Source organism: Cytophagales bacterium, from assembly GCA_033344775.1.
In the GTDB taxonomy this organism is placed as follows: Bacteria; Bacteroidota; Bacteroidia; order Cytophagales; family Cyclobacteriaceae; genus JAWPMT01.
Genome location: JAWPMT010000005.1, coordinates 230,685 through 346,027 on the forward strand (window position 1 = coordinate 230,685; position 115,343 = coordinate 346,027).

A 115,343-nucleotide genomic window follows, 5' to 3' on the forward strand; every position below is an offset into this window, starting at 1 on the left:
CTATACTATGATAGTCTATGCTACTATGCTAAAGTAGAAAAAGAATAACGTTTGCACCAAATCATTTTTATGATTTTTTCAATCGACGGGTGAAATATTGGAAAATATCAAAGAGAATTTCTTGTGACCAACCTTGTAGGGATGGTTACGGCTTTTGGGTTACCCATGTCTGCTATACGCTTAGCGGTTTCCTTTGCCATGTCTGTAAAGCTTGTGGAAATGGTTGTGATCCCATCAAAGATCAGGTCCTTCATGATATGGTCATTGAAGGATAACAGGCCAATGTCTCTACCAATATCCAGCGACTCATTACGGCAATCCAGTAAGATGTTCCACATGTCTGCATCACTGATAAAAACATAAAGTGAACCTTTTTGCACAGCACCCGCCTCATATTGATTTTGAACCTCTGCATTAAGGTTGTGCTCCCCTACCAGCTGATTGAAAGCTTCTAGCACTCCTTCGGGATAATCCCGATCTGATCGATAAAACAGGACCACTTTTTCAAAAGCCTGAATTCTTGGTAACAATTCGATCATGAGCGCTTTGGTAGCATGCTGGAATTCCTGAGTAACGTAGTTGTACTCCTTACCAATGGGAAGATTCCTATCCACAATCACCAGTTTTTCAGGTGGTATCCTTTTCAGTTGTTCAGCAACCGTTGGGTCTTCTATCGGAGCAATCACGTAGATACCGTATTTACCATAGATATTATTCAGGATACTTTCAAAAACCTGCAGGTTACTATGATGAAAGAACACATCAATCTGCACACTCTCACCTAATTCCGCTCTTAGCGTGTTGTAAAATGCTTCCTGGAATCGCTCGAAAGCATACATCAACAAAGCAACTTTCTTGCGCTGATGAGTTTCCTTACTAATGATAAAGTAACCTTTATTCTTTTTCGACTCGACCAAGCCCCGGTCTTTCAATTCCTCGTAGGCATTGACGATGGTCTTACGCGCATACCCTACTTCTTCTACCATCACATTGATGGATGGCAATTGATCCCCTACTTTCAAAAATTCCTGATCAATCGCTTCAATGACCCCATTGATGATCTGTTCATGCTTGGAAAGAGTGTGTATGCTTCGTAATCGATGGATGTAAGACGCTAAAGTCATGTATTGGCAGTCAAAATTGCGATCGGTTCATTCGCACTACAAAATTGACGCAGTTTACGTAAAAATCCATGGTTATGAAAATATGGTTGTTTTAGAACAGCATTTTGAAACATGAACCAATGAATAACGGGGCATTCAGAGTTTGGCCAACTCTTCTGCCAGCATTTGTTGGTAGTCCTTCTTCTCTATTCTTGTTGGTGGTGCCACTCGACTATCACAATCAAAAACCGAACATCGTTCACATGTAGTATTTACTGTTTTAGTCTTGATAGCTGGGTCTTTGATAAAGTTAAAAGTCCCTTTGAGCTTTTCCGACATCAGTAAACCCAGGGTAATACTGCTCGGAGCAGCTTGATTGAAGCCTTCCGGCTGAGCAACGGAAATACAGAAGTAAGAGCGGTCTGTTTGCCAGTAATTCGAAATCTGAGCATCGGTTAGGTATTCTGATTTTCTGCTTCGGATGTTTTTTACAGTACTGATAGAAACCCACCGATGACACAAGTGCTCATGCACTTCATTGTGATAAGGTGACTGCAACTGTGATAGATGTAACTCCTTGGTGATGTCAAAATTCACCATGTCCTTTGTACCTGCTAGTTTAATGAAAAACAGATCTTTGATCTCAAAATGATGAGGTAACAAATTCGTCAGGCGTTGAAATAGTGTTTCAGGAGTAACCTGGTATTTATCCAGCAAATCTGAGATCAACTCCGAGGACCAATCAGAGGCACGGGCCAATTGGTGAATGTCCTTGACCATCTCCTCTTCTTCCATAAGCAAAGCCGCCGCAAAATAGGATGATCGAAAATTATTGAAGAGCTTTTCAAATGAAACCTCGCGATCCAATTCTGTTTCTAAAGGCCGATCTTCAATACCCAGGAATTGAAACCCTAACTCCTTTGCCAACAAGAACCGTCTTTGACTTTCACTTAAACCATCATTTAAATAGAGGACTTTCTTCTCTGGTTGATAATAAGAACGAAAACGATTGAGCTTTTCATGCTGACCAAGCGCCCTCATATCGATGGTGATACCATACGACTTAAGCAAACCTTCCAGCCTTCCAGGTGAACAAGCAATTGGAATGGGTGATGATTGCTGCTCTCGAAAGGCTTTGACAGCCACTTCTACTGTAGAGAAATAATTGTCGTGTATATCCTGGAATGAGCGGAGCGCAATGCGATAAAACTGTTCCTTTTCTATCTGATAGCTTCGGGTCATTTTTAGGACCGTACTGATGATCGCACTGAATCGATCCGGTGAATTCGTAAATACATCGATGAGCTTTTCAAGGCTTACCCCAAACTGCTCCAGTGGAAAATGCTTGAAGAAATCAGAATTGAGCAACTCGATGACTGGCTGGAGCTTTTTATCGCTCTTAAGACTCACCAATTCATCATATTCCAGATTAAACACCTGAGCCAGTTTAGCAATCTTAGCAGGCTTAGGATATTTCTTACCTTTCTCTATGTCATTGAGATAAGAAACTGAAAGCCCGGTTTCATCCGATATCTTCTGGTAAGAGGTTTTATTCGATAACCGCAGCATTCGGACTTTGAATCCAAGGATCAGTTTGGCAATGTCATTATCGGTGATCATAAACAAAGAGAGTTTACCAGAGAAAACTTTTCAATTAATTCCGTCTTCGCAAGATGAATTGTCAGTTATTAAGAAACCTTAAATCCTGAACCGAAGCGACCTCTGATGGAAGTCTCCACTCCCTTACGGAAAGATTGCTTCACTATGCCGGGTGGCCGACGGTCCGCCGCTGCGGTGCCATCGCAATGACGCAATATCATCATTTCAAAATCAGTACGAAAATAGTTCAAAAAAAGAATAAAATAATATTAGCGGAATTTCCGCTTTTAGAATAAATTACTATATTTGGAAAAATTTCATTCATGTCAGCGATATTCATCTCCCCTAAAAGCCAGGAGCAATTCCCGGATATTTATACCAAAGAGGCCATAAAAGCTCTAAATGCTCTGGCCCCTTTGAATGTGGAACAAGCAGCCTTGATGCAACTCCGAAATCAACGAAGACAGGCGCGTATCAAGGACAATTCACCATTAGGTTTTTTACCTGGAGATGTAAGAATTCCGGGAATCGGAAAAACAGTAGATGAAATCAGAAACGGAGATTTTGAATGCAGCATCATTCCTCATGACCTCAAATGTCAATGGATACAGGGAACTGGTCCAGCTGCGCGACCCAATGCACCTACCCAGAAAAGTATCAGAAACGTGGCTTATGCCCTACTTTCAGGAGCTGACGGATGGATGTTTGACGGAGAAGATGCTTTAGGACAGATCGATACCATGTCGCTGGACAATCAGCGAAATCTAAAACTGGCCATAAATCGGGATCCCCTATTCATGGAATCGGCTAGTGAAGTGGCCATTGAAATGAATGCATGGTCCGAAAATTTCCTGGGTAAGAAGATCATCAATGATTGGAAGTCTCAACTGGATTATACCACAGTCATATTTCGAGCACGAGGCTTACACCTATCAGATCGCCATATCTGCGACGTTGATGGAAATCCATTTTCAGCCTCCATTGTTGACCTAACACTATATATTGTCAACAATTACCAGACGCACTTCAAAAACGGATCGTCCCTGGTGGTATACCTGCCGAAGATCCAAACTGCAGAAGAAGCAGCTTTTTGGAACAAGCTACTAACAAAACTTGAAGAGCACCTACAACTCGCTGTAGGAACCATAAAAGCTTACGTCCTTATTGAGCAATTGGAAGCTACTTTTCAACTACTGGAGATTCGTGCTGCATTAGGTAACCACTTCGTTGGTTTCAACACCGGAAGATGGGACTACATCAATAGCGTTTCAGATGCCCTGGCCGGAGACTCAAATTTCATCAATCCGAATATTGAAGCCATCGGGATGACTTATGCTTACATGGCTGCCTATGAGGATCGGGTTCGTCGGGCGGTGAATACGCCAGATCGAAATGGCAACTTCAGTTTATGGCAAGGAGGCATGGAACCAAACATTCCGGTAGGATCAGAAACGGGTGTACAAGCGAGCATGAAAAAAGCCATGAATGGTGCGATTCGAGAACGACAATCCGGCGCCTCCGGAAAGTGGGTTGCTCATTGGAAAATGGTGCACATCATTCGACCAGTTTGGGAAGCTTCAGGTGAGATCAATCAACTTGGAAGGCAATTCGGAGAACTAACCCATACCCTCGAAGATGCGAAAGCACTGTCGGAGTTAGCCCCAGCGCCCAGGACCATTCAGGGCGCAAGAAACCTGTTAAGTGTTGCCCTTCAGTACGGAAATGCCTTTTTACGAGGATTCCAGGCCGCGGCCTTAAAACCAGCCGACTTTTTTACGGATGATGATGTACTGTATCTCATGGAAGACATGGCAACAGGCGAAATCCGGGTCAGCGTACTGTGGGAATGGCTCCATAAAGGAGGAAAGCTAACTGTGGGCGATCCAACACTTGGATTCGATGAAGGAGATACATTCACTTTTCAGGTTTATGAACAACTTCTAGCAGAAGAGTACGAGAAATTGTTACAGGCTAAAAACAAAGACGTTCACGAGGACTCAAAAACCACTACCCTACCAATCGCTCGATTGATCGTGGACACTTGCCTAAGAGAAAAGACCAAGGCTCCCTGGTACATTGATTTATTGAACCTGAACCTGAATAACGATGACTTGAAAGAAGCGCAAAAGAGAATCAGCACCTACTTCGATGAACTAAAATCTACTGGGAATCGAATCACGAAGAATCCCGACCTCAATCCTTTAGAAAATCAATTATCCAATTAAATGCAATACTGAAATGAAAACTGAAAAAGAGCTGATCAACGACGCGATTGACCAGGCCCAAGCCTATTTTAATCTACCCCGATTCAAAGGTGTGAAACGACTTTTTTCGGCACGCCAGGTCGTGGAACAACAAGGCACCATTTACAATGACTACAGTATTGCGAAAGAAGCAGCCGCTGAATTCTATAAGGTCTTAAGAACCAAATTTGATCAGAAAAAACAGATCACAACCTTCGGTCCCTACACTCCTAGTCAGGCAGTTCAAATGAAACGATCCGGCATTGAAGGCATTTATTTAGGCGGCTGGGCTACTTCTGCAAAAGGATCAGTAACAGAGGACCCGGGCGCAGACTTAGCCTCCTATCCTTTGAGTCAGGTACCTGATGAAGCAGCAGGCATTGTTCGTGCTTTATTGACTGCCGACAAAAACCAGCGATTTCAAAGGCTCCGGTTATCCGAAAAAGAAAGAGCGCTGATGCCTTTGGTAGATTTCCGTCCATTCATCATTGCAGATGCAGATACGGGTCACGGCGGAGATGCACATGTTCGTAATTTGATTCGCAGGTTTGTAGAAGCAGGTGTGCCGGGATATCACATTGAAGATCAGAAGCCCGGGACCAAAAAATGTGGTCATCAGGGAGGCAAGGTATTAGTCTCTTGCGATGAACAAATCAAACGGGTCAACACCGCGAGACTTCAATTAGACACAATGCGCGTACAGGGACTTATTGTTGCCAGAACAGATGCAGAAGCAGCCTCTTTGATTGAAAACATTGCAGATGAACGAGATCAACCTTTCGTTTTAGGTGCCACCAACCTGGAAGTTCCTTCTTACAAACATGCATTCCTGGTATTACAGCAATACCTAAACGAGATCGGTGTCATCGACATCAAAGGGCATGAATTATATCAAATCAGTGAAACCGATGCAGGTGCAGCCCGAATCTGGCTGAAAAACGCTGGCGTCCTGAAAGCAGCGGATGAGCTTATTCCCGAGTTGACGAGTCTAGAAAATGATGTATTTGAGAAAGCTTATAATGACATCTCTACTACCCTCGTTTCAACTTGGGAAGATGATGCAGGTGTCATGACCTATCGGAGTGCCGTTGCCATCATTATTGAAGAACTTAGAGGCGATGGCGAAGACGTAGGCATGTGTCATCAGGAATGGTTGAAGTTCGCTAAAACGGCTTCACTTAAGGCAGCACAGGCAAAAGCGGCTGAATTAGGTATTGATGTGAAATGGGATTGCGAGTTGGCACGAACCCCTGAAGGTTACTATCAAGTAAAGGGTGGCATTCCATTCGCGATTGCAAAATCATTGGCAGTGGCTCCTTATGCGGACCTTTTATGGATGGAAACTAAAACGGCGGATTTAGAAGATGCCAGAAAGTTCGCAGAAGCCATTCATGCCATATATCCAGATCAAATGTTGGCTTATAACCTCTCACCTTCTTTCAACTGGGATACTACGGGCATGACGGAAGAAGAAATGAGTCAATTCCCGGAAGAGTTGGGCAAAATGGGTTTTGTATTCAACTTCATCACTTATGGTGGACACCAAATTGATGGGTTAGCCACAGATGAGTTCTCTAACTCTCTGCAAACCGAAGGCATGCTGGCCCTGGCCAAAGTACAGCGGAAACTAAGATTGCTTGATTCCCCATATCGTACCCCGCAATCACATGTGGGCGGACCAAGATTAGACAGTGCGCTCGCTGCTTCATCAGGTAGAACGGCTACCACCAAAGCGATGGGTAAAGGTTCCACTCAATTCCAGCACCTGAAGCAAACAGAGTTACCCAAAACCTTGCTTGCCGAGTGGATTGATACCTGGAAAGAGATGAATGACATCCGGGAGAACATTCAGGTATCGTTGAAGCCACACTTACCTGGCTCTGCTGTGATGGAATTGTCACTACTCTCTGAGCATGGCAAATTGGCAAACATCGTCTTTACCATCATGACGGATCGCAATAAGTTGAACTTGCTATCTGTTCGTGATCAGAATACGTTCCACACCAGCTTGCGCAGAAAGCGATTGATGACCATTCTACATCTGTTCCTGATCAAGCGTTATTCGACTTTTAGCATTCACTACCTCACGCCAACAGTGGATAATAGCCGTCAATGTGAAGGCATGAAACGCATGAAAATCTATAAGGATTTCTCTGAGGAAGTAGGACACATCATTGTTGCTGATGTGAACAAGGAAGCCATTGAAAATGACCATTTCATCGACACAATTCTTGAAAAAGAAACTGTCCTAGCTTAACTATATATTCGATTTGGTTGGTCGCCATGGCTCCTTGGGCTGTGGCGGCTTCATTTTAGACCTCAGCTTGATCTTAGTAAGTTCCATATGAATGATTACGACTTAAATAACCGTTAAGTTTCAAGCCTATTTCCTCATATCAACAATCCGACTCAACTTCCCGCCCTGACTCATCGGTATTTCGCCTTTGTTCAGCAGCTCAATATTCATGGAAATGCCGATATTGTCTTTGATCTTCTTTCCAAATGATCTGGCCAAATCCTGATTAGCGATCTCCACTCCTTCAGCCACTTCCACTTTTACCAGTACCTGATCCATGGTTCCATCACGAGAAACTACTAACTGATAGTTAGGAATCAGGAAATCCATATCCTTGATCACTTCTTCCACCTGGGTGTAAAACAAATTCACGCCTCGGATAATCAACATATCATCCGCCCGACCTTTGATGGTGGACATTTTAATATGGGTCCGTTTGCCATTGGAATCGTAATGCAAGGAGCAAATGTCATTGGTCCAATACCTGAGCAATGGCATGGCTTGCTTGGTCAATGTTGTAAAAACAAGCACTCCTTCCTGCCCATAAGGAAGCGGTTCACCTGTATCCCTATCTACTATTTCGGGAAAAAAGTGATCCTCCCAGACATAGCTACCCGTGCCCTTCTCCTCTACATCTTCCTGTGAAACTCCCGGACCAATGATCTCGCTCAAACCATAAATATTGGTTGCTTCAACATTCAGACCTGCTTCTACTTGTGAGCGTATGGTTTCTGTCCATGGTTCTGCACCTAGCACTGCATATTTTACAGCCAAACTACCGGTATCAATTCCTCGTTTTGTACACTCTTCGGCTAAGGTCTGCGCATAGGATGGTGTACAACAAATGACCTCCGGTTTAAAGTCCTGCAATATCATCAATTGGCGATCCGTCATTCCTCCCGAAACCGGAATAACCGCCATACCTAGTTTGGTCGCACCTCCGTGCATACCTAACCCTCCTGTAAATAGCCCATACCCATAGGCATTGTGTAATTTCATGCCCGGCCGAGCTCCTGCACAAACCAGTGACCGAGCTACTACCTCATCAAAAAGCGCCAGATCCTGATGATTATAGCCAACCACTGTTGGTTTCCCAGTGGTCCCGCTGGATGCATGAATTCTTCTGATCTGATCTTCAGGTTCGGCAAACAACCCATACGGATACTGATCTCTTAAGTCCGTCTTTCTAGTGAAAGGAAGCTTGGACAGGTCGTCAATCCCATTGATATCATTGGGGTGAATACCTCTTTCTGAAAGCAGCTTTCGATAAAAAGGTACATGATCGTATTGTCGCTGTAGCATGGTTTTCAATCGCTGAGACTGAAGTTTGCGTAGCTCATCTAAAGGAAGGGTTTCTCTTTCGGGGTTGTAGAGCATGGGGTTTGGGTTAGCTGTCCTTAAGGTAATTCCATAATCATCTCCTGCAATCGAGATTACGGACATTTTTGACCCTTTTGAAATTTTAAGGTCAAAAATTCCGAAATGACGGGGTTGAAAAACTTCTATTCCAGTTTCAACTTCTCAGGCACATCCTTCAAATGTGCGTAGGGAAACTGACCAATTTTCCTCAAGTCATAGTAGCCATCCAGGCCTGAAATTCCTGCCGAACCCAGAGTTTCCAAATTCAATTGACCGGTTTCACTCATGGCCTCATCAGGGAAGATCAAATGCTGTACTTTCCCGATCATTAAAATGGTCTTATTCACCCTGATCGGTATTTCATCAACCAATTCCAATCCGAACTTCAAGGGGCTTTCTTTTACAAAAGGAGCATGGAATCCCTCAATATATTCCTCCTGAAAACCACAATATTCAAACTCACTCTGCTCTTTGGGGAATTTAGCAGAAGTGAAGTGCGCATTTTCCACCATTCCAGTAGGGACATGGTTGATGGTATAGACACCCGTTGCTTTGATGTTCAAATAAGTATCCCTCGGTTTTTCATCTTGAGGACGCATGACAAAGCCAATCACTGCAGGATCACTTCCCAGGTGCACCACACTGCTAAATATTCCCACATTGGGGAAACCGTCTTCTGATTTCGTGGCAATCAAATTGGCAGGTTTGATACCTGTCATGGAATTAATCAGATTGGCTCGCTTGAAGCGTTCCATTTGCTCGATATCATGTTTTGAGTAATACACTATAGATCATTTGAGGTCTTATTAATTGAAAAACCAGCATTCTCAAGTATTGTTTTGAATGATTAGAATTGTTTTCTACTTGGATTGTAATGAGTCCTGAGGTAGTGAAATAGCGATTCGATTTTATATCTGTCCGAATGATCAGTCAATTTTTGTCTTGAATCAGGAAAAACAAGAATGATTTCCCGGTATCTCACACGATAACTATTGGTCCTTTCTTGCCAATAGATCAGATCTTTAAGATCATAATGCTTTTCTGAATAATGTCGTTTAATCATCAAAGAAGTACCAGAATGATTGACTTTAATGTAAATCCTTAGATTAGCCAAAACCATCCAAAAGAAGGATGCATTCAGTAAGAATGAAAATAACACCAATTCAATCTCTGTTTGATATATCCAGATAGCATGAGTCAAAAAATACTTACCAGCAGGAAAAAGATGGAACCCCCAAGGAAGAGACAGTAATTCACGAAATGCTTCGATTATCTCGTCAATCGATAAATCAGTACAGCAGCTCTTTTAGATTGCATCGGAAATGTATGCAAATGTCCCGTCTCGTGAATGGTATGATCATCTGCTCCAGCCATACCCAGGCCATCCAATCCCATCTCAATGTATTCGGAAGTAAAGGAAATATCCGCGGCACCCGCATCACTTGGATTCACAGGCTTCACCGGATCAAAACCCAGGTCTGTACTTACCTTACTGAACTGCTCCAGCAATGCATAATTCCCATCTGTAGGAGCAAAAGGCGGATAGCCTTCTGAAAATTCGATGATCGCGGAAGTGCCAGGCAAATTCCGAGTGACAATTTCCATCATGGTATTTTGTGCTTTCTCCAATTGCTCAGGAGATAAACACCGAATGTCCCCAGTCACCGTCACTTCTTTTGACACGACATTGTCTTTTCCATAGGCTGTACTGCTATTCTCAACTTCCGAATAATTCACAGTTGTACCGCCAGCAAACATACCAGGGTTAAAGGTCAAAAATTCTTCAGAAGCTAGCTCTTCATAAAATTGATACAAGATGCGCGAGGCTTCATAAATGGCCCCTGCACCTACTGAAGGTTTGAATATCTGCGAAGAGTGTGCAGCATTCCCGGTCACAGTCAACTTCCAACCAGAGGAACTTCTTCTTGCCACATTCGCGGTGAGCGGATTACCATCTCCATTCTCAAAACCCAGAGCTATATCGGCCCATTTCGCCGCCTCGATCAATTCTTTTTTGGATTCAGACAATGGTGAACCACTTAGCTCTTCATCACCGGTCATCACTACTGTGATGTTCATTTTTTTCAACAACCCCTGTGCATGTAACGCTCGTAGTGCTTGTAAAATGATCACATCTCCACCTTTCATGTCGGCAATTCCAGGGCCTTTAATGGTATTCTCGTCTATCTGTTCCCATTCCTGCGCCGGGCTATCTGGCTCAAACACGGTATCCAGATGACCAATTAGTAGCAATTTCTTTCCTTTTCCTCCTTCAATTTTAGCTACCAGGTGACCGGCTCTGTCAAAGGAAGAACCATCCGCCCATCGCACTTCCATTCCCAGTTCTTCAAAAAGCGGCATCAACTCTTTTCCAACTTGCTGAACTCCCTCAAAATTCATGGTCCCGCTGTTGATGTTGATCAGCTTTTTCAATAAATCCAGGGCATTTTCATTGTTGGCATCCATGTATTGCGCCAGTTTTTTCTCGGTTTTATTGAGTTGAGCAGTCGCAACGGTGATGAAGTTCACCAATACCATTATCAAGAGGAAGGAACGAATCATATGTATCAATTTAGGCTCTAATATAGCATGAAGGGCTATTTCCTATATCAGTATGCGTCTTTTTGGGTAAAAGGAATCATGGTTTTTCGGTAAAAATCCAATAAAAAATTACCCTTAATTGGGTATTGTACAGGCTGTTGTGGTAGTCTACTTTTGGAATAGCTTGAAAAAGCTGATCAACTAAAGCTTTCTAGCTTAACACCGCCCAAAGGGACCCTCATCAAATGGTGAGGGTCTTATTTTTTATATAATATCTAAAAAGTAGATTAACATCCGAAATCAACCATTCTTATCATTCACCACGCTTCCTTTCCGTTCTTTTTCCATTGAAGAAAAAGAACCAAAAATTCTAGGCTGGATTCATTTTTTAACGCTTTTTAAGCCAAAAGAGCAAGAATAAAATAAACTCGCCATGTGATTCACTTAATGAATCTAAACTACATAAGTCTCGAACAGAATTTTATTCTTTACTGCTCTTATTCGTCTCAAAAAACTAAAATGGATCAAGGCCAATCCCAAAACGTGAATTTGCGTCTATCAATGCGATATGGCTTTAATCTAAAAGTAAGACAGAAGTTTGACTTACTTTTTCAAGTAATCTCTGATAGTCTTAGCTAAGGCATCAGCTGCACTTGGTTGCATGCGAAACCACAACTCCGGCTCGATCAATTCCATTTCTCCCAGGTTCCATTGGTCTTTATCGTTCTTGATCAAGTCTACCCTTGCATAAAAGGGTAGTGAGGGGCAGGATTTCACTACATGTTCCGCAAAGGCTATTGCTGTTTTGTCTGGTTCTTCCATTCGAATACTCCCTCCAAAGTCACTTTGCACGCGATAATCACCCGCCTTAGCCACTTTCCGAATGCCATGAGTTACTTTACCATCAATGACGATTATCGATAACTCACCTTCTTCAAGGACCCGACTCAAAAAAGGCTGAATCATCATGGTTTTATCCTTACATAAGTTATCAAACATGCTTTGGGTTGATGCCTGGCTCAACACTTCATAAGTAAGTCGGTGTGTGTCCCTGGCCGTTGCAGAAATGGTAGGTTTAATAACGATTTCATCCCATCCGTACTTGTCGGCAACCCCTCGAAGCTGTTGCTGCGATCCTTTCACGACGAGCACCGAAGGCACAATACTGATGCCTTTCGACTGCAGGTCCATGAGGTAGGTCTTCTCCACATTCCAAAAGACAAGCTCCTGAGGGTTGATGAATTCGGTTAAAGACTTGATTTTTTCGAGCCATTGCTTAAACTCGGAGAATCGATCAAAATAATCCCAGGTACTGCGAAAGATCACGGTTTTTGTCAAAGACCAATCAAATTCAGGATCATCCCAGGATTTTCTATCAACATTCAGCCCTTGTTGAAGACAAGCATCCATTAGAATTTGATCGTCTTCCAACACGTCCAAATCGTAAGGTGTAGGATCAACCGGATCCAGATATCGGGGATCCGTCAGAATAACAAGGTCCCGCATTTACTGTGCAACAGTAAGGATATCTGTCCCTAAGACCCGGTTACCTGGCAATTCGTACCAGGTACGATTATTCGGAATCTTCATACTCCCCACCGTGAATAATCCTTCCGTGGGAATGTATTCGCCTTTTCCGGCCGCTTCATCCTTGTAGAACTTATAAGCGATCATCGCAAAGTTGTCCTTGCGCATATAGAAATACCAGATATCTTTTTCATAGGGCACACGCAACACATAGCACGCTACTCCATCGACCTCTTCCTCAGTATATGTTTCATCTAGATTTGTACCTGGATCTTTCAGCTTCATGGGTAACCCCCATAAATAGGTGTAGTAATTGCGGAGCATCAATCCACGTTCGGAGGTACCTTCTCCTTTTTCTACCACACAATCCTCTACCTCCACTTTATAGACTTCCTCGTCATTACGATTCAGCTTAAAAAAACTCTTGCTGTTGTCAATCATAGCAATTGTTTTTCTATCTGGTCCATTAGGGCGGGTTTCTTTGAAGGTCAGCTCCGTTTTGAGTGAAGGCCACTCACCTTTGGGATCATGAAAAGCAATTGAATTATTCAATATTTCCTCTGCGGAAAGTTGCTGGCTTTTGGCCAGATGAAACAACATGACTAAACAAAAAGAAACCGTCAGTAATCGTCGCATGGTATGGTTTTAAACCTCAAAAAAACAGATGTCATATGGACACCCTTAAGTTGAATAATTTTTGTTTAAAAATACATCCTTCTTCTGTTAACTAAAGCGATACGATAAGCGTTATGCTATCTATGGAAGAGTCGAAACAGAAAACGGCGAAAAAAGCCATCACAAAAGAAAAACTGCAACTTCGATTTATCGAGTATTTGTTGTTGAATGAGCGGACACCTACTTCGGTATTTGCTTTTTGTCATTCACTGAAAATCAAAGAGGCAGACTTCTACGATCACTATAATTCGTTCAGGGCTTTAGAGGGGGATATTTGGAAATCATGGTTCGACGCCACGTTGGATATCCTGCACAAAGACGAAGCTTATGTCCAATATTCCGTTCGAGAGAAGTTACTGGCCTTTTATTACACGTGGATAGAAGTCATCAAAGGAAACCGCAGTTTCGTATTGATGAAATTCGATCGGATGCCTCAGAAAGAGATCAATCCTGAATTCTTCAAGCCTTTGCATCATGCTTTCAAGGAATACGTCAATGATCTATTGTTAGAAGGAAAAGACACAGCAGAAATCGCAGATCGTCCATTTAGCAAACAATATGACAAAGGATTTTGGATCCAGTTCATGTTCCTGACCCGATTCTGGGCCAAGGATGACAGCCACGGATACGAACAAACCGATGCTGCGATTGAAAAGGCGGTGAATTTCTCCTTTGACCTGGTGAGCAAAGGTCCATTGGACTCCTTCCTCGATCTGGCGAAATTTTTATATCAGAGCAACAAAATTTAATTCATTTTATGAAGGAACAAACCACGATCCCAACCGGAAAAGTGTCCAGGGCGGTAAAATTTGTGAAGACGGGAGCAAAAGTGGGTGGCAACTACATCAAGCACTATGGTAGAAAGCTTGTGGATGCCAATGCTTCCAGAGAAACACTGGATAAGGACAATGCGACAGACATTTATCAGTCGCTAAGCGAATTGAAAGGTAGTGCCTTGAAAGTGGCTCAAATGCTGGCCATGGACAAAAACCTGTTGCCCAATGCCTATCAGGAAAAGTTTGCCATGGGGCAATACAGTGCACCCCCCTTGTCCTTTCCACTAGTCGTTCAGACCTTCAGGAAATACTTGAAGAAATCCCCGAACGAATTCTTTGATTCTTTCACTAAAAATGCGGTTAACGCGGCATCCATTGGACAAGTGCATAAAGCTACTATCGGTGACAAAGAATATGCCGTGAAAATTCAGTATCCAGGTGTCGCGGATAGTGTTCGATCGGATCTGAAATTGGTGAAGCCGATCGCCTTGCGAATCCTAAGTCTCAATGAAAGAGAGTTGGATCAATACATGGAAGAAGTAGAAGAGAAATTGCTGGAAGAAACGGATTATCATTTGGAAGTTCGACGTTCAAAAGAGATCTCCAAAGCTTGCTCTCACATTCCTGACCTCTTTTTCCCAGAGTATTACGAAGAAATGTCAGCCGAGCGGATCATCACCATGGATTGGCTCAACGGCAAGCACATTAAAGAATTCCTGGCCACCAATCCTTCACAGGAAGTACGCAATAAGCTTGGGCAAGCCATGTGGGAATTCTATCATCATCAGATTCACAATTTGAAGCAGGTTCATGCTGATCCTCATCCGGGGAACTTCCTGATGACCCCAGAAGGAAAACTTGGCGTTATTGATTTTGGTTGTGTAAAGGTGATCCCTGAAGATTTCTACGGACCTTACTTTGTCCTCATGCGCAAGCAGATCGTTGACAATGACGAGGAATTGATGCAAGTATTACTGGGCCTCAATTTCATTTATGAAGATGATACCGAGCATGAAAAAAAGGTTTTCCTACACATATTCAAGGAGATGACCACTTTGCTTGGGCGGCCCTTCCATTTCGACACCTTCGATTTTGCGGATGACGCGTATTTCCAACAGATCTACGACCTGAGTGATCGACTTTCACAGATGGAGGAGTTGCGTAAGTCGAAGCACCCAAGAGGCTCAAGGCATGGCTTGTACATTAACCGAACTTACTTTGGTTTATACACCCTATTAAATGAATTGAGGGCAAACGTTACCACGACGAAGCCGGAGTTTTTCGATTAAGAACATAAAGGAGGAGAGCATCGGCTTTCCTCCGCCTTTTCTTCATTCCTGCTATCCGTTCTTACCTTAGCCGCGCTACCTGCGCCATTGCCTAACCGGGTACCATTGCTATCGGGTCTAGGGTTATAGGGTCCTTCGATTTAGGCGTTTGATACACCCCTGCCTCCTCTCAAGAGGTGAAAAAGCCTTCTTTTCTTTATCTTTCAACGATGAAGCAAATCCTAACCTTAACCCTGATTGCCTTACTGCTCGCTTCTTGTGGATCGGAGGAACGCGACCTCCCCTGGAAGTCCATTGAAGCTGACCTTCAAAAACGTTTCATCACCACCCCTGATTCAGCAGTCATTGAATTGCCTGCAGGCTATTTCATGTTTACTAAGAGCATTCTTTTAGATGGCAAAAAACACATCACGATCAAGGGAGCAGGAGCAGAAGAAACGGTCCTTTCATTTGCCAACCAAACCGAAGGCGCCGAAGGACTCAAAATCAGTAATTGCGAAAACATCACGCTTCAGGATTTCACCATAGAAGATGCTCCTGGCGATAACATCAAGATCACGGATACGCGCAACCTGACTATTCAATATGTAAAATCACATTGGACAGGAGAACCCAAAGAAACCAATGGGGCCTATGCCTATTACCCAGTACTTTGTAAAAATGTATTGATCCAAAATTCCATTGCAGCAGGTGCCAGTGATGCAGGAATCTATGTTGGTCAATCTGATTCTGTAATCATAAGAAACAACAAGGTCTATCACAACGTGGCGGGCATTGAAAGTGAAAACTCCAAATGGGTAGAAATCTATGGAAATGAAGCTTTCCAAAATACGGGAGGTATTTTGGTATTTGATTTACCCGGATTGACTCAGTTTGGGCATACCACACGGGTTTACAAAAACGTAGTAGAGAAAAACAATTTCAAAAATTTCGCGCCAGAGGGTAATATCGTCGCTACCGTACCTCCGGGTACTGGCATCATGTTGCTAGCTACGCGAAACATAGAGATTTTTGAAAATGTAGTGACCGACAATAAAACCGCAGGATTGGCGATAGCCAGTTATGATCTGGTTTCGGCTTTAGGCAGCGGAGAAGGGACGCAATTGGACAACAACATAGAAACGGCGAAAAACGACGAGCGATACGACCCCTACCCTACACAGATGTATGTCCATCACAACCAATTTGACAACAGTCATTGGTTCCCGACTTTGAAGAACGATTTTGGACTGCTGTTCCTGACCAAATTCCCTTTCAATACACCTGATATCGTCTGGGATGGCATTTCTCCTGATCGCACGCAATTAGGATTTTGCCTGAGTGAAAATGGTGAAATCAACTTTGCTGACCTGGATGCAGCCAATGAGTTTGAAGCGCTGACCACAGAATGGACGGCTTTCGATTGTGAAGGAACACGAATTGATCAGAAAATTACTTTATGAAATACGGAATTTTAGGATGGTTGATCTTCGTTTTTGCGTGTAGCCCAAAAGAACAGGCCCCGAAGCAAATCGAAGTAGTGACGTTGGGCGGAGATACTGAAATTCAAGAAAAACAACGCCTTTCCGAGTGGAACTTATTTGTTGGCGAGTTAAAAACATTTACGGCCGCGGCTGGAATGCTCCCCTATGACCTGAACACTCCGCTGTTCAGTGATTATACCTTCAAGGCACGTTTTGTGAAACTACCAGAAGGAAAAGCAGCCAATTATCATGCTACGGAAGTGATGGAATTTCCGGAATCCACCATTCTGGTCAAGAACTTCTACTACCCTGTCGACTTCCAAAAACCTGAAGGTGATCGACGCATCCTTGAAACCCGATTGCTCATCAATGAGGGTGAAGAATGGAAAGCTTTGACCTACGTATGGAATGAGGAACAAACAGAAGCTTTCCTGGAAATAGCAGGCAAATCTATTCCTGTTTCGTGGACCGATGGTTCTGGAGAGCTTCAAAGAATCAATTATTCTGTTCCTAATCAAAATCAATGCAAGAGTTGTCATGAATTCAATGGAAAAATTGTCCCTATTGGGCCTACTGCCCGACAGCTTAACCACGATTTCGATTATGCCGATGGCGGACACAATCAACTAAAAAAGTGGGTAGAATTAGGCCTATTAGAAAACATCGATCCTCCTCAGCAGTGGCCTACTTTGGCCAAATGGGACGATCCTCAAACAGGCACCTTAGACCAGCGTGCCCGTGCCTGGCTGGAAATCAATTGTGCACATTGCCACAGAAAAGAAGGTCCTGCAAAAAACACTGGGCTACACCTCCTGGCTTCCACCAGTACCGATTACGAAATTGGCATCAACAAGCCACCGGTGGCTGCTGGACGAGGCTCTGCCGGATTGAAATTCGGCATTGTACCTGGGAAACCAGAAAACTCCATCCTCATGCATCGCATTAAGTCGCTAGATCCGGGAGAGATGATGCCTGAAGTCGGGAGGAAGCTACAACACATAGAAGGTATCGCCTTGGTCGAGGAGTGGATCAGGGAGATGGATAATTAAATAGAGACATCTTTGCTTTACTTTAAAATACAACAACTACTGAATCAATTGAACTACAAGATGTTTTTCAATTGGATCATACCGATTTCTGCGTTCTTGATTTCATTCATTTATTACTTCCCATCCTCCGACTTGATTTACGTCATATTATCATCGCTTGTAAGGACTGGTATGATCTACGTGATTGGATGGATGTGGCTTAATGTATATGCTAGCTTTAAATCACCCTCCTCTCAAGCTCAGAAAAAAATAACCCTCGGCACATTAATATCGAGTGAACATATTACCCCTGAGAATTATCATAAAACTGTATTTTTCTGTTGGCTGTTGTGGTTGGCACAAATGATAATCGAGATTATTTAAAGAGTACCCATCTGATCAACAGCAAAGTTATTCCCACACTCTCTTTTTAATTGACTTGGGTCATTCATAGACTCGCTTCAGATCCTTGAGCAGGTTCTCCGAAATGGCCGAAAGGGTACCAATTGCAGACTTATTTCCCTCAAAAGTGTATTTGATCTGATAAATCAAATGTTCAATTTCATTGAGCTCATTAGATAATTCCTGATTAAGCCATGGATATTTCTTGGGATCAATAGGAACATCGTTCCATAGGGCTTGCTGAATCGACCAATAGTCATTGAGTCCTGGTGAAATCATTCGCTCCCGTAGTTGGTCATTGTCCTTTTCAATGTAAGTACTCCATTTATTGATGTTCTTATAATAATTAATGATCCTCCATCGTAATCGACCGTTCTTCAAAGAATAAATGCGGCTGGTATTGAGCATCTCTTCGTAAGTGGTTGTATGTGCTTCCACTAAATACAAACTGACCAATTCAACCGCGATGATCCCAAGCCGATCATCCAGTGTCTTTTGCGTCTGGATCAATTGCAAGACCGAATCACATTTACCGATTCTTACATCAAAACGTCTGTTCAGAAACTCATAGCGCTCGATATCACTCTCCATGTCATCGATCATACGTTCCATGGTCTTTTTCTGAACGTTTCTGGCTTTTCGCCCGTCGTTCCAGTTATTCAGCAAAAGCGCTCCCAGAATACCCAAGGTAATCACCAGTATCTCCAGAAAATACTCCGGCCATTTTTCCTTTAGGGTTTTGAAAATGATTTTCATATTGACTAGTTTGAATGCTACAGCATTTTCAAGATAACAGGATTATTCGAAATTCTTTCTCCTCCAAATTCCGCGAGAGTTTTGGGATAAACGCCATGAATTTCGATTAGAGAATGGATCGCTCCTTTGTATAAATGTTCATTGGGGTCTGATTCCATAAGCTGTACAAAAGCTAATAACCTGTCCTTGTTTTTGAAATCTTCATTGTCCAAGATATACCTATACGCTCCCCACTTGTAGTGCTCTATGTTTCGATCGTTTGAAATGGACCACTCTTCCATTTGTTGCTGAATGACTCCTTGAGGTAAAAAGCCTAACAAAAACCATTCCTCGTTATATTGAATGATTTCGACAAATTCATCTGGTGTCATGGCTCAATTAATTGCCAGGCAAATTCTCCATCAAAAAACGGATCTGATTGCCACCCATGATCTGGGTGATTTCTTCGTCACTGAATCCTACGGTCATCAATGCTTCAGTCAGTAAAATGATTTGTGAAGCATCAAAAGGGACGGTCACGGCTCCATCAAAATCGGAACCTAGACTCACATGTTCCACACCGATCAGGTCAGCAGTGTAGCGAATGGCTCTTGCAATGTCATTCACCGACTCGCCTCCTGAAGCTTCTTCCCAAAACCCCAGGCCAACCATGCCCCCATTTTCGGCAATGGCACGGAGCTGACGATCACTAAGGTTTCTGGGGCTATCATGCACACCTTTAACGCCAGTATGCGAAACCACCACAGGTTTTGTGGTCATTGCCAATACTTCGTCAATCAATTGCTCTGATGCATGTGCCAGGTCTATGATGATGGACTCTTCATTCATGATGCGTACCACTTGTCTACCCAGGTCTGTTAAGCCGCCTTGCTCTACACCCGCAGAAGATCCACCAATTTCATTGTCGAAAAAATGCACCAGACCAAACATTCGATAACCTGCATCGATCAATACCTGAAGGTTCTCCAGCTTCCCTTCCATGGCATGAAGACCTTCAATGGATAACATCCCGCCGATTTGACCACCATTCGTATTCCATTGTTTCATGAAGTATTCCAGGTCGCCTCGCGTCTTGATGATCACCAGATCCGAAGATTCATTAGCTGCGTCGTGTAAAACCTGACTTTGATGGAGTGCTCTTTCAATTAGGCCAAACCAACTGGATACTGGCCAACGATTGGCCATGGACAGCAACTTGATCTGATCTGTTCTTTCCGTGTTGGATTCATAATTGAGTCCTTGAGGCACTTTAATCACCGCATCGAATACCTGAATGGCAAAATTCCCTTCAATCAAACGTGGTATATCCACATGTCCATGATCGTGTTTGGTCAACGGATCTCGGTCCCACAGCAAATTGTCTGAATGCCAATCGGCAACAGCTATCGTTGCGTGAAGCCTTTTGGCTCTTTCAGATACAATAATAGGTTCGTTAATATCCCTCAATCGAACGTTATTTTGTCGGTCGACCCACTTGCCCACAACAAAGAAAAACACCACTAATCCTAGTAGAATTAGGACACCCAGCAAATCTCTAAGGGCACGCATAAACCTTCCCAAAAGGGTTCTTGATTCCTTCACCATGGGATAAACTTAAGCAGGATCGACTACTGACCCAAACCCAGTGCCGCTACAATTTCCTTAAGAACAGGTTCTCCGGAATTTCCATCAGGAACATATTCTACAATACTTGCCCCGACCAAGGGGATTTCTCTTACCAATTCATTCAATTGTTTCAAAAGTGTATCAATCAAAACTCCGCCGGGAATAGGCAAAAGCAAATGAGGAAATGAAGATGGGTCCAATACATCCAGGTCAATATGGACATAGACATGCGCTTTTTCTTTTTCGAGTACGCGATCCACGACTTGAGTGATATTTTCGGGGGTTACCACCTGAATTTGATTGGCAGCAATGTAACGCTCTTCTTCCTGATCCAAATCCCTGGTCCCTGCTAGCACCACCTGATCCGGATTCAACTTCGAAAAAGCATGTTGCAAAACATAAGGATCAGACTCACCAAGCAAGGCTCGCAAAGGCATTCCGTGAAAATGTTTGCTGGGTGAAGATTGCGGCGTATTTAAGTCTCCGTGGGCATCCAGCCAAAGTACGGTGAGGTTCCCGTGGTAATAGTTATTAAGGTAAGAAACAGGGGCAATTTCCGCCGCGCATGTCCCTCCAACCATAAAGATGGATGCAGGCTTTTCTTGTTTCAGCACATGCGCTGTGGCTTTCAATTGACGCAGGTTGGCTTCAAATCCAATGATGTCATTCTCAAGAAACAGGTCTTCTTGCTCAGGCACTGGAATGCTGGTGAACTGGTGGGTGGTAGACAGCAATTGCTGTAATCTCAATGCTCCGAAATAAACAGAGTTGGACTCGGCGTAGCCCTGCCATTCGGGGAAACAAAGATTTAGATGCTGATCCATTCTGGGTATTTCGTTTGGAATTACGAAATTAGTGATTCAAGACAGCAACTCATTCAAAACAACTGCTCATGGGCGACTTTGACTTCAGTTTAAAGTAAAAAATAGCCACCTAATTGATGCTCCAAATACATTGCACCCTGGTACAATAAGAGATATTTCAAACAATTAGTCGTAGTATCCGGTTTACTCTTCAAACAAGTAGCGAAAAACAATTAGCATATATGCAAATTACCTCTGATATCACTAAAAGCGGACTCTATCTGGAGGGTGTTGAGCAAGGGATTGAAAGAGGCATAACTGAAAATACGATCAAGCTCACCAGAAATATGCTGAACGAATCCAGCTTATCGATCGAACAGATCGCAAAAATTGCTGATGTATCTGTAGATTACGTGGAACAGATTCAGAGAAAGGAAATTTAAGAAACCCCCTGATTGTATATTGCCAGGAGATCTTCATGATCATCCGGATTAAGCATTTGTCCATCCTGCAGCATGATGAATCGATCTGCACCATCGAAGTACTTCTCATCATGGGTAATGATCAGTAAAGTCTTTCCTTTGGCTTTCAAATCCGGTAGTAAGGTGCGGTAATACACCTCTTTGTAGTAAGGATCTTGTGTGGCAGCCCACTCATCGAAAATGTAGAAAGGCTTATCATCCAAATAGGAAAGTAATAATGCCAATCGTTGACGTTGACCAGTCGATAAATTCGTGGTTGAAAGTTTGTTATCCTCAATCTTGACTTTCTTATCCAGCTCTAACAGCTTCAGGTACTTTTCGACATCAGCCTTTAAGCGTTCAGCATCTACATGACCTAAATCAGTGAAAAGGAAGAAGTCCGTGAAAATGCTATTGAAGTTCTCACGATAAGCATCCAGATTTCCTTGTTTCTGCTCAACGCCTGCCATCTCAATGCTTCCTGATTCCGGAATGTAAAGCCCACAAATGATCTTCGCTAATGTACTTTTTCCACTTCCATTGCCTCCAAGCAGGTAGATCATTTCCCCTTTATTGATCTCCAGGTTGATAGGTCCCAGCTGGAAAAACTTCTCCTCACCTTCATGGTAATACTGATAAGTTACATCCTTCAGCTCGAGATAAGTCTCTGACTTTTTGTTAAAATCAGGAGCCTCGATGGTGCGATCAATTTTTGCTTCATCCAGCATCAGACCTGTACTTTCTATCTGTTCCAATGCCACGTCAATTTTACCGAGGAATGGCAAGAAGCTACTGATATTACTTAATGGAGAGATCGTAAACAAAGCCACCATCAAAAAGTCCTTCAAGGTTGCGAAGGTCACAAATTCTGTATTCGAAATGATGATCAAAATACTCCCAAAGCCTATGAGCAATACCATTTCCGCAGATCGGGAAAAAACAGATACCCAAATATTGGACCATAGGTTGTATTCTTTCTGATCTCTGGCTGAAGGAAGCAATACGTTTTCAACGAAATTGTCTCGCAACCTGAAGTTCAATAACAATTCCTTTAAGCCATTGATCAAAGCATTGAAATGACCCAGCAGGTCTTTCTGCGTATCACGAGACTTCCGCATTTTATGCTTAAAGTTGTTCAACGGCTTTTGGAAGAACCCATAAGCCAACGCAAACAACAATAAGAAAACGAAGATCAATTGCCAGGAAATGAAGGCCATATAAACAAGAGCGCCCATCACCATGGTGATAGAGGTCAGGATATTTGGAAAACGTGTAACAGCCTGTACCACACTCATGATATCATCCGTTAAAATGGCGAGCAATTGATTCTTACTTCGCTCCATTTTAGTAAAGGAGGCTTTCATGATCTTGCGACTAAGGTCTACCCGTAAGTCCAGAATCACGTCCTGGCTCATTCTAGTCACATAATAAGAAGCGGTAACGCTGGTTGCCCCATAGATCAGCCATAGCCCTAAAAATGCAGGAATCAGATATCCAAAATTCAAAGCTCCGGGTTCCTCTGGGTCATTCAATGAAGCTACGTCCTCTTCATTGAGGTACCATTTCGAATCAATGACCTGCTGGCTGCCATCACGGATGTTATGAATTTCCACACCATGACTGATGCCCTCGTTGATGCAGTAGATCATACCCATCAGCGCGAGTCCGGAAATAGCTCCAGTAATAACAGCCACATAAAATATGACCGGTGATTTCTTGAAAAAGAGATAAATGATCTTCATAATCGCAGCGCGAAGCTAAAGCCAAAACTTTTCCCTGTAGTAATCGATGGCTTCCTGAAACCCACTTTCCAGGGTATATTTTGGCACAAACTCTAATAGAGATTGGTCCTTGGTTTCATGAATGGTCCAATCAGTGGCCAGGAGTTCTCTGATCTTGGGTGGATTGTAATGCCAGGATTTGCCTAAAAACTGATTGTAGAATGTATTAACGTAAAGTGAAATGTTTCTGACTAATCCTGCTGGTATGTGAATACCCAATGCTCGCTTCTTTCCCAGGCCATTTTTAATGGCATTGAGCAAATCTTTCTGACTTCTCACATGACCATCATGTCCATAAAACGTCTTTCCTGTAAATGGTGCCGAAAGGAAGATCAAATTAGCCAGGTCGAATCCATGAATGAAGGTGAGTTTTTGGTCCCTACTTCCCATAGACAATGAAATGCCCCACTTCACCAACTTTACCAACTCAAAAAAAGCAGCATCTCCTGAACCATAAACGGCAGTCGGGCGAACAATTACATAGTCGATTCCTGAGGTCTTTACCACCGCTTCAGCTTCCGACTTACTAACCCCGTAATCTGAAATGGGGTCGTCTTTACCTTGATAATTAGGACCTCTGGCCGCCAAACTAGAAACGTAAACGAAATTGGAAGAGATCAATCCACCTTGCAAAGCCTTGATCAGGTTTCCGGTCACTTCTACATTTCCCTTTCGGTAAGCATCGATATCTATGGCTTCTGTAACTCCTGCATTGTGAATCACATAGTCGAACGGACCGTACTCAGATAGCGTGTTCTTAAGGTTCGAGTAATGCTGGTAATCTAATCTTAAGATGGTAACATCCAGATGTTTGATACTAGATATATTACTCCTCTTCCTGACTCCAGCGTAGACCTTGTATCCTTCGGAAAGGGCTCTTTCAAGTAAATGCCTACCGACAAAACCATTGGCACCAGTAATTAATACAGATTTCATCAGTATCAGTGTTCAATGAGAGAAGGACATGGCGTACGCTCCATATCTACCGTGGTGAGATAGTGATAGGTCTACTGAAGACAGGTATTCTCCATTAATAAAGAATTGAGGCACCTGATCTTCATTCTTTATAATAGCAATGCTTCCACGATCCTGCCCCAGGTAGAGCGCCAATGCAGCAACCGCCTGGTCTCGAACTTCCGCCGATTGATGTTCATAATCTTCACCGGGACATTCGAAATGATCTGATCGTGTCTTTAGGTCATTTTCAGGTTTAGTGACCGTATGCAAGAACTGTTTTTGAATAGAGGTGATCGTTCTCACAATTCGGTCTTTGAATACAATTTCAGCAATGAAATCGTTTGTATTTCGCTTCAACGATGTTACGCTATAATCTATCGGGAAGAAGCGTCTACCATCCCAATCACCCTGAACCAAAGATTTGAATGTGGCTTCTTTCAAAGACCACAACAACCAAAGGCCCGTGTTTCCATCGGGAAGGTCTTGCAGCAGCCATTCGTCCTCAGTAAAACTCGAACTTTTCAGTCGTTCATAATACTGAGGTCGATGCTTACTTGCCTCATCCAGATCGATGATGTCGTTACCGATCGGCAAAGATTAGCTAGCAGCTACTGCAAGCTTCGCTTCTACCACATCAATACTTGAGCCTACAGTGATCATTTCATTGATAGACTCATCATCAATCATGATATCGAACTCAGACTCAATGTCCAATACGATATCAACGATGTGTGCAGAGTTGATCTTCAAATCATTGATCAGATCAGACTTCTCATTCATCGCACCAAAAGCATCATTGTCGCCAACATAAGGTTGGATCAGATCTTTCAATTTGGAAAGTATGCTCTCTCTATTCATAATTATTAGTTTTTCCAGGATTTAAGTACGACACAGCAATTCAGGTCACCAAAACCGAAGTTTGACTTGATTGCTATGTTGATTTCTTTGTCTATTTTCTTTGTTGGTAATTTTTCAGCCGAAACTTTTGACAGTATATCGGGATGAACCTCCTCAAGGTTCAACGTAGGGTGAATAAAATTTTCGTGCATTTGCAAAACCGTCCCCACTAATTCAATTGCTCCTGCTCCACCGATGCAATGACCGATCATGGATTTGGTCGCATTGATGTAAGGAAAATCATCTCCTTCCAGTCCTAACGCGTTCGACCAGTTGTTTATTTCCACTACATCGCCTTTGGTAGAGGTCAAGTGTCCGTTGATCAGGTCAATTTCTGAAGGTTTGATCCCCGAATCGGCAATCGCCCCTTTGATACAACGCCGAACACCTTCCGGATTAGCAGCAGTCATTGAGCCTCCGGATCGCTGGCCTCCCGTATTTACAAAAGAGCCAATGACCTCACCGTATATCTTCGCTCCACGTTCCAACGCAGAATCTAATTCTTCTAACATCAAAGCCCCTGCTCCACCACCGGGCACAAATCCCATTGGAGTACTTGACATGGGCCGGGATGCTTTAGTTGGGTCATCGTTATAAGCACTGCACAGGATGCGCATGGCGTCAAAACCACCCCAGATGTAACGACCATCACCTTCGGTTCCACCACACAACATGCGCTTGGCACGTCCCATTCGTATCCATTCGTAACCTTGAGATACGGCTTCTGAACCTGTGATACAGGCCGAAGAATTGGACATCACCCGGTTACCAAACCCAAGGATCTGATTCAAATAAGCACTGGCGCCACTGCTCATACTCTGAGGGATGGCACCCGCTCCTAATATCTTATGATTGCCTTCGTCGATAGGTGAAGTCTTGGACGTAATAAAGCTATCCAGCCCCAACGCCCCTGCTCCAAAAGCAGCCCCTGTATCAAAGTCAGTCTCTTTACTTAAAACCTCCAGTCCTGCATCTTCCCATGCCTCTACTCCGGCAAGACAAGCATACAAAATGGCGTTATTGGTGATCTTCTTAGCTATATAGGCGGGTAACTTTTGCTCCAGGTATTCCATGGTGATCGGTGGCTTTCCACCTACCTGGCACCGAAAATTCAGGTCTGCCAATTCCGGCCAACTTGTAATTCCTGATTTTCCGTTTTTGATAGCGTCACCAAAATCTGGTATACCAATCCCATTGGGGGAGGTCACTCCAAGTCCGGTGATTACAACTCGCTTATATTCCATTAGTTCTTATTCGCCTTTCGTGTGACCATGCCTGATAACGTCCCCTTACACACTTCCTCTCCAGCCTCATTCAACATCACTACCTTGCATTTCAACTTACTGAACCGGAAGTATTCTTTGGTGGAAAATACCTTTACTTTCTCGCCAGGATAAACAGGTTTCAAAAAGTCCATGTTCGACGAAGAAAATACGGGAATCACCTCTCCTTCCGTTTGATTTTGCAGCAAGTAGATCCCTAAACTTACCAGTCCTATCTGGGCTGCGATTTCCGTAAGGATCACACCAGGTGTTACCGGGTTTTCGGGAAAATGTCCTTGATAGAAGAACTCCTCTTCTTTTAGGGTATAACTGCCGATTGCGCCGTTCTCATCCAGCTTCTCCAGATGATCGACAAACAGAAATGGTTTTTGGTATGGTAATTGATCTATGATCTCCTGCATCAGTTAATCCTATATGCTATTTTTATCATTAAAGGATACAACAGATGAGCTGGTCATATAATTCATAGGCTTGATCTTCATTACAAATTATCGGGTGAATTCACGACTAGACGTAAACTCACTTCACAGGAAGGCAAACGGCACTTTTAATACCCCCAAAAAAATTATCACTTTTTGCAAAAAAAATCAGGTAATTGATTTTTTGTTGAAAATCACACCAATGACCAGCCTGTTTTTCTATGAATTTTCGGCTTAGATCAGTGTTTCACCTCCATCAACCACCAATCGGGATCCATTGATCCAATTAGCTTCATCTTGCGTCAACAGGTAAATCGCATTGGCCACATCTTCCGGTTGCGTCAAGCGTTTCTTTGGATGTTGTTGCTGGATGCGTTCTACCATTTCGTTACTCCCCGGAATGAGTTGCATGGATGGAGTAACCGTCACGCCTGCCTCGATTAAATTAGAAGTGATACCCAAATGTGCATACTCGACAGCAATGTATTTGATGATGGCATCCAAAGAAGCTTTAGCTGCTGCTACCGCAGCATACCCTTTCCAAACGCGTTTGTCTCCGGCACTGGTCAAGGCAATGACTCTCGCGGGATTGGCCACCAGGTCTTTGGCTAAAATGGCATTGAGCCAGGGCACAATGCTGAAGGCCATGCTATCTCCGGTAATGGCAAAATCTTCGTCCGTCAGTAACTGTGAAGGATAGGCAATGCCCCCATCTTCTGGTGTGGGAGTCATCAGTTTGAGGTTTCCTTTCGCAATAGAGTGCAACAGTAACCTGATTTTACCATCACCGATTTTAGTGGCAATTTCTTCCAGCACCTGCTCTCGCTTCACTTCCTGCAATGCATCGGTATTGAAGTCCAGCACTTCCACGCCCATCGCACGCATTTCATTATAAGCCTCATCGACTTCCACTTGTCGGGATCTACGTTCACGATAAATAAGAATGAGGTTCATGCCGGCTCCGGCCAGTTTCTTAGCGGTTGCTAATCCCATTCCACTGGACGCTCCTAAAATGAGCCCCCAAAGGTTTTTTTCTGCAAATACACTCATGCAAGCACTTTCTTATAGCACCTCCGTCGTTGGTAAACTTCGGAAGAAAATTCGTTGAACTGAGCAAGCACTTTCTGATTGCCCTCCAACATTTGGTTGGTTATGGTGGTTTTTATGCCTTTATCAATATAGGCCTGGATCAAATCTCTAAAAATGATGGCCGTCACACCGTGCATCTGATATTCCGGTAGTACACCGATCAAATACATGTCGACTTTATCATTTTTCTTCATTGCTTTCAAAATATGAAAAAGCCCAAAAGGAATGACCTGACCTTTCGCCTTCTGAAAAGCTTTGGACAAAGAGGGCATGGTGATAGCAAAACCTACCAATTTGCCTTCTTCATTCACGATCATACTCAGAAAATCAACGACAATAAAGCCAAGGTACTGATCAATGTAGAACTTGATCTGCTTTTCGGTCAATTGATGGAATCCAAATAAATCTGAATAGGATTTATTGAGCACATCAAATAACTCATCGCCGTATTTCTGCGCCTCTTTTTTACTCTTGAACTTCAGGCTTTTGAACTTGAAGCGATTTTCAATCATTTCTGCTCGACGAGCCAGTCTTTTAGGTAACTCATCAGGCACTTCCGTTTCTAACTGTAGCCAATCTACGCTCTTGGCATAGCCCAACTTTTCCAAGTGTTCAGGGTAATACGGATGATTGTAGATGGTAGCGATAGTTCCAGGCTTGTCGAAGCCTTCGACCAACATACCTTCAAAATCCATGTCCGTGAACCCCATCGGCCCATGAATACCATTCAGGCCTTTTTCCTTGGCCCATTGTTCAACCGTGTTCAGTAGCAACTCGGCTACTTTGATATCATCGATGAAATCAATCCATCCAAAACGAGCCAGTTTTTCTTCCTTCGCTTCTCTTTGCAAGATGATGCCTGCAATTCGACCGACAGGTTTATTCCCTTCATAAGCCATCCAGTAAACCGCCTCAGCTCCGTCAAATGCTGGATTTTTCTTGGGATTGAAAACCGTGAGTTCGTCCATCATCAGTGGAGGCACCCAACAGTCATTCTCTTTAAAAATGGTAAAAGGGAATTTGATGAATTTCTTTAGACCCACCTTGCCTTCAATCTTCTTGATACTATACACGAGAAGGCTCGTTTAAAGGAATGTCAACTTCCTTAGCTACCTTATGGATTTTGGAAATGGCCTCGTCGATCTGATCTTTGGTATGCGTCGCCATCAGAGAAAAACGCATCAGGGTGTCTTCCGGTCTTACAGCCGGTGGAATCACTGTATTGACAAAAATGTCTTCCTGGATCAGTCTGGTTGAAATCTGGAATGTCTTATCGTAATCTCTGATATAAATTGGAATGATCGGTGTTTTTGAATCACCGATATCAAATCCTAATTCTACCAGTCTCTTTTGCGCATAGTGCGTATTGTCCCAGAGCTTTTTCAATCGCTCAGGCTCAGTTTGTAATATTTCCAGTGTTTTGATCACCGCTGCAACTGCCGCAGGGGTCATGCTCGCACTGAAAATGAATGATCTTGAAATGTGTTTCAGGTAGTTGATGGTATCCGCATCTCCAGCAATAAACCCTCCTAAAGAAGCAAATGATTTGCTAAAAGTACCGCCGATCAATTCCACTTCATCTTCCAAGCCAAAGTAGGAAGGTGTCCCACGTCCTTCTTCGCCCAACACACCGACTGCATGCGCACAATCAGTCATGACTGTCGCATTGTACTCCTGAGCCAGTCTCACGATATCGGGTAATTCACAAATGTCTCCTTCCATGCTGAAGACACCATCTACCACGATCATTTTGAACGCCTCTTTTCCAATGCTTTTCAGCTTCGTTTCCAATGACTTCATGTCATTGTGCTTGAAGTACACCGTAGACGCCTGAGATAATCGGGCACCTTCAATGATGGACGCGTGATTTTGTGTATCTAAAATGAGGTAATCTCCCCGACCAGCCAATGTAGGCAAAACACCCAGGTTTACCTGAAAACCGGTGCTGTAGGCGATACAAGCATCTTTACGGAGAAATTTGGCCAGTTTTTCTTCTAATTCAACATGTAGATCAAGGGTTCCATTCAGGAACCTGGAGCCACCACAACCGGAACCGTACTTCTCTACTGCTTTGATGCAGGCCTCTTTGACTCTAGGATCATTGTTCAATCCCAGGTAACTATTCGAACCAAACATCAAGACCTTTCTTCCTTTGTAGATCACCTCCGTGCCCTGATGAGATTCCAGCTCTCTGAAGTAAGAATAGAATCCTAAATCCTGAACACGTTGTGGCTCCCTAAACTGTCGGGTCCTTTCCCGTAATGCGCTCATACTAAAATCGATGATAAATTATCACAAAACCAACTCCCCTATGCAGTCTGGCTTCGCATATACACCAAGCCAATTCAGTCCGCAAATATATAATGTGTCAATGCAAATTCCTGTATCAAAAGGAGCAGATTGAGCAGGTCGCCCAAATTGCCTTTTGAAAGCACAAATCCCCATCCGATTAAATATTATTCAGCAAATCAACCAAAAAGTTTCGCATTTCGAACAATATCGCTGGTAACTTTGAAAAATTCTTTGTGAATATTGAATACTTCTCCTTCTGCTGAGGCGGCTACATAACTCCCGGACTCTTTCATTTCGTAAGCATTCACATTGTCCTTGAGGTTATAGGCTAATATATTGATCGCCTGCTGTTTCAGGAATTTGTCCTTGATCAAGAACAGAGATTCTAAACGACGATCAAAACTCCGGACCATGACATCTGCACTTCCAGAATAGACAATGGGCTCTCCATTGTTATGGAAATAAAATATCCGTGAATGCTCGAGATAGTCTCCCACAATGGACCGTACTTCAATGTTTTCACTTAAACCCGCTCGCTGTGGACGCAAACAACAAATGCCTCGAACAATCAATCTTACGGGTACTCCTAGCTGTGATGCCGCATAAAGCGCTTCTATGGTGTCTTTGTCCTGCAAGGAATTGATCTTGATCACAATACCTGCTGGTAAGCTATTGGCAGCATTTTCTCCTTCACTCTGAATGAGTTCTATCAATTTATTGCGCAGGTCCCTGGGAGCGGTAAGCAGGTTTTCATACTTGTCTGGGAATGAGTGGCCCGTGATTACATTAAAGAATTCCTGTACATCATTGGCATATCCATCATCAGTGGTCATAAAGCCGAGATCGGTGTACAGTTTGGAAGTAGATTCATTATAGTTACCACTGGACATATGGACATATCGCTTGACCCTGTCCCGTTCCTTTCTGACGATCAGCAATAACTTGGTGTGTGTTTTCAAAGAACCTACGCCGTAGATCACAAAGCAACCGGCTTTCTGAAGACGCTGTGCTTGCCGCATGTTGTTTTCTTCATCGAAGCGTGCCTTCACCTCAAAAAGGACTGAAACGTGCTTACCATTCTCCGCAGCCTTTAATAACGCTTCAATGACCCTGGAACGTTTTGCTAAACGATAAATAGTCAGCTTAATAGACATCACATTGGCATCCTCCGCCGCCTGATCAAGAAGATCAAGTAGTGGCTCGATGCTATTGTAGGGCTGGTGCAAGAGGATATCACGGTCTTTCAGGATGTTGAATATTTTCTGGTCCTGATAATCCTCCATACTGAGTGGCTTCACCGGAGGTTTCGACTCTTCACGGAAGTTTTGCAGTGCCGGATAATTGACAATTTGCCAAAGTCCGGTGTAATCAATCATCGCAGGAGTTTCGGCTTTGAACAGGTTGACGTCCTCGATCTCAAACCGGTCTTTCAACTTTCTGATCAACCATTTATCGAAGACGGAACTGATCTCCAGACGAACCACCCTGCCTGTCTTTCGTGTTTTAAGTTTCTTAGAAAGTTCTTCGAGGTAATTGGCTTCAATATCTTCGGACTCCTCCAACGTGAAATCCCCATTCCTTGTCATTCGGAACAGTGTACAGGATATGAGTTCGACATTTTTAAACAGCTCTGCGATGTTGTTTTTGACAATTTCTTCAATCGGAACGAATATCACCTGACCTTCACGTTCTATCGGGTAGAATCGACTGACATTCTGCGGTATTTGCACAAAGGACATTTTCTTCTTCTCCTTCTTCCCGGTGCCCAAACCCTTAGAAACCACGCCGAAAGTGAGCACATTGTTCATTAACACCGGGAAGGGATGATAAGAATCATACATCATAGGTGTCAGCATTGGGAACACTTCTTTACGGAAATATTTTCCTACTTGCTTCTGCTCATTCTCTGACAATTCTTCAAAAGCACAAATAGAAAATCCAAGGTCTTTAAATTTCGGCGACAGGTCTTCCGAAAAAAGCCGGTGTTGTTCAGCAGCAAATTCCTGGAGTTCCTGAAACAAGGCATTTTTAAAAGGAATCAAGTGTAAGCCTGAATAATCAATCCTATCAGTTTCAAAATCCACGTAGTTGTATAAACTACCGACCCTGATCATAAAAAACTCATCCGCATTGCTTGCTGTTATCGCCAAAAACTTGAGTCGCTCAACCAGGCTCCGGTCTTGCTTTTTTACCTGATCTAAAACACGATAATTGAATCTCACCCAGCTAAGGTCTCGGCTGATCAAATCACTCCCGGAAATAAGGTCCTGATAGTTTTCCTGCATGGTCCAAAGTTAAAGGAAGGAACCTTGATACCGATACCTTACAGAGAAGGATAGCTGGGTTTTTGTAACCTAATTCATGTTGCGCCGTAGAAGATAGGAAAGAAAAAATTATATTTTTTCCAATAATAATGCAATTTAATTGATTACCTTCGTTTAGAAGTTGTAACAAGCGCCTTTATAATGACGAACACACCGCAAGCCACCACAGGAGTCATTTGGTACAATCCTATACTCAAAGAATACCAGTTTGGTAGTTGGGCCACCTATAGTAATATGACACAAGAAGTATCCGATCCAGATTTCGAAGTTCTATATGAAATGGACGGATTGACCAGCAAGCTGGCATCCAAAATTGTAAAAGAATTAAACCTGGCTAGCACTTATGCCTAAGAGCGGCTAATATTAGAAGTTTCGAGTAATCCTATGAGAAAGTTCCACAACAACTTACTCTCGTAGTTTTAGTGTTGCTTCAAAATAAAGAAACCACTCCAAATGGAGTGGTTTCCTATTTTATCGCTAAATGAATAATGGATTACACCATTTTCATATCTGAAAGCACAGCATTCATTTTACGAACTGCATCTGCACTTGCATTAAATTTCGCTTGCTCATCATCACTCAGGTTGTACTGAACGATTTTTTCCCAACCGTTTTTACCAACTACAACAGGCACACCAATACAGATGTCGCTCTGACCATATTCACCATCGAGGTATACACAGCAAGGGAATAATTTCTTTTGGTCACGTACGATGCTCTCTACCAGATAAGCACCTGCAGCTCCGGGAGCATACCACGCAGATGTACCGATCAATTTGGTCAAAGTAGCGCCGCCTACCATGGTTTCTTTCACAACGTGCTCTTGTTGCTCAGCAGACAAGAAATCAGTTACAGGAGCACTGTTGTAAGTAGCGTGGTTAATCAACGGGATCATGGTCGTATCTCCGTGTCCACCAATCACAACACCTTGCAGGTCATTAGGCGAACAAGAAATGGCTTCACTCAATCTGTATTTGAATCGGCTGCTATCGAGAATCCCACCCATACCGATGATTCTTTCTTTAGGCAATCCGCTGGCTTTAGCAGACAGATAAGTCATGGTATCCATAGGATTACTAATCACGATGATGATCGGATTAGGCGTGTATTTCAGAATGTTGTCCGTTACGGACTTCACGATCCCGGCATTGGTTCCGATAAGTTCTTCACGGGTCATACCCGGTTTCCTTGGCAATCCGGAAGTGATCACGACCACTTCTGAACCTTCAGTAGCCTGGTAATCATTTGTTGAACCGATAACTTTGGTATCGTAACCATTCAAAGTCGCACACTGGTTCATGTCCATGGCCTTGCCTTCCGCAAAACCTTCTTTGATGTCCAGTAAAACAACTTCTTCACATAATGATTTTCTGGCGATATTTTCAGCACAGGTGGCTCCGACTGCTCCTGCTCCTACTACGGTAACTTTCATGGGATTAACGTGATTTTGATTCTTAGATTATTGACCTCACATTCCATACCTGCGAAATCGGCCCCAAAACTACACCGTATTTGGTCCCTGATCAAATGATTTTTGACAGGTGATTTTCAGCACTTTCTGTGTCTTATCCGTCACTTTGAAACGATCATCCAACCGGTGATTGACTACCCAGCAAATCGTCGCATCTGATTCCAGTACAAGAACAGCAGTTTTGTCAATTAGAGGCACTTTTTGATCGACTAAAAAGTCACTAATTTTCTTTTTACCCTTCATGCCCAAAGGCTGAAAAGCATCTCCCTGTTCCCATTGTCGAATGATGAGTGGCAATTGTACTGCATCCGCATCTAGATACACTTCATGAGGCGCCGACCCCTTTTTGAATGACTCTACCGGATGCTCAGTGACTCGCAGCGACCTGTCACCTATTTGGTAAGTACCTTCTGTGACTTCAATTGCGATCGTTGAAGCACCAACGGATTCTACTTTCGGCTTCACCATGAACTGGCCACGATTGATGTTAAGCAGGAACTTTTCAGAATAGAATAGCTTTCCTGATTGATCAGCCGCTTTTGAAATATCCAGGCACTGGGAAAAGCTGAAATCAAATTCCCTTAGTAATTCAGAAAGAATCACCGCATCCACTTCCTGACCCGTCATCCAATCATGGTTGATATAAAATATGCCTTCTGACATAGAGGTGTGCTGTTCTCTGATCGATTGAACCTTGTCCATCAAAACCTGCTCCGTGCCAGAGATTCTAAGTCGTGTATTTTCAAAATGGGCAATCACGGATGGATTGATCGCTTTAAGAACCGGGAGCACCTCATGTCGTATTTTATTTCTGGCATACTTCACCTCGGTATTGGAAGCATCTTCTCGCCATCGGATACCATTAGCCTCAGCAAAAGCAATGATTTGAGATTTTTCTGCAAAGAGTAAAGGTCTCACAAAGATTCCCGATCGGTGATTGATCCCACTAATCCCGCGAATTCCAGTTCCTTTGGTTAGGTTGAATAGTACGGTTTCCAGGTTATCATCTGCATTATGAGCTGTAGCCACATAAGCAAAATGATGCTCATCTTCAAGCTCCATGAACCATCTGTAGCGTAACTCCCTGGCTGCCATTTGAATGGAAATCCCTTGCTCATTCGCGTAATCAACCGTGGCTACTCGCTTTGTAAAAACAGGAACGTGCAGCAGGTTGCATATTTCTGTGACCAATGCTTCGTCCTGATCTGAAGCTTCTCCCCTCAAACCGAAATTCATATGAGCCACGGAAACCTGATATCCTAGTTGGACCAACAAGTGAAGTAAGGTCATCGAATCTACGCCTCCGCTTACGGCAATAAGCAAATGATCATTCGACTTAAAAAGCTTGCGTTGCTGGATAAAAGCTTGAAGTTCCGCCTGCATGTCCTCAAAATTCGTCATAAAATTCAAAGCAATCCTTTTGCATCATTGAACGTTACTAGTTTTGTTACTTCAAAAATTCTTGACTCATACTTATATGACTTTGCGTCGATTGCTTTTTGTTCTTATTCTGATAGCTGCGTTTCTGCCCGCATCGGCTCAACGCAAGGCGAGGAAAATTGACTACAAAGCCAAGACGTTAACTGTCGGAAAAAGAAACGGCGAAAAATTCCAGAAACTCCTAAATGAGGTAATCTTCACACAGGAAGAAACCACTGTATATTGCGATAGCTCCTTCTACTTTAAACGCAGAAATGTGATGGAAGCTTATGGACATGTGAAGATCCTGGATGACTCCACAACCATCACTTCGGTAGAGCTAATCTACGACGGGGATTCGAGAGATTCGGAGTTGAGGAAAAATGTAGTATACACGAAAGGAGTGCAACAACTACTAACTGACTTTCTTGATTACAACCTGGACTCTGAAGTTGCAAAATACTTTAATGGTGGTAAGCTACTCGACAGCACTACAAATACTTTGACCAGTGAAATCGGATATTTCTATGGCCAGCAAAACCTGGCGACATTTTACACGGATGTGGTATTGGTCTCACCCAATTTCACCTTAAAAGCCGATACGCTCCGTTACGATACCAATACAAAAATCGCTTACACCTACGGTCCCACTGAAATAGAAAATGAAGACGGCACCAAGCTCTTTTCCGATGGCGGGGTTTTTCGAACCCAGATCGATCAATCGGATTTCGTCGAAGGCAAATTAGATACAGAAGATTATACCCTGGAGGGGGACCAATTGTATTTTGACGACCTGCTCAGGTATTACAAAAGCATTGGGAATGTGGTGCTTACGGCCAAAAACAACGATATAATCATCATTGGGGATGAAGGCTACTATGACAAGGAAAAAGGTATTAGTAAGGTATTTGGCAACCCGATCCTGAAACGAATTTTAGAAGACGACACCCTTTACATGGCGGCAGATACGCTGGTAGCCATTGAAAGTGAATATGATAGCGCGGAAAGGATTCTGGCATATAATGATATTAAGATCTTTAAGAAAGGCATGCAGGGCCGTGCTGACTCAGCAGCCTACTATAAATCCGATTCGCTGTTCTTCCTTTATCGGAATCCAATTCTTTGGAACGAAAACAATCAGATCAATGCAGACACGATCAGCCTGACAATCAAAGAGGAGAACCTGGACCGAATGAACCTGTACCGAAATTCCTTCATGGTGACGGAGGACACACTGAAGAATTACAACCAGATAAAAGGAAGAGACATGGTGGCGTATTTCGTAGAAGAAGAGATGACGCGTATGACCGTGGACGGTAATGCCGAGGGTATCTATTATGTTCTTACCGAAGGAGATACCAGTACCATGGGTATGAACAAATTCATTTGTAGTACGATGAAGATCGGTTTCAAGGACAACCAGGTATCAACTATATCCATCTTCCAACAACCAGAAGCCAAATTCATCCCGCCCCATGAATTGAAGGCAGGGGATACTCGCCTGAAAGGGTTTTCATGGCGCATAGAGGAACGACCCAGTCTGATTGATATTTTCGGTGAAGTGCCCAGTACAGGAGAAGGGATTACACCCATCAAAGACATGACCATCGATCCCGAAAAAATGGTTCCCGAACGGAAAATTCGGGGCGAAAAATTCATCCCTGGAAAGCGTAAGATGATAAAAAACGTTAAAAATGAGGAATCTGAGGACGGATAAGCCTCGGTTTTCTGTTCTCTCTTGGACTTTGTAATTTTGCGCTCGATTTTTACCCTTGATATGACGAAGAGGATATTGCAGTTAGGTTTGGTGTGCCTGTTGATGGTGAGTGTTTCATCATGTTCCAAGTTCAGAAAGTTACTCCGAAAAGGACAATGGAAAGATAAATATGAAGCTGCCATTCGGTACTACGAAGTGAAGGATTACTTCCGTGCCGGACTGTTGCTAGAAGACATTCTGCCCATCATTCGGGGAACAGAGGAAGCGGAGTTGGGAAACTTCTACTATGCCTACTGCCAGTTTCACCAACGACAATACATTTTAAGTGCGCATCACTTCAAGACTTTCTCAACCATCTATGGTCGAAGTGAGTACCTGATGGAAGCCACATTCATGCACGCTTATTCGCTTTATAAGCAGAGCCCAAAACACAGTCTGGATCAAACCAGCACTTTTGAAGCCGTTACCGCGCTTCAGAACTTTATCAATACGTATCCCTATTCGGAATACGCCGAACAAGCGGACAACCTGATTGATGAACTACAGGTGAAACTGGAGAAAAAGGCATACGACAATGCCATTCTTTATTATAAGATCAAAGGTGTGAAAGGCTATCGACCTGCACTGGTCACCTTCGAAAACTTCCAGAGAAACTTTCCGGATAGCAAATTCAATGAAGAAATTGCTTTCCTCATGGTTGAAACTAATTACAACTATGCACGTAACAGCATCTACTCCAAACAGGAAGAGCGCTTCAAGGAGACGGTTGAAAAGTATGAAGCCATGCTCAGACGCTATCCTGAAAGTAAGTACCTGAAAGATGCAGGTGAATATTATCAGGAAAGTTTGGAGGAATTATCTAAATTTGCGGCTCAAAAAAATAAATCGTAATGGCAACGGATCCATCTATCATTACTCGAAATAACGACCACATTGCTCAGCCAACGGGCAATATCTATGAGTCTATTTCCATTATTGGAAAAAGAGCTCGTCAGATCAGCACGAAAAACAAGGAAGAGTTGAATGGTAAATTGGCTGAATTTGCCTCTTCTGTAGACAATTTGGAAGAGATCTTCGAAAACAGAGAGCAGATTGAAATTTCCAGGTTTTACGAGCGCATGCCTAAGCCTAGCTCAATGGCCATCGACGAGTTTCTTGAAGACGAAGTGATGTTCCGTATGCCTGAGTTAGGTGAAGGGGAGGAATAATTCCACCTTTCATGCTTAACGGAAAAAAAATCTTACTGGCGGTAAGTGGGTCCATTGCAGCCTACAAATCCGCCTTTTTTGTTCGTTTACTGATCAAAAGTGGTGCTGAAGTTCGCGTCGTAATGACCGAAAGCGCAACCGACTTCATCACGCCACTTACCCTGGCCACTTTATCGAAGCACAAGGTTTACCGGGATTTTTTCAACAAAGAAACTGGTGAATGGGACAGCCATGTTGAACTGGGACTGTGGGCAGATGTCATGGTCGTAGCACCTGCCAGTGCCAATACCCTGAGTAAAATGGCGAATGGCAATTGCGACAACTTACTCATTGCCACCTACCTGTCAGCCAGATGTCCGGTATTTTTTGCTCCGGCCATGGACCTTGACATGCACCTCCACCCTTCCACGCAAGCCAATATCCGGAAATTAGAAAGCTACGGCAATCACCAATTTGCTGCGGAAGATGGTGAATTGGCCAGCGGACTTTCCGGTGTGGGGAGAATGGCTGAACCCAAACACATGATTGAGCAATTGGAAAAATTTTTCCAGGCTACAGAGAAATTAACGGGCAAAAAAGTACTGATCACTTCGGGGCCTACACATGAGCAAATCGATGCGGTAAGGTTCATTGGCAATAATTCATCCGGGAAAATGGGCTATGAACTGGCGATGAATTGTTTGGTCCAGGGTGCCCAGGTAACTTTCATTACTGGCCCCACTCAGCACATTCCTACAGGAGAAAACCTTCAAGTAATCAAGATCAATTCCGCCCAGGAAATGTATGAAGCTACTGATTCGAATTTCGGTTCGGCTGATGTAGCCATTTTCGCTGCCGCAGTTTCTGATTATCGTCCCAAATCAGCGGTGGACCATAAAATGAAGAAAACCGGCAATGGCATGTCCATTGAACTGGTGGAAAACAAAGACATTGCAGCGGAGATGGGTGAACGAAAAACCAGCGGACAAATCACCGTAGGTTTTGCCCTGGAAACCAACGAAGAAGGCACCAACGCGCAGAAAAAGCTGGAGCAAAAGAACTTTGATTTCATTGCGCTGAACTCCTTAAATGACGAAGGAGCAGGATTTTCTCACGCGACTAATAAAGTAACAATCTACTCTCGGGATAATAATCCTAAAGCTTTTGAGTTAAAAACTAAAAAAGAAGTAGCTTCGGATATTGTCAATGAGATTGTTGAAAAGCTCAATGCTTAGGTATCACCTCCTAATTTTACTAATTGTTCCGCTGATCGTTTCTGCTCAGGAATTGAATTGTCGGGTAGTCGTGAACGCTGATCAGGTGCAAACCACCGAACGATCCATTTTTCAGGAAATGGAAGTGGTATTCGCTGAATTCATGAATAACCGGCGATGGACAGAGGATCAATATGAGCAAGAGGAGCGCATCAATTGCAACCTGATCCTGACCATTTCGCAACAGCCAAGCATTGGTCGATTTGAGGCTTCGGTACAAGTACTTTCATCGCGTCCGGTATTCAACACAGATTATGAATCTGTCCTCATGAACTTCGCTGATCGGGACTGGACGTTTGAATATGTAGCCTCACAACCCATTCAATTCAGTGAAAACACGTTCTTAGATAACATCAGCTCCCTCCTCGCCTACTATGCCTACATGATCATTGGTTTTGATTATGATTCCTTTTCAGAATTGGGCGGAGAAGATTATTTCCAAAAAGCATGGCAGGTTGTGATCAATGCTCAGCAATCCGGATATCCGGGTTGGGAACAATTCAACAGCATTCGTAATCGCTATTGGCTCGCCGAGAACTTGCTAAGTAATGAAATGGAACCAATTCGTCGGGCACAATATCAATATCATCGGCAGGGCATGGACAACCTTAGCGAAGCACCGGACGATGCGCACAAATCCATTTTGGAAAGCCTTGGACAAATCCAAAAAGCCAACAATGCCCGCCCAAGGTCTATTTTGACCATTTCCTTCCTGGATGCCAAAGCAGATGAATTGGCGCAGATATTTTCTACAGGAAACCCCAGCGAACGACGCGAGGCTTACAACATCCTGACCAATATCGATCCTACAAAATCGGAGGTTTTCGAGGCAATGATCAAATAGCATGTCGAAAGTACAGATCAAAGTAGCCTTCAAAGATCTCAAGCATTACCTCGAATCCAGGAAGTCGATAGATGTAGTCCTTAAGTCTGGCGAAGTGCTCCATGTCACCTTGAAAAAACTGGAAAAAGATAAACTTACCACAAGGAATGGGTTAGGACACAAGCGCGTTTTACTTTTGCAGGACATTCAAGAAATGTGGTCTGACAAAAAGGCGCCCGTTCATCAATGATCCAATCGCTTTCTATTCGAAATTATGCCCTGATCGAAGCTCTAGAGCTGCGACCTGAATCTTCTCTGAATATCATTACCGGAGAAACTGGTGCGGGGAAATCCATTCTTCTAGGTGCCATTGGCTTATTATTAGGTAAGCGTGCCGACGTGAAGGTGCTTTATGATGCCTCTCAGAAATGTGTCGTGGAAGGCATTTTTGAGGTAGAGCAATTAGGCTTACAATCTTTATTCGAAACAGCAGACCTGGATTATGAAGCAGAATGTGTCATTCGTAGAGAGATCAGCCCAACCGGCAAGTCCCGGGCTTTTGTCAATGACACCCCAGTTACCCTGGACGTTCTTAAAGAGCTGGGAATCAAACTAGTAGATGTCCATTCCCAACATGAATCGCTGGCCCTGGGTAATAGCCAATTTCAGTTGCAAACGCTGGATAAGATTGCTCAGCATGATGAGCTGTTGAATACTTACCAGGAGCAGTTTAAGTCTTATGCTAATCTCCAAAAGGAACTGGAGCAGCTCAGGCGCCAGTCACTGGAAGCCTCCAAAGACCTGGATTATCAAAAATTCATCTTGCAGGAGCTTAATGAAGCCAAACTCGAAGTTGATGAGCAAGCGGAATTAGAAAAAGAACTGCATTTGTTAGAGCATGCGGAAGAAATCAAAGAGAAGCTCACAGGATCTGTGCATTTACTGGACGAAAGTGATGCTTCCATCTTGAATAAGCTGCGGGAAGTCAGCCAATTGATTGGAAAAATCGCTGATCTAAAAGACAACCTCCAATCCATGCCCGAGCGCCTGGAAAGCTGTAGCATCGAGCTGAAAGACATTGTGGACGAATTGGCCACCACCAATGAGCAAATCAATTTTGATCCCGAACGGGCTTTGTTCGTCAAGGAACGACTCGACCTGATCTTCCGACTGCAACAAAAGCATGGAGTAACTGAAATTGACGGCTTACTTGAATTGCAAGAAAAACTCAGTACAGAACTTGAAGGATTTGAAAACTCCGACGAACGCATCAAGCAATTAACGGAGCAGGTCGCTAAGGCAAAAGAGCTTGTGTTGAAGAAAGGCAAAAAGTTGACCGCTTCTCGACAAAAAACGGCAAATGCTTTAGCCAAACAGATCGTAAAGATCATTCAGACCATCGGAATTGAAAATGGAGAACTGAAGATTAGTCTCAGTGAACAAGATCCATCAGTTGATGGTCTGGATGCGATTGAGTTTCTTTTTTCTGCCAATAAAGGGATCGACCCCAAGCCGTTGAAGAGCGTGGCTTCAGGTGGAGAATTCTCTAGATTGATTTTTGCTATCAAGTCTGTTCTGGCTCAAAAAACAGCGATGCCTACCGTCATTTTTGATGAGATTGATACAGGTGTGTCGGGAGAAGTGGCCATTCAAATGGTGAAAATGATGCGTGCCATGGCGGATCGACATCAAATTATTTCAATCAGCCATTTACCACAATTCGCAGCCGCTGCCAGGCAACATTACTTCGTCTACAAAGACCATGAAGCCGCTCGATCGATCAGTCGGATCAAAGTGCTCGACAATGAAGAGCGGATCAGCAACATCGCGAAAATGATTGGCGGCAACAATCCAAGTACCATGGCACAGGAAAGTGCCCGGGAATTGGTCGAAGAGTTGGGCAGCTTTCCGGAATAAGCCATAAATTGAAGAAGTCTTCAAAAGGCTTTCAGGCATGCCATTACTCAAATTCTCATCCTATTTGCTCATTCTGCTGATTTGCATTTCATGCCAGAGAGATTCGAATCAACAGTCTACTTTTTCATCCACCGCTAAAGATACTAGCCCGCCTGAGGATTGGGTAGACCCGCTCTTCTTCATTGATGGCCAACTCTGTCAACATCTGCGAAAGATCTTCCAAGACTCCAGAGGTGATCTCTGGTTTGGCACCAATGTCTATGGCATCATGCGCTATGATGGGGATACGCTCGAATACTTCGATGAAGGTCACGGGCTGGCTGGTGGTAGAGTTACTGGAATTGTAGAGGATAGCGCTGGCAATGTATGGTTTGGCACCGCTAATGGATTAAGTAAGTATACGGCATCAGAAAATAACCCAGGCGTTCAGTTTGAAAATTATGCTACAGACCAGGGATTGGAAGACAAGGAAATATGGAGCCTTTTTCTGGATGACAATGATCAGTTTTGGGTAGGTACCACACAGGGGCTCTATCAATTCGACGGCCAGTCTTTTAGCGCATTTGATTTACCAAAAGCAGCAGTACCGGATACGGTTTCAATCTACTCCGAAGATCGTATCACCGACATCATTAAAGACCGGACAGGCACTTATTGGTTTGTTACGGATGGTTTCGGGATTACCTGCTACCATCCGGAGAAGGGATTTCAGTTTTTCACCAAAGAAAACGGATTGCCTAACAACAGTATATCCAGCCTCATGGAAGATAGTCGAGGCAACATTTGGATCGCCACCATGTTGGGTGGACTCGGACGATATTCGGATGGAAAATTCATAACATATCCATACAGTACAATTAAAGGATGGGAAATTGGTGCATTGTATGAAGACCTTCGATCGCAGGTTTGGTTCGCCTCTGAAAACCATGGGGTGTACCAATACGATCCCACCAGTGATTCCTTTACCCAATTCAATAAAGCTCAAGGTTTGCTTACTGATGGCATTTTAAGCTTCTATGAAGACACCTCCGGTCGATTCTGGTTGGGTGGCTGGGGCGGACTTTTCCGATACTATCCCGACCAAAAAAATCCAGCCTTCTTATTTCGACCTGTTACGGCATTGGGCCCCTGGAATTAGGATAATTGCTCCGAGCGTTTGATCTTTCACCATGAAAAGTAAAGCAATCGCCGAATCCTGGTTCGCAAAATGGTCTTCCGGTGACTTTATGAATTTACCACTAGCCGAAGGCTTTACACATGAGAGTCCTTTCGGAATCATTTCGGGAAAGTCTGCCTATCTCCTACTAGTTGAGCAAAATCAGGACAAGTTTCTGGGTTATCAATTTGAGATCCACGATGGTTTCTATGAAGCAGATAAAGCATGTGTCCGATACACTACGAGGCAAGGGGAATCCTTCAAAATGGATGTAAGTGAGTGGTACTATTTGCAAGGAGAGCAAATAACCAAAATCATCGCTCACTACCACATTGGGGAAATACGAGAAGATCGGCAAATTGAAGATTATGAAAACCCATCATGAATCAGGGACGGCTACTCATTCTTGACCTGGACGATACAATTTTCGAAACCCGGAGCATTGGCACCAACCATCTCAAATCAATATTCAGTCAATTCAGAAAGGTCGGGATCGATCATTATTCTTCAAAGGCTTTAGAGGAGATTGAAAATGACCTTTGGCATCTTCCATTTGATCAGGTTGTTTCAAAACATCAATTCCCTATCGAATTAAGTAAACTGCTTCCAAAGCTCATCAATGAAACCAACTTCAAATTTAATATTCAGCCCTTTTCAGACTTTAAACACCTACAATCCTTTCCTTACCCAAAAGTATTGGTCACAACAGGTTTCAAACATTTGCAAGAAGCCAAGATCTCTGCGCTGGGAATAGCTTCCGCATTTGAAGCCATCTATATAGATGAAATTGATGCTCCAAATCGCTTATTCAAATCAGGGATTTTTAAACAGATCATTGAATCCAGTGAATTGATGCCTGAGCAGCATGTCGTCATTGGTGATAACCCGGAATCTGAACTGAAAGCCGGAAAAGCACTCGGGCTTACTACCATCCAGATGGCTCGCTCAAATCAACCTAACTCACCCTACAGTCTGTATCGTATTACAAATTTCGCAGAACTGGAATTGACGTAGTGCTTCAATAAGTAAGCCCCGTAGACTTGAATCCACGGGGCTACAGATGCTTAAATTATACTACTTGTTATTTACACAGCCTTGCTCAAATTCTTTTGCTTGGCTTGCTCATATTTGAATTTCACACCAAGTCTATCACCGATTTTTACAGCAGATATCCAACTGGCCCAGGAAAGTGCTGCCAGTATATGATCATCTTTTCCACGATAAAACAGCTTGAATTCCTCAAAATGATAATCCTGGATACGATGAGGAGAAAATGCCGTCAGATATAACATCCTTGCCAGCGGCTGATTTCCCGCTGAGATTACAGATACGATGGTATCCAGGTCTCTGGTATTAAGTAAATCGCCTCCATCCCAATTGATGATCTGATCCTTCATGAACTCACGTACCTCCTCAGGAATGTACTTTTTCCCAAGATGACTTACTACTCTGAAAAAATAGCTGAAAACATGCTCTAATCTGGCATTGGACTGGGCCCAGTAAAGGGCCTTTATTTCACCAGAGACGCCCTGTACCTTTCCTGCCTCTTTCTTTTGGGCAAGTACCCCTGAAAACATTTTCGCGGCCATGGCCTTCATGATCCCCTTTAGAAAATTGATATTAAGGGGTAGTATTGTACTGCCAAGGAAAATGGTCACCATTCGGTTGAGGTAATGAAAAAATACCGCTGTTCCTATTATTTCGGGAGCTTGAGTTGACGGAAACGGAGGATTGTTTACCGTCATAGATTTGAAGTTCCTTGTATTGAATGACCAGTTGACAATTTCTCGAACCTTATCATCCTGAATCATATCAAGATCTTTTTTCACAATTGCATCAGCAACTAATTTATCCTTTAACCCAAGGATCATGATGGTATGGGCATCTACACAATAAGGACATTCATTCGACGATGATACCGCCGCTCCTACCGCCTCTTTGATCATTCGTTCCACTTGATCCTCCACCAGCACCGTTTCTCGCAGGATACCCCATATTCCTGTCAATAAATCCGGGATCAGTGCATGCATGGATATAGGTTCTACAACCTCTCCCATTTCGGATTTTAGTTGATCATAGACCTCCTTGACCTCTCCTGTGGCTTCTGAAGGTTTGATTGCATCAATGAATTTAATTGCCATCTAAAAAAATATTTGAGGCAAAACTAGAACCTCTGAGACCGGTGAACTGTCCGGCAGCGGACCGCAAAAAAATCAGCATTTTACAGGGTAAATTCTACCAGTAAAATCACCTCCTGAACGGGAAGAAGTTTGGATGAGACAATTACTTTAAAGCCCTGGACTTAGTCGGATATTAGACAATGGCCTGTATCATTATGTTTCTTGGCTGACTTTTACGTGGGTTAGCATGGAACACATTGATCATTCCTTCTCGATAGGAATTAATGATGAGGAAATAAGATCATCTTAAGCACCATTAAAACCAATAAAAAAGCCGCTACTCTTTTATATGTGAATTGGCTTCGGACTTTACCCAAATACGGATGTTGACGAGACACCTCCGCAACGAGTACATAACCTCTTTTTGGAACGGTAAGAATCATTGACTTGTCCAGGGCATTGCGAATCAAACAGATAGAATGGGTCAATAACTCATCACCGGATGCATAATTCCCCCAGACCGTCTCTATAAAATCCTTTCTTAAGACCACCTGACCTTCCCTTTCTATCATCATATGCAGGAGTTGTATCAGACGTGGCTCCAAGTTACGGACGGTACCGTCTTTTAAGTTTTTGATCTGATGCCTTGAAAAATCAATGCGATAAGTCTCATTCAGGGTCACATTTTTCATATCAATCTTTTCTCAAGGTACAAAAGCAATTTACAACATCTCCTCAACCCTACATTTGACAAGAAAGGTCAAGGAAATGTTACATCTCAAATTGAATAAGCATGAACAAATGGTCTGCCTGTCCACATTGGCAGTTTATCTGATCACCTCTATCCATCACGTTTATGGTGCCTGGCTCTACGATACTCCCTGGAGAACACATATCGCCTATCAAGGATTTACGTGGCTTCTGGTCTCTTATCTCATCATGGTGGTTTACATCAATTGGAGCAAACGATTCCTGGTATGGGCATATATCGTCGTAGCAGGATTTTTCTTCGTTGGTGCCATCGGGTTCTTCGAGGGCGCCTACAACCATGTGCTTAAAAACATGCTGTACTTCGGAGGCTTGTCAGAGGATACCCTACACCTGATGTATCCCCCACCTAAGTATCTGCTACCCAATGACTGGTTATTTGAAATTTCAGGAGTTCTGACACTTTTCATCAGCCTATGGTGCATGAAATCCATGATCAATTGGGTAAAGTCGATCAGAAAGTCAGCAACATAATCGTTCTTTTGAATATGAAAATTGAAATCTGCTGTCCCTAAGGCATTCCACAAACGCAACCAGACCGGTAACATCATCTCTGTACCACGAGCCGTAGAGATATCTCCCAGGTCGATGATCCGATCGTCTTGCCAACCAAAAGATCTCAACACTTCTTTCACCTTTAACTTCGATGGTTCATCATTCCCGGATACAAATACATCATGATTGCCCTCTATTTTCGCTGGGTTAACCATGATCTCTGCATTCATTGTGTTTAGGGTCTTTACAACCTTTAATTGAGGAAATGCACGTTGAATTTGCTCACCTAGAGAATCTGTATTGACAGGGTTCAGACTCGGAGGAATCCCTTCGCTGAAATCCAGTGGGTTGGCCAAATCTATCAATATCTTATCACTCAAATCTCCAGCAGCTTTCAATACTTCCAAAGACGACTGCCCATTCGTACAATTAAAAATAAGCTCTGAGGATCTCGCTACTTCGGAGAAAGTAAGTAGTCTGACTTGCTCATTGGCAGAGTACCAGGTTTGAAAAGGCGGATTACCGTACCCATCAGGGTCCGATTTACTCAAGGTATTCTCCACATCTCTTGTCCCCAACAGTACTTCATGACCTAACACCGTCAACTTTTTGGCAATGGTTCTTCCAACCACACCTGTTCCAAAAACTCCAATGTTCATTTTATATATCTTTATGTTATTAAATATCAAAAGTATAGTACTATTTTAGTCAGGGCAATACACTGTCAATAATGATAGTTGCTTTCACTTTCAATATCATCAGTCATGATCATCGATGGAAAAAAGTATCAATACCGCTTGCGAAATGAAGACTTTCATTGTGCACTTGATGTAACCATGAGGTACATCGGCGGAAAATGGAAAGCCGTTGTTTTATGGTATTTACGTCACGAAAAGCGCAGGTTTTCTAAACTAAAAGCATTGATTCCGGACATCACCGACAAAATGTTGTCTTTACAATTGAAGTCACTTGAAGAAGATGGAATCGTCACTCGGACGGTTTATTCGGAAGTGCCGATCCGGGTAGAATATGAATTATCCACAGAAGGTCAGACACTCATTCCAATGATTGAAGCTATGGCCGGATGGGGACGTAATAAAGCAGAGCGCGAAGGCAGATTAGTACCAAGCGAGAAATAGCTAAATATTCGAATCAAGGAATACCTCCCATTTTCCTTCATCACTTTTCTTCCAGACGATGATGTATTTCCCGCCATAGCTACCACTACATTGCCCAACCTCCAGCACGATATTTTCATTGACTTGTTCCGTTTTCAATGGGGTCAACATTAAGGAATAGCTTTCACGGTTCATGTATTGATAGTCCTGAATTAACCCAGGACGACCCACAACCAAAGGTTTATGATTATAGTACATGGTGTTTTCGGAGTACAGTTCATTAATCAATGCAGCAGCATTGTGTGCATTACACAATTGGATCCATTCCTCCCTCCTTCTATCGATCTCAACTAAAGCCGGAGTAAAATCCAATTGCCGAGAAAAGAATTCTAATTCCAATTGCTTCTCCTGATCGGATACGGCCAGGACCTGCACATAACCAAAGACCACTCCCCCACTATAAAAACTTCCTATCTCATAATAATAGCTGCTGTCTCGATTTGCAACTACGCCAAATTCGGGCTTGTAAGCACGATCTGCTAATTCTGTTTCCAAATTCCGTTCATGAATCGCCGATTCTCCTTCGATTATATCCCCACGATCATTGATGCTAATGGCATTCTTAGCATACCCAAATTCCGGAGCAGCTTGCGCCAGTAATTTTGTATTCATGCCAATCAGAGACATGAACAAAATCAGCAATGCCGTACTAAATCGATAACGTGGCTTTTTCATGGTTTGACCTTTTGTTCTAAGTTACTGATTCATGCTCAAAATTCATCAACCACACTTTCCTTAAGGGTGAATAGCATCCGGTCTGTTCGAATACTATAACCTTGTTCCTTCAGTGTTTATCACCAAATCACAATAGCATGTATAAAACTTTCTCTTAACACTATGTTACTTTTCTGATTTCGTGGCATAGTACCGAAAAGTATACATTTCAAATATGAAGTAGTATCGAACTATTAGAATCAATCACCAAGATGACGGGCAAGACATTCTACCACCTATTTTTTCTCAGTCTCCTAAGTTGCATTTCTCCTTACGAATTTGAATCTATAGATTTTGAAAGGACTTTGGTTATCGATGCCTCCCTGACTACCGAAACCACTGCTCATTTTGTCCGATTGAGCTACACCTTTGAAATCGATTCTTCCAAAAATGATCCGGCTTCCAACGCATCCGTGGCATTTATTGACGAGACGGGTGCAAGAACTTCATTGAGAGAAGCCACACCGGGTTTCTATATCACGGACTCCACCTTTTTTGGCATCCCTGGAGCATCGTATTCATTGGAAGTGATTCTCGCCGACGGAACCATGTATCGGTCTTCGGAAGAGACCATGCCTGTCCCGGCAGTGATCGACAGCATATACGGCCGCTATATCACACTTCCTACGGATACTGATGACACAGACATGACCGGGGTACAAGTTTTTCTGGATGCTCATTCAGAGGATCCAGAATCCCAAAATTTTCGATACACTTACCGAGATAGCTATCAAGTCCCAGTTCCCTTTCCTTCTCAATATGATTGGTCGGGCACTGGTGAAACCTTCCGGATCTTTGAACGCGAGCGTCCGCTTGGTACCTGTTATCGTAAGAGTGCATCCACAGAAACAATGGTCGCGACAACAAGAAGTTTGAGTGAGAACAAAGTACTGGAATACCCTATCCGGTTCATCAATGAGTCTTCCGATGACCTGGCCTATCAGTACATCATTGAAGTAACTCAATTCACCATCTCAAATGACGCCTATAACTTCTTTAGATATTTAAAAGAAAGTAATGAAGGTGCAGGCAGCCTGTCCGATCGACAATTGGGCAGTATTCGGGGCAACATTATTGATGTCGCAAATCCCAATAATCTGGTATTAGGCTATTTTGAAGTAGCCGGCGTATCGACTGTAAAGAAATCTTTCAACTACCAGCAATTTTTATTGGAAGGCATTAAAACGGAACAGTTCATCTGCCTGCCATTGGAAGAGGGTCAGGACCTTGGCTTTGGTTGTGTTTTTAAAGATCAACGAATGATATCGATAGTTGAAGTTCTGGAAGAAATCGTGATCAATCCTCGGACAGGAGACACCACGATTGTAGAAGAAACCGTTCTCGACTACTCCGATCTGGATGCCGAACTTAACAGCCTTGGCGTAACCTCACAGGAAGCTTGTGGTTACACTTATCGCATTGTGGACGTTAATGCTACGACGGCTTTTGTGTCTCATGAATCATGCTCTGATTGTACGCTTTACGGCTTATTGGAACCTCCCTCTATATGGGAAGAATGATCACGTGGATACTGCCAGACATTTAGGCAACATGATTCACAGATTTGCGTAAATCTGATAAAAGAAAAGGTCATTGGAATAGCGTTTCAGGCCATACATTTTTTAATTTTGCAGCGTGGAAGATTACTTTTTTAGTCAAGACAAAAACTATCTCTTAAAGAAAGCCCAGCAAGCCAACCGGGATGTCTTATTGGAGAAGTGGGTCTTGCAAAGTATAAAAGCTTACATGGAACTCCACAACCCCATGGGACTAGTTGACGATTTTGTTCGTAGCATCATGGGTGTGACCAACTACAAGACAGCCTTCCTTGAGGAATCTTATGATTTCCTCGCAGCAAGCTATCGTTTCCTTTATTCTTCCAATCAATTGGAATTCCTTTGGGACGGACGATCGCATCAGCAGAAATATCAGGATGAATGGGAAACCCAATTGGATCACTGGATCTACGGTCTGACGCGTATTGACAACATTAATCGGCCAATCATTCGGGCATGCGTATTGAAGGACGATTCTTCTATGCTCCTATTGCATAAAAATTTCAGTCGCGCCATTCTCAAGGAATTGAAATTAAAATGGGATGGCCGTAAGAAATCGCTTGTAAAGGCTGCCTAGCCTTAATTTCAGCTGTTTACCAATTTAAAAGTCATACAGAATTTTATCTGATACTAGAAGTATCTCACTTCAAAGCGATCAAAATTTTCCAGGGTAGTGGCAGATTTAATTACTTCTTGTACCCTGGCTAATGGTGGTCCTTGTAAGCACCATTGGTACAATTTCATGACCGTCTGTTCTTCCCCTTCCGCATGCACGCTAACATCACCATTGGTTTCATTCCGGACCCAGCCTTTTATGCCCAAAAGATCAGCTTGCTGTTTGGTAGATGCCCGGTAAAAAACACCCTGAACCTTACCTACGCATCGAAACTGAAAAGCAACCAGGGGCATTTAGTAATTTTATCAATGTACGATATTGCAAGTTTTACAGAGCTTACGCTTGTGCAGTGGTCTTTTCTTAGGGGGTCTCTTGTGGCCGAAATACAAGGGATCAGAATATTGAGGTTTTTTCGCCAATTTGGCTTCTTTCTTCTTTTTCTTAGCAACCTCTTCCATCCGTTCCTCGAATATTTCACGGTCTGATTTGGGCTTCTTTTTGAAAACCTTAGCCACCGTAAGCTTCTTGTCTTTTTTGACCTGATACCTAGGAGCCGGAGGATTAGGCGGAGCTACATCTTTTGAACTCTGACCATACAAAGCCATAGTAGCCAGGCAAAACACCGCTGCCAAAAACACTTGTTTCGAACGCATATACACAAATTTATAAGTCTTTAACGTTTTTGACGGGGATTCCGTACATGGAAAAGCTAAATTGCATGCTACATGACGATCGTCCGTTCATCAAAAGTAGTTTCTGGCAACATCCTTGCATGATGAAATTGCAATAGGATATCAGGAAAAGCAGAAGAGTATTTATGATAAATGTGAGCAAGTACCCAAAAGTGATCAACCTACCTAATACGTTCCTTATTCCAATTCTTACTTGCTGGATGTTATTGCTTTTTCAACCAGTGAGCGCACAGTTGATCACCGAAGCGGACTATTTAAAACGAATGGATGACGGTGAAGACCTTATGAAGCAAGGTAAACACGAAGAAGCGGATGAGAATTTTCTTTTCGTGATCGAAAACATGGAGGTATTACCAAGCGAGATTGCCTTCCTATTCGGCCAGAACAGCTATCACCTCATGAAATACAAACAGAGTATCAACTGGCTGAATAAATACATTCAGATTAAGGGTACAAAAGGACGGTATTATGAACCAGCAGTGAAGTACCTACAATTGGCCGAAAGTAAATACATTGAGATTCAGCGTGAGAGAAATGAAGAAATGTCCAATGAGCTGGTCGGTGAAGATTATGACTGTGACGGGCTCGAAAACATGATTTGTCCAGTCTGCCATGGAAATGGGGTCATCATCAAGCAGAGTTATTTTGATCGGATCTATAAAACGTGTCCCTATTCTGCAGGAGAGCCCTATCTAACTTGCGAAGAATACAATTTATTCATGCGAGGGTTACTCGACCCCAAGCTCAAAGAGAATTAAGAAAGTCGGGATTTATAATCCTGATATCCAAACTCCCGGACCAACTCAAATTCACCATTTCGAACCACACCAATCGCCGGATGTTGAACCCCATTGAAAACGGTGGTCTTGACCATGGTATAGTGCATCATATCTTCAAAAATCAAGGGATCACCAGGCTTTAGTTCCTGATCAAAACCATAGGCCTCCAAAAAGTCTCCAGCCAGGCAGCTTACACCACCAATTCGATAGGCATATTTCCCTTGACCAGTATCCTGATGAGCATCAGTAATCACAGGTCGATACGGCATCTCCAGGCAATCGGGCATATGACAGGTGAAAGAAATATCGGCGATCGCCGTTTTCACTCCTCCCCTTTCAACCACATCCAGTACAGTAGCGTGCAGGTCTCCAGTTTGCCAGGCCACGGCACTACCAGGCTCCAGAATAATGTCCAGGTTATATTTTTCCCTAAAAGCTTTCAACAATGTAACCAAATGATCCACATCGTATCCTTCAGAAGTCATCAAATGTCCTCCTCCCATGTTGAGCCACTTGATTTGATGAAGGAATTTCTCAAATCCGGATTCCAACTGCTTCAAGACTTTTTCAAGTGCGTAAGAATTGGACTCGCAAAGCACATGAAAATGGAGTCCCTCGATTTTAGCTGGCAATTCATCAGGCATGTCTTGAGAAGACACCCCGAGCCGAGAATTCAGTCCCGCAGGATTGTACAGGTCCGTATCTACATCTGACCATCCCGGATTGACCCGTATGGCACAGCTCACTTCGTCAGGAACCTGATCAGAAAACTGCATCCATTGACTCCATGAATTAAAAGTCATATGCGAAGACAATCCAGCAATCTGTTGAAACTCTCTTGGTGGATAAGCCACCATATAGGTATGCGATGCCACTCCCATCTCTTCAACACATAACCGAGCCTCATGCAATGAACTTGCGGTGGCTCCTCCCAGGTATTCTCTGATCAATGGAAAGGCACTCCACATCGCAAAACCTTTGAAAGCCAGGATGATCTTAGCTCCCGATCTCTCCTGTACCTCTTTCATTAGCTGAAGATTCCTTTTCAGGCGATCTTCCTGCAACACAAAACAAGGAGAAGGGATCTCGGGCAAGCTCACTACTTCAGGTATCTCGATTTCAGGATCTCCATGTGATGATACAGGTGACCGATGGTGATATAACCAATTGAGTTTACATCCACACGCAATCCATTGGCCGATCCAAAGCTCAGGAATTCTTTTTCGCTGAAGCCATTGAACAAATCGATTGTAGCATTTCGAACATTGATAAATTCTGTTCGGTGATCTGCCATTGGGCGTTCATTCGCCCGGCTACTTACCACATAATCATCTTGTTCAAATCCTGGCAAATCTGTCATATCTCCTCTTCCAAACCGCAAAGCACGGTAGGAGAAAATACGTTCTGCATCACAGATATGCCCAATTAATTCCTTAATGGTCCATTTACCCTCAGCATAGGCATATGCACCTTTTTCTTCAGGGATTTCATCGATCAATTCAACAAATTCATCTCTGGAATCAATCATCAAAGGAAGAAGCTCCTTTTTCTCAGGAATACCTTCCACATACCCCTTATAGAATAAGGGTATTTTTTCGATATCAGGTCTTGGCATGGTTGATCAGTCTTCGTTTAGGTTCTTTATTGGTATTTGTTGGCTGCCATTAATCCAGCTCCAGGTCTATGTTTTCCTGTTCATGCCACGGAAGCCCATAGGCTGCAAGCTGCTCTAGAAATGGATCAGGATCAAATTCTTCTACATTAAATACTCCAGCTCCCGCCCATTTCCCAGTCATCATCATCATTGCTCCTACCATAGCAGGCACTCCAGTTGTATACGATACACCTTGTGCTCCGGTTTCCTGATAAGCCGCCTGATGCTGACAATTATTATAGATGTAATATGTTTTTTCTTTTTCATCCTGAATGCCACGGATACGACAACCAATACTGGTTTCACCCTCATAGTTTTCACCAAGATCTCCAGGATCCGGAAGTACGGCTTTCAGAAATTGTAATGGAATGATCTCTTTTCCTTCATACATAACTGGCTCAATGGCAGCCATGCCAATGTTCTGGATCACTCTCAGGTGTGTGAGGTATTCTTCTCCGAAGGTCATCCAAAATCGGGCTCTTTTTAATGAGGGGAAGTTCTTAACTAATGACTCCAATTCCTCATGATAGATCAGGTAAGAACTTCTTTCACCAATATTTGGATAGCTCAGCTCTTTTCGGATGGCGTGTGGCTCGGTTAAGTGCCAGTCCCCATTCTCCCAAAACTTACCCTTCTGGGTCACTTCCCGAATATTGATTTCCGGATTGAAATTCGTTGCAAATGCCTTACCGTGATCACCACCATTGCAATCGACAATGTCCAGATAGTGCATTTCATCAAAGTGGTGTTTTGCTGCTCTGGCTGTAAATACACTGGTCACACCAGGATCGAATCCACATCCCAAAACAGCCAGTAATCCAGCTTCCTTGAAACGGTCCTTATAGGCCCATTGCCATTTGTATTCAAACTTGGCTTCCTCTGGTGGCTCATAATTAGCCGTATCCAGATAATGAACACCACATTCCAGACAAGCATCCATGATAGTCAGGTCCTGATAAGGCAGGGCCACATTGATCACCATCTTAGGTTGATGCTTATTGAAAAGCGCCATCAATTCTGGGACCTGATCGGCATCTACCCGATCGGTTTCAATGGATACATTAAACTTTTGCTGAACATCTGATGCGATCGCATCACATTTGGACTTGGTCCGGCTGGCTAGCACAATTTCCGAAAAAACTTCCGGTACCTGAGCGCACTTATAAGCAACAACCCTTCCGACGCCTCCAGCGCCGATGATCATGACCTTTGACATACACCTTGAGTATTAAAAGGCAAAGTTAACCTTAGTTTCTCAAGAAAAAATGGTCGGGGAAAAAGATTGAGAATATTATGTTATTGTACCTTTCTGTATATCAAAGGATAAATCGGTAGGTATACTTAATTAGGAATGTGTGATCTGCGTTGATATTGGTCAGTTGATTGCTCAGGCTACGGAAGCCATTGTCATTCATTTGATTGAAATCCGAGCCATTGGAAGACCATACCAGGAATAATGTCGACCCTTGAATGTATTCCCAACGGATTACAAAGTTTGACCTAAACTGTACCACATTGAAGTCTGGATCTCCCATGGTATAATCGGTGATCCCATCTCGATTTTCGTCAATGGTGTACGTTTCATCCGCGCCATTCCAGGCTATTTGATCGGGATCTAGCAGTTGAAATCGATCATCGTAGGCCTCTGCATGAGGTGAAACAGCCAATTTAAAGTCACTGTATTCACCCCGGGTCATGAAGGGCTGCGCCCACAATTCCACCGAGAAATTTGGTGTAAGGTTGAATGTACTGCGAAACGAAACCCGATAAGTTATTTGATTGATCCGACCTAGCAAGAACCGGTCTTCCGATCCAAAACTTGATGTTTGGATATACTGCAAATCGTTCCTGTTCCAATTGATCGATGGTTGTAAATTCAGGCTAAGGGCGTTGATGGGCTGCCAAAACAATCGGCTCCACAGGCCACTTTCCCAGGCATAATTTTCAAAACCTCTGAAAAACCACTGATTGATTCGAAACGTCAGTTTCTTTTGACTGTTGGTTCCGAGATAATACCAATAATTAGATCCACCAGGATAAGTAATGGAAGGTCCACCCCGGAGATCTGCATTGGAAACGGAATTCATTCGGTAAGTAGAGCCATTTCCAAAAGACCAGTTGTTCTTAAATTCTGCATGAGCATTCATGTTTATGCTCTGAGAGGTATTGATCCCATCAAAATCCCACCCGGCAGACTGGTTCATGTTCACTCGGATAGATCGGAAAATACCAAACGTCTTCAGGGTACGGTATTGGATCCAAAAATCCTGTGACATGACGTCTGATTGTCGTAAAAAACCCAGGTCATTGGTCTCGAATTCCGGTGAAGTATAAGCAAATGATAGATTGTACCGCACTTTTCCCTGTGCCTTACCAATATTGATCGCGCCTGAAGAGCCATTCAAACTAGTAAGGGTAGAATCCACATCATGGTGTCGGTTATCCGGTCGTTGGAAGAATCTTTCAGAAGCCGTTTGCGTCAATAAGATTGACTCGGGTGTCCCATTGACATGACTAAAGGAAGATCGCATGCTGACGTAATACTTTCGATCCAAAAAATTGTGCGTTACATCAATTCCTCCTGAATACGCATTGTCATGCAAAAAATGCAAGTGGCTGTCTTCTTCATTAAAGATCCGATTGGTGGAAGTAAGGATTGCACCTACGACAGTGTTCCCCTCATCGATATCTTGTTGAAACCTTCCCACCAAATAATTGGTCGTAGGCTCTACGGCTATTTTTTCCCGGCTACCATCCAAATTTTGGACTTCTGCTTTTTCACGGTTCGTAACCGCTTCCAGCAAACCCCAGGAAAAGCCTTTCTTATTCTTGCCAGTAAGCTTAGCAGCGCCCCATATCCGCGTAAAATTGGGTTGGTCCACGTAAGCGATGTTATCTCCATCTGGGAAATAGCTCGGCCTTTTTCCAATCCTCCTTGAGTAAAACAAATTGTTGCCGTCTCCAGTAGGAAAGGTCAGGATATTGTTTCCCTCCAAAAAGAAGGGTCGTCTTTCCTGGAAGAACAACCTGAAGGCAGACAAGTTGACTTGTGAGGGATCTGCTTCCACCTGTCCAAAATCAGGATTGATGGTCAAGTCGAGGGTAATATCACTGGTGAGGCCGATCTTGGCATCTACACCTGCATCAAACGTATTGTTTTGCCCGGTGGCAAAGGGATTACCTTCTTCCTCCTCAGTTAATTCAGTTTTTGCTACAACATAGGGCAGAATCTCTAGCTGCTTTTGTGGTTTGATGCCTTTGATGCCTTGCAATTGACCAAATAAATGCACCCATCCTGGTGCGTCCTGAGCGATGGGCTGCCATACCGAGCGTTCTTCTTTTCTAAAAAATCTCCGTGTGAGTTGAATGCCCCAGCTATGTTCAGGTACATCCGCGAAACGAAGTTGAGAAAGAGGGATTTTGAATTCAGCGATCCAGCCCTGATCATCGATGGACGTCTTCAGGTACCAGATAGGGTCCCAGGTATCGTCCCAATCATCGCCATTATTGGAAATATACTCATCACCAATCACTCCAGACACAGAGGCCGTGAAGGAAAAGGCCGTACGTTTATCATTGTAACTATCAATATTGATCTCGATCCAATCCCCTTCGAACCCATCTCTTCTCGACAGCCTCTTTTCAATGGCTGAAGGGTCTGAATCAAATGCCCGAACGCCTACATAGAGGAATTTAGCATCATATAAAATCTTGAATTGTGTTTGTTCTGATGGTGGCACCCCATAATCCGGGAAGCGCTGAATGAAGTCACCTGACCATTCTACCTGATTCCAGGCAGCATCATCCAGTTTGCCGTCGATTACAATTTCACTGTTCCGGAGGGCTGTCTCGTATTGTCGGGGAGTGGGCTGTTCTTGTGAAAACACCCACATGCTGACCAGGCACAAAAGCAGGGTTAAAATACGTTTCATGGTTGGTAGAAGTGTGTTTGACCTTTCCTCAAAGACTTAAAAAATGCTTTGAAGTTGCTTTAGTATGTACTCTACCAACGGCAATTGGTTACAAAATGTTGTAAAAATGCCCGATCCGGCCATGAACGGCAGTGAACTCATCGCATCGGCGAAGACACGTCTATTACGACGCCATTCAGGTCTTCAATGAGCAATCGACGCTGACCATAGAAAGTATCGTGCGGTTCCTGCAAGACCTCCACACCATCTGCCTGCACTTGCTCGTATAGCGAATCAACATCTTCGATAACCAGTGTGAGGTAGTAACCTCCAGGCTTCATCGCTACTTCCTTAGGAACAATCTCACTATTGGGATGGATCAAGCCAATTTCCAATGACTTTTCTTTAGAGATCAAGTGAACGAACCAATCACTATCGAAATCAATTTCAAAGTCAAAATAGCGGGTATAAAATGCAGCAGACGCTGTAAGTTGTTCGGTAATCAGGTTGATCAATAACCGGTTGACTGTCATGGTTTTTTCTTTGTGGATACGGGGTTTTAGAGGGTTAGTTTATAGTATTCAAGAGAAAAGCTGGGGAGTCAAATTCGCTATTACTCAAATCAAAGTGTCCAGGTCGCACTACACTTTTTCCAAGTGTGTATGGAAGGTTTCTTCTTAGAAATCGTATTTGAAACCGACCTGCACACCAATTCCAGAAGGATTGGCCACAAATGCCGCGTCATTCTTGGTCAGGGATTGTAAGTTCTTTTGATACGTCGGCTCAAAACTCAGATTGACCCGGCGATGGATCCAGTACCCGACCTCAAAACCGGTGACAGCAGCAATAGTCAAACTTCGGTATGGAGAACGGCGCCCTGGTTCCAGTTCAAAGGAGCTGAAGTTTTGACGGCCTCTGAGGCTGTTCCCTAAATACAAATTGGCAGCCAATCCTCCATTCAAAGTCACATTGAATCTTTTGTCGATCAACTTATAACCCGCTTGCACCGGGATGGACACGAATTGGAAGGTGTTGTTGATCTGAATGTCATCCACGCTAAGTTTGGTCAACTCGCTTTCCACCAGATTAGCCACAGATTCCAGTCCAGCGATCTCACTTGAATAAGCCACAGCCTTATTAAACCCTTCACTCTCCAGGATCAGGTTAGTGAATGTTCTTGCACCCAGCAGTGAATAGAGTACGCCGACTTCAACCGACCATCTATTCTTGAGCTCCATCCCAAAATTAACTCCAACGGAATAAGAAGCCCCTCCACTGATGTTTTGTGAAAGTTCGGGAATGGCTTCACGGTTTGCTGCGTCCTGAATCGCTTGCTCTTGAGACGTGATCTGATTACCAGGCGCGTAATTCGGATTGAAATATCCCGAGGCAAAATCAACACCACTCCAAAAACGGGTCTTGCTCTTGCCATTCAAAACCTTTCGTTTCACTTCATTGACCATGACGCCATTCACACCAAAAGCAGCAGGGTCTGGCACATTAACTGCCAGGAGTTGATTTACCGGCTTACCAAATAAAATAGCGTTGGATGGCCGCTTGCTCATTGGCCTGTAAAGGCTTATGCTACTCACCGCAATATCATCTAGCATTGATCCAAATGGCTGATCTGTCGCACTTAAACCAGCTATTGTTGAATAGGTTGGTCTTGTAGCGATGGTCTTACCGCCAGGAGTATCAATTTTGGATAAGGCCACACTCAAAGGTTGAGTCTGCGACTTAGGCGTAACATCCTTTCCCTCATCATTGGTATCTGTATTTAGCCTCAGTATAGAAAATCCAGCGTAGTTGCCTGTAGATTCATTTTTATCTTCTGACAGGGTTAGGGTATTCTGATCGCTTGCATCGAAACCTAACCACGTAACCACGTCCTCAAAATTGAGAGAAAGTGCAAGTGCTGCTAATGAGACAGCAAAGATCACGGCAGCGGCAGCCGTCCATTTATAGATGACTGTTTTCTTTTGCAATCCTATGAGCTGTGTTTGCGTCAAACTATGATCGATCTCATTCCAAATGCTGGAAGGAGGTGTCACCTTTGCTCCCGAGAATGCCGCTTCCCAAGATTGTTCGAATTTTCCTTTTTTATCCTCTTGCTTGCTCATAAGATGGATTTTTGGATAATACTTTCTGTTGCAAGAGCATTTTAGCCCGCGAATACTGTGACTTGGAGGTCCCCTCACTGATCTCCAGCATTTTGGCTATCTCGTGGTGCTTATAACCTTCAATGGCAAATAAATTGAAGATCACTCGGCACCCATCAGGCAATTCCTGAACCATTGCTAACAGCTCCTGATGACTGAAATCTGAGATCGCAGTACCTTCCTGGGTCCAGCTTTTCAATTCATCTACATCGACCATTGGATACATGTAGAGCTTGCTGCGTTGAGAGTTCAACGCGGTATTGATCACTACCTTCTTAATCCAGTGTACAAGCGAAGAATCCTGCCGGAACGTGTCGATCTTCTGGAATACTTTGATAAATGCCTCTTGCAAAATATCTTCTGCTTCTTGTTGCATTTTTGCATACCGAAGCGCAACGGCATACATCTGCCCGCTGTACTTATCATACAAGGCTTGCTGCATTTCTCGTTTACCAGAAATACATCCTTTGATCAATTGTTCTTCTCCAGGTGTCACTTGCAGGTGATGTGTATTAATGACAACTTTAATCGGAATTTGGTTGTAATCTAAAAATAATAAAACAGAAAACGTGACTTCAACCAGTGTAACACACTCATTTTCAGTGATTTTATTCACATTACTTTTTCTACCCTTTTTGTCTGTAGGCCAGTCTAAGCAATTGGTTTTCGAAGATAAGAACTACGAAGATGCCGTGGGTATGGTCACGTTACGACTTCCTGGTGCGACCACCTTCAATACGGACCCGGTGATTCCTTTAGGCCAAACGCTGCTCCTGGATTTCGACCTGATCGGTGAAGATTATGAATTTCTACACGCTAAATTGATCCATTGCACCTATGACTGGCAGCAGTCAGAGATCCGAAGCCTCGACTTCCTCAACATCTACAATGAGTTTTCACTGGATGAATTCAATTACAGCAGCAACACCCTAATCCCATATACCCGCTATCAATTCAGACTACCCCCTGTTACCAAATCAGGCAACTATCTTTTGGTCGTTTACAGAGATGGCGATGAAGAAGACCTATTGTTTACCCGAAGAATGGTTGTTTATGAAAACCTCGCTGCGGTCAATGGACGCGTTCTTTTTAGTCAGCTAGCCAGGCAAATGCAGACGCATCAACGCATCGATTTCGAAGTGCGGCATCCAACATTGAATATTTTTAATCCGCTTCGAGATCTTAAGGTCATCCTCCTCCAAAATCACAATTGGTATACTGCCATCAGGGAATTGCAACCTACTGTTCAACGTCCGGACCAGCGCTACCTGGAATTCCATCACTTTACAGGAGAAAATGAATTTCCGGGCAACAATGAATTCCGCTTCTTCGATTTAAGAGCCACACAATACCGAGGCAGAAACATCAATGCCATATTTCAGCAAGGCAATTCTTACAGTGCCCGATTAGGCAAGGATATCTCTAGAAAAAACCTGGCTTACACCAATAGCATAGAAGATGAAAATGGTGCCTATTTCCCTGGCAATACCGATCCAGGTGAAGACCTGATGGAAGCTGACTACATCTATACCTCCTTTTTTCTGGAAACGGAGCAACTATCGACTCCTGTATATATCACTGGTAAATGGAACAACTGGCGACTGGACACCAAGAATGAGATGGAATACGAGCCTGGATTAGGCTTGTACATCAAAGAGATTCGCCTGAAGCAAGGGTTTTACAATTTCGCTTACGCGACACAAGAAGGAATGAAGGAAATAGAAGGAAGCTTTCCTGAGACAGAAAATCAATATGAGGTACTGGTGTATTTCACCGATCCATCTCTGGCCTATCACCGACTGATCGGCTACACCAAATTAGCCAGCGGCAACTAGCTCACGCATAGGGTAAGGTACTATCGTACGATAATGATCTGCGTTGGCTATATCCAACATGCCAAAACCTTTCTCAGTATAAAGCCCCATCCCGCAAGAGAATAAGAAGCGCTGCACTTCTTCAGGTGCATACAAAGTGAAGGGGAAGGTATAGCCACGAACTTCATGTCGTATCTCTTTATCAAATACCGGATAGACCCAGGCAATTCTTTTCTGTGAGGCCTTCATTTTTTCGAGGTAGCCCATATCAGGTACCAATTGGAATTTTTGGATGTTGGGGATCGCATCTACATCAATACCCGCCTCTTCCATTCGCATCATGGTCGATTCAAATAACTTGTCTGAATACTCATCAGATGCGGGATTAATGAATTGTGTGCCTTCTGGAGAATCAAGCGTTGCTTGTGTAACCACCATAGGACTCAGACAAATCAGTTTCTGTTCTTCGGCCAGTTCTACCTCTTCTTCCTGATGAACTGTCTCCGGGATGACAACTAGCGTACTTATCTCGATCTGATGCTGATCAAAGATCCGTCCGATCACGAAATCCACGAAATCTTCATTGGGAGAGGTGAGCACAATAGTAACCCGGCTCGATTGATAATGCAGGCCTTGTTTACTCACTCTCGTCTGCCCTTTCAGCGAACTAAAACTGTAATAAGGATAGCTCGAATAGCCCTCATGGCCACTAGAAGCTATTAATCCCCTAACAAGTTGTGATATCAAGTACTGATGGTGAAAAGGAATCGCAGCTCCTTTATTCTTCACCTGAAAGGTAATCCTTACTCTCACGGTAGTTCACTTTTAAAAATTCCAATGAATGGTGAACAGCGTAAAACGGATATTGTTCAAAGATTTGGTAAAAATTTAGACATTGAATCGAAAATGCATGATGTCTCCATCCTTCACGACATATTCTTTGCCTTCTATGGCCATCTTTCCGGCCTCTTTGATCGCCACTTCTGTCTTAAGCGCCTGATAGTCTTCTAACTTCACTACTTCCGCTTTGATGAAGCCTTTTTCAAAATCGGTATGTATCACACCTGCAGCCTGAGGCGCTTTCCACCCACGACGAATGGTCCAGGCACGTACCTCTTGTGGGCCAGCAGTGAAATAGGTGATCAAATCCAATAAGGCATAAGAAGCTTTGATCAGGCGGTTAAGGCCAGATTCAGCCAAACCATATTCGTCGAGAAACATTTGCTTCTCTTCCGGATCTTCAAACTCCGCGATCTGTGCTTCCAACCCTGCACTGACCATGACCATTTGTGCACCTTCTTTTTGCACGTTCTCTTCCAGCATATTGGACCAGTCATTACCGCTAGTAATGGCATCCTCTTCAACGTTGGCTACATAAATGATCGGCTTGTCCGTCAGTAATTGCAATGGCTTGATCAGTGTACGTTTCTCGACATCCATTTCAAGTTCACGTGCGTTCTTCCCTGACTCCAGGTGCTCTTTGAAAGGTCGGAGCACTTCCATCTCACGTTTCGCCTCAGCATCCCCCGATTTAGCGATCTTTTCTACTCGCTGGATTCGCTTGTCTACCGATTCCAGGTCTCGAAGTTGCAGTTCCGTATCGATGATCTCCTTGTCCTCGATTGGGCTTACACGACCAGATACGTGAACTATGTTATCGTCGTTGAAGCATCGGATCACATGCAGGATGGCATCTACTTCACGGATATTGGCCAGGAATTTATTTCCTAGCCCTTCGCCCTTGCTCGCTCCTTCTACCAGACCGGCAATGTCTACAAACTCCATTACTGTAGGGATCACCTTAGCAGGATTCACCAGATTTTCCAGTTCATTCAACCTCTGATCTGGCACCGTGATCACACCTACATTTGGCTCAATGGTACAAAAAGGAAAATTCGCCGCCTCTGCTTTGGCGTTTGATAGTGCGTTGAACAAGGTGGATTTACCTACGTTAGGCAATCCGACAATACCACATTGCAATCCCATGCGTTTACTCTGCTTCGTTTAAGGCCGCAAAAGTAAAGGGTCTGATGTTTACAGGTAAAGTTTGTGAAAGAATAAATCATTGCAGTAGTTATTCCATTGATAATGAAGTGCTATACTTTGTCGCATTTCAAATGCTGATCAATGTGCTATCGCAATGCAATTTCGACTGAACTAGTTGCTAGCGTTATCCATTTGATGAATTTGGGCGTGCCCTTTCAGGTCAGGTCTTCGCTACTCACTCCTATACTTCGATAAGCTTGCCATTTCGGCGAGGCAGCTCAAGAAGGCCGGAGTTCAAACAGGTCGCTCACCCCTTCACGCGACGACTGCATTTCAAATTTTATTATCCTGTAATTGTGAATCATCGCTCTTCAAATACACTTCAAATGCCGAATAAGAAGTTTAAAGGCTTCATTAGGCTAAATTTATCCGACCATAATTTTTTAAAGTTTTAAGTACTGTTAAAGTCTGAATTCCAGCCCACTCCAGTTTAGTTCCTTCACTGATGCCATACCAGGTATCCCAGCGCCCGTCCCCTTTTTGACGTCCAATCAACTCATTGATATCTGCATCAATGGTCGCTTCGTCAAATAAAGGAGATAATATGCTATTGGTAGTCGGGGCATAATTCAGGCTATGGGGTTTTCCATAAAGGCCCCACCCCTCATCTGCTTCGTTCAAACTAATCACGCCATCTTTCAAGACCCATTCGCCTAATCGCTTGATTTGTTGTTTAGCTTTTTCCTTGCTTCTTGTATGCTGTAAAAACGTGAGCCACCTGGGCACACAGAGGTAGCAAAAGGCATGTTTCCCTTGAATTCGTTCAAATTCACTCCATACAAATTCCTCAGCTTGCTGCATCCAAGGAATATCAATCTTGTATTTCTCCAGCAAACCCAACAATGGAGCGGTTGTACTCAATGCAGCCCATTCCTTAACTGTTTTAAAGTGATCTTCACAAGGATAATCACTCGTCGGCCGCATCATCCATGGAATTCCTCCCTTCTCAGTAGTAAGCCGCTCAAAATATGGCATAAAATCCTTCAGGATCACATCTGGAGAGAGGTAACCTACTTCATCAAGCGTTTCTAGCGCCATGATGCTAAATAATGGTTGACTTTCTGGCGAAGCAGTATCAGGTTCCATCCCATGTCCAAATCCTCCATCCGAATTTCGGTAGGCGTATACCGCATGAAAGACACCTTCTGGTCCATCACCCTCAAAATGATATTGAAACAATCGGCGTTCGATCATGCGGGCATTGGTGAGGATAAAGTCTTTGGCTTTCTGGAATCCGGGCTTAGTAAGGTTCATATTTCAATCTAACTTCGAATGCATCGCAAAACTGTCACTCCGGGAAATAATAATATTGTATGAATCGGTCATCATTCCTCAAGTCCATTTTTTGAGGCTGAAAACCAGCATATTTCTTCACCTCCCTAATAAAATGAGACTGATCATAGTAATGATAGTAATTGGAGTGACTCTTTTTGACTTCAACCAGGCTCCTCTTGAATCTAGTGATCTGTGCATACTCCTTGATTCCAATGCCAATCATATTTGTAACCAGCCGATGGATTTGTCGAGGACTTAACCCAACGATTTCTGATATTTCTTTAACTGTTATTTTTCCATCCGAATCATCGACGAGTTCAAAACACTTTTTCACTCGGAGATCCACAAAATTGTTTGCAAGGAATTTTTCGAATTGTAGATTCAGATAATGAACCAGCAACTGCGGTTGAGACAAATAACCGATGATGAGTTGTTCATTCAAATTGAAGTTGTTCAATGTATTAGATTCAGAATCATCCAATAGGGATTTGATACTCAAGGGAAGCAATCCACCTGCTGCAATGGGGTTGAAACACACGCCAAGTACTTCCATCTCCTCATCATAACTGATCGATGCAGATTTTGTCCAGATTCCGGTTAATCTCGTATCAAGAATTTTACCTGCTTTGATCATCAAGACCAGATCAAAATGACCATCTGGCAAAACTTCAAACAGTTTGATCGCCTTTGGCTTGACGTGATAGTACCAATAACATTTGATGTATCGGCTTAATGCAGGACTCGCTTCAAACTTTTGCGTTATCATTCCTTCCGATTAAGTAGCCTTCTGATTCCCGACGCAGCATATTCGCCAATAATGTGTAGTGTCCATCATTAGTTTAAACTAACAGAAATTAATTCCTCTTGATAAAATCCATTAAACAAGGTATCTATTTCATTTTGTATAATATGGCTAATGAAATAGTTTCTACAAGAGCATCTAATCCCTTCATTTTCATCTCTGGTTATAATCGTTAGTTGTTGATCGGCCCCATAGGGCGTACATAGTGTATATGTCGTGATTGGACGCACATCATAAAAATCATCGATCCAGGTCAAAGGAGTGCTTAGTCGATTGTCGACTAATGTAAGATCCTCCATGAAGTACTCATCAATCTTGAATGAGATTTGTTCCAATTCTTCTGGTATTATTTCAATCAACTGATCTTCTACATGGCGTAATTCGAAGTTAAAAGTGTCAAAGAAAACCATCGGTGGTTGACATGGCGGGGGTTCGCATTCTTCCTCAGTTTGACAGGCAACCAGCCAAAGCATTGAGGCTATTAATAGTATCAAAAAAGCCTTTAATCGTATCATGAGGTTAAGATACTTACAAGAATCTCTTATTCCCTCATAATGTCTTTTTCTTCTTTCTTTAGTAGACCCACAGGTTTGATCAACGAGGAACAGTTAAAAGACGATTTCACCGAATGAATAATGTGCCCATCAGCCATCTCTCCTCAAATGTCTGAGATTAGAAATGGAAATCACAACTAATTTCAAGATCGCATATATAAAGCGTTAGTTTTATTCAAGACGGTTAAAACCACTTTTTGTAAATCATTTGCCTAAGTCACTAAATTCCATCCCCGCGAAGCACGAAATTATTCCAGCTCAGCTTGAACCATAGGGACAATCTGCTGTTTAAAAGGTATCTTCCTCCAAATCTGTATCGTCAGTCTTAAGATGAATCGATTTTTGATTTGCATCCATGTAATTGTTCTCTCAATATTCAGCGGACACAGCCAATCCAAGGAAGCGCTCGAACGTAAATTGGAGATGGCTCACAGCGTAAACGAGCGAGTGGATGTCATCAATGAGCTGGCTTTCTCCCTACACAACCGCTACCCACATGAGACTTTAGAAAGATCACAAGAAGCCATCATGTTGATCAACAAGGCAGACATTCCAATGAATGTAGCGAAAACAATTGCGCTCAAAAACATGGGACTTGCCTACTGGCGTTTGGCCAACTATGACTCCAGTCTCTATTTTTTAGATCAAGCGATCGAGCTGGCTGAAGTCATCGAAGATGACTCGCTAAAGGCAAAAGTTACCAGTAATATGGGTCTTGTTTACCGCGAACGTGGCGAATATGCCCAGAGTTTAAAAAGTTCGTTTCAAGCCTATAGAGTATTTCAATCACTGGGGGACCTAACCAACGAAGCCATTATAGCCAATAATATTGGTGTCGTCTACGGGATGATGGAAAATCACCTCGAAGCGCTGAATTATTTTGAGCATTCCATTGATTTAGGTCAGGATATACTGAATGAAATGGTTATATGCGGTAATCTAACTTGTATTGGAGAAACTTACAACCATTTGGGTGATACAGAAACCAGTATGGATTACCTTGATAAAGCAATCATCTACTGTACGTCCATACGCAACAATGTTTACCTAAGTCAAGCCTTGTACAATAAAGCTACCATCCTTTCGAGGCTTGGTAAGTTTGAAGAAGCCACTTCATCGTTCCAAAAAGCGCTTTCCATACAACAAGAAATCGGTGAGCTCCGAGGGCAGGCCAATAGCTACAATGCGCTGGGAGAGTTATTCCTCAAACTAAATGACACAGAAACGGCCTTACATAACCTGGAAAAAGCCTATGCCATTAGCACTGAAAACAAGTTACTGTCATCGCTTCAACGCTACTATTTTCTGAAGATAAGGATCGATAGCTTGCGTGAAGACTATACTTCGGCACAAGAAGACAAGGCATTATATAAAAGCCTGACGGATAGCCTATATCACCTCAAAGATTTTTCGGAAATCTCAGAAGTCATATTGAACTATGAAACTGAAAATTTGCGAATCGAACGGAAATTACAAGACGAGGCAATGAAATCACAGCGGGCAAAAAACAGGATCACCTACATTCTGCTGGTGTCTGCATTTTCGGTTATCCTAATCCTGGGCTTCATGTTTTGGTCTAAATCAAAGGACATGAGGAAACTAAAAAACCTCAACCTCCAGATCATCGGGCAAAAAGCAGAAATCGATAAAAGGTCAGAGGAACTTCGAGGCTCGAATTCCGAATTAAGGAACACCGTAAATCAATTACTAGAGGCCCAAAAACAATTGGTAGAATCGGAGAAAATGGCCTCATTGGGACAACTCGCTGCTGGAATAGGTCATGAGATCAACAACCCGCTAAATTTCATTAAGGGTGGGGTATTAGCCTTACATCAAGAGTTGGAAACAAGTGCCAAGAACGATGATAATGGCTTGAATTGTTACTTTGAAATAATTGAAGAAGGAGTAAACAGGGCTACAGAAATCGTAAAGAGTTTAAGTCATTTCAGCAGACTGGACCAATCCATGCAAGACAAATTCGAAATACATGAGGTCATCGATCATTGTCTAGTCATTCTGAAAAGCAAATTAAGGAATCACATCACTATTCATAAAGATTATCATCAAGCTCCATTGATGGTTATCGGGAATGAGGGGCGCCTTCATCAATCCTTCATTAATATTCTCTCCAATGCCGAACAAGCGATCGACGACAAAGGAGAGATCAGCATTGCAACCTCTGCAGACCAAAACATGATAAAGGTCCTAATTAACGATACAGGCAGAGGGATTGAAGAAAGTAAACTTCAAAGGGTAATGGAACCCTTTTTCACCACGAAACCTCCCGGGGAAGGCACAGGTCTGGGCCTATCGATTACCTATAATATCATCGACGAACATAAAGGGGCTATTTCTATTTTATCAAAACCAGGAGAGGGCTGTTCGGTGATCATTCAACTGCCACTACATAGACAAGAACCTTGACCTTATTTAAAAAATTCATGTCGATAAACCTGTGGCATGGATAAAAACATCCAACAAGGTTTTCATTTCTCCAAATGAATTGCCTTTTCGTGTCCTGTCAGGAGCTTTCGAAATTCGGCGGGCTGTTTCTTGTTGAGTAAGCGCAGATCGCCTTTGAGGGCGATTAACTCGGCAAAATTATCCTCCCTGGCAGTAGATTGAGCTTGATTGCCATAAACCGTGATCAGGATCATGTCGTATGGCGTATCTACAGTTCGTTCTACCTGATAAAATTCATAATCGACGATATAGCCTTTCTCCACCGCCAGCTCACGCAACCACCGCCAATTGTGCTGATAGTAATACAGCGCTTCTTCTTTGTTATTGTTCAGAATCTGCACAAAGTCGATGGAGGAAATCCTGGTCTCGTTTTGTGCATAAGCCATCAAGTTAAGCGTACTGAAAAACAGAATTACAAGGTGTTTTTTCATAAAAGTCATCACTGAATATTTAAGTGTTTGAAAACTCTTTCTGTATTTCTTTCGTCTTAAGATCAACGTCCAAAAAGTAGCCTGGCTGTGATTTTGAAAGCCTTTTATGCGAAAAGCACCTGTTTCTATGCCAACACCCTATCAATCATGACCTGCTGATGTGGCTATCCAAAGAAATGTATGTCTTCAACTCACGCGTATGGACACATGTCTTGTTTTGGATAAGCTATTATGTCTTGTTCGGAATCATGGGAACCGAAAATGGTGACTTGTTTCGATCCTTTGAAAGGGAATTTGTGGCCATGCCCACACGAATTGGAGCAGGGTATTTGACCATCTATTTTCTGATCCCCAGGTTGCTACTGAAGGAACGATATTTCTTATTTGGATCAGGTTATCTGAGTTTGCTGGGACTCGTTATGATCGGACAAAGGTTAGCTTGTTTTTACTTTCATGAATGCTTCTTCATGGATGACGAGGTTCTGATGGTTCCAGCGTTGTTTCAACGTGCTTTGGTTGATCTTGTGATTGTAACGTTGCTCGTTTCGTCGATTAAGCTTTTCAAATTATGGAGGGCAGCCAGTCCAGACAAGGAAATCAGTCAGGAATCGCCCCTTTTGATCAAAGCAGAAAAAAGACATCACAGGGTCTTACCCTCATCGATTCTTTATGTAGAAGGCCTTGGCAATTATGTGACCTTCTATCTCGAAAACAACAAATCATTGATTTCCTACCTATCCTTGAAAGAAGTGGAGCAAATGCTCCCTAACACTTTCAAAAGGATCCACAAGTCCTTCATCATCAATCAGGATAAAATTGATTCCTATAGTCATGAGAACGTAGAAATCGCTGGTCGGATCATCCCAATTGGAAAGGCCTATGAGTTGTGAGGGGGCAAGACCAAAAAAAGCCCCTCAGCGTACAATTGCACGTATGCTGAGAAAGCTTTCACATGATTATCGACTGAATGTATACTATCCTAAATTGGCAGTAGCAGGTTTATGCAAACTAACTACCATCAGTACTGCTCCTCCATTGGCCCAGTAGTAAAAGGCATCGATTCCTTTGAAACCAAAGAGAAATGGAGCTATGACAAAGGTGATCCCTACCACCAAATCCACTAATAAATGGATTCTGTAAGGAATCACTTTGATCAATCCTAATTCATGATTAGTAAGTATGGTTAAGATCAACGCCGCAATACCTGTTGCCACGGAAAGCTGCAACGCAAAAGGATTTGAACTTCCTAAGCCTAACAAGAATGGAAGTCCCATGAGTGCAACTGCCACTGGGTAATCTAGATAAGCATGGATCTGTTGGGTGACGAATTTCATTTCAAAAAATTTTAGATGAATAATTTTTCTCCTGATCGCCAATCCAAAAGGAACATCAGCGATCAACTATGAGGCAAATTTCATGGTCACCGAGTTGGAACTGGCTACAAGAAAAGGACAGTTGATGGTACTTTTTGATATCATCACATGACTCTCTCAGAGTCCACTTCGAGTAATTCTGAGAGCGCAAAGAGTCCCGTTCCAGTGACTCTGAGGATACTTTCATTTTAAAACTTAAACGTATACACCAAATTTGGGATCATCGGCAGCTGAAAGCTTTGCTCGATTTCTTCAGTAGGCTGAATGTAATATTCTCGGACTAACGCTTGATTGTTGGTGATGTTGTTCGCATCCAACTTCAACTCACGGGTAGTTTTACCTTTGTTTCTGCGAATACCAATAGAAAAATTCACAAAGAACACATCCTCACCCTTGCTCGATAAAGGACGAGACTCGTCATAGATCGTATGACCCGCATTAATGCTGGAATTCAAATCGATTGGGGTATACCTTCCACCACCAAGAAGTACAACTTTCGTGTTCATGAACATCACCCGATCCTTCTCGGGTTTCCCAATGGAAAACTCCTTTCCTCCGATGAAATTGACGATGTAGTTTCCATTGAAGGCAGTCGAGCGTTCAATCCCATCGTGGGCCGTGTATAGAGATTCATACAAAGAAACATTCCCCATGTAGTACAACCCATTATGAAAAAACCGCTCATAGGTCAACTCCAGGCCGAAATTTCGGCCGGTTCCCTCATTGACCAATGGCACTGAACCATACGTATCCGACTCGTTGAGCAAAGCATAAGAACTGTTTGGATCATTCTCCACCGGCACATCGTACAAGTATTGATAGTAGAGCTCTGCTTTGAAATGTGTCTGTGGATTGATCTTTCGATCGTATCCTAACACAAAATGCGCGGCCTTGGATGGTTTCAAATCAAGGTTAGGCTGTGAGAATTGCCCAGCCTCATTGGGAATCTGTGCCAAATAGGTAGAAATCGCATCGAGTTTACTGTGAATTCCAAAACCCAGGTTGAACGCACCTCGTTCACTAGCCTCCCAACGCAATGCAACGCGAGGCTCAATGGAGTTGGCTTCATTCAGGGTAAAGTGCATGTAGTGAAGACCTGAAATCAAGGTAAGGTCCTCTCCCATTCGGTATTTCCAGCTTGCAAACGTCTGGATCGTATTCGAAGCACCATCATCATTTAAGGCAGTTTCTAGCTCTTCTAGTCCGTAATTATAAGTTTCGGAATTGGCCTTGAAGGACAAACGGGAAAGTATGGCTCCAACCTCTAACTTATGACGCACATTGAATTTATAATTAAAGGTAGATAACGCACGTAGTGTACTTTTCGAAATATCCGTATCCTCAATCAAGTAGTATTCGTCCAGATCATTCACCAATTCTTCTGTGAAACGAAGCCGTGTACCGGTGTAGGCCAAAGTAGATTTCAAAAAGGCGCGATCACTGTAGAAATGCACATGGGATAAACCAAATACACCCAAATCACTACCCATAATTCCACGGTATGCCTTGTCCCCATTGTCGTGGAATTCCTCTCCTGCGATATCACTGATTCCACCCAATCCGAAAAGTGTGAAGTGATCATTCTTCCCGGCAGGTAAACTCACATTGATCGCTGCATCCTGATATTTTGGAACACCAGTAAAATCTACCACACCCAGGTCCGTCAACAACTGCAACGAACTATAGCGATAATTGGCAATGTAAGAACCATTGTAGCCCTTCTTGAAAGGTCCTTCGGCCGTAAAATCCAGGCCAAGCGTACTTGCAGAAGCTGTGTACTCCCGCTGTTCATTGTTGCCTTTCTTGTATTTCATATCAAATACACCAGATAGTGCATTGCCGTATTCTGGAGCAAACGCTCCGGTAAAGAAATCCGAGTTGGCCAGCATGTTACTATTGAGTGCATTGATCGGTCCGCCTGTAGCTCCTTCATTAGCAAAGTGATTAGGATTCGGAATTTCTACGCCTTCCAGTCGCCATAGAATGCCTTTCGGTGAATTACCACGAACGACGATATCGTTGTTGCCTTCTGCGTTACTATTTACTCCTGCGAATGATGCCACTAATCTGGCCGGATCATTAAAAGAGCCTGCATAGCGCTGGGTTTCTTCGACGGAAAACGTACGGGCACTGACCAATGCCATTTCGTTCAATACCTCATGGTTATCAGTGGCAGAAACAACCACTGCTTCGAGATGTTCAAAACTCTCCGTAAGATCTACATCAAGGATCACTTCTTTGGCTGCTGTGACCAGCACATTGGGTAATACACGTTCTTCATAGCCGATGTAGCGAACTAGCAAATCAACCCGACCATAAGGCACATTGACGAGGCGGAATTTTCCATCAAAATCGGTGACCGCTCCAATTAATGGTTCCTGATTCAAAACCTGAACCGTAGCACCGATCAACGGTGTTTTGGAATCGGTATCGAGGATAGTTCCCCGAATGGTTTGATGCTGCGCAAAAACAGTAGTTGAAAGCAGCATGATACAAAGCGAATAAAAAAATTGTCGTTTCATTTTGAGTGTTTCTATCTTGAATTCACACGCATGAAAACCAACTTGGGATTTACCCCCACGCTACTTCGAAACTTTATTAAGATTTTTGATTTTCGATTCTTTGAGAGGGTTTGGACAGCTGAGCATTTGAGAGGTTATTCGGTCATTGAGTTATTAGGAGGAGGTACAATTAAAGTGTAGAGGCAATGACTCTGGTGTGTCAATGAGAATTTAAAAAAATGACCATTGGACGTTTTCATAAACTCTTAAAAATTGACTCAGACTCTTCAAAGAATGACTTAAGCAGAGTAAACTGTAACTGCGTGACTCTAATACCAATAGATGAGATTCCGAGATTCCACTTCACTGCAACCGGAAAGACAGAAAAAAACTAAAACCTCACAGCAAATGCATAACCCAACCACCATTTTCTGGAGAAGGAATTGGTTTGGGTACTGGAAAGGGTGCTGCGGCCAAATCGATCAGCAAAACTGAGATCTTCGATGTTTTTCGGTTTGAAGAACAGGAAATGCAAAACAGGGCCGCCGATGAGCTGGATTTTGTTGGCCAGACGATAACCGAATCGCATTTGTACTCGTGTGGAGACATTGACGCCATCGATGAATCTTTGATCCAGGGGTTGAATGACGTGATACGTTGCTTCAAGATCGATGAATGTCTTTTCTTTCCATCGGGCCAATGTTCCGATTCCCATGCCATAATCCCATAATTGATTGTCATGTGGATTGATACCGGCTCTCAGGATGGTATAAAAAGCCTCTACTCCTGACTTGAAGGCCAGGTTGTACGGAGCAACATCATTGGAACTGAACTCCAGTACATGAAATCCATTTTTGGCCCAGTTAACCACTCCCAGCATCATTCCTCCCGCTACGGAATCTGCAACATTCACCACACCTATTTGAATGCCCTTCAACTTTCTGGTGTAATTCAGTCCACCGGAAATTTGGACCCCATGATATTCATATTGATTCCAGTTGCTCATTCCGGCAATCTGTACCCCTTTCATGTTCTTTGAGAAATTCATCCCACCGGCCATTTGTACGGCGGAGGCCTGATCAACTTGATTAGAAAAACCTGCAGCCTGCCAGCCCTTCAGATCAGCAAGCGTAATATTGGATATGCCAGCAAACTGAACACCATTGGTCAATTCTCCATTGATATTTACACCTCCGGACATCTGCACACCCTGCACATAACTCCGCGACATGTTCAGTGCACCTCCAAATTCCGCTCCTTCCACTGCATGACTGTAACCTGCAATCATGTTGATCGAAACCTTATTCGTAAACTGACCACTTAGAAAACCATTGGTACTCAAACCAGGTGTAAGCGCTAACTGAAAAAACCGCCTTTCCGTCAAATTGACGTTTTTAGCATGCATAGATATCTTGTCACTTAGAAATTTCTGTTGGACTTTATCCACTTTCTCCTCCTTTGCTTTCGGTGCTTTATCCTTTCGCCTGAGTGAGATCTTCCAAAACTCATTGCGCTTCACCTGTATCACTGTATCCTGATAATGCTCTTTGCTGATCGCGATAAACGCTACTTCATCAGGGAGTTCTATTTCCAGCGAATAATTACCTGAAGCATCCGTAAAAACTGGCTTTAAGGTTTGTACTTCATAAATGGTCACGTCTTCCAATTGTCGATTGGTGGATGCCTCCAGTACCGCTCCCTTAATTTGAATGCTGTTTTTCTTTGGAGCGGATTCTTCTTGTTTTCTTGGTAGTAAAACCACATAACTACCCCGAACTTTGACCTGATAATTCTGAGCAAACAACTTGTCTAAAGCCTTATCTATCTGTACCTGATTCAGTGATAAGGTGATAGGGTCATCTTTCAGCACGTCCGGGTTATAAGCAAATTGATAATTGGTCTGGGCCATCACCTGAGCCATCGCTTCTTGAGCAGATGCTTCTTGTAAGTCAAGTGTGATCAGATTGGATTGAGACCAGACCGTAACCGCCACAAAGCACATTACACTTGTGATCAGTTGTCGCACCCTGATCCAGTTAGTAGGTACTCGGCACCATCAGTAGAAACTTCCAGATTTTGCGATAAGGCGATGATCTCGAGGATCTCTTCCAGCGATTGCTTTTCAAAGTTGGCTTGCAATCGACAAGTAAGTATGGCTTCATCAGAAACATTCACTTCCACATCAAATACCTGTTTAAGGTCGTGCAATACTTCAGATAGGTTAACTCCATCGAAAGTCAGCTTTTGATCTCGCCAGTAGAATTCTATACCAGAAGCGGAATTTGTGCCTGAAGTGAACGATTCATTATTAAGGTTCAAGGTAATTTGATCTCCTGCATTTAATATTTCTGTCGTAAAATCCGATTTCACTTCCACATGCCCAGTGGACACACTCACTACTACAATATTTTCCAGCGACGCTACGTTGAATTCCGTTCCTAAGACAGTGATGATCACCCCACTGGCTTCTATGTGAAATGGACGATCCTTATCTTCCGCTACGCTAAAGAAAGCCTCTCCTGTTAATTGAAGCCCTCTTTCATGATCACCAAATTGTTCGGGATAAGTCAATACTGCCTGATCATTGAGGGATACCATCGAACCGTCTGATAAATTGATCTTTTGAATACCTGATGAAGCATAGACAACCGGTTCCGGTGTAGGCTTCCAAAACCACCAGGAAATCGTGATCAACAATAATACAGTGGCGGCCACCCGCCAAATCGGGAATGCCATACTACTGTCAGTAAGGCTCTCTTTTTTCAGCTTGACTTTCTGAAAGGCCAATTCCTTATCTAAAGTCACATCCTGAAGTTGAAGTGCACCCAGATCTTGCCAAACAAATCGCAATTGTTCCAGTTCATCCTTATTGGCTGACGAAGTGTTTGCCCAATCTTCGAGTGCTCGCTTTTCGTCCGAAGAAAGCTCTCCTGAAAAATAAGCGGCAAATGCCTCAGATGATGGTCGATATGATGGTTTTTGCTCCATGCTCAACTTTTTGACACCTCAACTAAAATTTACCCCCATTCCACCATAACCAAATAATGAAAGGCAGGTAATCTCCCAACTCTTGTCTAAGTATTTTCAAGGCTTTTCCCATTTGGTTTTCTACCGTTTTCAGGGACAACCCAAGTTCCTCAGCGATCTCTTTGTAGCGTTTGCCATGGAAACGATTCAACTCAAAAATTTCACGACATTTCTCCGGCACTTTATCCAGGGCTCGTTCCAACCGTACAATCAATTCCTCATATTCAACCGCATCGCCCTGCTCCTGATGGAAGGTGGTTTGCTCCAGATAAGCTTGCTCAACTTTCTTGTGTTTGAGGAAATTCAGGCAGGCATTTCTTGTAGATGAAAACAGATAAGCCCGGGGCGAAGATTGCAATTTTAAGGTAGCAGCTTTAGACCAAACATTGGCAAATACATCCTGTACCAGCTCCTCGGCTTGATCCTGATCCGAAACATAATTCATAGCAAAGCTCACCATCACCGGATAGTGAGCATCAAAAAAATCCCGAAATGCTTTTTCTTCGGTAGGAATGATGTGGAAAGATCGGTCGGTCACCTGCTACTTTGCTCTTGCGAGTAAAGTTAGGTGCGTTTTGGATTCACCAGATACTTTTTCATTAGATCATGAATCTAATCTTTCAGCATAGGCCTCTTCCAAAGGCATGTGCACCGACCAAAAACCTTTTGGGGCTTTACCAGCCACTCGATCTTCCAGAATGTTCAAATGGGTGTGCCAGCCAGCAAGCGTACCTACGATGGCGTCTTTACTATCCTGGAGTTTGCTATGGGTCAACGTCAATTTTACCTGATCTCCTACTTCCTCCAACTGAAAGGTCACTTCACCTTCCCATTCTATGACAAAAAGCGAAGGAGGTTCGCAAGTCAGCACTTTCGCTTCGGAAATGAATCCATCGCCAAAGTCTTTATATTTCTCCGGAGTTGGATCGGGTGGGTTGGAAAACTTAGAATTGTTAAAGACCAATTGCATGTTACCTCCTGGACTGGGATCCGTTGGACCACCTGCAAACCACAGGGCACGTTTTTCGCCATCGGTGATGTACTCCCATACATGTTCAATAGGTCCTGGTAGCATGCGCTCAAATTGTAGGGTAGTTGGATTGATGAGTTTGCCGAATTGTGTCATGATTTCAATTTTTTAGGGGTTTGATCTTCCTGATTCAACAAGGCTTCCAATCGATCCAGACTGTCGTTCCAGAACAAGCGGTATTGATTGATCCAGACCGCCACTTCTGCTAATGCGTCTAATCTGGCCCTGCAATGGCGTTCTCTACCTTGCTTGACCACTTCGACCACACCACATTCTTGTAAAATCCGCAAGTGCTTTGATACTGCAGTACGACTCATGGAAAAGTTATCGGATAGTTCGTTCACGTTGGCAGTCTTTTCTGCTAACATCCCAATGATCTCCCGGCGTGTAGGATCGGCAATGGCCTGGAATACGTCTCTTCGCATAGGATATGAAACCTTTTAGTTTCAAATATAACAAAAGGAAACCAAAAGGTTTCATGTTGACCATAAAAATCCCCCGACCTACGGCCACACCCTTGTCAAGGGGGACTCTTCTAAATAGATTCTAGATTACAAATCCAATCGAAAAACAGCGCCGTATTCCATACGCTCCTGATTGAATACATCTTCTAAGGACGTGTTTTGAATGGCGGCCATGAATACCCGGATCACGGCAAAGTGAGCGACGATACCCACAGGAGAATTTAAGTCATCAATGATTTCATTCCACCAGGACATAACTCTTGTTTGTAAGTCTTGCATGGATTCACCGTTTGGTGGCCCCTGATGAACGAAGTTTTGTTTCCATTGATCAAAATCTGGTTGAGGTAACGCTTTCCAGGGTTGCATCTCCCACTCACCAAAACTCAACTCTCTAAGTCTGGACTCTACGATTACTTCACTGGCAGGAATTGTATTTGCCAGGGAATGGCAACGGATCAAGGGACTCGTGTAAATCCGATCAAACCAATTGGGTAACTGATCCAAAATCACTTGTGCTTCTTCTTCAAAAGTGTTTTTCAGGGCAAGATCAGTTTGGCCATAGCAGATACTCCGATCAACGTCAGGAGTGGTATGTCGGATGAGATAGACTTCCATGTTGGAATAAAGGTTAGGTACGGCGAAATGTTTTGAAGATTTGAACTTATTGATGTTCTGGTGATGCAGTTTGATTAGAAAACTTAATGGAAGCTAATCCCTCCGCCAGGTTCTCTGAAACGGTCGTCAGGATGTCCATCTTGTCATAGGCTACTTTCATCCCACTGGACAATTGTTCGGCAGATGCCGCTACTTCATCGGTCCCTGCCGCAGTTTCTTCAGCCACCACAACCACATTTTCTGTCACTTCCACAATCTTCTTGACATTACTCACTTGTGAGGCTGCTGACTGACTAATACCTTCTGATAATTGACTGGTCTTCGAGGTAGTTTCCAGGATGTTCCCAAAGGCTTTCATGGCTTCTTGTGCTGCTTCAGCACTTTCTTCCACACCTGTGTTCATGTTCTTTACAGCAAGCGTCGTATCTGCCGTGTGGGACTGGACGGATGCAATCAGCACACCGATTTCCTCAGCGGAACTGCGTGAATTCTCTGCCAGCTTTCGAATCTCTTCTGCGACTACAGCGAACCCTCTCCCTACCTCCCCCGCCTGAGCAGCTTCAATCGCTGCATTCAAAGCGAGCATATTGGTTTGGGTCGCAATTTCCGACATGACATTTAATACCTCATCAATTGCTCGGGCCTGTTGGGTGAGTGCATTGGTAGAATGTTCCGCCTGTCCCGAAAGCTCTGTCAGTTCTGTCATGCGCTTCTCCATAGAAGTAATGCGCTGTAGTCCCTGCTCACAGGTGGATGCACTTAACAAGGCAGCTCGATGGATCTCTCTTGCCTGAATCTCCATGGAAGTAGTTGCTTTTTGGATGCTTTCTACCAGGATTGAAGATTCATCGGATTTCTTCATTTGCAAATGACTACCGGCACTCATTTCACTGATGGACGCAGCTATCTCAGTTGTATTGGTAGCCATGTCACTTGTGGAGCGCTTCATTTCTTCTGAAGAACGATCAAACACCCTCACTCCATCCGCAATCCGTAACAAGAGGCCATCCAACTGGTTCAAAGCAGCATTCAAGTTTGTCACCATTTCTCCGATATCTCCGGTAGCTTCTTTTTCATAACGTTGGGTAAGGTCTCCTGAAGATAATGACGCTACGATCCGGTTGATCTCTGCCAATGGTTCACGAAAAGAATCAAGCAACTGGTTAACCCCTTCACTGATCTCTCCCCAAACTCCGGCCTTTCCTTCTATGTTAATTTTCGCTTGAAGTTGACCTTGTTCAGTTGCCTGATGCAAGGCATGGCTTACGTCAGTTAAGACGGCTTTCAAATTATCGCGCATCATGAGCAAGGAATTTCCCATTTGGTCATTTTCACCTAAACGCTGATAAGTCACATTCAAATCTCCGGAACTGATCCCCGTAGCAAATTCATTCACACTCCGTAAGGAAGATAAAACACGGGAAAGCGAGCCCTTCAAACTTCCGATCTCATCTTCTTTTCCGTGCACATTGATCTCCCTGAAATTCACTGATAGGTCACCCATGGAAATCTGATTGATACGTTTGGTCATGCGGTACAGCGGTACATGCACATGTCTGAAGGTATGCCTGGACAGCAAATAGACCTGGAAAAAAATCAAAGGAAAAACCCACAGCATGTGAACAAATCCCATGGTTCCAGCGAAGTAAGTCAGCAGTGACATCTCTCCTGCTAAGACACCTACCCACATCATGATCTTCCCAAGAAAGGAGTCTTTAAAATCCCTTTTGATCCAAATCAGCCCAATGATCAGGGCCACAATGGTCATTACAAATAAGTAGAAGAGTTCTTTGGTTTCTTCGCTCATGATCAAAATTGAAGAGAATCAATGATAAGAAATGAAAAAGGGAATATTCCAGAAATGTGGGCGAAAGGGTAATATTTTGTAATCAGTTCCAATGAATTACATGGAATTTCAATTCTTAAATGATTCTCAGACTAAACCCAAACTGATATCCCGTTGCAGGTATGCGATATGCTTCATGCACCAGCGCTCCCCAGGAGTCATCGCCACCTACCCCCATGTGCAGGTGATCCAGGCAAAGGATGATCCGATCTTGGGGATTCAAATCGTAGGTATGCATCGTTCCTCGGGACGTTTGGGTAAGGTCTTCGGGTGAAAAAGGCAAAGCAGAGAATTGAAACTTATGATCTCCTCGAATTTGAAGGCCTTTACTTGCCTGATCTGTTAATTTCAACAAGGTTGTATCCGTCTTTAAACCATTCTCCTGCGGACTAATGTAAGGTACATATTGTTCCTTAACCGTGCTTTGATATTTCCCAATAAAAGCAGCTGATTGCCGATCCCAATAGTTTTCATGTGGCCCTCTACCCAACCACTCCAATTGATCAAAATCTTTTGTGATACCCACTATTAATCCGATTCTTGGCAGTTCTGGTAAGGACGTTGCATTTACTTGAAAATCGCATTGGATATCAATGACCCCTGAATTGAAAATATGATAATTAATTGCGAGAGAAACCGCTTCTTCGGGAACACTCCATACACTTATGATCAGCACCTCTTCTGGTGACAATTGTCTCCAGGACCATTCTGTGATTGCAATTGCCTGACTGGCAGTCCTCCAGAATCCAAGTCGTTCCGGCATTTGATTCCCAAAATCATTGTCTGTAGGAGCACGCCAGAAATGTGGTCGCAACGCGTCATTCAATATTTCCGTACCATCAAAAACCAGCCCTGCTAACACCCCCTTTTCTATCGATATATCAAAAGATGTTCCTTGAATTGACAACACCTCGTTTTCTAAGGTACATAATAGTTCTTCTCCTTCTTTTGTTGAAAATGAAGCTATCGCCCCTGCTTGCAATTGGAATTGTTCTCTCGCCAATTCATGCCCCGCCTCCAAGACTCCCCAATCCGTGGACAAGGAGACAAATACTGAGAGGTAAACATCTACAGCGGAGGGATGATCCTCATCAAGGTAAAGTTCAATTGCTTCAGAATCACCAGATACCAATGAGGACAAATCATAAAATTCTTCACTCAACACTTCTCCATCAGCTTCTAGTGTCCAAGTAATATTGCAGCCCTGGAGTTTGAAAAAATCGTACTGATTGGTAATACTTAAAAGCCATGATTTTTTGTCAAAATCGATCTTGACACTTTGATAAACCTTCTTGACTTCCCATAAAGACGGATGTGGCGTCCGGTCCGGAAATACCAATCCATTGATACAAAAATTATGGTCATGTGGTAGCTGTTGGGCACCAAAATCGCCACCATAACCCCAGAATTCCTGCCCTCCTTTCAGCCCTTTCAATCCTTGATCCACCCAATCCCAAATAAAGCCTCCCTGTAGGGATGGATATTTGTCGATGATCGCCCAGTACTCCTGCAAATTGCCGGTACTATTACCCATTGCATGGGCATATTCGCACATGATCAGCGGACGGATTGTTTCTTTCTTTCCGTACTCTTCTATGGCCTCAACGGTCGGATACATCGGACAGACAATATCTGTATTCTCATCTTCATCTGCTTGTTCATATTGAACCGGACGGGAAGTATCCCTCGCCTTGATCCAATCATAGGCTGTATAGAAGTGCTGACCATTTTCTGCCTCATTTCCTAACGACCAGGTAATGATCGATGGGAAATTCTTATCACGTTCTACCATCTTTTGGATCCGGTCCAAGTAGGCCGCTTTCCATTCCATAAGGTTGGAAATATGTGTTTTTGGATCATACGGAATTTCATCACCCTGAAACCGAACTCCTAAGCCATGTGATTCGATGTTTGCTTCATCCACTACATAAAGGCCATATTCATCGCAGAGCTCGTACCACCGTGGGCAGCAGGGATAGTGACTGTTCCGCACCGCGTTGATGTTGAACTGTTTCATCAACAAGATGTCCTGGATCATACTTTCCTCGGAAATCACATGCCCGGTATGCTCATCATGTTCGTGACGATTGACGCCTTTTAACGTGACTGGTTTACCATTGATTTGAAGTAAGCCATCTCGAATCTCCGACCTCCTGAATCCTACACGGCAACCAATGACTTCCTTTGTTTCACCGCCATCCGAGATCAAAGAAATGACCAATTGATAGAGTTGAGGAAATTCGGCACTCCAGTGTCTTGGTTGTTCGATAAATGATTCCCAAACCATTTCGTGAGCCGCTTTCAATCGACCGCTTGCAACCTCATGATTTCCTGACAGATCTCTTAAATGCAAATTGACATGAGTACCTTCTTCAGGTGCTGAAAATTCTAAATTGACTTTTAAGGAGCCTTTCTGAAAATTATCGGAGAGATCGGTTTCCACGAAAAAATCCCGAACATGACTTTTAGGACGGGCCAATAAATAAACATCCCGGTCAATCCCACTCAATCGCCAAAAATCCTGTCCTTCGAGGTAGGATCCGTCACACCACCGATAGACTTCTACCGCCAAAACATTTGGCCCAGGTTGCAAATAATTGGTGATCTTGAATTCTACTGCTGTCTTAGAGTCCTGGCTGTAGCCGAGATTTTGTCCATTGATCCAGTAGTAAGCTGCTGCTCCAATCCCCTCAAAATGAAGTAATATCTCTTTTTCGGACCAATCATCTGGAATTTCAAAGGTTCGCAGATAAGAAGCTACAGGGTTAAATTCATGTGGAATATGGGGTGGATTGGCTGGATAAGGATATTGCTTGTTGACATATATGGGCAATCCATATCCCTGTAATTCTACATTAGAAGGCACAGGAATTTCATTCCAATTTGCTGGATTAAAACCTGTTTGATGAAAGTCTAGCGGCCTATCCCCTGGATTTGTTGAATAATGAAATTTCCAGTCCCCATTCAGGGATTGAAAATAGGGTGAAGTTTCCCGCTCCCCGGATAAGAGCTGATGTTCAGTAGCATAAGGAATGAAGTAGGCCCTGGTTTGCTCCTGATTGACGTTAAATACCTCAGGATTTTCCCAGTCGTATGGTTTTTCTTTTTCCATCGACTAAAAAAACCAGAAGATCAAAAAGACGATGATCAACAGCACTACGGCATGTATGCGGTAATCGAGCAAGACTGATTTACTTTCCGTTCCTGACTCGAGGTGAGATTTATTGAAAGTGAACCTGGCCAGTACTTCTTCTGAAGGCCGCACTCCAAAGTTTCCAAGAACAATGAACAATAGCGTGCTTAATCCAAAAATGATCCCCACATTGTAGGTGTAATGCAAGTCCCATAATCCGAATTGTTCCAGTACGAAAAGTAAAACACCTATACCCGTCCCAACTGCTAACGTCCAGATGGCAGCAGTTCCGTTGGACTTCTTGTAAAATACACCTACCAAAAAGATAACAGCTATCGGTGGAACAACAATGGAGAACATCTGCTGAAGGTACCCCCAAAGCCCACTAAAATTCGCAATTTGTGGAGCCCAAAGCGCAGCGATGACCATTAGGATGAGTGTCGTGATGCGACCATACTTCGCCGCTTGTTCTTCCGAAAGGTCCGGATTTTTTGGCTTCACAAAATCTACTACAATCAGTGTAGAGGCCGAATTCAACGTCGAGTCCACACTTGACATGATCGCTGATACTAATCCTGCAAGTACCAGTCCCAATAAACCTGTGGGTAAGATCTCCGTCATGACCGTAGGAAATACCATATCAGGATTGTCCAACCCGGGAAACAAACTGATGGCCATCGCTCCTGGGATCACCATGATGAACAGAGGAACGAATTTGAGCAATCCTGCAAACATGATTCCCCAACGTGCATTTGGAATGTCCTTACTCCCCAGCACCCGCTGAACGATAAACTGGTTGGTGGCCCAATACCAAAAACCAAGGAAAGGCGCACCGACGATGAGTCCCAACCAAGGTAGTGTGTCATCATCAATAGGTCGGATCATCGAGAAGTGGCCTTCGGGAGCTGCTGCCAACACTTTCTCCCAGGAAAAATCAAGTTCCTGATAAAGAATGTATGTCAAGACAGAACACCCAACAATCAAGATAACAGCCTGGATGGCGTCGGTATAGACTACTGCTTTCAAACCTCCAAAAGCGGTATACAAACCAGCAGCAAATGCAATGATGATACAGGTTTGCCACAGGATGAGGTTAGGAAAAAAGAATTGCAGGACCAAAGCCCCGGCATACAGCCCACCAGACATTTCTACAATCACACTGATGAAGATGGTCACCGCAGAAAAGAAATTCCTGGAGCGGACATCATAGCGCAATTCTAAAAACTCAGGAATGGTGGTAATCCGGGCATTCAAATAGAGAGGAACAAAAATTACTGCTGCGATGATTAATGGAATCGCAGAGCCCCATTCGTAAAAGGAATTGACCACTCCGGTGCTGTAGGCCGCACCAGACAACCCAATGATGGTAGAACTGGAAATGTTGGAAGCAAACAATGACAATCCCACCAGACCCCAACCGAATGAGCGTCCACCGAGGAAGAGTTCATCGCCTGTTTTGGTTTTACGACCGATATACAGACCAATGGCCAAGACAAGCAGAAAGTAGCCAATGACCACTGAGAGATCGACGATCCCAATACTGAATTCATTCATGGGTTAAGGAGCAGGTTGATGTTGATTAGGTATTGCTTTCTCTTAGTTTCAGTTCTTTTTTGATTTTGTTCATCATAATCATCTGAAATGGCATGATGCCTCCGCAAGAGAATGCAACGAAAAGCAACGCGATGAACGTACTTTTATCTTCCTTCGCAATCAAGCCGTAAATGGTTATAGAAAAGAGAAAGAACAATACGATCGCTAATGCCCATGCGACAATTTGTAGCGACTTCAATTCTCCTTTTAGCTTTTCCGTAGACTTCCCTTCAAAACCCTCAATTTTCATGCAACCAATTAATTTATCACTTAGATATGAAACTTATCAAGCAATTCCTAAGCTAGTGGATTGCCGGGTTTTGTGCAAATGAGCTGAAACCCGAGCTTTTCAGTCCTTATCTTTAAAAAATTATTGAATTACGACCCATGGAGCTGCCAAAACCAATCAGGCCAATTGATGAAAACTTCACTCGTGCACTCATGATAAAGGATATAGCTTTAGTCACCTTGTTCATTCATTTGAGAAATCACATTTTACAACTGGCGCCTGAATCCCATGAATTAATTTACAATACCCATGCACTTACAAGTGTCTTTTCACATACCAAAAAGTTGTCACATGCATTCTGCCACATACCTATTTACAGCAACCACCTAAACCTAGGATTTAACAAAGGAACACTTCTCTCAGACCCGGATAATCTACTTCAAGGAACCGGAAAACTGATCCGCCATATTCCAATGAAGGAAATACATGATTTTGAGAACGATTACGTTACAAAGTTGATACAAGAAAGTATGGCGCTGGTGCTACCGGATTAATTAGCTTTGGACAAGACTATTAAGGACCAATGAAAACAAAGAACATTATCGCTCTGATAAGCTTATCGTTAGTATTCATATTCAATACGGCCGCACAGCAAAAGCAAGTAAACCTGCCCGCAGGGTGGCGGGCGGAGGAAATCAAACTCCCTTTGTCTTTTGCGCCTGATATTCCGATAACAGGTTTAGAAGAAGTTCGTTTTGCTCCTGGCTGGGGTGATGCCGAAAGTGAAGAATATTTCAGTTACGCATTCGTGTGGTTTCTTGATGATCCCAATGACCTCACCATTGAAGATCTGGAGTACTTTCTAATCGCCTATTTTGATGGCATCATGGGAATGGTAGGTGGATTTGAAGAAGTCGGGACCTTTACTTCTCTGCAGCAGAATGGCGATTTCTATAAAGGTGAACTCAATACCCTTGATGGCTTCTTTACCAAAAGCGAATTGATCCTGAATTTCACCATCGAAAGGCTAGAGGAAGGCAAGGTTTGGTTTTTCCGGCTTTCACCACAACCCATGGATCATGCCATCTGGGAACAACTCAACGATGAAATCAGATTAGTAGACTGACAGTCAGTTACTGAAGAAACTACTTACTGTCAATAATCAATCATACTTTCCTAGGTCCGGGAAAGAACCTATTGGTCTGCTTTTGGTAATCCGCATAGCCTGGTCGTTTCTTCAAGGAATAATATTCGGAGGGCACAGCTCCTGTGTAGTAAACCAATGTCAGGTACATGAGGCGGGCAATAAATACAAGTCCAGCAATCAGAAATCCCCAAATCCAAGAAGATTCCTGTCCATAAAAATAAATCGCAGAAGGTATGGAAGCGATGATCAAGCCATTCCAAACCATCCATTCACCAAAATAGTTGGGGTGGCGGCTGTATTTCCACAGGCCTACGTTACATGGGGCTTTGGCATCACCTGATTTTTTAGCCACTCTTGCAAACTTGCTTTTCTGAAGATCAGCCACATGCTCGAAGAGCATAAATGCCAACCAGAGTAAATATCCTAACAACTCAATCGGAGAAAGTTCTGCCGTTGGATTTTGCGACTGAAAAAATGCCGGAAGCGCCAGAAAAGTAATGTTGGCAAAACACTGTACAAGTATCTCATATTGCAAGGAAACACCGTCGTTGGTAAATCCTCTCTTTGCCCATCTCTTGCGCTGAAACTGGTATCTATTCAATTCTTTATTCAGATGACCCTTGCGCCACATGATCACTGCAAACACACCCATTCGCAATCCTGCAACCATGTACATCACTCCTACAATGATCTTTCTCCATAGTACACCATCCCCCAGGAATATCGCCACTAAGCCTATACAAACCAACCCCCAGGGCCATCCGATATCCACATAAGACATGCGCTTTGTCTTGTAAGCAGGGATACAAACGACCAACAGAAATAAGACCAATTGAACAGCCGCATTGAAAGAGGCGATCTGATGAAAAGTATTACTCATCAGCAGAACAGCAAAACATACAAAATACGGGAGATAGCCGATCAGGCGGAATAGATATTTATTCATTTTTGGGATAATGAAGGTCTACTAAAAAGAAGTCACTTGCCTAAGCTATCGCACAAGATAAGGGAAATATTTAGTGGGTGATATCGTGGTGTGGTTCACTAAGCGCATTGCAAATGCCTAAAAGTTGCGATACGCAATGCAATTGCGATCGAACTAAATGAAGGTATTCAAGCCCACTTCTAAGAGAATCTTGACTTGAGCTTCTCCAAAAAAGTAAGGTCTTCTGAGTCCCTTGCTTTTGACCTGTCCTTAATAGCAGCCTTTTTCAATAAAATAAGATCATCTACACTAATTACGCGAATATCTAAATCATCGACATTCTTAAATGATGCTCTTTCATATGCATACCTAAACTCGAGAACATCCAATTTCTTTAATATCTCAATTCTCAATGGAGGCTGACCAATGCCAATCATTCTTGGAATCAAAAACATTTCATGATTTAAATCCTTTTCTGGAATTCCATATGAAACGCATGCAGCATTCATACGCTCCGCGTTCTTCTCATTTGCATTGATGAAGATATCCAGGTCTCCTGTGCCTCTATGATGCCCATAAGCACCCATCGCGTAGCCGCCAATCAACAGATACTCGACCTCATACTGGTTCAAAGCAACAATAAAATCTCTAAAGTGATCTGGAAAACGATTATTCGGAGCTATGCTCATTGCTCTTCCTCTATGAAATAAATGGTTCGTTCAACCGGATGAGTCTTCAAATCAATGCCTTGCATCGCTAATTGCGCAGATAAAACCTGGCAATAGCGAATGAGGTTTTCCTCCATGGTGGAATTGAAGGCCAATTCAACTTCACGATTAAGTGCTTCCTCTTCTGATTCAATATATCCTATGGTTCTGGTCGGATCAGTCATTAATGACAAATTTCTAGTCAAGTATATAACGAAAACGCTTAAAATTTAGCTTATCAATTTAATGCTAAGCCATGAAAATCAAAGTATGGTTTAAAAGAAATCATTTGTTCTCTTTTGTAGAATAGATATTTGTTCTACATTTACGAAAAAACTAACATGAAAGGCTCACATCTAGGAGAATTTGAAGAACTGGTCATGCTTATTGTCGGGTTCCTTTTTCCTGATGCCTATGGCCTGGCGGTCAAAAATGAATTGATCGAGCAATCGGGGCGTAAGATCGCTATCGGAGCCGTGCATGCTGCCCTTAACCGCCTGGAGGAAAAGGGGTTCTTGATCTCAAAACTTGCTGATGGGACCAAAAAGCGCGGTGGTCGTAGGAAGAAGCTTTATGAAATCACTGCTACAGGCAAAAAGGCCCTGGAAACCAGCCGTGACCTCCGAAATAGCATTTGGGACAAAATCCCTGAATTAGCCTGGAAACAACTATGAAAAAGCAAGCAAACAACCGCCCTCCTCAACTTGCGGATCGCATGCTTGCCTGGTTTTGCAAAGAGGAATGGCTGGAACCGATCAAAGGCGATTTATATGAACAATTTTTAGAAGACCTGGAGACCAATTCCCCCCGAATTGCCAAAAGAAAATACTGGATAAATGCCTTCCTCTTTTTAAGACCATTTGCGACCAAAAAAATGATTTCACCGATAGAAAAAATCCCTGGCTTGAGCATGATCGCCAAACCTCTTATTCGTCATATGAAAAAGAAACCAGGGTTCTACAGTATCAATATTCTTGGGCTGGCACTCGGACTTACCGTCGTTTTCTTATCCATGCTTTGGATATACTACCACACAAGCTTTGACGATTTCCATTCAAAAAAAGACCGTATTTATTCAGCATTGACCAATACCGATGGTGTTGCTGGTGAAACTCAGACAGGATTTTCCGCTAATTACCGTTTGATGGAACAAGCCCTGGAAGAGATCCCCGAAATTCAGCAAGTCACCAGGATCATTTCAACCTGGCGATGGCCTTCGGAACAGTGTTTCAAAATTGATGAAAACAAATCTTGTATCTACCGGAAAGGCATTTATTCAGATTCCTCGTTCTTTAAAGTGTTTGACTTTAAAGTTATCGCAGGAGACCCAAATCCACTCCGAGACCCGGGACACATTGCGTTGAGTGAATCCTTAGCTAAGGAACTTTATGGAGATACTAATCCTATCGGTCTCACTTACAAAATAGATAATCATTTCCCAGTTACGATATCCGCTGTGTTTGAAGACCTGCCTCCGAATTCCTCATTTCAATTCGAATTTATTGGCTCATTGCGCCTGGTAACAGATTTATTTGGCCTTGAATTTGAAAAATGGTTGGATTGGGGGTTCGAAACCTACGTGGTACTACAAAATGATGCACCCAAAACAATTGGTGCAAAAATTAATGCCCTCGAACTGATGAAAGACCAACCCAGAAACAGCATCTTTCTTCACCCGTTTCGTGACAAGCATCTTTACGATCAATTTGAAAATGGATCAGTTGTGGGTGGACTAATCACCTACATCAACATGATCCGGGCCTTTTCAATCTTCATTTTAATTATCTCGGTTGTCAATTTCATTAATCTCACCACCGCCCATGCAACCAGTCGAGGCAAGGAAATAGGAGTACGAAAAATCATTGGGGCGGGTAAGGGTACGCTTAAGTTGCACTTCCTGATGGAAATAGGATGTTGTGTATTGATCGCTTCCATTATCGCCTGCATATCCGCCTATTTTATGCTTCCGATCCTTTCCCGGCTCATTGATGAACCTATACAGTTTGTCTTTGGTACAGACATCATGATTCAGATGATCTCGGCCATCGGACTTACCATCCTACTTTCTGGCATTTATCCGGCTTTCGTTTTATCGGCTTTCAAACCGCTGGTTGTGCTAAAAAATTTGCAATTCCATGGTAGTGGCAACAACACCAGTCGTCAAGTCCTGACCATTGCGCAAGTAGCGATCTCTACTTTCATCATCTTAATGACGCTGGTCTTTTACCTACAACTAAAATACATGCAACAACATAACCTTGGATATGACTCCAAAGGGATCATGCTTATGGAACCGACTTATCGGCATATTAAGCAGTTCGAAGCATTCAAAAATGACTTGTTGCAACATCCTGAAATTGAAAATGTGGGATTGGCCAATATGCACCTTGTAAACGGTGTTCATTCCGTGGAGGAAATTTTCTGGCCAGGAAAGGATCCGGATGACCATCGTCGATTTAAAGCCATTGGTGTAGACAATGGTCTTATGGAATTGCTAGGACTTACAATTTATGAAGGTAATGCGTTCAGTTCTGATTCAGCGGCACAAGTCATCCTGACCCGAACTGCGGCCAAAGAAATAGGTATCGAAAACATCCTGGGCACAACCATCAATATATACGACTATGATCGTCGGGTGGTGGGCATTGTTGAAGACTTTAAGACAGAATCACTGCACTCAGAGTCATTCCCAATCGTACTTTACCCCGTACAAGCCCGACATGCCGGCACCTTCTATATCCGATATGATCAAAGACAACCGCAGGCTTCAATTCAAAAGATTGAGGAAGTGTATGATCGATACGAGACATTTTTTGATATCAAGTTCCGCTTGTTAGATGACGAATATCAGGCATTATATCAAAGAGAACAGATCATTAGTCGCATCTCGATGGGGGTCATGGTACTAGCCGTTGTGATTGCATTGATCGGAATCCTAGGCTTGTCCATTTTCAATATTTCGAGAAAACTCAAGGAAATAGGGCTTAGGAAAATCTTTGGAGCCTCTGGGATTCAATTGTTTGGATTACTATCTCGTGAATTCATCATACTCACAATAATTGCCAATGTGATTGCTTTTCCATTTGCCATCTGGATCGGCAATGAATGGCTCGAGTCTTTTGCTTATCGCATTTCCTTCCCTGTAATTGCCGGAATGAGTATTTTTTTACTCAGCCTTACTACCATTTTAGTGCTGCTAACCATCCAATCCCTGAAGGTAACCCAAATGAATCCTGCAAAAATCTTGAGGGACGAGTAATTAATGCTCATCCCTTAAGCAGATAACTTTACTGTATTTTCCCCAAGATAGCCCAGCCATTGGCTTTATCCGATACCGCACAAAGGATCTCATTTTCACCTTCACGTGTGTTCAGATAAAGCATATTGCCTTCCAGCTTGATGTCTCCACGAAAAGTCAATCCTTTGTATCGGAAGGCGTTTTTACCACTGAAGATCAAATGACCATTGAAAAACAGTTCAATATTATCGCTGTAATCAAAGTAGAATTTTCGGGTTTCAGGTTGTTCAGCATTGAAAGTGTACCGGGCCCATACTACCTCATGCTCATTTTGTTCAAAGTTTCCTGCTTTGATCTTCCTGACATACTTGTTAATGGGAAGAAGACCTGAAGGCTCGGATGTAGCTGATTTCCATTTAATCTCTTCAACATTAGGATACGCCTCTGTATCTACTTCGGCTAGTAGTTCGCTTTCGCTCAGTTGCCAATTTTGAATGACTCCTTTTTCATAAGCTGAGAGCGGCTTAGCAGTTGTAAGATCTGTGAATGCTTCATATCTGAAGTTGGAAAAATAAGCACCTAAAAAACTGTAAAACCCGATAAAACCTTGCCCCACTTTATGTCTAAGGTTTTCCACTGTCAGTAGAGGCTTAGAGAAATCATTGAGATAGACTTTTAATTCCGAACCTCTGATTTCAATGCGTAAAGTGTTCCAATCATTTTGGTCAAACGTCGCAAAGCTTTGATGCTCGCCATAAAGCTGCCAATTGGACTCTCCATTATACTCCGGATTGTATTGAATTGCATCTGGCATCCTGGACTTATGCAATCGAACGTATACTGCTTCATAATTTTCCTCGTCTTGTGCTCTGAACACGAACCCTGCAAAGGCTCTGGGTTTAGCCGCGGTGAAATCTACTTGCAAAATTCCGTCTTGAAAGGGAATGTCTTTTAATGACGCCCTACCGTTCAGATAGATGGCTTTTCTTCCTTTGAAGGTCTCAACCCTCCGAGGTTCGCGTTCGAAATATTCAAAGCGTGGATCATCGATAGGAATCAATTGCTGTGCCTGAGCCATACTGATAACTGCTATGGTTAGGCTGAAAACTAAACTTCTCATTGTTAATCTGATTTTTGATGGGTCTACGCTCCAATGCATGGTAAGTCTGTTCATCCATGATTCAAACTCATTCATATCCATTCAACCAGAGGAAATGGTTTCAGAAAAGATTTTTCAAATTCGAGTGAGTCTGTAAAAATTACCCTTGTATCCCTAAAGGGAAAGAGATTATTCTCCCTTCAGGGTCGGGGTGATAAAACCGTATCACCAGAAAAATCTTTCCTTAAAACATGATGTAGAATCGGAAACCTGTATTTCTAGTAATATACCACAGCTGACCCCCTAGCAGAAACCTTCAAACTCAAGTTCAGATTTATAAATCGCTATTGCTGATTTATAACTCATGACCCTTGCTCTAAATGCAGACCATATCATTGACCAAAAAAGGTCATGAAACAAATTACTATCCTCACATTTTGGCTTATTCAATTAAGTCTTTGCGGGCAATTATTCGGTCAGAACCGTGTGTTATTCGTGGTATCTAATGCCACACATTATGGCAATAGCGAGATCAGAACTGCCAATCATTTTGGAGAAATCGTCTATGCTTATGATGAGTTCGTTAAAGCAGGATTTCATGTAGATATTGTGAGTCCCGAGGGTGGTTCCATTGCTATTGGCTACCTCAATTCCGATTCATTGTTGCAATTTTATCTATACAATCCGGCGTTCATGGGATTATTAGAACGGACTAAACACCCAGACGAAATACAGTCCAATGATTACGAAGCAGTTTATTATTCCGGAGGTGGTGCTGCGATGTTTGGAACTTTTGACAATAACAAGCTCAAGCAAATTTCCGCAGACATCTATGAACATGATGGTTTTGTTGCTGCGGTCTGTCACGGCACGGCTGGTATTGTCGATATCAAATTGAGCGATGGTCAATTCCTGGTTTGGGACAAGCGTGTCAATGGGTTCCCGGATTTGTTTGAAAACAAAGAAGCAGCCTATTTTCAACAATTCCCATTTTCCATTCAGGAACAAATTGTTAGCAATGGCGGCATGTTCAGCTATTCCAAAGACGGTTGGGATGGTTTTCTGGAAATTGATGGTCGATTGATCACCGGACAAGATCCGACCTCAGCAAGGGGTGTTGCCAAAGCCGTGATTGAGGCAGTCAACGAATCAAAAAAATCAGCTGTAGCTAATGATGATATAGACGAAATTTTTGCTCCATTTAACCGAAAAGACCATCCGGCAGTAGCGACTGTGGCCATTCATAAAGGTCAGGTGGTTTACCAGAAAGCATTTGGCAGCACAGAATTAGACAACTTCACTCCTGCTACCATCGATACGAAGTTTCAACTAGGAGGACTATCCAAGCAATTCACTGCATTTGCGCTGCTTTTATTGGAAGAACAAGGCAAAATTTCATTGAGCGATAACATTCGAAACTACTTGCCCGAATTACCCGAATATCCTGCAACCATTACCATGGATCACCTGATGACGATGACCAGTGGCCTCCCTGATTTCTGGACTCTCAAAAATATTGCAGGCTGGCATCGAGACGATGTATTTACACAGGAGCATGCGATGGAATTGATCAAGAATTGCCAACCAGGGTTTGCGCCTGGAACCGATTACATCTACTCCAATACGGACTTACTACTCATGGCCGAGATTGTTTCAAAAGTCAGTGGTAAAAGCTTTGCATCATTTATGAATGACGAAATATTCAGCCCACTTGGTATGACCAATACACTCGTCAAAGATGATTTTGAACAGTACATTAGCAACCTGGCAGAATCTTATGAAGCCTCTGAAGAAGGTTTTCGCCCCAGCCCATTGAACTACGGAATTGTGGGCCCTACCAATGTCTATTCTACTGTGGCAGATCTGGCCAAATGGGAGCTAAACTTAATCGACCCTAAAATTGGAAGTTCGGAACTGGTTAAAAAGCTTTACACACGTTCGACCTTAAAGAACGGATCAACAATGAATCCCCTTTTTGGTACTTTGACCTATGGACAACAGTTGTATCATAAGGAGCGTGGACTTGTGGAATCCTATCAGACCGGGACCTTAGGTGGCTATGCCAGTGCGATCTTCAAATTCATGGATCAGGACTTCTCAATCATCGTATTAAGTTCTGGCATTCCCTACAGTGGCTATCTGGGCATGCATACCGCCTATCTTTTCCTGGAAGATCAATTCACGGAACCGCAGACGATTGATTATGCTGCCTTACCTACGCAAAAGTTCAATAAACGAAAGCTTGAAAAACATGAAGGTACCTATTGGATTAATCGATCAGGATATTCACGGACCATCGCTATAGAAAATGACACCCTTCGATATGTCCGAGGAGATGGTCGTTCCAGTGCACTGCTACCTCTTACTGAAAATACCTTTCAGATGTACATTCCCGGCGATGAGCATATTCTTGTATCCTTCAGAGGCAAAGGGGCTAACAGACAAATGAATTTTGTGATCGGCGAAAGTGATCCCATTGTTGGTAAGGCCATCTCGAGGAATACATCCAACGAAAATCTGGAAGCCTATACTGGAACTTACTACTGCCCTACTTTGAATGTGGTCTACGAAGTGGCTAAAAAAGACGGAAAGCTGACCGCCAGTAATCTCAGAGCAGGTGAAGTAGTTTTAACCGCTGTGGAACCTGGGCTTTTCGAAGGAAATCGATGGTTTTTTGGCGGAATCAAATTTGATGCTGATGGCCGAGGGTTTACGTTGAACATTGAAGAGGTACGGGGATTGAGATTCGATAAGTTGAGCAATCAGGTATATGGTCTCTAAGTGAACCTACAAGGTTTGAAATCAACCCCAATTATCTTCTATTGATCAAAAATCGGGAGAAGGCTAGAAAAGCAATCAATTGATGACTCCCGATCGATTTCCTACAATAATATTCACAGTATTGATCTAAAAAAGCCAATAGGAATTCGATAGTTTAGGTTTGTGGAAATCGGTCGGGACTTTCTGTTCTTTTTAAAGTGCAATCGGTGCATTCAATGCTATGCTGGTCGGTGGGTACCTGCTGGTGAAGAGGATACGGCTTGCAAAATCCTATCTCTTGCTTAGTCTCCTGTTATTGTTCATTAACTTCAACCAAAACGTACATTTGAAATCACAAAATCTGATCTGCTAGATTAATGGGATGTGTGTATTTCATCGTCTGATCCATTCTGACGATAAAAAACCAAAAAAACATCTCTTATCAAAAACTTTTATTCCGAACGAACGTTCTGTATAGAAAAGTAAATCAATGGCTAAACAGAAATACTCGAAAGAAGAACTCCTCACTAACCTGTTTGAAGTATTCAGACAGTGCGGATACGATGGAGCGAGTATGGAAGTCCTTGCCAAAGCCACAGGATTGCGAAAATCCAGCTTGTACCATCGATTTCCCGGAGGTAAAGAACAAATGGCCCAAGAGGTATTGCAAACGGTAGCTCAGTGGATCAAAACGCACGTGGTGGCGGTGGCTCATCTTGCTATCCCTGTGGAAGAAAAACTTGACAAGGTGATGCGGCATCTGTTCGAATTGTACGATGGTGGCAAAAAGTCTTGCATATTGAGAAGTATGTCCACCGAAAGCGGGTTAGAGAAATTCGGTGATTTGATCCGTGGCACATTCCAGGATCTACATGATGGATTTAAAAGTCTTGCATTGGAATTTGGAAAAGAAGAACCGGAAGCTGATAAACTAGCGCGGGAGGCAATTTTGAAAATACAAGGGAGCCTGGTCGTTGGAAAAGGGATGGGCGAGCCCCAACTCTTTCAGGAAACATTGAACGGAATTGAGGCTGATTTTAGACGGTAAAAAAATTTAAATATATATCGAACGAACGTTCGGTTTTAATCAATCAAATCATACAGTCATGGCTAAAAATTTTGCAGAAATAGCCTTTACGGATAGTGTCAAAGAAGCTCAGGAGCAATTCGGGTCGAGACACATTTATGCCAAAATGGAAGGAAAGTTACCAGAGCAAAACAAGATCTATCTGAGAGAAATGGAGCACATCCGAAAAATGGACGGTTTTTATATGTCTACGGTGGGAGAAAATGGATGGCCTTATGTTCAGTTTCGTGGTGGCCCTACTGGTTTCCTCAAAGTCATTGATCAGGAGACCCTGGGTTACGCTGATTTTCAGGGGAACATGCAATACATCAGTACGGGTAACATCAACGCGACGCAAAAAGCGGCTTTGATCTTACTCCACTACCCAACCCGTACCCGACTAAAAATTTGGGCCAGAACCCAAATTCTGGACCCTGCAGAACATCCTGATTTACTGGCGAAGCTAGCCGATGACACCTACGGAGCGCAAGTGGGACGCCTGGTAATCTTTCACATAGAAGCATACGACTGGAACTGTCCTCAACACATTACGCCGAGATACACAATAGAAGAATTTAAAGCACTGGGCGAAAGTCAACCGGAATTACTGGAAGACTTATGTCCACCTAAAACAAACATATCATGAAACGAATAGCCATTAATGGGTTTGGTCGCATAGGTCGGGCAGCCCTGAAAATCATCGAAAATACGCCTGATCTGGAGGTAATCGCCATCAATGACTTGATGTCATTGGAAAATGCAGCTTACTTACTACAATACGATAGTGTGTATGGAAAGTATGAACAGGAAGTAATCACCGAAGAAAATGGGCTGGTTATCAATGGAAAAGCCATCGCCTATTTTAATGAAAAAGATCCGGCCAATCTTCCTTGGAAAAAAATAGGAATAGACGTGGTGATTGAAAGCACAGGCTTCTTTACCAAAAGAGAAGATGCCGAAAAGCACATCCAGGCCGGGGCAAAAACGGTGGTCATCTCAGGCCCTACTTCAAGTTTGGATACCCCCACAGTAGTGCATGGTGTGAACACCGAAGCAGGCAATACCCGTGTATTTTCTTGTGCAAGCTGTACCACTAATAACATCTCACCACTGATTGAGATTCTGGGAAGAAGGATTGGTATCGAAAAAGCCATATTGAATACCACACATGCTTATACGGCCTCTCAAAGCATCATTGACAGTCCGTCGAAAAAGAATTTTAGAATGGGCAGAGGTGGTGCCAATAATCTGATCCCTACCACCACAGGTGCAGCGAAAGCTACGACCAAAGCATTGCCTCAATATGAAGGTAAATTTGATGGAGTAGCGGTTCGAACTCCGGTTCCGGCGGGTTCAATCTCAGACATCACGTTTGTGGCATCAAGGGCGACTTCAGCGGATGAAGTCAATCAAATACTCGATGAGGAAGCACAAACAGGCAGGTACCAAAAAGTCATCGCTACTTCTTCGGAACCTTTAGTCTCCACGGATTTGCTCAAAAGCACTTACGCTGCGGTGATTGATAAGGAAATGACCAAAGTCGTAGACGGTGACCTGGTCAAGATCATGGCCTGGTATGACAATGAATGGAGTTTTACGAGTCAGCTGGTGAGGCAGATTCAAGAGATTTAAGCTACTAAAATGCGCTATTTGCCAAATGGCAAATAGCGCATTTATATAAATATTATTTCTAATAATTGCTTTTGATCAATGCGTTATTTTGCAATAATTAAAATTTACATTCGATTATTTTGTTATTTTGATAAATATCAAATTCGCTCAACGGATTTTATGTTCTTTCATCGAGAAAATCCACTCATTCATCGATTGTCTTGACAATTAATAAGAAATCTTTCGACATTTGATCCTAACCAAGTAAGTAAGCGCCACTATCCATTAGGAAACCACTGATATTTTTATAGGGAAATTTTTACTCATAGTTACCACTAAATACCTATGAGCATGAAAGAGAATTTCATCCCTGTGAGCGTTAAAGACGTAAAGAGGGAAACCGCCGAATCTGTTTCAATTTCTTTTGAAGTCACGAATGGTTTGGGTGAACTAAATTATCAACCCGGGCAATATGTCTTCATGAGAATGATGATTGACGAAGTAGAATACCTTAGGCCTTACTCCTTGTCTTCAGCTCCTTATGAAGACGACTTCACCGTTACCGTTAAAAGGTTACGGGGAGGAGTAGTATCCAACTTCATTAATGACCGGATATTGAAAGGAGACAAAATTGAGATCCTACCTCCAAAAGGAGACTTCTATCCTGATTTTAAACCTGAAACCACACGTCAACACTTCTTTTTTGGAGCAGGAAGCGGGATCACACCGCTCATGTCAATCATGAAATCCTTACTACACAGAGAACCAGACAGTAAAGTTTACTTATTGTACGGTAACCGAAATGAGGATGGAATCATGTTTAAATCTGAATTGGATCATTTACAATTGAAATACCCGGACCGTTTTTTCGTCGAGTATTTGCTAAGTGCACCAAAAAGATACAGACAGCCGGGCTTACTCGGATTTATCAAACGCGGTGATATACGCTGGGATGGCAAAATTGGACAGATTGATAATGCTTCACTAACGGAATTTTTCACAACCTATCCTATTCAAGACCGATCCAAAATAAAAAGCTTTGTTTGCGGTCCTTCTGGAATGATGGAGGCTTCCATTAATTATTTGACAAAGATAGGATTCAATAGTGATGATATACTAAGTGAAAGCTTCCACAGAGATCACAATGATATTTTACCCGGAGGCAATATCAAAAACTGTAAAACCACAATTACTTATAAAGGCGAGTCTTATCAACTGGACATTGATGATAATCGTCCCATCCTTGATAGTCTTTTGAAAAAAGATGTGATCATTCCTTTCGCCTGTAGATCTGGCGTATGCGCCTCCTGTGTTTGCAAGGTGGTTAAAGGGAAAGTAAATACTCGCCAGACCAAAGGACTCAAAAAGGAATTTCACGATTTGGGTTACATTCTGTCATGTCAATCCATACCAACAACGGATCACCTGGAGATTGATTACGATTCAGAATTCCACAACATCAAGCGTTTTCTGTAAGATAACATTACCTAAACAGAATTCTATATGACGGATTTTTTTGATATCGTATTGATCATTCATTTGACATGTGCCTTTACGTCCATTGCAGCCGGGGCTGGTGCAATGATTGCCAGAAAAGCCAAAAGTAACCATCGGTTATATGGCGAAACTTACACTTTTTTGATCATCGCAACCGCCATCACTGCCTTTGTGATGATGCTGATACCAGATCATGAAAATACCACCTTACTATTACTGGGTCTGTTTTCGGTCTACATTACCCTCTCAGGAAATCGCAGCTTAAAGTTCAAGGTTATCTTTTCGAAAGAAAAGGTCCCGATTTGGGATTGGCTGCTTTCCCTAAGTCTCCTACCCTTAGGATTATACATGCTTTATTACGGCCTTTTCTTAATGCGTATTGGAGATAGTTGGGGCATTGTACTGATGGTATTCGGATTGATGGCATTGGTCCTTCTTGTGCTGGACATTAGACTTTTTAGATCAGTGGAAAAGCCCAGTTTCCTTTGGCTCGAGTATCACTCTGCGAAGATGATTGGCAGCTATGCAGGTGCCATTACGGCTCTCACAGTTAGCTCCATGGAAGTACGCCTTGGGCTCACCGCCTGGTTTGTACCGGTGATCCTGGGACTGTGTTGTATTGTTTTTTGGAACCTTAAGATCAGAAAAGATCCGGTTTCTGTATTTGATCACTAACCCCACCTTACATGAAAAACCTCCTTTACCCCATACTGCTCGCGGTGCTGAGTACTATGATTTTTTTTAGCTGTGGCGGTAAAACTACCTCCGCCGAAGTAAGCCAGACAAATCCAGAAAAAACTGATTTACTGGAACTTGCCAGGGAAAATTTTGAATCCCTTGATTTGACCAAAAGACCGGATAAGGATCATCCGAAAGTTGTATTGGGAAAAGTCCTCTTTTTCGACCCACAACTTTCGGAAACAGGTGAAGTTAGCTGCAATTCTTGTCACGACCTTAAAAAGTTTGGTGTTGATAATAAGCCTTTATCCAAAGGTATAAAAGGCCACATGACACAACGGAATTCACCAACTATTCTCAATACTTCCGGACAGGTTGCTCAATTCTGGGATGGCAGATCTGCTACCCTCCGTGAGCAAGTTCGAATGCCAATCATGAACCTGACGGAAATGGGAATGACGGAAGCTATGCTTGTTGACAGACTTAAGAAAAGTCCTGATTATCAAAAGAGATTCGAGTTAGCCTTTCCAGGTGAAGAGATCCTAATTGAAAATATGGCCGATGCAATTGCATCGTTTATTGAAAGTGAAGTCTATCACTCTAAGTTCGATAAGTTTCTACTAGGACAAGTCAATCTTTCAAAAGTTGAACTTAAGGGCATGCAGGTATTCATCGAAAAGGGTTGTACTGATTGCCATGATGGAGCCCTTTTCGGAGGTGATGACTTTGAAAAGTTTGGTCTATTTCAGGATTATTGGGCCATGACCAAAAGTCATAAACCAGATTCAGGAAGATTCCTGATAACAGGTGATCCGGATGATCTCTATGTTTTTAAGATCCCAACATTAAGAAACATTGACAAGACTCAGCCTTATTTTCATGACGGAAGTGTCAGAGACTTAAAAGAAGCGGTGAAGGTAATGGGGAAGGTCCAATTGAATGTAGACCTCTCCAATGACGAAACAGAAGCGATCGTTCAATTCCTGGCCACCTTAACCGGGGATCATTCGACTATCTAATCTTAAACCATTAAAGTTACTATTATGAAAATGAGACACCTACTCATCGTACTCCTGCTCGCAATGGTGTACGTATCAAATGCTCAGTCTATCGGAGGGCATGTGGGCATCGTTCACCCACTGTTCACATTGAGTGAAGGAGAAACCAGTACTATTGCCGATCAATACACGGTCGGGTTTCCAATAGGATTAACCATCAAAAGAAAGTCCAACCCATCGGTAGATTTTGAATTTGTTCCTTTCATGACTAATGGGTCTATAGATAACCTGTTGATCCACCCAGGGGTGTTATTTGGTTTGGGGGCAGGATTCACGTTTGGAACAAGGTTGGCTTATGAAACGGGGCCCGAAACTTATGGATTCACCCCACTTCTGAACAAGGGGTTTACCATTGGAAATAACAAGAGCATTTTTATGGAATTGGTATTACCCGTAAGGTTCGGTTCTCGAAGTGTATTAGATAGCAGCGATAATTTCAGTGCTTACACGATCGCCTTTCATGTAGGAATTGGATTTTAACCACCACTATGAATTGGAAGCACCAACGATTGATGATCCCAATTAAAATAGGCGGCATCATCGCATTCATGATTGCGCTCCTGACGGTCACAAATTGCCAAATGGAAACAGGAGCCAATCTATCTTCATCTGAAGTCTATAAAATGCATTGTAAACGCTGCCACGGATCAGATGGAAGAAAAGGGAAGAAAGGAGCAAAAGATCTTAATCTCAGTACTATGAGTCTTGAGAATCGAATTGCTCATATTTCTGAAGGAAAGGATAAAATGCCATCCTTTGAAAAGCGGCTTTCTCAGGAACAAATTGCAAAAGTCGCTGAATATACTTTACAAACTTTCCGAAAAGACTCTTTGTCGGTCAAACCCTGATCATAAATACACTTTCCGGGAAGATCTTTTCCGTTTTTACCGGACAGGTAATCGAAGTATAAACTTTGTTTTTGCCTCGTTTGTTTCCACGGACAGCTCCTGTCCCATTAGTTGAGTAAGCTTATTGCAAATTGACAAACCAATACCGGCACCTCTTTCTTTTCCTGTACCGAAGGCAATATTTTCTTTATCACCGTCGAAGATCACCGCTTTGATTTCTTCCGAAAGTTCAATGCCTTCATTTTCAATACTGAAAATTAATTTATCCTGATCCCTTTCGGAGGACAGCAAAATCAGGGAATCAGAATAGGCAAACTTGACAGCATTCGACATCAAGTTTTCTAGCACCAAAGAGGTCAATTTAGGATCGCATAAAACTTGATCATCCACCTTTTTAGACCAGTCAAGTGTGATATTTTTATGGTGTGCCTTGGCACCAAACCGATCGCAAATTCTTCCAATAATCTGGTGGAAATTGACGGATTCAATCTTGGGGTGAAGCTCCTCAAATTGTGTATAAGAATAGTAAAATGTGTTGTCAAGCAGTAGCAATGAATCATCTACCTGATGCTTGATTTCCTCGCTGTAAGCTTCGAAATCTGCTTCCTGGATCACCTTGTTTTGAGGAGACAGGAGGTTCAGAAGTCCAGAAAGAGAGGTCAAAGGCCCTCGCATGTTATGAGTCAATAGGAAAAATAGCTGGTCCTTGCGTAGGGCTAGCTTCTTTAGTCGAGCATTCTTCTGCTCCACCAATTGTTTTTGACTGGATATGACGCGAGTATGTTTCTCAACTTCCTTTTCAAGATAGACCTTCCTTCTTTCCGCTTTGCTGATCCTGCGATAAACCAGATAAGACAAGAGCAAGAGAATTGAAGCGGCAACAGTCAGTCTGAACCACCAGGTTTGCCAATAAGCGGGTAATACGCGAATGTTTAAGGTGATCGGAGAATCTCCTGACATTCGATCTCCATTTGTCGCCTTTACAAAAAACGTGTAACGACCGGGAGAAAGATTGGTGTAGGTGGCTGTTCGGCTTTGGCTATTGGTGGAAATCCAATTTTTATCAAACCCTTCTAATAGATAAGAGAACCTTATATCATTGGAGTTTCTGAAGTCCAGGGCCGCAAATTCGAATGTAAACACGTTATGCTCATGATGCAATACAAGCGACGCAGCATCTTTAAGAGCGGTTGGCAACGGAGGTATGTCACCTTTTCCTACTAATTGGCCCGGCACAACTGATTCATTAAAAATCTTAAAATCAGTAAAGGCCACTCGCGGAGGAATAGTTTCTTCAACAATGCTATCCGGATAGAAAAAACTCAACCCATTGGTGCCACCAAAAAACAGTTCACCGTCTCTGGCCTTAAAAAAAGACCCAGTATTGAATTCATCGCTTTGCAATCCGTCACTTTGTTGAAAAACAGAGAATTGACCGTTTTTCAAATTCAGCTTATTGATCCCCTGATTCGTACTCATCCAAACTTCATCCCGCACAGGAATCACCCCATAAACCACATCGCTACTCATCCCGTTTACGGTATTGTAAACCTGAACTTCAAGGGATTTGCGATCAACTTTGAAGACCCCATCCCCATAGGAGCCCACCCATAACTGTCCATATTGGTCTTCGTTGATGCTCGATAACAATTTGCCGATGCGCATATCTTCCGAAAGCACTACCGTCTGAAATTTTCCCAAATCTCTATTGAACTTCATCAGCCCACCGCCATAGCTTGTCACCCAAATCTCACTGCTACTATCCTGAAATATGTACATGACGTTGTTATTCGTGAGTCCCGATGAATCATTTACATCAAATCGCTTAAGCAATTTGTTATTGATCGGATCGATCACTGTCACACCTCCTCCAAGTGTTCCAACCCAAAGTTCTTTTTCATCAATGATCCTCATTCCCCGAACTTTGTTGTGGAAGATCAGCTTCCCAGCGGAATCATTAGCATTATACCTCCTGACCTTCATCGATATCGGATCCAATTTGTTTAATCCATTGTTGGTAGCAACCCAAATATGTTGATCTGGACCAGTGAGCATATATTTGACATCATTGCTACTCAAGGTCTCCTCATCAAGTGGTTGATGAGTTAAGACCATATTTGACTGGGTGACTCGGTTGAGCCGGTTGAGTCCCTGCGCTGTTCCAACCCACAGGAAATCACCTTGCTCCATCATGCCTCTAACCCTATTATTGCTCAAACGTGTCCCTCCTCTTCCATTCACGCGCATCAATCCAAATTTTTTGGAGGAAAAGGAGATTTTGTAAATGCCTTGTTCCAATGTTCCTATCCATAGATTTTCATACATATCCTGGAAAATTCTATGAATGGATGTTGTAGCAAAGAACTCCTCATCATACATATAGCTAGCGGTATAAGGTACAATTTGATCTGAATTTCTATCGAGATACATCAGTCCATTAGACTCTGTTCCTACCCAAATCCTCTTTTGACTATCCTGGAAAATATTGAGTATTCCACTTTGACCTGGATACCGATCTGTTCCTGACAGGTAGCTTTCAAATTTCTTTGGGAAGATGACATTTGAGTCCGGGATACTATCAGGAAGATGTACGGACCATAACCCTTTATTCGTACCCAACCAGATTCTTTTCGAAATGTAAGCAATGCTTCTTATATCCTTACTCCACGGAATATCCGTGTTGGCATCAAGCTGATGTACCTTAAACGTGATTCGGTCTATACAGAATACACCTTGATTCGTAGCGAGCCAAAGATGGTTACGGTCATCGAGGACCATTTCAAAGACTTCAAAATCATCTTGTTTTTCCCCTTGTAAGACATCAACCTGGCGTAAAATTTGATCGTGGGAAAGTATAAAGAGGCCTGAAGCTGAGCCTATCCATAAATCATTGCCATCGATGATCAGATCATGGATTCTATCGTTCAATTCCAATAACTCTAATGAACTGACCTGATCTATGTCACTTTGATACCGTGCGAGGCCCTGCTGGGTTCCGATCCAAAGGTCTCCATTCTCTGCAGGTACTATTCGAGTAATGTAGTCACTGGGGAGTTGAACCCTGCTTTTTTCCGTGTCTCGATAGACCCTGAACTGATATCCATCAAAACGATTCAATCCATCTTGTGTACCGACCCATAAGAAACCCTGACCATCTTGTGTAATATCTGTGACTGTACTTTGAGATAGCCCACTTGCGATCGAATATCTTGCTAATTCGGGCTGGTAAACCTGGGAGTTGACGGCATTTGCAAGAAGGAGTAAGCCATACAATAGACGTATTCGTCTCAAAAATTTCCGGTTGGTATGATTGGTTACTTTGGCTCTTAGGTACATAACCAATCAGTAAATTAATTCCAAAAGTCGATTTCAGCCCCAATAAAATGATTGATCGTTAATTATGGAGAATGCGAAACTAGATTTGGTTGAGTGCAGAAATGCAATGAAGAACCAAATTCTATACGTAAACCATTGATTTACTGGACATACCACAATCACCAGTTATCATAGTGCATACTGGTGTAAATAAATTCACTAAATTCAGCTGATCTCAATTCTTGAGATTCATCTGCTCATAAGTGACCAAACGGGATTGAATTGAATTTCAAGGAACAGTCAATAAGTTGGACAACCTTGAATTAATGATCTTCGCCATATCCCCTAGTTTGTGATTGAGAAAAAAGTGGTCTCCTTCGTACATATAGAGGTGACAACCTCCAGTGGTGTAGAATTTCCAACCTTCATGTTGTTCTGAATCAAGATCATCTTCCTTCCCATTAAAAACGGTGATGTCCAGATCAATGGGTTCAAATTTTTCAAAATCTATAGGAGCCTCTGCAATGGCGAAATCACTCTTCATCAAAGGCAGAAATAATTCCATCAACTCTGGGTGGTCGAAAAATTCCGGAGGAGTACCACCAAGGTTAACAATCTCTTTCCTGAATTCATCGTCAGGCATTTTGTGATAGATCTTTTCATCCTCACGTTTGATCTGAATCGCTCCTTTACCTGAAAAGAACAGGTGTTGGGGCATTCTGTGATTCATTTCCTTCATTCTCTTGATCAGCTCATGGATAAGCAGACATCCCATGCTGTGTCCAAATAAGGCAAAAGCTGAGTCGCTGACTTGTTTGGAAATAATGTTGTACAAATCATCCACCGCATTCTCCAGATTACCATAGTGCTTCTCCGATATCCGCTTCCCTCTGCCAGCCAACTCTACAGGTATAAAGTCGATATGACTATTCATATGTGCCTTCCATTTATAGAAAGCTGCAGCTGATCCACCCGCATAAGGCAAGGCAAATAATTTGATTTTTTTCTCGGTATCAACAAACGTTCCTGGCATAAATCTGCTCTCTACTAATTTTCTCTGTAATTATCTTGAATTCTTTCTGATCGCTAGCCACACAGCAAGCCATGGTGTCTTCCAGGTCAAGTCGCTGTAGGTACCATTGGTGATTTCCCTGAAACGCACGATTCTGATCGATCAGGATCTGATCAAGAGGAATAGATAATCCTTTACCATCCGCTTTGATCACACTTTCTTTAACGGTCCAAAAATCAAAGAAAGCCTTTTGTGGATCTTTGGCCAACTTGATCTGGTTCCATTGTTCCGAATTATGTATCCTCCCGAAATCAGAAATCTCTACCTCACTGAATCGCTCAATGTCTAGTCCTACCTTCGCCCCCCTGGTGATCGCACAAGCTACGGTAGTGCCTGTATGAGAAATATTAAAATCCACTTCACCTTCCAGATATGGTCGGTCATGTTTGGTATAAGCCAATTGAGACAAAACCTGACTCCCTATTCCAAACTCAATAGCAAGACGAATCAACAAGATCTTTCCAAATAAATGCAGATGTCGATCTTGCCATCGATGATAACGGGCATTTTTGGATTGTAGGTCTTTTGGGAGTTGTTCCAGGTAGTATTGGTAAATACTCGTTTCTAAAGGTTCAGGAAACTGCACATATATGAGTTTGATCTCCGTCAATCGATACTGGTAATTAATGGTTTCAGTTCAAAGGTATTCCCATCGGAGGAAATCTTACCAATTTCCTATTTCAAGACTTTGGCCTACTGCGTTTTATAACCTTTTACTCAACATTTAACGAGTATCGTGCTTTACATATTGAGTCGACCGTAACTCAACGCTATTAATGCCAATGACGTTTTGAATAGCTACACTGGATTACAATGCCATGGCTTCTTCCATCTCTTCAATACTCATCTTTGGAAGATCGGCAATGACCAAACTGGGATCTTTTACGACAGCATTAAGGATGTTTTCAAAATGATCGACCAGGTTGATCAATGTTTCTTCTTTAAAAAGCTTATCACAAGAATTAGCCTGAATAGTAATCCCTGCTGGATTTGGGACGACCATAAATGTTAGCGCGGCCATAGCGTCTTCAATACACGTAGTTTCCCATTCCATTTTAATATCGGAAACTTCCTGCAGACTGGTTTCAGGCTTATCCTGGAGTATAAATTGGGACTGAATAAGTGTGCTTTGGTTGATGTCTTGGGTACCACCTACCTTTTCAATGATCTTTTCGATGGGAGCGTCTTGATTCTGGAATGCTGCCAGCACCGTCTCGCGAATCTCAGACAGCAAATCCGCAAAGGAATTTGAAGAATCAATCACTGTACGAAGCGGAACCGTATTCACGAAGAACCCAATCAGTGACTCAATATTCTGATGTGGCCGGTTGGCAAAAGGACTACCTACGATCACATCCTTCTGTCCTGTGTATTGAGACAAAAGCACCTTATAAGCAGCCAATAAATACATGTACGGACTAACATTGTGGTCTGTGCACTGCTGATTGACCTTAGCGCTTAACTCCCTTGAAATCATATGGTTGACTACAGATCTACGGCTACTTCTATCTGTCTCCGGAGAGAAATCAGCATTGAAGTTCAGGGGTTCATACCCTGATAATTTACTGGTCCAATAGTCCAGCTGGTTGTTAATGGCTTTACAATCCCATTGCTTTCTTTGCCAGCACGCATAATCTACGTATTGCAACTCTAGTTGAGGCAATTCAGCAGTTTTTCCCTCATTACATGAATAATAATGTTGAATCAATTCATTCTGCAAAACCGGAATGGATGGCCCATCCGCTGCTATGCGATGGATGGCCATTGAGAAGTAATGAGCATTGTCTTTCGCTTTCACCAGAATGGCCCGTATTGGGGCTTTCTGAGTTAGTTTGAATGGTCGATTGGTTTCCCGCGTGAGGAAATCCTTGATCTCCGCATAAGAGGCACGGGAAAAATCCAATACATCGAACGTCCAGGCCTTTTGGGGCAAAATTTCCTGATAAGGAGATCCTTTATGATCCGGGTAGATCGTTCTTAGCACCTCATGACGATTGATGACGCACTCAAAGGCTTTTTTCAGGGCCGAAACATTCAAGGCCCCCGAAATCTTACATATGGCAGGAATGTGATAGGAGCTGGACCCTTCCAATTGGCCAGTTTGCCAGATCCGTTCCTGAGCATAAGAAAGTGGGATACGTGCCATGCTGCGATCAATGACCGCCATGTCTGCTATCTGCGTTATTTCTTCAGAGGACCCCAGGAAATCGATAATTGCGGATTTATTTTCCTGGATCCGATCGATCAATGCTGATTCAAGTGTTACTTGATTTGGTTTATTGATCTGTAGTTTGCCGTTTTCAAGCACAGCCATTACACCCTGTGCTTTTAGATCATTTAGAAGATCTAGAATATCTACCTTCATCATAGCTTTTTTATTCCGGGGTTTAGTGGGTTTCGCCATAGGCTTCACCAAACGGAAATTATGCCAGATACCCGATTTTCGAATACTGGTTTATGGTTCTTGCAGGAAAGATAGCAACTTATTGCTCCTAAATCAATGAAAATCTCTGCATACTGATCTAAACTTTGTATGCCATTCAGAGAAAATTGTGGCGCCAATTACAAACCAGCTAAACTGATTTAGCCACTAATACAATATTCCGCCTCCACCTTTTCTATGAAATAAGATGGAATTGTTACCACAACACTCTTGTCGATCACATCAACATTGATCACCAGTTTTGAGTTTTGGGTGAATCGGATCAAATGTCCCTGCAATCCTTGCATCGGACCGGAAGAGACACGGACCTTATCACCCAGGTCAAATGATTCTGTTGAAATTTCATAATCTCCTACCAGGGCTCGCCGCAACGAAGAAATATCACGTTCGGGAACAATATCAGGTTTATCTTCATTCGTAATGAACTTGACAAACCCATCAGTGTAATAGACTTGAAGCATCTCTTGCGAATCAACTTGAACAAAGAGATATCCAGGAAATACGGGGGATTCAATTTTCTTCTTGCGATCGTTCCATTGCCGAAGCTCAGTTTTCAATGGAAGGAAATACTCAATCCCTTTTCTCTCTAACGACCGGGCAGTACGCTTCTCATACCGGTGCCTTGTATAGATTACATGCCAGTGCTTATCCATGGGTTCCAATGCTGTATAATTCTTGCCAATGATCACACAATCGCATCATGACAAGTGGTTCTATTTTGTGGAACACAAGTACAGTGCCCACCCTTCAAATATGCAACTATTTATTTGAAATAAAAGCTAAAAAGAACCTATTTCAATTAACTGAATACATTATTTGTATGTCACATACACAGAAAGTTAATATTAGAATAATACAATTAATAAATATCGAAGAGATAAGACAAATAGCTATCTATTATATCAGATAGATGAGTAAAAAAGCTTAATAGACTGACGAAACACTGACTTTTCTGATAGCTCATTCTACTTATAAAAACTTACTAAAATCCATCTAGCCATTACTTTAGGCTCCAAGTAAAAAAGCCTAACTAAATTCTTGAAAAATTGTTCAATTGTCCTTTGAAAAATATGGACCTACATGGTTATCCACACAGCTAGATAGTAAGTAGCGTAATCAACAAAGTGATCCATCCTTAACCCCGATCAATCTCAGAGGAGAAAGTATAATTCTTCACCGTTCCAACAGTGATTGAGTTAATTAGTTATTTGTTTTCCCTTCTTGTGATATGGAGATTCCTAAGTGGTGATGAACCATTTCGGGCGTTTCATGATAGCGAGGTGGTATTGTACTCTAATCTTGGAATTTCACTTGCAAAAAGATGGCTCTCAACGATTCGCTTGATCAAAGACTCGCCCCAGGAATATTGATTGGTTCAAGTGCAGTTACCAGAAAAAAAAACAGCATTCTCGCGGTGTTTGAGAATGCTGACTTGGCAAATGTCAAGGTCAATGAAATTCGACTGACAACCTTAAAAATTCCTGGTCTTTAAGGCCTTTGTCGTCTGGCGTAACGACATAACAAAGATGAAAATCCTATCTTCTTTGATCAAAAATCCGGGTAAGCAAAAAGGATCAAATCAGGTACCATTTAGGATCGGACAGATCACCGAAACTTGATCAGGAAGTCGCGTAGTTTGTCTTCTGCGCCCAATCCAAGCTTTTTCTTAAGTCGGTAAAGGCTACTTTTCAGGCTGTTTTGGCCTATTCCCATGATAGAAGCAATCTCTTTATTCCCCATTCCAATCTTCACGTAAGCACATAACTTGAGGTCATGATTGGTCAGATCTGTAAACCGAACCTTTAGCTTGGTAAAAAACTCAGGATGCACATTTTCGAAGTGATACATGAAAGCATCCCAGGTTTTCCCCATGTCCTTTCGGCTTTTAAGCTTTTTGATCACATCATTAATGGCCTCAACTGAGGGCCGTTTCTTGATGGTTTTTAGCTCTTCGCTTATCTCATCAAGGAAAACCTGGGTCTCATTGGTATATAATGCCTGCAGGGTCAACTCACGATCTTTTCCTTCTGACATCTTTCGCTCATTGGCCACTAAGATCTCAATTTCCGCCTTTTTTTGCTTGAGTTCTCTGTATGAATTACTCAGTCTCAAGGCCGTCTGCACACGCGCCTCGATTTCCGTTTTGTTAAAGGGTTTTCGAACAAAGTCAATGGCTCCTGCTTCCATGGCTTCTTTCAGGTTATCTGCTGAATCCATGATTCCGGTTGTCATCAAAACAGGAATGTCCTTCGTTGAAGAGTTAGATTTGATCCTCAATGTAGCATCAATCCCATTCATGATGGGCATTGTCCAGTCCATGATAATGACATCAGGAAGTACTTCCTCTGCCATTCTACAACCTTCTTCACCATTCAAAGCCTGCAACATCTCATACCCCTGAGGCTGAAAAATATCAATTAACAAGGATCGATTGAGTTCCTGATCGTCTACGATCAATATACGGGGGATGTGATTGAGCATACTTTCCTTAAATCGGGACCAAAGTTGTGTAACATCAAGGATAGCAAAAATTGTACGTATCATCAAATGAACCTTGAAACGAAGAAGTAACTAACACCTTTGAATCAGCAGGTCAAAAAAATACTTGAATTCATCCCTGTAAGGGAATCACAACCGTTGCGATCGTTCCTGAATTGGGGCCTGAAGAAAAATCCAACTTACCATCAACCGTGACCAATCTGCTTGAAATATTACTTATCCCTATTCCACCTGTGAGATCTTTATCCATTCCAATACCATCATCTTCGACGATCAAAATAAGATTTCCATCATTTTCAATCAATTGTACGTCAACTTTTTTGGCCCTCGCATGTTTGCTAATGTTATTAACTAGTTCCTGAAAAATGCGATAAACGGATATCTCAATTTGATTTTCGTAGCGATTCCGAAGGTTAAAATGCTGAAAATCGGCATTAATTTCATTGATGGAAAACATATTATTAATCACATCTTCCATTGCCGGAACAAGGCCCAGTTCAATGAGTGCCTTTGGCATCATCTGATGTGACAACCCACGCGTCTCGATCGCTGCTTGTTCGGAAATTTTCAAAGCCTTCTGAACCGCTGCTTTTTCCGCTTCCGTCGTTACCGCAAGTTCAACAATAGATAAATTTACCTTTATGGCTGCTAACTGCTGAACAACTCCATCATGGAGGTCTTTGGCAATTCGCTTTCGTTCGTTTTCAGTGGCGGTGAGAACCGCTTTAAATCCCGCTTCTCGTTCTCTGGTCACTGCCATCTCCAGGTTCTGCTGAACCTCCAGGGCCTTTAATTTTCTTCTCGTACTTGCATATTTCAATGCGTAATAGAGTAAGAAAAGCCCCGTAAGTACTATTAATAACTTAAAAAGCAAGGTTTCGAAAACATCTTTCTCGATTGCAAAGGATTTCGACACCTGGCTTCCTTGTTGCCCATAGATGTTTTTCGATCGAACATGAAAAGTGTAATTTCCACCTTTCAGATTCGTATAATCCTTGAATGACTCCATCGTCCAGTCGGACCATTCCCTGTCATAACCCTCAAGCCAAAATTGATACTGATTATGATCTGACGACTCAAAAAACAAAGCAGCTGCATTCAAACGAAGATCCTGAACTTCTTCTGTAAAGACCAGTTCATTTTTTTCTGTAACATGTACTGTGGAATCCTCTCCGAAGGTGATACTCTGAAGTTTAGTAAAAAAACCGGGAGTCGTTCTTCGTGCATCCGGATCTACCCTTACGAGCCCAGCCGGTCCGCCTAACCAGGTGGTTCCATCATCTTCCAAATAGGCGGCGTAATGATAGTCTTTCTGATTTAAAATGGCGTAGGATATCGTATCAACTGTTGGGGCTCCTTCCAGGCCTACCTTGATGATCTTTTCACTACTTGAGACGATGATTTCATTTCTATTTGCGTTAAAATCTAAGGAATAGGCCCCTACCTGTGAATTACAAAACAGGTCTCCAAAATCGCAATAGGGCTCAATCAACCCTGAAGCTTTATTGACATATAAAATTCCACCATTGAACACCACCAGAATTTCCCCACGGAAATAATGAACGTCTGCATATTCCGAAATTTCAATTTCTGAATCAAAATTTACTTGGGTGACCACCGCATTCACCATTGGAGATTGAATTTTAAATACTCCTGAGGTCAATGTCCCGGTCCAAAGATTTCCTTCATCATCTTCGGTAATGGATTGAACATGAGCCGTGATCCCTTCTATCCAATTAGGTTCACCCCAATTTTCTCCAGATTTCTTTCTAGAAAAAACTCCCTTAGGGCTCCCAAAGAAAAACAACGAGGGATCTGTTCGTGATCGATGAACACACCTTACAGTCTCTCTATCCAGCCGTTCGAACTTATCAGTCAGTTTGCCAAAACCTCTTTGTGAGGTAGTGTAATTTACCCCATCAATTCGAATAAGCTGAAGTGCATACACCGTGAGCATTGGGTCATCAAATTCCCAGCTTTCTTCTTTTTTGAGGAGTTTTTGTACACTTTGTCCCTTTCCGGTAAATAAGGTATTGTTTAATCTCTCAATTGAAAGGACTGCCGCTCCATTGCTCCCACGAGTCTTGAAGTATTCCAGATAACCGTAATTTTCAATTCGGGAGATCCCATTATCAGTACAGGCCCAGATATTACCCTGGCGGTCCTTAAACGAATAAAAGACCAGGTTATCCGCCAAACCGTCTTTACGGGTTATTTTATTGATAAAATTGCCTTCACCATCCAAAAAATACATACCATCACGGTAGGATCTGACCACTGCCAGATCTTTGTCCAGGGAATCGATCCCCCACATTTCTTTCTCAAAAAGTTGGTCGGAAATGCCAACTGGACCCGATGTTCGGTCTTCGTTCAAAACATAAAACCATCTGCGTCTACTGGCCATCAGCCATTTTTTATCAAACCTTCTAAAAATAGATGCTTGCTCAATTTCTTTTGCTAATAAGGAATCTTGTAAGGCACCAATCTGTCCATCTGAAATTTGGAGTATTTCTCTTGACCTTGCCTCCTGGAATATCAACCCATCTTCTCCTTTATTGGCAGAAACACGGAAATAAGTATCCTTGTCATAAGAACTAATAATCGTATCCTGATCATAAGTCAGTATCCCAAATCGGGCGATAAGAAAGATTTTTTCATCACTTTCGTAAAGGAAATGACTCACATCAAACTGATGCTTGGAAGAATCTAGTTTAGTAAGCAAGGTCTCAAATCTCAAATCACCACTTTCACTACGTTTCAGATATCCGAAGCTTGATGCGCCTGCTGCATAGATGGTTCCATCTTTCGCTTCCAACAAGGTCTGAATGCCTCGTCCCTTGATCAAATTCCAGTCTTCACCATTATAAATCAGAATTCCATTACCATTTGCGAAATATAGGTACCCATCTGAAGCATGAATACCGTGATAGGTCTGATGATGGCCCCCAAGATCCGAAGGAGTAAATGTCCTGATAACAGGTACACCATGTTCATTACCCTGGGACAATACATGCTGACAAACAAATAACAATAATGATAGAAAGGCGGCTAGGTTATTTTTCATTTGGCGTATAATAGGTATGGTGTGGCAATTGATAAGTTAAGTTTTAATCGCAGAGAAAACAAGGCCGAATGCTTCCGGATGAAACCAATAGGTGTCAGGCCGCAGTAATGAAAGAATTCAGGGACACAATAAATGTGTCCCCTTCCCCCAACTTAATCCAAAGCCAATTGCTGAGGAATGTTTTGGCTTATACGGATGACTTATCACAGGGAAATACCTGCTCGGAAACCAGCATAGTTGACAAACTTGCCTGAGTTGAGAAACAACCCGCCATGAAACAATTTCCAGCGTGCATTTACTCCTAACCTAAAATGCCCAGGAGTGTCTGTGATTCCATCACTTTTCAAGACATTGATATGATAGAAAAGCTCTGGTCCTACTTTCAGGTCGTTGAAAGAATGAACATATCTTAATCCTACTGGCACATTCACAAACCACTGTGGATCAGGTTTTTCAGGGCTATCTCCTTGCTCAGGTGCATAAGCCAGAGCATCTCCACCAAAGTGGAAATTAATAGGCAGATTTACAATGTCATATAATTGGATC

Annotated in this window: 105 protein-coding genes (1 of these 105 only partly in view); 39 read left to right on the forward strand and 66 right to left on the reverse strand. The window is 42.8% G+C overall.

The genetic code is table 11. The features are described 5' to 3' along the window. Positions 1-107: 107 nt before the first annotated feature. Together R8G66_18895 and R8G66_18900 are read right to left on the reverse strand one after the other, a co-directional pair. Complete coding sequence (locus R8G66_18895; GenBank protein MDW3194452.1) at positions 108-1,124, reverse strand: GntR family transcriptional regulator; 1,017 nt, start codon at positions 1,122-1,124, stop codon at positions 108-110. Positions 1,125-1,259: 135 nt separating this feature from the next. Then, on the reverse strand, positions 1,260-2,723 hold the full coding sequence (locus R8G66_18900; GenBank protein MDW3194453.1) for a helix-turn-helix domain-containing protein: 1,464 nt from the start codon (positions 2,721-2,723) through the stop codon (positions 1,260-1,262). A gap of 302 nt (positions 2,724-3,025) precedes the next feature. On the opposite strand from R8G66_18900, the gene R8G66_18905 reads away from it, so the two are divergent. Both R8G66_18905 and R8G66_18910 read left to right on the forward strand, forming a co-directional pair. Next, positions 3,026-4,927: a malate synthase gene (locus R8G66_18905; GenBank protein MDW3194454.1), complete on the forward strand. Its 1,902-nt coding sequence runs from the start codon at positions 3,026-3,028 to the stop codon at positions 4,925-4,927. A 13-nt stretch (positions 4,928-4,940) separates the two neighbouring features. After that, positions 4,941-7,202 (forward strand): isocitrate lyase family protein, encoded by a 2,262-nt coding sequence (locus tag R8G66_18910; GenBank protein ID MDW3194455.1) that lies wholly within the window; start codon positions 4,941-4,943, stop codon positions 7,200-7,202. A 126-nt stretch (positions 7,203-7,328) separates the two neighbouring features. Here R8G66_18910 and R8G66_18915 read toward each other — a convergent pair whose 3' ends face one another. The 5 genes from R8G66_18915 to R8G66_18935 form a co-directional block, all read right to left on the reverse strand. Continuing rightward, positions 7,329-8,684 carry a phenylacetate--CoA ligase gene (locus tag R8G66_18915; protein MDW3194456.1) on the reverse strand — a complete coding sequence of 452 codons (1,356 nt, stop codon included), beginning with the start codon at positions 8,682-8,684 and terminating at the stop codon, positions 7,329-7,331. 59 nt (positions 8,685-8,743) lie between these two features. After that, on the reverse strand, positions 8,744-9,355 hold the full coding sequence (locus R8G66_18920; GenBank protein ID MDW3194457.1) for a flavin reductase: 612 nt from the start codon (positions 9,353-9,355) through the stop codon (positions 8,744-8,746). A 514-nt stretch (positions 9,356-9,869) separates the two neighbouring features. Then, a complete protein-coding gene (locus R8G66_18925; GenBank protein ID MDW3194458.1) occupies positions 9,870-11,162 on the reverse strand; it encodes a M20/M25/M40 family metallo-hydrolase in 1,293 nt (430 codons plus the stop codon). Positions 11,163-11,744: 582 nt separating this feature from the next. Next, the gene (locus R8G66_18930) at positions 11,745-12,647 is read right to left on the reverse strand and encodes a hypothetical protein (GenBank protein MDW3194459.1); all 903 of its coding nucleotides are present in this window, start codon (positions 12,645-12,647) and stop codon (positions 11,745-11,747) included. Beyond that, positions 12,648-13,304, reverse strand: a complete 657-nt coding sequence (locus R8G66_18935) for a DUF6503 family protein (GenBank protein MDW3194460.1) — start codon at positions 13,302-13,304, stop codon at positions 12,648-12,650. 122 nt (positions 13,305-13,426) lie between these two features. Here R8G66_18935 and R8G66_18940 point away from each other — a divergent pair, with 122 nt between their 5' ends. The 4 genes from R8G66_18940 to R8G66_18955 all read left to right on the forward strand — a co-directional run bounded on the left by R8G66_18940 (position 13,427) and on the right by R8G66_18955 (position 17,920). Next, complete coding sequence (locus R8G66_18940) at positions 13,427-14,092, forward strand: TetR family transcriptional regulator C-terminal domain-containing protein (protein ID MDW3194461.1); 666 nt, start codon at positions 13,427-13,429, stop codon at positions 14,090-14,092. A gap of 8 nt (positions 14,093-14,100) precedes the next feature. After that, the gene (locus tag R8G66_18945; GenBank protein ID MDW3194462.1) at positions 14,101-15,408 is read left to right on the forward strand and encodes an AarF/UbiB family protein; all 1,308 of its coding nucleotides are present in this window, start codon (positions 14,101-14,103) and stop codon (positions 15,406-15,408) included. Between the two features lie 209 nt (positions 15,409-15,617). Then, positions 15,618-16,850: a parallel beta-helix domain-containing protein gene (locus tag R8G66_18950; protein MDW3194463.1), complete on the forward strand. Its 1,233-nt coding sequence runs from the start codon at positions 15,618-15,620 to the stop codon at positions 16,848-16,850. Continuing rightward, on the forward strand, positions 16,847-17,920 hold the full coding sequence (locus R8G66_18955) for an SO2930 family diheme c-type cytochrome (protein MDW3194464.1): 1,074 nt from the start codon (positions 16,847-16,849) through the stop codon (positions 17,918-17,920). The genes R8G66_18950 and R8G66_18955 overlap by 4 nt, the downstream gene beginning before the upstream one ends. A gap of 423 nt (positions 17,921-18,343) precedes the next feature. Here R8G66_18955 and R8G66_18960 read toward each other — a convergent pair whose 3' ends face one another. The 4 genes from R8G66_18960 to R8G66_18975 are packed head-to-tail and all read right to left on the reverse strand — an operon-like array spanning position 18,344 to position 21,486. Then, complete coding sequence (locus R8G66_18960) at positions 18,344-19,057, reverse strand: hypothetical protein (GenBank protein MDW3194465.1); 714 nt, start codon at positions 19,055-19,057, stop codon at positions 18,344-18,346. Between the two features lie 17 nt (positions 19,058-19,074). After that, complete coding sequence (locus R8G66_18965; GenBank protein MDW3194466.1) at positions 19,075-19,428, reverse strand: hypothetical protein; 354 nt, start codon at positions 19,426-19,428, stop codon at positions 19,075-19,077. Positions 19,429-19,435: 7 nt separating this feature from the next. Further along, a complete protein-coding gene (locus tag R8G66_18970) occupies positions 19,436-20,641 on the reverse strand; it encodes a dipeptidase (GenBank protein ID MDW3194467.1) in 1,206 nt (401 codons plus the stop codon). Between the two features lie 23 nt (positions 20,642-20,664). Further along, positions 20,665-21,486: an arginase family protein gene (locus tag R8G66_18975; protein MDW3194468.1), complete on the reverse strand. Its 822-nt coding sequence runs from the start codon at positions 21,484-21,486 to the stop codon at positions 20,665-20,667. A gap of 221 nt (positions 21,487-21,707) precedes the next feature. Here R8G66_18975 and R8G66_18980 point away from each other — a divergent pair, with 221 nt between their 5' ends. Then, complete coding sequence (locus R8G66_18980) at positions 21,708-21,908, forward strand: hypothetical protein (GenBank protein MDW3194469.1); 201 nt, start codon at positions 21,708-21,710, stop codon at positions 21,906-21,908. On the opposite strand, the gene R8G66_18985 is transcribed toward R8G66_18980, so the two are convergent. The 10 genes from R8G66_18985 to ppk1 all read right to left on the reverse strand — a co-directional run bounded on the left by R8G66_18985 (position 21,905) and on the right by ppk1 (position 32,929). Continuing rightward, entirely contained in the window at positions 21,905-23,668 is a 1,764-nt protein-coding gene (locus R8G66_18985) for a cyclic peptide export ABC transporter (protein MDW3194470.1), read from the reverse strand. The two genes, R8G66_18980 and R8G66_18985, sit on opposite strands and share 4 nt — an antisense overlap. Positions 23,669-23,683: 15 nt before the next feature. Continuing rightward, positions 23,684-24,643: an NAD-dependent epimerase/dehydratase family protein gene (locus R8G66_18990; GenBank protein MDW3194471.1), complete on the reverse strand. Its 960-nt coding sequence runs from the start codon at positions 24,641-24,643 to the stop codon at positions 23,684-23,686. A gap of 12 nt (positions 24,644-24,655) precedes the next feature. Further along, positions 24,656-25,258 carry a 4'-phosphopantetheinyl transferase superfamily protein gene (locus R8G66_18995; protein MDW3194472.1) on the reverse strand — a complete coding sequence of 201 codons (603 nt, stop codon included), beginning with the start codon at positions 25,256-25,258 and terminating at the stop codon, positions 24,656-24,658. A gap of 3 nt (positions 25,259-25,261) precedes the next feature. Then, a complete protein-coding gene (locus tag R8G66_19000) occupies positions 25,262-25,522 on the reverse strand; it encodes an acyl carrier protein (GenBank protein MDW3194473.1) in 261 nt (86 codons plus the stop codon). A 5-nt stretch (positions 25,523-25,527) separates the two neighbouring features. Continuing rightward, on the reverse strand, positions 25,528-26,805 hold the full coding sequence (locus tag R8G66_19005; GenBank protein ID MDW3194474.1) for a beta-ketoacyl-[acyl-carrier-protein] synthase family protein: 1,278 nt from the start codon (positions 26,803-26,805) through the stop codon (positions 25,528-25,530). Next, entirely contained in the window at positions 26,805-27,245 is a 441-nt protein-coding gene (locus R8G66_19010) for a 3-hydroxyacyl-ACP dehydratase FabZ family protein (GenBank protein ID MDW3194475.1), read from the reverse strand. The genes R8G66_19005 and R8G66_19010 overlap by 1 nt, the downstream gene beginning before the upstream one ends. Positions 27,246-27,497: 252 nt before the next feature. After that, complete coding sequence (locus tag R8G66_19015; GenBank protein ID MDW3194476.1) at positions 27,498-28,313, reverse strand: SDR family oxidoreductase; 816 nt, start codon at positions 28,311-28,313, stop codon at positions 27,498-27,500. Next, the gene (locus R8G66_19020) at positions 28,310-29,425 is read right to left on the reverse strand and encodes a hypothetical protein (GenBank protein MDW3194477.1); all 1,116 of its coding nucleotides are present in this window, start codon (positions 29,423-29,425) and stop codon (positions 28,310-28,312) included. Before R8G66_19020 ends, R8G66_19015 begins: the two co-directional genes overlap by 4 nt. After that, positions 29,418-30,623 carry an aminotransferase class I/II-fold pyridoxal phosphate-dependent enzyme gene (locus R8G66_19025; protein MDW3194478.1) on the reverse strand — a complete coding sequence of 402 codons (1,206 nt, stop codon included), beginning with the start codon at positions 30,621-30,623 and terminating at the stop codon, positions 29,418-29,420. The genes R8G66_19020 and R8G66_19025 overlap by 8 nt, the downstream gene beginning before the upstream one ends. A gap of 197 nt (positions 30,624-30,820) precedes the next feature. Continuing rightward, the gene (ppk1, locus tag R8G66_19030; protein ID MDW3194479.1) at positions 30,821-32,929 is read right to left on the reverse strand and encodes a polyphosphate kinase 1; all 2,109 of its coding nucleotides are present in this window, start codon (positions 32,927-32,929) and stop codon (positions 30,821-30,823) included. A 180-nt stretch (positions 32,930-33,109) separates the two neighbouring features. Between ppk1 and R8G66_19035 the strand changes: the two genes are divergently transcribed. Next, complete coding sequence (locus tag R8G66_19035) at positions 33,110-33,319, forward strand: hypothetical protein (GenBank protein MDW3194480.1); 210 nt, start codon at positions 33,110-33,112, stop codon at positions 33,317-33,319. A gap of 142 nt (positions 33,320-33,461) precedes the next feature. Here R8G66_19035 and mdh read toward each other — a convergent pair whose 3' ends face one another. Next, complete coding sequence (mdh, locus tag R8G66_19040; GenBank protein ID MDW3194481.1) at positions 33,462-34,400, reverse strand: malate dehydrogenase; 939 nt, start codon at positions 34,398-34,400, stop codon at positions 33,462-33,464. A gap of 69 nt (positions 34,401-34,469) precedes the next feature. After that, on the reverse strand, positions 34,470-35,840 hold the full coding sequence (gene tilS / locus R8G66_19045) for a tRNA lysidine(34) synthetase TilS (protein MDW3194482.1): 1,371 nt from the start codon (positions 35,838-35,840) through the stop codon (positions 34,470-34,472). Positions 35,841-35,916: 76 nt separating this feature from the next. On the opposite strand from tilS, the gene R8G66_19050 reads away from it, so the two are divergent. Genes R8G66_19050 through R8G66_19095 form a run of 10 tightly spaced genes read left to right on the forward strand, consistent with a single transcriptional unit; the run spans position 35,917 to position 44,946 of the window. Further along, entirely contained in the window at positions 35,917-37,575 is a 1,659-nt protein-coding gene (locus tag R8G66_19050) for an OstA-like protein (GenBank protein MDW3194483.1), read from the forward strand. A 60-nt stretch (positions 37,576-37,635) separates the two neighbouring features. Then, a complete protein-coding gene (gene bamD / locus R8G66_19055) occupies positions 37,636-38,466 on the forward strand; it encodes an outer membrane protein assembly factor BamD (GenBank protein MDW3194484.1) in 831 nt (276 codons plus the stop codon). Then, positions 38,466-38,783, forward strand: a complete 318-nt coding sequence (locus R8G66_19060; GenBank protein ID MDW3194485.1) for a DNA-directed RNA polymerase subunit omega — start codon at positions 38,466-38,468, stop codon at positions 38,781-38,783. The genes bamD and R8G66_19060 overlap by 1 nt, the downstream gene beginning before the upstream one ends. 11 nt (positions 38,784-38,794) lie before the next feature. After that, entirely contained in the window at positions 38,795-39,997 is a 1,203-nt protein-coding gene (gene coaBC / locus R8G66_19065) for a bifunctional phosphopantothenoylcysteine decarboxylase/phosphopantothenate--cysteine ligase CoaBC (GenBank protein MDW3194486.1), read from the forward strand. Beyond that, positions 39,990-40,880: a DUF4835 family protein gene (locus tag R8G66_19070; GenBank protein ID MDW3194487.1), complete on the forward strand. Its 891-nt coding sequence runs from the start codon at positions 39,990-39,992 to the stop codon at positions 40,878-40,880. Before coaBC ends, R8G66_19070 begins: the two co-directional genes overlap by 8 nt. Position 40,881: 1 nt before the next feature. Then, on the forward strand, positions 40,882-41,109 hold the full coding sequence (locus tag R8G66_19075; GenBank protein ID MDW3194488.1) for a hypothetical protein: 228 nt from the start codon (positions 40,882-40,884) through the stop codon (positions 41,107-41,109). Beyond that, a complete protein-coding gene (gene recN, locus R8G66_19080; GenBank protein MDW3194489.1) occupies positions 41,106-42,776 on the forward strand; it encodes a DNA repair protein RecN in 1,671 nt (556 codons plus the stop codon). Before R8G66_19075 ends, recN begins: the two co-directional genes overlap by 4 nt. Positions 42,777-42,813: 37 nt before the next feature. Continuing rightward, a complete protein-coding gene (locus R8G66_19085; GenBank protein MDW3194490.1) occupies positions 42,814-43,914 on the forward strand; it encodes a two-component regulator propeller domain-containing protein in 1,101 nt (366 codons plus the stop codon). Positions 43,915-43,945: 31 nt separating this feature from the next. After that, positions 43,946-44,317 (forward strand): nuclear transport factor 2 family protein, encoded by a 372-nt coding sequence (locus R8G66_19090; protein MDW3194491.1) that lies wholly within the window; start codon positions 43,946-43,948, stop codon positions 44,315-44,317. Further along, positions 44,314-44,946: an HAD family hydrolase gene (locus R8G66_19095; protein ID MDW3194492.1), complete on the forward strand. Its 633-nt coding sequence runs from the start codon at positions 44,314-44,316 to the stop codon at positions 44,944-44,946. The genes R8G66_19090 and R8G66_19095 overlap by 4 nt, the downstream gene beginning before the upstream one ends. Positions 44,947-45,017: 71 nt before the next feature. Here the strand turns inward: R8G66_19095 and R8G66_19100 are convergent, their stop codons facing one another. The 3 genes from R8G66_19100 to R8G66_19110 all read right to left on the reverse strand — a co-directional run bounded on the left by R8G66_19100 (position 45,018) and on the right by R8G66_19110 (position 47,974). Then, the gene (locus R8G66_19100; GenBank protein MDW3194493.1) at positions 45,018-46,073 is read right to left on the reverse strand and encodes a hypothetical protein; all 1,056 of its coding nucleotides are present in this window, start codon (positions 46,071-46,073) and stop codon (positions 45,018-45,020) included. Positions 46,074-46,333: 260 nt separating this feature from the next. After that, the gene (locus R8G66_19105; protein ID MDW3194494.1) at positions 46,334-46,744 is read right to left on the reverse strand and encodes a winged helix-turn-helix domain-containing protein; all 411 of its coding nucleotides are present in this window, start codon (positions 46,742-46,744) and stop codon (positions 46,334-46,336) included. A gap of 348 nt (positions 46,745-47,092) precedes the next feature. Next, positions 47,093-47,974: an NAD(P)-binding domain-containing protein gene (locus tag R8G66_19110; protein MDW3194495.1), complete on the reverse strand. Its 882-nt coding sequence runs from the start codon at positions 47,972-47,974 to the stop codon at positions 47,093-47,095. A gap of 105 nt (positions 47,975-48,079) precedes the next feature. On the opposite strand from R8G66_19110, the gene R8G66_19115 reads away from it, so the two are divergent. After that, positions 48,080-48,454, forward strand: a complete 375-nt coding sequence (locus tag R8G66_19115; GenBank protein ID MDW3194496.1) for a helix-turn-helix domain-containing protein — start codon at positions 48,080-48,082, stop codon at positions 48,452-48,454. On the opposite strand, the gene R8G66_19120 is transcribed toward R8G66_19115, so the two are convergent. Then, positions 48,455-49,168 carry a hypothetical protein gene (locus R8G66_19120; GenBank protein MDW3194497.1) on the reverse strand — a complete coding sequence of 238 codons (714 nt, stop codon included), beginning with the start codon at positions 49,166-49,168 and terminating at the stop codon, positions 48,455-48,457. 251 nt (positions 49,169-49,419) lie between these two features. Here R8G66_19120 and R8G66_19125 point away from each other — a divergent pair, with 251 nt between their 5' ends. Together R8G66_19125 and R8G66_19130 are read left to right on the forward strand one after the other, a co-directional pair. After that, positions 49,420-50,727: a DUF4249 domain-containing protein gene (locus tag R8G66_19125; protein MDW3194498.1), complete on the forward strand. Its 1,308-nt coding sequence runs from the start codon at positions 49,420-49,422 to the stop codon at positions 50,725-50,727. Positions 50,728-50,842: 115 nt separating this feature from the next. Beyond that, positions 50,843-51,340 carry a hypothetical protein gene (locus tag R8G66_19130; protein ID MDW3194499.1) on the forward strand — a complete coding sequence of 166 codons (498 nt, stop codon included), beginning with the start codon at positions 50,843-50,845 and terminating at the stop codon, positions 51,338-51,340. A 53-nt stretch (positions 51,341-51,393) separates the two neighbouring features. On the opposite strand, the gene R8G66_19135 is transcribed toward R8G66_19130, so the two are convergent. Both R8G66_19135 and R8G66_19140 read right to left on the reverse strand, forming a co-directional pair. Further along, the gene (locus tag R8G66_19135; GenBank protein ID MDW3194500.1) at positions 51,394-51,672 is read right to left on the reverse strand and encodes an acylphosphatase; all 279 of its coding nucleotides are present in this window, start codon (positions 51,670-51,672) and stop codon (positions 51,394-51,396) included. 12 nt (positions 51,673-51,684) lie between these two features. Beyond that, a complete protein-coding gene (locus R8G66_19140) occupies positions 51,685-52,032 on the reverse strand; it encodes a hypothetical protein (GenBank protein MDW3194501.1) in 348 nt (115 codons plus the stop codon). A gap of 173 nt (positions 52,033-52,205) precedes the next feature. On the opposite strand from R8G66_19140, the gene R8G66_19145 reads away from it, so the two are divergent. After that, on the forward strand, positions 52,206-52,829 hold the full coding sequence (locus R8G66_19145) for a hypothetical protein (protein MDW3194502.1): 624 nt from the start codon (positions 52,206-52,208) through the stop codon (positions 52,827-52,829). On the opposite strand, the gene nspC is transcribed toward R8G66_19145, so the two are convergent. The 7 genes from nspC to R8G66_19180 all read right to left on the reverse strand — a co-directional run bounded on the left by nspC (position 52,826) and on the right by R8G66_19180 (position 61,190). After that, positions 52,826-53,950 (reverse strand): carboxynorspermidine decarboxylase, encoded by a 1,125-nt coding sequence (gene nspC, locus R8G66_19150; protein MDW3194503.1) that lies wholly within the window; start codon positions 53,948-53,950, stop codon positions 52,826-52,828. The genes R8G66_19145 and nspC overlap by 4 nt on opposite strands. Beyond that, positions 53,950-54,465, reverse strand: a complete 516-nt coding sequence (locus tag R8G66_19155; protein ID MDW3194504.1) for a DinB family protein — start codon at positions 54,463-54,465, stop codon at positions 53,950-53,952. The genes nspC and R8G66_19155 overlap by 1 nt, the downstream gene beginning before the upstream one ends. 49 nt (positions 54,466-54,514) lie before the next feature. Then, positions 54,515-55,720, reverse strand: a complete 1,206-nt coding sequence (locus R8G66_19160) for a saccharopine dehydrogenase family protein (protein ID MDW3194505.1) — start codon at positions 55,718-55,720, stop codon at positions 54,515-54,517. Between the two features lie 100 nt (positions 55,721-55,820). Next, on the reverse strand, positions 55,821-58,436 hold the full coding sequence (locus tag R8G66_19165) for a DUF5916 domain-containing protein (protein MDW3194506.1): 2,616 nt from the start codon (positions 58,434-58,436) through the stop codon (positions 55,821-55,823). Between the two features lie 137 nt (positions 58,437-58,573). Then, positions 58,574-58,948, reverse strand: a complete 375-nt coding sequence (locus R8G66_19170; GenBank protein MDW3194507.1) for a VOC family protein — start codon at positions 58,946-58,948, stop codon at positions 58,574-58,576. A gap of 144 nt (positions 58,949-59,092) precedes the next feature. Then, entirely contained in the window at positions 59,093-60,535 is a 1,443-nt protein-coding gene (locus R8G66_19175) for an outer membrane beta-barrel protein (GenBank protein MDW3194508.1), read from the reverse strand. Next, a complete protein-coding gene (locus tag R8G66_19180; protein MDW3194509.1) occupies positions 60,516-61,190 on the reverse strand; it encodes an RNA polymerase sigma factor in 675 nt (224 codons plus the stop codon). Before R8G66_19180 ends, R8G66_19175 begins: the two co-directional genes overlap by 20 nt. A gap of 19 nt (positions 61,191-61,209) precedes the next feature. On the opposite strand from R8G66_19180, the gene R8G66_19185 reads away from it, so the two are divergent. After that, a complete protein-coding gene (locus R8G66_19185; protein MDW3194510.1) occupies positions 61,210-62,409 on the forward strand; it encodes a DUF5103 domain-containing protein in 1,200 nt (399 codons plus the stop codon). On the opposite strand, the gene R8G66_19190 is transcribed toward R8G66_19185, so the two are convergent. The 5 genes from R8G66_19190 to R8G66_19210 form a co-directional block, all read right to left on the reverse strand. Then, entirely contained in the window at positions 62,392-63,201 is an 810-nt protein-coding gene (locus R8G66_19190; protein ID MDW3194511.1) for a CRISPR-associated endoribonuclease Cas6, read from the reverse strand. The genes R8G66_19185 and R8G66_19190 overlap by 18 nt on opposite strands. A gap of 75 nt (positions 63,202-63,276) precedes the next feature. Continuing rightward, complete coding sequence (gene ychF / locus R8G66_19195; protein MDW3194512.1) at positions 63,277-64,374, reverse strand: redox-regulated ATPase YchF; 1,098 nt, start codon at positions 64,372-64,374, stop codon at positions 63,277-63,279. Between the two features lie 414 nt (positions 64,375-64,788). Continuing rightward, entirely contained in the window at positions 64,789-65,688 is a 900-nt protein-coding gene (locus R8G66_19200; GenBank protein ID MDW3194513.1) for a hypothetical protein, read from the reverse strand. 34 nt (positions 65,689-65,722) lie between these two features. Continuing rightward, complete coding sequence (locus tag R8G66_19205; GenBank protein ID MDW3194514.1) at positions 65,723-66,475, reverse strand: DUF6597 domain-containing transcriptional factor; 753 nt, start codon at positions 66,473-66,475, stop codon at positions 65,723-65,725. Positions 66,476-66,543: 68 nt separating this feature from the next. Next, positions 66,544-67,026, reverse strand: a complete 483-nt coding sequence (locus R8G66_19210; protein MDW3194515.1) for a hypothetical protein — start codon at positions 67,024-67,026, stop codon at positions 66,544-66,546. A 462-nt stretch (positions 67,027-67,488) separates the two neighbouring features. Between R8G66_19210 and R8G66_19215 the strand changes: the two genes are divergently transcribed. Then, a complete protein-coding gene (locus R8G66_19215) occupies positions 67,489-69,489 on the forward strand; it encodes a tetratricopeptide repeat protein (protein ID MDW3194516.1) in 2,001 nt (666 codons plus the stop codon). A 62-nt stretch (positions 69,490-69,551) separates the two neighbouring features. Here the strand turns inward: R8G66_19215 and R8G66_19220 are convergent, their stop codons facing one another. After that, positions 69,552-69,959 carry a hypothetical protein gene (locus R8G66_19220; GenBank protein MDW3194517.1) on the reverse strand — a complete coding sequence of 136 codons (408 nt, stop codon included), beginning with the start codon at positions 69,957-69,959 and terminating at the stop codon, positions 69,552-69,554. Between the two features lie 158 nt (positions 69,960-70,117). Between R8G66_19220 and R8G66_19225 the strand changes: the two genes are divergently transcribed. Beyond that, entirely contained in the window at positions 70,118-70,849 is a 732-nt protein-coding gene (locus R8G66_19225) for a LytTR family DNA-binding domain-containing protein (protein MDW3194518.1), read from the forward strand. 84 nt (positions 70,850-70,933) lie between these two features. On the opposite strand, the gene R8G66_19230 is transcribed toward R8G66_19225, so the two are convergent. After that, positions 70,934-71,293, reverse strand: coding sequence for a hypothetical protein (locus R8G66_19230; GenBank protein MDW3194519.1), 360 nt, complete (start codon positions 71,291-71,293; stop codon positions 70,934-70,936). Between the two features lie 227 nt (positions 71,294-71,520). Continuing rightward, the gene (locus R8G66_19235) at positions 71,521-73,854 is read right to left on the reverse strand and encodes a TonB-dependent receptor (protein ID MDW3194520.1); all 2,334 of its coding nucleotides are present in this window, start codon (positions 73,852-73,854) and stop codon (positions 71,521-71,523) included. Between the two features lie 30 nt (positions 73,855-73,884). Between R8G66_19235 and R8G66_19240 the strand changes: the two genes are divergently transcribed. Further along, complete coding sequence (locus R8G66_19240) at positions 73,885-74,034, forward strand: hypothetical protein (GenBank protein MDW3194521.1); 150 nt, start codon at positions 73,885-73,887, stop codon at positions 74,032-74,034. Between the two features lie 190 nt (positions 74,035-74,224). On the opposite strand, the gene R8G66_19245 is transcribed toward R8G66_19240, so the two are convergent. The 10 genes from R8G66_19245 to R8G66_19290 all read right to left on the reverse strand — a co-directional run bounded on the left by R8G66_19245 (position 74,225) and on the right by R8G66_19290 (position 85,791). Then, on the reverse strand, positions 74,225-75,859 hold the full coding sequence (locus R8G66_19245) for an STN domain-containing protein (GenBank protein MDW3194522.1): 1,635 nt from the start codon (positions 75,857-75,859) through the stop codon (positions 74,225-74,227). Continuing rightward, positions 75,847-76,821, reverse strand: a complete 975-nt coding sequence (locus R8G66_19250; GenBank protein MDW3194523.1) for a FecR domain-containing protein — start codon at positions 76,819-76,821, stop codon at positions 75,847-75,849. The genes R8G66_19245 and R8G66_19250 overlap by 13 nt, the downstream gene beginning before the upstream one ends. A 22-nt stretch (positions 76,822-76,843) precedes the next feature. After that, on the reverse strand, positions 76,844-77,398 hold the full coding sequence (locus tag R8G66_19255; GenBank protein ID MDW3194524.1) for an RNA polymerase sigma-70 factor: 555 nt from the start codon (positions 77,396-77,398) through the stop codon (positions 76,844-76,846). Positions 77,399-77,464: 66 nt separating this feature from the next. Next, positions 77,465-77,986 carry an SRPBCC family protein gene (locus R8G66_19260; protein MDW3194525.1) on the reverse strand — a complete coding sequence of 174 codons (522 nt, stop codon included), beginning with the start codon at positions 77,984-77,986 and terminating at the stop codon, positions 77,465-77,467. After that, positions 77,983-78,315, reverse strand: a complete 333-nt coding sequence (locus R8G66_19265; protein MDW3194526.1) for a metalloregulator ArsR/SmtB family transcription factor — start codon at positions 78,313-78,315, stop codon at positions 77,983-77,985. The genes R8G66_19260 and R8G66_19265 overlap by 4 nt, the downstream gene beginning before the upstream one ends. A gap of 126 nt (positions 78,316-78,441) precedes the next feature. Continuing rightward, positions 78,442-78,969 (reverse strand): alpha-ribazole phosphatase, encoded by a 528-nt coding sequence (gene cobC / locus R8G66_19270; protein ID MDW3194527.1) that lies wholly within the window; start codon positions 78,967-78,969, stop codon positions 78,442-78,444. A 46-nt stretch (positions 78,970-79,015) separates the two neighbouring features. Next, positions 79,016-80,776, reverse strand: a complete 1,761-nt coding sequence (locus R8G66_19275) for a methyl-accepting chemotaxis protein (GenBank protein MDW3194528.1) — start codon at positions 80,774-80,776, stop codon at positions 79,016-79,018. Between the two features lie 115 nt (positions 80,777-80,891). Next, positions 80,892-83,927, reverse strand: a complete 3,036-nt coding sequence (locus R8G66_19280; GenBank protein MDW3194529.1) for a glycoside hydrolase family 2 TIM barrel-domain containing protein — start codon at positions 83,925-83,927, stop codon at positions 80,892-80,894. 3 nt (positions 83,928-83,930) lie between these two features. Continuing rightward, the gene (locus R8G66_19285) at positions 83,931-85,502 is read right to left on the reverse strand and encodes a sodium:solute symporter (GenBank protein ID MDW3194530.1); all 1,572 of its coding nucleotides are present in this window, start codon (positions 85,500-85,502) and stop codon (positions 83,931-83,933) included. A 25-nt stretch (positions 85,503-85,527) separates the two neighbouring features. Then, the gene (locus R8G66_19290; GenBank protein ID MDW3194531.1) at positions 85,528-85,791 is read right to left on the reverse strand and encodes a hypothetical protein; all 264 of its coding nucleotides are present in this window, start codon (positions 85,789-85,791) and stop codon (positions 85,528-85,530) included. A gap of 191 nt (positions 85,792-85,982) precedes the next feature. Here R8G66_19290 and R8G66_19295 point away from each other — a divergent pair, with 191 nt between their 5' ends. Beyond that, positions 85,983-86,324, forward strand: a complete 342-nt coding sequence (locus tag R8G66_19295) for a DUF1801 domain-containing protein (protein ID MDW3194532.1) — start codon at positions 85,983-85,985, stop codon at positions 86,322-86,324. Between the two features lie 29 nt (positions 86,325-86,353). Continuing rightward, positions 86,354-86,896, forward strand: a complete 543-nt coding sequence (locus R8G66_19300) for a hypothetical protein (GenBank protein ID MDW3194533.1) — start codon at positions 86,354-86,356, stop codon at positions 86,894-86,896. 40 nt (positions 86,897-86,936) lie between these two features. Here R8G66_19300 and R8G66_19305 read toward each other — a convergent pair whose 3' ends face one another. The 3 genes from R8G66_19305 to R8G66_19315 all read right to left on the reverse strand — a co-directional run bounded on the left by R8G66_19305 (position 86,937) and on the right by R8G66_19315 (position 88,734). Further along, the gene (locus R8G66_19305; protein ID MDW3194534.1) at positions 86,937-87,863 is read right to left on the reverse strand and encodes a DUF1295 domain-containing protein; all 927 of its coding nucleotides are present in this window, start codon (positions 87,861-87,863) and stop codon (positions 86,937-86,939) included. A gap of 179 nt (positions 87,864-88,042) precedes the next feature. After that, the gene (locus R8G66_19310; GenBank protein MDW3194535.1) at positions 88,043-88,531 is read right to left on the reverse strand and encodes a nucleotidyl transferase AbiEii/AbiGii toxin family protein; all 489 of its coding nucleotides are present in this window, start codon (positions 88,529-88,531) and stop codon (positions 88,043-88,045) included. Then, positions 88,528-88,734 carry a hypothetical protein gene (locus R8G66_19315; protein ID MDW3194536.1) on the reverse strand — a complete coding sequence of 69 codons (207 nt, stop codon included), beginning with the start codon at positions 88,732-88,734 and terminating at the stop codon, positions 88,528-88,530. The genes R8G66_19310 and R8G66_19315 overlap by 4 nt, the downstream gene beginning before the upstream one ends. Before the next feature lie 156 nt (positions 88,735-88,890). Here R8G66_19315 and R8G66_19320 point away from each other — a divergent pair, with 156 nt between their 5' ends. Beyond that, positions 88,891-89,223 (forward strand): helix-turn-helix transcriptional regulator, encoded by a 333-nt coding sequence (locus R8G66_19320; GenBank protein MDW3194537.1) that lies wholly within the window; start codon positions 88,891-88,893, stop codon positions 89,221-89,223. Continuing rightward, a complete protein-coding gene (locus R8G66_19325; protein ID MDW3194538.1) occupies positions 89,220-91,808 on the forward strand; it encodes an FtsX-like permease family protein in 2,589 nt (862 codons plus the stop codon). Before R8G66_19320 ends, R8G66_19325 begins: the two co-directional genes overlap by 4 nt. A gap of 28 nt (positions 91,809-91,836) precedes the next feature. Here R8G66_19325 and R8G66_19330 read toward each other — a convergent pair whose 3' ends face one another. After that, entirely contained in the window at positions 91,837-92,907 is a 1,071-nt protein-coding gene (locus R8G66_19330) for a family 16 glycoside hydrolase (GenBank protein MDW3194539.1), read from the reverse strand. A 390-nt stretch (positions 92,908-93,297) separates the two neighbouring features. Here R8G66_19330 and R8G66_19335 point away from each other — a divergent pair, with 390 nt between their 5' ends. The 9 genes from R8G66_19335 to R8G66_19375 all read left to right on the forward strand — a co-directional run bounded on the left by R8G66_19335 (position 93,298) and on the right by R8G66_19375 (position 102,404). After that, entirely contained in the window at positions 93,298-95,667 is a 2,370-nt protein-coding gene (locus tag R8G66_19335) for a serine hydrolase (protein MDW3194540.1), read from the forward strand. Between the two features lie 469 nt (positions 95,668-96,136). Then, positions 96,137-96,694 (forward strand): TetR/AcrR family transcriptional regulator, encoded by a 558-nt coding sequence (locus R8G66_19340; protein MDW3194541.1) that lies wholly within the window; start codon positions 96,137-96,139, stop codon positions 96,692-96,694. 58 nt (positions 96,695-96,752) lie between these two features. Continuing rightward, positions 96,753-97,358 (forward strand): pyridoxamine 5'-phosphate oxidase family protein, encoded by a 606-nt coding sequence (locus R8G66_19345; GenBank protein MDW3194542.1) that lies wholly within the window; start codon positions 96,753-96,755, stop codon positions 97,356-97,358. After that, positions 97,355-98,344, forward strand: coding sequence for a type I glyceraldehyde-3-phosphate dehydrogenase (gene gap / locus R8G66_19350; GenBank protein MDW3194543.1), 990 nt, complete (start codon positions 97,355-97,357; stop codon positions 98,342-98,344). Before R8G66_19345 ends, gap begins: the two co-directional genes overlap by 4 nt. 330 nt (positions 98,345-98,674) lie before the next feature. Continuing rightward, on the forward strand, positions 98,675-99,799 hold the full coding sequence (locus tag R8G66_19355) for a ferredoxin--NADP reductase (GenBank protein MDW3194544.1): 1,125 nt from the start codon (positions 98,675-98,677) through the stop codon (positions 99,797-99,799). A 27-nt stretch (positions 99,800-99,826) separates the two neighbouring features. After that, the gene (locus R8G66_19360) at positions 99,827-100,495 is read left to right on the forward strand and encodes a hypothetical protein (GenBank protein ID MDW3194545.1); all 669 of its coding nucleotides are present in this window, start codon (positions 99,827-99,829) and stop codon (positions 100,493-100,495) included. A gap of 11 nt (positions 100,496-100,506) precedes the next feature. Next, positions 100,507-101,517: a cytochrome c peroxidase gene (locus R8G66_19365; protein ID MDW3194546.1), complete on the forward strand. Its 1,011-nt coding sequence runs from the start codon at positions 100,507-100,509 to the stop codon at positions 101,515-101,517. Positions 101,518-101,547: 30 nt separating this feature from the next. Beyond that, positions 101,548-102,036: a hypothetical protein gene (locus tag R8G66_19370; GenBank protein ID MDW3194547.1), complete on the forward strand. Its 489-nt coding sequence runs from the start codon at positions 101,548-101,550 to the stop codon at positions 102,034-102,036. Positions 102,037-102,044: 8 nt separating this feature from the next. Then, positions 102,045-102,404, forward strand: a complete 360-nt coding sequence (locus R8G66_19375; protein ID MDW3194548.1) for a cytochrome c — start codon at positions 102,045-102,047, stop codon at positions 102,402-102,404. 36 nt (positions 102,405-102,440) lie between these two features. Here the strand turns inward: R8G66_19375 and R8G66_19380 are convergent, their stop codons facing one another. From R8G66_19380 to R8G66_19415, 8 genes are all read right to left on the reverse strand, one after another. Continuing rightward, positions 102,441-105,695 (reverse strand): two-component regulator propeller domain-containing protein, encoded by a 3,255-nt coding sequence (locus tag R8G66_19380; protein MDW3194549.1) that lies wholly within the window; start codon positions 105,693-105,695, stop codon positions 102,441-102,443. A gap of 313 nt (positions 105,696-106,008) precedes the next feature. Then, a complete protein-coding gene (locus R8G66_19385) occupies positions 106,009-106,752 on the reverse strand; it encodes a thioesterase domain-containing protein (protein ID MDW3194550.1) in 744 nt (247 codons plus the stop codon). Then, positions 106,733-107,401 (reverse strand): 4'-phosphopantetheinyl transferase superfamily protein, encoded by a 669-nt coding sequence (locus tag R8G66_19390; GenBank protein ID MDW3194551.1) that lies wholly within the window; start codon positions 107,399-107,401, stop codon positions 106,733-106,735. Before R8G66_19390 ends, R8G66_19385 begins: the two co-directional genes overlap by 20 nt. Positions 107,402-107,599: 198 nt before the next feature. Then, a complete protein-coding gene (locus R8G66_19395) occupies positions 107,600-109,159 on the reverse strand; it encodes a condensation domain-containing protein (GenBank protein MDW3194552.1) in 1,560 nt (519 codons plus the stop codon). 215 nt (positions 109,160-109,374) lie between these two features. Continuing rightward, the gene (locus R8G66_19400) at positions 109,375-109,887 is read right to left on the reverse strand and encodes a UpxY family transcription antiterminator (protein ID MDW3194553.1); all 513 of its coding nucleotides are present in this window, start codon (positions 109,885-109,887) and stop codon (positions 109,375-109,377) included. Between the two features lie 952 nt (positions 109,888-110,839). Further along, positions 110,840-111,778, reverse strand: a complete 939-nt coding sequence (locus R8G66_19405) for a response regulator (GenBank protein ID MDW3194554.1) — start codon at positions 111,776-111,778, stop codon at positions 110,840-110,842. 67 nt (positions 111,779-111,845) lie between these two features. Further along, positions 111,846-114,797: a triple tyrosine motif-containing protein gene (locus R8G66_19410; GenBank protein ID MDW3194555.1), complete on the reverse strand. Its 2,952-nt coding sequence runs from the start codon at positions 114,795-114,797 to the stop codon at positions 111,846-111,848. A 203-nt stretch (positions 114,798-115,000) separates the two neighbouring features. Continuing rightward, positions 115,001-115,343 carry the end of an OmpA family protein gene (locus tag R8G66_19415; GenBank protein ID MDW3194556.1) on the reverse strand. 2,432 nt of this gene lie beyond the right edge of the window, so the window shows 343 of its 2,775 coding nt (coding positions 2,433-2,775); its start codon lies beyond the right edge, outside the window; it ends in the stop codon at positions 115,001-115,003.

Bases quoted from the DNA above. Each gene is read 5' to 3' on its own strand.
- R8G66_19075 (MDW3194488.1), top strand. From the start codon at position 40,882: ATGTCGAAAGTACAGATCAAAGTAGCCTTCAAAGATCTCAAGCATTAC.
- R8G66_18990 (MDW3194471.1), bottom strand. From the start codon at position 24,643: ATGAAATCTGTATTAATTACTGGTGCCAATGGTTTTGTCGGTAGGCAT.
- recN (MDW3194489.1), top strand. From the start codon at position 41,106: ATGATCCAATCGCTTTCTATTCGAAATTATGCCCTGATCGAAGCTCTA.
- R8G66_18965 (MDW3194466.1), bottom strand. From the start codon at position 19,428: ATGACACCAGATGAATTTGTCGAAATCATTCAATATAACGAGGAATGG.
- R8G66_19310 (MDW3194535.1), bottom strand. From the start codon at position 88,531: ATGAGCATAGCTCCGAATAATCGTTTTCCAGATCACTTTAGAGATTTT.
- R8G66_19015 (MDW3194476.1), bottom strand. From the start codon at position 28,313: ATGAGTGTATTTGCAGAAAAAAACCTTTGGGGGCTCATTTTAGGAGCG.
- R8G66_19060 (MDW3194485.1), top strand. From the start codon at position 38,466: ATGGCAACGGATCCATCTATCATTACTCGAAATAACGACCACATTGCT.
- R8G66_19100 (MDW3194493.1), bottom strand. From the start codon at position 46,073: ATGGCAATTAAATTCATTGATGCAATCAAACCTTCAGAAGCCACAGGA.
- R8G66_19250 (MDW3194523.1), bottom strand. From the start codon at position 76,821: ATGGAGCAAAAACCATCATATCGACCATCATCTGAGGCATTTGCCGCT.
- R8G66_19115 (MDW3194496.1), top strand. From the start codon at position 48,080: ATGATCATCGATGGAAAAAAGTATCAATACCGCTTGCGAAATGAAGAC.
- R8G66_19165 (MDW3194506.1), bottom strand. From the start codon at position 58,436: ATGAAACGTATTTTAACCCTGCTTTTGTGCCTGGTCAGCATGTGGGTG.
- R8G66_19335 (MDW3194540.1), top strand. From the start codon at position 93,298: ATGAAACAAATTACTATCCTCACATTTTGGCTTATTCAATTAAGTCTT.
- R8G66_19170 (MDW3194507.1), bottom strand. From the start codon at position 58,948: ATGACAGTCAACCGGTTATTGATCAACCTGATTACCGAACAACTTACA.
- coaBC (MDW3194486.1), top strand. From the start codon at position 38,795: ATGCTTAACGGAAAAAAAATCTTACTGGCGGTAAGTGGGTCCATTGCA.
- R8G66_18985 (MDW3194470.1), bottom strand. From the start codon at position 23,668: ATGAAGATCATTTATCTCTTTTTCAAGAAATCACCGGTCATATTTTAT.
- mdh (MDW3194481.1), bottom strand. From the start codon at position 34,400: ATGAAAGTTACCGTAGTAGGAGCAGGAGCAGTCGGAGCCACCTGTGCT.
- R8G66_18970 (MDW3194467.1), bottom strand. From the start codon at position 20,641: ATGGTGAAGGAATCAAGAACCCTTTTGGGAAGGTTTATGCGTGCCCTT.
- R8G66_19285 (MDW3194530.1), bottom strand. From the start codon at position 85,502: ATGAATGAATTCAGTATTGGGATCGTCGATCTCTCAGTGGTCATTGGC.
- R8G66_19395 (MDW3194552.1), bottom strand. From the start codon at position 109,159: ATGATGAAGGTAGATATTCTAGATCTTCTAAATGATCTAAAAGCACAG.
- R8G66_19095 (MDW3194492.1), top strand. From the start codon at position 44,314: ATGAATCAGGGACGGCTACTCATTCTTGACCTGGACGATACAATTTTC.
- R8G66_19230 (MDW3194519.1), bottom strand. From the start codon at position 71,293: ATGAAATTCGTCACCCAACAGATCCATGCTTATCTAGATTACCCAGTG.
- R8G66_18980 (MDW3194469.1), top strand. From the start codon at position 21,708: ATGCAAATTACCTCTGATATCACTAAAAGCGGACTCTATCTGGAGGGT.
- bamD (MDW3194484.1), top strand. From the start codon at position 37,636: ATGACGAAGAGGATATTGCAGTTAGGTTTGGTGTGCCTGTTGATGGTG.
- R8G66_19410 (MDW3194555.1), bottom strand. From the start codon at position 114,797: ATGAAAAATAACCTAGCCGCCTTTCTATCATTATTGTTATTTGTTTGT.
- R8G66_19385 (MDW3194550.1), bottom strand. From the start codon at position 106,752: ATGCCAGGAACGTTTGTTGATACCGAGAAAAAAATCAAATTATTTGCC.
- R8G66_19110 (MDW3194495.1), bottom strand. From the start codon at position 47,974: ATGAACATTGGAGTTTTTGGAACAGGTGTGGTTGGAAGAACCATTGCC.
- ppk1 (MDW3194479.1), bottom strand. From the start codon at position 32,929: ATGCAGGAAAACTATCAGGACCTTATTTCCGGGAGTGATTTGATCAGC.
- R8G66_19265 (MDW3194526.1), bottom strand. From the start codon at position 78,315: ATGCGAAGAGACGTATTCCAGGCCATTGCCGATCCTACACGCCGGGAG.
- R8G66_19050 (MDW3194483.1), top strand. From the start codon at position 35,917: ATGACTTTGCGTCGATTGCTTTTTGTTCTTATTCTGATAGCTGCGTTT.
- ychF (MDW3194512.1), bottom strand. From the start codon at position 64,374: ATGGGATTGCAATGTGGTATTGTCGGATTGCCTAACGTAGGTAAATCC.
- R8G66_19205 (MDW3194514.1), bottom strand. From the start codon at position 66,475: ATGATAACGCAAAAGTTTGAAGCGAGTCCTGCATTAAGCCGATACATC.
- tilS (MDW3194482.1), bottom strand. From the start codon at position 35,840: ATGACGAATTTTGAGGACATGCAGGCGGAACTTCAAGCTTTTATCCAG.
- R8G66_19305 (MDW3194534.1), bottom strand. From the start codon at position 87,863: ATGAATAAATATCTATTCCGCCTGATCGGCTATCTCCCGTATTTTGTA.
- R8G66_19315 (MDW3194536.1), bottom strand. From the start codon at position 88,734: ATGACTGATCCGACCAGAACCATAGGATATATTGAATCAGAAGAGGAA.
- R8G66_19400 (MDW3194553.1), bottom strand. From the start codon at position 109,887: ATGGATAAGCACTGGCATGTAATCTATACAAGGCACCGGTATGAGAAG.
- R8G66_18900 (MDW3194453.1), bottom strand. From the start codon at position 2,723: ATGATCACCGATAATGACATTGCCAAACTGATCCTTGGATTCAAAGTC.
- R8G66_19280 (MDW3194529.1), bottom strand. From the start codon at position 83,927: ATGGAAAAAGAAAAACCATACGACTGGGAAAATCCTGAGGTATTTAAC.
- R8G66_19235 (MDW3194520.1), bottom strand. From the start codon at position 73,854: ATGAAACGACAATTTTTTTATTCGCTTTGTATCATGCTGCTTTCAACT.
- R8G66_18950 (MDW3194463.1), top strand. From the start codon at position 15,618: ATGAAGCAAATCCTAACCTTAACCCTGATTGCCTTACTGCTCGCTTCT.
- R8G66_19125 (MDW3194498.1), top strand. From the start codon at position 49,420: ATGACGGGCAAGACATTCTACCACCTATTTTTTCTCAGTCTCCTAAGT.
- R8G66_19325 (MDW3194538.1), top strand. From the start codon at position 89,220: ATGAAAAAGCAAGCAAACAACCGCCCTCCTCAACTTGCGGATCGCATG.
- R8G66_19200 (MDW3194513.1), bottom strand. From the start codon at position 65,688: ATGAACCTTACTAAGCCCGGATTCCAGAAAGCCAAAGACTTTATCCTC.
- R8G66_19175 (MDW3194508.1), bottom strand. From the start codon at position 60,535: ATGAGCAAGCAAGAGGATAAAAAAGGAAAATTCGAACAATCTTGGGAA.
- R8G66_19290 (MDW3194531.1), bottom strand. From the start codon at position 85,791: ATGAAAATTGAGGGTTTTGAAGGGAAGTCTACGGAAAAGCTAAAAGGA.
- R8G66_19210 (MDW3194515.1), bottom strand. From the start codon at position 67,026: ATGATACGATTAAAGGCTTTTTTGATACTATTAATAGCCTCAATGCTT.
- R8G66_19345 (MDW3194542.1), top strand. From the start codon at position 96,753: ATGGCTAAAAATTTTGCAGAAATAGCCTTTACGGATAGTGTCAAAGAA.
- R8G66_19330 (MDW3194539.1), bottom strand. From the start codon at position 92,907: ATGAGAAGTTTAGTTTTCAGCCTAACCATAGCAGTTATCAGTATGGCT.
- R8G66_18910 (MDW3194455.1), top strand. From the start codon at position 4,941: ATGAAAACTGAAAAAGAGCTGATCAACGACGCGATTGACCAGGCCCAA.
- R8G66_18940 (MDW3194461.1), top strand. From the start codon at position 13,427: ATGGAAGAGTCGAAACAGAAAACGGCGAAAAAAGCCATCACAAAAGAA.
- R8G66_19000 (MDW3194473.1), bottom strand. From the start codon at position 25,522: ATGAATAGAGAGAGCATACTTTCCAAATTGAAAGATCTGATCCAACCT.
- R8G66_19240 (MDW3194521.1), top strand. From the start codon at position 73,885: ATGAAAACCAACTTGGGATTTACCCCCACGCTACTTCGAAACTTTATT.
- R8G66_19405 (MDW3194554.1), bottom strand. From the start codon at position 111,778: ATGATACGTACAATTTTTGCTATCCTTGATGTTACACAACTTTGGTCC.
- R8G66_18895 (MDW3194452.1), bottom strand. From the start codon at position 1,124: ATGACTTTAGCGTCTTACATCCATCGATTACGAAGCATACACACTCTT.
- gap (MDW3194543.1), top strand. From the start codon at position 97,355: ATGAAACGAATAGCCATTAATGGGTTTGGTCGCATAGGTCGGGCAGCC.
- R8G66_19215 (MDW3194516.1), top strand. From the start codon at position 67,489: ATGGCTCACAGCGTAAACGAGCGAGTGGATGTCATCAATGAGCTGGCT.
- R8G66_18955 (MDW3194464.1), top strand. From the start codon at position 16,847: ATGAAATACGGAATTTTAGGATGGTTGATCTTCGTTTTTGCGTGTAGC.
- R8G66_19365 (MDW3194546.1), top strand. From the start codon at position 100,507: ATGAAAAACCTCCTTTACCCCATACTGCTCGCGGTGCTGAGTACTATG.
- R8G66_18925 (MDW3194458.1), bottom strand. From the start codon at position 11,162: ATGATTCGTTCCTTCCTCTTGATAATGGTATTGGTGAACTTCATCACC.
- R8G66_19090 (MDW3194491.1), top strand. From the start codon at position 43,946: ATGAAAAGTAAAGCAATCGCCGAATCCTGGTTCGCAAAATGGTCTTCC.
- R8G66_19370 (MDW3194547.1), top strand. From the start codon at position 101,548: ATGAGACACCTACTCATCGTACTCCTGCTCGCAATGGTGTACGTATCA.
- R8G66_19135 (MDW3194500.1), bottom strand. From the start codon at position 51,672: ATGCCCCTGGTTGCTTTTCAGTTTCGATGCGTAGGTAAGGTTCAGGGT.
- R8G66_19375 (MDW3194548.1), top strand. From the start codon at position 102,045: ATGAATTGGAAGCACCAACGATTGATGATCCCAATTAAAATAGGCGGC.
- R8G66_19140 (MDW3194501.1), bottom strand. From the start codon at position 52,032: ATGCGTTCGAAACAAGTGTTTTTGGCAGCGGTGTTTTGCCTGGCTACT.
- R8G66_19035 (MDW3194480.1), top strand. From the start codon at position 33,110: ATGACGAACACACCGCAAGCCACCACAGGAGTCATTTGGTACAATCCT.
- R8G66_18915 (MDW3194456.1), bottom strand. From the start codon at position 8,684: ATGTCCGTAATCTCGATTGCAGGAGATGATTATGGAATTACCTTAAGG.
- R8G66_19275 (MDW3194528.1), bottom strand. From the start codon at position 80,776: ATGAGCGAAGAAACCAAAGAACTCTTCTACTTATTTGTAATGACCATT.
- R8G66_18920 (MDW3194457.1), bottom strand. From the start codon at position 9,355: ATGGAACGCTTCAAGCGAGCCAATCTGATTAATTCCATGACAGGTATC.
- R8G66_18935 (MDW3194460.1), bottom strand. From the start codon at position 13,304: ATGCGACGATTACTGACGGTTTCTTTTTGTTTAGTCATGTTGTTTCAT.
- R8G66_19025 (MDW3194478.1), bottom strand. From the start codon at position 30,623: ATGAGCGCATTACGGGAAAGGACCCGACAGTTTAGGGAGCCACAACGT.
- R8G66_19320 (MDW3194537.1), top strand. From the start codon at position 88,891: ATGAAAGGCTCACATCTAGGAGAATTTGAAGAACTGGTCATGCTTATT.
- R8G66_19155 (MDW3194504.1), bottom strand. From the start codon at position 54,465: ATGCCAAGACCTGATATCGAAAAAATACCCTTATTCTATAAGGGGTAT.
- R8G66_19355 (MDW3194544.1), top strand. From the start codon at position 98,675: ATGAAAGAGAATTTCATCCCTGTGAGCGTTAAAGACGTAAAGAGGGAA.
- R8G66_19360 (MDW3194545.1), top strand. From the start codon at position 99,827: ATGACGGATTTTTTTGATATCGTATTGATCATTCATTTGACATGTGCC.
- R8G66_19220 (MDW3194517.1), bottom strand. From the start codon at position 69,959: ATGAAAAAACACCTTGTAATTCTGTTTTTCAGTACGCTTAACTTGATG.
- cobC (MDW3194527.1), bottom strand. From the start codon at position 78,969: ATGGAAGTCTATCTCATCCGACATACCACTCCTGACGTTGATCGGAGT.
- R8G66_18905 (MDW3194454.1), top strand. From the start codon at position 3,026: ATGTCAGCGATATTCATCTCCCCTAAAAGCCAGGAGCAATTCCCGGAT.
- R8G66_19070 (MDW3194487.1), top strand. From the start codon at position 39,990: ATGCTTAGGTATCACCTCCTAATTTTACTAATTGTTCCGCTGATCGTT.
- R8G66_19120 (MDW3194497.1), bottom strand. From the start codon at position 49,168: ATGAAAAAGCCACGTTATCGATTTAGTACGGCATTGCTGATTTTGTTC.
- R8G66_19300 (MDW3194533.1), top strand. From the start codon at position 86,354: ATGAAAACAAAGAACATTATCGCTCTGATAAGCTTATCGTTAGTATTC.
- R8G66_19160 (MDW3194505.1), bottom strand. From the start codon at position 55,720: ATGTCAAAGGTCATGATCATCGGCGCTGGAGGCGTCGGAAGGGTTGTT.
- R8G66_18975 (MDW3194468.1), bottom strand. From the start codon at position 21,486: ATGGATCAGCATCTAAATCTTTGTTTCCCCGAATGGCAGGGCTACGCC.
- R8G66_18945 (MDW3194462.1), top strand. From the start codon at position 14,101: ATGAAGGAACAAACCACGATCCCAACCGGAAAAGTGTCCAGGGCGGTA.
- R8G66_18930 (MDW3194459.1), bottom strand. From the start codon at position 12,647: ATGCGGGACCTTGTTATTCTGACGGATCCCCGATATCTGGATCCGGTT.
- R8G66_19295 (MDW3194532.1), top strand. From the start codon at position 85,983: ATGATAAAGGATATAGCTTTAGTCACCTTGTTCATTCATTTGAGAAAT.
- R8G66_19225 (MDW3194518.1), top strand. From the start codon at position 70,118: ATGTGGCTATCCAAAGAAATGTATGTCTTCAACTCACGCGTATGGACA.
- R8G66_19105 (MDW3194494.1), bottom strand. From the start codon at position 46,744: ATGAAAAATGTGACCCTGAATGAGACTTATCGCATTGATTTTTCAAGG.
- R8G66_18960 (MDW3194465.1), bottom strand. From the start codon at position 19,057: ATGAAAATCATTTTCAAAACCCTAAAGGAAAAATGGCCGGAGTATTTT.
- R8G66_19005 (MDW3194474.1), bottom strand. From the start codon at position 26,805: ATGGAATATAAGCGAGTTGTAATCACCGGACTTGGAGTGACCTCCCCC.
- R8G66_19260 (MDW3194525.1), bottom strand. From the start codon at position 77,986: ATGACACAATTCGGCAAACTCATCAATCCAACTACCCTACAATTTGAG.
- R8G66_19010 (MDW3194475.1), bottom strand. From the start codon at position 27,245: ATGCAGGAGATCATAGATCAATTACCATACCAAAAACCATTTCTGTTT.
- R8G66_19340 (MDW3194541.1), top strand. From the start codon at position 96,137: ATGGCTAAACAGAAATACTCGAAAGAAGAACTCCTCACTAACCTGTTT.
- R8G66_19085 (MDW3194490.1), top strand. From the start codon at position 42,814: ATGCCATTACTCAAATTCTCATCCTATTTGCTCATTCTGCTGATTTGC.